This window comes from Halomonas sp. 3F2F (assembly GCF_014897805.1).
In the GTDB taxonomy this organism is placed as follows: domain Bacteria; phylum Pseudomonadota; class Gammaproteobacteria; order Pseudomonadales; family Halomonadaceae; genus Vreelandella.
On sequence record NZ_JABUZE010000076.1, the window covers coordinates 1 to 115,343 of the forward strand.

Annotated in this window: 97 protein-coding genes, 2 tRNA genes and 1 pseudogene (1 of these 100 running past the window's edge); 61 read left to right on the forward strand and 39 right to left on the reverse strand. The window is 53.7% G+C overall.

The genetic code is table 11. The features are described from left to right. Positions 1 to 380 precede the first annotated feature (380 nt). Positions 381 to 1,346 (forward strand): L,D-transpeptidase family protein, encoded by a 966-nt coding sequence (locus INT21_RS08775; protein WP_193061561.1) that lies wholly within the window; start codon positions 381 to 383, stop codon positions 1,344 to 1,346. Here the strand turns inward: INT21_RS08775 and INT21_RS08780 are convergent. Genes INT21_RS08780 through INT21_RS08795 form a run of 4 tightly spaced genes read right to left on the reverse strand, consistent with a single transcriptional unit; the run spans position 1,339 to position 4,924 of the window. Next, complete coding sequence (locus INT21_RS08780) at positions 1,339 to 2,043, reverse strand: response regulator transcription factor (RefSeq protein ID WP_226924686.1); 705 nt, start codon at positions 2,041 to 2,043, stop codon at positions 1,339 to 1,341. The two genes, INT21_RS08775 and INT21_RS08780, sit on opposite strands and share 8 nt — an antisense overlap. After that, a complete protein-coding gene (locus tag INT21_RS08785; protein WP_193061562.1) occupies positions 2,040 to 3,572 on the reverse strand; it encodes an ATP-binding protein in 1,533 nt (510 codons plus the stop codon). Before INT21_RS08785 ends, INT21_RS08780 begins: the two co-directional genes overlap by 4 nt. 6 nt (positions 3,573 to 3,578) lie before the next feature. Then, positions 3,579 to 4,268: a 2OG-Fe(II) oxygenase gene (locus tag INT21_RS08790; protein ID WP_193061563.1), complete on the reverse strand. Its 690-nt coding sequence runs from the start codon at positions 4,266 to 4,268 to the stop codon at positions 3,579 to 3,581. Further along, positions 4,265 to 4,924, reverse strand: a complete 660-nt coding sequence (locus INT21_RS08795) for a CoA pyrophosphatase (protein ID WP_193061564.1) — start codon at positions 4,922 to 4,924, stop codon at positions 4,265 to 4,267. Before INT21_RS08795 ends, INT21_RS08790 begins: the two co-directional genes overlap by 4 nt. A 93-nt stretch (positions 4,925 to 5,017) precedes the next feature. Here INT21_RS08795 and INT21_RS08800 point away from each other — a divergent pair, with 93 nt between their 5' ends. Then, entirely contained in the window at positions 5,018 to 5,575 is a 558-nt protein-coding gene (locus INT21_RS08800) for an NUDIX hydrolase (RefSeq protein WP_193061565.1), read from the forward strand. Positions 5,576 to 5,635: 60 nt separating this feature from the next. Here the strand turns inward: INT21_RS08800 and INT21_RS08805 are convergent, their stop codons facing one another. Then, on the reverse strand, positions 5,636 to 5,947 hold the full coding sequence (locus INT21_RS08805) for an NGG1p interacting factor NIF3 (protein WP_089038794.1): 312 nt from the start codon (positions 5,945 to 5,947) through the stop codon (positions 5,636 to 5,638). Positions 5,948 to 6,042: 95 nt separating this feature from the next. On the opposite strand from INT21_RS08805, the gene INT21_RS08810 reads away from it, so the two are divergent. The 15 genes and pseudogenes from INT21_RS08810 to INT21_RS08880 all read left to right on the forward strand — a co-directional run bounded on the left by INT21_RS08810 (position 6,043) and on the right by INT21_RS08880 (position 24,919). Next, a complete protein-coding gene (locus INT21_RS08810; protein WP_089038793.1) occupies positions 6,043 to 6,999 on the forward strand; it encodes a sugar-binding transcriptional regulator in 957 nt (318 codons plus the stop codon). Positions 7,000 to 7,259: 260 nt separating this feature from the next. Beyond that, positions 7,260 to 8,582 carry an ABC transporter substrate-binding protein gene (locus INT21_RS08815; RefSeq protein ID WP_193061566.1) on the forward strand — a complete coding sequence of 441 codons (1,323 nt, stop codon included), beginning with the start codon at positions 7,260 to 7,262 and terminating at the stop codon, positions 8,580 to 8,582. Between the two features lie 78 nt (positions 8,583 to 8,660). Next, positions 8,661 to 9,551, forward strand: coding sequence for a carbohydrate ABC transporter permease (locus INT21_RS08820; RefSeq protein WP_193061567.1), 891 nt, complete (start codon positions 8,661 to 8,663; stop codon positions 9,549 to 9,551). A 32-nt stretch (positions 9,552 to 9,583) separates the two neighbouring features. Then, complete coding sequence (locus INT21_RS08825; RefSeq protein WP_089038790.1) at positions 9,584 to 10,438, forward strand: carbohydrate ABC transporter permease; 855 nt, start codon at positions 9,584 to 9,586, stop codon at positions 10,436 to 10,438. An 11-nt stretch (positions 10,439 to 10,449) separates the two neighbouring features. Further along, complete coding sequence (locus INT21_RS08830; RefSeq protein WP_193061568.1) at positions 10,450 to 11,607, forward strand: ABC transporter ATP-binding protein; 1,158 nt, start codon at positions 10,450 to 10,452, stop codon at positions 11,605 to 11,607. After that, a complete protein-coding gene (locus INT21_RS08835) occupies positions 11,604 to 12,302 on the forward strand; it encodes an HAD family hydrolase (RefSeq protein ID WP_193061569.1) in 699 nt (232 codons plus the stop codon). The genes INT21_RS08830 and INT21_RS08835 overlap by 4 nt, the downstream gene beginning before the upstream one ends. Then, positions 12,286 to 13,071, forward strand: a complete 786-nt coding sequence (locus tag INT21_RS08840; RefSeq protein ID WP_193061570.1) for an L-iditol 2-dehydrogenase — start codon at positions 12,286 to 12,288, stop codon at positions 13,069 to 13,071. Before INT21_RS08835 ends, INT21_RS08840 begins: the two co-directional genes overlap by 17 nt. A gap of 7 nt (positions 13,072 to 13,078) precedes the next feature. Further along, positions 13,079 to 13,699: a nucleoside/nucleotide kinase family protein gene (locus INT21_RS08845; protein WP_193061571.1), complete on the forward strand. Its 621-nt coding sequence runs from the start codon at positions 13,079 to 13,081 to the stop codon at positions 13,697 to 13,699. Positions 13,700 to 13,736: 37 nt separating this feature from the next. Continuing rightward, positions 13,737 to 15,224, forward strand: a complete 1,488-nt coding sequence (locus INT21_RS08850; protein WP_193061572.1) for a mannitol dehydrogenase family protein — start codon at positions 13,737 to 13,739, stop codon at positions 15,222 to 15,224. Beyond that, entirely contained in the window at positions 15,224 to 16,708 is a 1,485-nt protein-coding gene (xylB, locus tag INT21_RS08855) for a xylulokinase (protein ID WP_193061573.1), read from the forward strand. The genes INT21_RS08850 and xylB overlap by 1 nt, the downstream gene beginning before the upstream one ends. A gap of 89 nt (positions 16,709 to 16,797) precedes the next feature. Beyond that, a pseudogene (locus INT21_RS08860) lies at positions 16,798 to 17,644 on the forward strand (fructosamine kinase family protein). 379 nt (positions 17,645 to 18,023) lie between these two features. Further along, entirely contained in the window at positions 18,024 to 19,493 is a 1,470-nt protein-coding gene (locus INT21_RS08865) for a TolC family outer membrane protein (protein WP_193061574.1), read from the forward strand. A gap of 91 nt (positions 19,494 to 19,584) precedes the next feature. Next, the gene (locus INT21_RS08870) at positions 19,585 to 20,853 is read left to right on the forward strand and encodes an efflux RND transporter periplasmic adaptor subunit (protein WP_193061575.1); all 1,269 of its coding nucleotides are present in this window, start codon (positions 19,585 to 19,587) and stop codon (positions 20,851 to 20,853) included. Beyond that, positions 20,853 to 24,038: an efflux RND transporter permease subunit gene (locus INT21_RS08875; protein ID WP_193061576.1), complete on the forward strand. Its 3,186-nt coding sequence runs from the start codon at positions 20,853 to 20,855 to the stop codon at positions 24,036 to 24,038. Before INT21_RS08870 ends, INT21_RS08875 begins: the two co-directional genes overlap by 1 nt. Before the next feature lie 206 nt (positions 24,039 to 24,244). Next, the gene (locus INT21_RS08880; RefSeq protein ID WP_193061668.1) at positions 24,245 to 24,919 is read left to right on the forward strand and encodes a hypothetical protein; all 675 of its coding nucleotides are present in this window, start codon (positions 24,245 to 24,247) and stop codon (positions 24,917 to 24,919) included. Positions 24,920 to 24,945: 26 nt separating this feature from the next. Here the strand turns inward: INT21_RS08880 and INT21_RS08885 are convergent, their stop codons facing one another. Next, the gene (locus INT21_RS08885; RefSeq protein WP_193061577.1) at positions 24,946 to 25,878 is read right to left on the reverse strand and encodes an alpha/beta fold hydrolase; all 933 of its coding nucleotides are present in this window, start codon (positions 25,876 to 25,878) and stop codon (positions 24,946 to 24,948) included. Between the two features lie 62 nt (positions 25,879 to 25,940). After that, positions 25,941 to 26,552: a TetR family transcriptional regulator gene (locus INT21_RS08890; RefSeq protein WP_193061578.1), complete on the reverse strand. Its 612-nt coding sequence runs from the start codon at positions 26,550 to 26,552 to the stop codon at positions 25,941 to 25,943. A gap of 209 nt (positions 26,553 to 26,761) precedes the next feature. On the opposite strand from INT21_RS08890, the gene INT21_RS08895 reads away from it, so the two are divergent. Next, positions 26,762 to 27,793 (forward strand): succinylglutamate desuccinylase/aspartoacylase family protein, encoded by a 1,032-nt coding sequence (locus tag INT21_RS08895; protein WP_095602439.1) that lies wholly within the window; start codon positions 26,762 to 26,764, stop codon positions 27,791 to 27,793. 311 nt (positions 27,794 to 28,104) lie between these two features. Beyond that, a complete protein-coding gene (locus tag INT21_RS08900) occupies positions 28,105 to 29,559 on the forward strand; it encodes a catalase (protein WP_193061579.1) in 1,455 nt (484 codons plus the stop codon). 66 nt (positions 29,560 to 29,625) lie between these two features. Here the strand turns inward: INT21_RS08900 and dusA are convergent, their stop codons facing one another. Continuing rightward, complete coding sequence (gene dusA / locus INT21_RS08905) at positions 29,626 to 30,654, reverse strand: tRNA dihydrouridine(20/20a) synthase DusA (RefSeq protein WP_193061580.1); 1,029 nt, start codon at positions 30,652 to 30,654, stop codon at positions 29,626 to 29,628. Between the two features lie 334 nt (positions 30,655 to 30,988). On the opposite strand from dusA, the gene INT21_RS08910 reads away from it, so the two are divergent. Next, positions 30,989 to 31,570, forward strand: a complete 582-nt coding sequence (locus tag INT21_RS08910; protein WP_193061581.1) for a hypothetical protein — start codon at positions 30,989 to 30,991, stop codon at positions 31,568 to 31,570. Between the two features lie 22 nt (positions 31,571 to 31,592). Here the strand turns inward: INT21_RS08910 and INT21_RS08915 are convergent, their stop codons facing one another. Continuing rightward, positions 31,593 to 32,117: a helix-turn-helix domain-containing protein gene (locus tag INT21_RS08915; protein WP_193061582.1), complete on the reverse strand. Its 525-nt coding sequence runs from the start codon at positions 32,115 to 32,117 to the stop codon at positions 31,593 to 31,595. A 285-nt stretch (positions 32,118 to 32,402) separates the two neighbouring features. Here INT21_RS08915 and gltX point away from each other — a divergent pair, with 285 nt between their 5' ends. The 3 genes from gltX to INT21_RS08930 all read left to right on the forward strand — a co-directional run bounded on the left by gltX (position 32,403) and on the right by INT21_RS08930 (position 34,245). Further along, a complete protein-coding gene (gene gltX, locus INT21_RS08920) occupies positions 32,403 to 33,881 on the forward strand; it encodes a glutamate--tRNA ligase (RefSeq protein ID WP_193061583.1) in 1,479 nt (492 codons plus the stop codon). A 137-nt stretch (positions 33,882 to 34,018) separates the two neighbouring features. Next, positions 34,019 to 34,094, forward strand: a tRNA-Ala gene (locus INT21_RS08925). 75 nt (positions 34,095 to 34,169) lie between these two features. After that, positions 34,170 to 34,245: transfer RNA gene (locus INT21_RS08930), tRNA-Glu, on the forward strand. A gap of 420 nt (positions 34,246 to 34,665) precedes the next feature. On the opposite strand, the gene INT21_RS08935 is transcribed toward INT21_RS08930, so the two are convergent. Continuing rightward, positions 34,666 to 35,547, reverse strand: coding sequence for an NAD(P)-dependent oxidoreductase (locus INT21_RS08935; RefSeq protein ID WP_193061584.1), 882 nt, complete (start codon positions 35,545 to 35,547; stop codon positions 34,666 to 34,668). 142 nt (positions 35,548 to 35,689) lie between these two features. After that, positions 35,690 to 36,976 (reverse strand): citrate synthase, encoded by a 1,287-nt coding sequence (gene gltA, locus INT21_RS08940; protein ID WP_083002030.1) that lies wholly within the window; start codon positions 36,974 to 36,976, stop codon positions 35,690 to 35,692. Positions 36,977 to 37,462: 486 nt separating this feature from the next. On the opposite strand from gltA, the gene sdhC reads away from it, so the two are divergent. The 9 genes from sdhC to sucD all read left to right on the forward strand — a co-directional run bounded on the left by sdhC (position 37,463) and on the right by sucD (position 49,310). After that, on the forward strand, positions 37,463 to 37,840 hold the full coding sequence (gene sdhC / locus INT21_RS08945) for a succinate dehydrogenase, cytochrome b556 subunit (RefSeq protein WP_171880175.1): 378 nt from the start codon (positions 37,463 to 37,465) through the stop codon (positions 37,838 to 37,840). Then, entirely contained in the window at positions 37,834 to 38,181 is a 348-nt protein-coding gene (gene sdhD / locus INT21_RS08950) for a succinate dehydrogenase, hydrophobic membrane anchor protein (RefSeq protein WP_038482412.1), read from the forward strand. The genes sdhC and sdhD overlap by 7 nt, the downstream gene beginning before the upstream one ends. Before the next feature lie 3 nt (positions 38,182 to 38,184). After that, positions 38,185 to 39,957, forward strand: a complete 1,773-nt coding sequence (sdhA, locus tag INT21_RS08955) for a succinate dehydrogenase flavoprotein subunit (protein ID WP_009722512.1) — start codon at positions 38,185 to 38,187, stop codon at positions 39,955 to 39,957. 27 nt (positions 39,958 to 39,984) lie between these two features. After that, positions 39,985 to 40,695: a succinate dehydrogenase iron-sulfur subunit gene (locus INT21_RS08960; RefSeq protein ID WP_009722513.1), complete on the forward strand. Its 711-nt coding sequence runs from the start codon at positions 39,985 to 39,987 to the stop codon at positions 40,693 to 40,695. Between the two features lie 434 nt (positions 40,696 to 41,129). Beyond that, on the forward strand, positions 41,130 to 43,964 hold the full coding sequence (locus INT21_RS08965; protein ID WP_089040890.1) for a 2-oxoglutarate dehydrogenase E1 component: 2,835 nt from the start codon (positions 41,130 to 41,132) through the stop codon (positions 43,962 to 43,964). Between the two features lie 38 nt (positions 43,965 to 44,002). After that, positions 44,003 to 45,568 carry a 2-oxoglutarate dehydrogenase complex dihydrolipoyllysine-residue succinyltransferase gene (odhB, locus tag INT21_RS08970; protein ID WP_193061585.1) on the forward strand — a complete coding sequence of 522 codons (1,566 nt, stop codon included), beginning with the start codon at positions 44,003 to 44,005 and terminating at the stop codon, positions 45,566 to 45,568. Positions 45,569 to 45,682: 114 nt separating this feature from the next. Then, positions 45,683 to 47,122 carry a dihydrolipoyl dehydrogenase gene (lpdA, locus tag INT21_RS08975; RefSeq protein ID WP_089038765.1) on the forward strand — a complete coding sequence of 480 codons (1,440 nt, stop codon included), beginning with the start codon at positions 45,683 to 45,685 and terminating at the stop codon, positions 47,120 to 47,122. 149 nt (positions 47,123 to 47,271) lie between these two features. Further along, positions 47,272 to 48,438 (forward strand): ADP-forming succinate--CoA ligase subunit beta, encoded by a 1,167-nt coding sequence (gene sucC, locus INT21_RS08980; protein ID WP_009722517.1) that lies wholly within the window; start codon positions 47,272 to 47,274, stop codon positions 48,436 to 48,438. Beyond that, positions 48,438 to 49,310 (forward strand): succinate--CoA ligase subunit alpha, encoded by an 873-nt coding sequence (sucD, locus tag INT21_RS08985; RefSeq protein WP_009722518.1) that lies wholly within the window; start codon positions 48,438 to 48,440, stop codon positions 49,308 to 49,310. Before sucC ends, sucD begins: the two co-directional genes overlap by 1 nt. A 66-nt stretch (positions 49,311 to 49,376) precedes the next feature. Here sucD and INT21_RS08990 read toward each other — a convergent pair whose 3' ends face one another. From INT21_RS08990 to INT21_RS09000, 3 genes are all read right to left on the reverse strand, one after another. After that, complete coding sequence (locus tag INT21_RS08990) at positions 49,377 to 50,417, reverse strand: lysylphosphatidylglycerol synthase transmembrane domain-containing protein (protein WP_193061586.1); 1,041 nt, start codon at positions 50,415 to 50,417, stop codon at positions 49,377 to 49,379. Then, on the reverse strand, positions 50,395 to 51,513 hold the full coding sequence (locus tag INT21_RS08995) for a glycosyltransferase family 4 protein (RefSeq protein WP_193061587.1): 1,119 nt from the start codon (positions 51,511 to 51,513) through the stop codon (positions 50,395 to 50,397). The genes INT21_RS08990 and INT21_RS08995 overlap by 23 nt, the downstream gene beginning before the upstream one ends. A gap of 132 nt (positions 51,514 to 51,645) precedes the next feature. Beyond that, positions 51,646 to 53,586, reverse strand: a complete 1,941-nt coding sequence (locus INT21_RS09000; protein WP_089040889.1) for an exoribonuclease II — start codon at positions 53,584 to 53,586, stop codon at positions 51,646 to 51,648. Between the two features lie 254 nt (positions 53,587 to 53,840). On the opposite strand from INT21_RS09000, the gene INT21_RS09005 reads away from it, so the two are divergent. From INT21_RS09005 to INT21_RS09075, 15 genes are all read left to right on the forward strand, one after another. After that, entirely contained in the window at positions 53,841 to 54,575 is a 735-nt protein-coding gene (locus INT21_RS09005; RefSeq protein WP_089038762.1) for a GntR family transcriptional regulator, read from the forward strand. 8 nt (positions 54,576 to 54,583) lie between these two features. Then, on the forward strand, positions 54,584 to 55,699 hold the full coding sequence (gene nagA / locus INT21_RS09010) for an N-acetylglucosamine-6-phosphate deacetylase (RefSeq protein WP_193061588.1): 1,116 nt from the start codon (positions 54,584 to 54,586) through the stop codon (positions 55,697 to 55,699). Further along, on the forward strand, positions 55,700 to 56,719 hold the full coding sequence (locus INT21_RS09015) for an SIS domain-containing protein (RefSeq protein ID WP_089038760.1): 1,020 nt from the start codon (positions 55,700 to 55,702) through the stop codon (positions 56,717 to 56,719). Between the two features lie 29 nt (positions 56,720 to 56,748). After that, positions 56,749 to 56,943, forward strand: coding sequence for a PTS glucose transporter subunit IIA (locus tag INT21_RS09020; RefSeq protein WP_193085084.1), 195 nt, complete (start codon positions 56,749 to 56,751; stop codon positions 56,941 to 56,943). Beyond that, complete coding sequence (gene ptsP, locus INT21_RS09025) at positions 56,903 to 58,240, forward strand: phosphoenolpyruvate--protein phosphotransferase (RefSeq protein ID WP_226916644.1); 1,338 nt, start codon at positions 56,903 to 56,905, stop codon at positions 58,238 to 58,240. Before INT21_RS09020 ends, ptsP begins: the two co-directional genes overlap by 41 nt. Before the next feature lies 1 nt (position 58,241). After that, complete coding sequence (nagE, locus tag INT21_RS09030; RefSeq protein WP_193068657.1) at positions 58,242 to 59,996, forward strand: N-acetylglucosamine-specific PTS transporter subunit IIBC; 1,755 nt, start codon at positions 58,242 to 58,244, stop codon at positions 59,994 to 59,996. A 192-nt stretch (positions 59,997 to 60,188) separates the two neighbouring features. Then, on the forward strand, positions 60,189 to 61,595 hold the full coding sequence (locus INT21_RS09035; protein ID WP_193061591.1) for an OprD family outer membrane porin: 1,407 nt from the start codon (positions 60,189 to 60,191) through the stop codon (positions 61,593 to 61,595). A gap of 17 nt (positions 61,596 to 61,612) precedes the next feature. After that, the gene (locus INT21_RS09040) at positions 61,613 to 64,306 is read left to right on the forward strand and encodes a beta-N-acetylhexosaminidase (RefSeq protein ID WP_193068656.1); all 2,694 of its coding nucleotides are present in this window, start codon (positions 61,613 to 61,615) and stop codon (positions 64,304 to 64,306) included. Between the two features lie 128 nt (positions 64,307 to 64,434). Beyond that, on the forward strand, positions 64,435 to 65,232 hold the full coding sequence (locus tag INT21_RS09045) for a Cof-type HAD-IIB family hydrolase (RefSeq protein WP_193061593.1): 798 nt from the start codon (positions 64,435 to 64,437) through the stop codon (positions 65,230 to 65,232). Between the two features lie 120 nt (positions 65,233 to 65,352). Beyond that, entirely contained in the window at positions 65,353 to 66,078 is a 726-nt protein-coding gene (locus tag INT21_RS09050) for a response regulator (RefSeq protein ID WP_193061594.1), read from the forward strand. Then, entirely contained in the window at positions 66,075 to 67,547 is a 1,473-nt protein-coding gene (locus INT21_RS09055) for an ATP-binding protein (RefSeq protein WP_193061595.1), read from the forward strand. The genes INT21_RS09050 and INT21_RS09055 overlap by 4 nt, the downstream gene beginning before the upstream one ends. 164 nt (positions 67,548 to 67,711) lie before the next feature. Next, entirely contained in the window at positions 67,712 to 69,007 is a 1,296-nt protein-coding gene (locus tag INT21_RS09060; protein WP_193061596.1) for an ABC transporter substrate-binding protein, read from the forward strand. An 82-nt stretch (positions 69,008 to 69,089) separates the two neighbouring features. Beyond that, a complete protein-coding gene (locus INT21_RS09065; protein WP_193085085.1) occupies positions 69,090 to 70,004 on the forward strand; it encodes a carbohydrate ABC transporter permease in 915 nt (304 codons plus the stop codon). Further along, a complete protein-coding gene (locus tag INT21_RS09070; protein ID WP_193061598.1) occupies positions 69,997 to 70,875 on the forward strand; it encodes a carbohydrate ABC transporter permease in 879 nt (292 codons plus the stop codon). The genes INT21_RS09065 and INT21_RS09070 overlap by 8 nt, the downstream gene beginning before the upstream one ends. A gap of 184 nt (positions 70,876 to 71,059) precedes the next feature. Beyond that, positions 71,060 to 72,181 carry an ABC transporter ATP-binding protein gene (locus INT21_RS09075; protein WP_193061599.1) on the forward strand — a complete coding sequence of 374 codons (1,122 nt, stop codon included), beginning with the start codon at positions 71,060 to 71,062 and terminating at the stop codon, positions 72,179 to 72,181. 84 nt (positions 72,182 to 72,265) lie between these two features. On the opposite strand, the gene INT21_RS09080 is transcribed toward INT21_RS09075, so the two are convergent. Next, positions 72,266 to 73,906 (reverse strand): BCCT family transporter, encoded by a 1,641-nt coding sequence (locus tag INT21_RS09080; RefSeq protein ID WP_193061600.1) that lies wholly within the window; start codon positions 73,904 to 73,906, stop codon positions 72,266 to 72,268. An 84-nt stretch (positions 73,907 to 73,990) separates the two neighbouring features. Continuing rightward, entirely contained in the window at positions 73,991 to 75,529 is a 1,539-nt protein-coding gene (gene betC, locus INT21_RS09085) for a choline-sulfatase (RefSeq protein WP_193061601.1), read from the reverse strand. 107 nt (positions 75,530 to 75,636) lie between these two features. Between betC and INT21_RS09090 the strand changes: the two genes are divergently transcribed. After that, positions 75,637 to 76,539 (forward strand): LysR substrate-binding domain-containing protein, encoded by a 903-nt coding sequence (locus INT21_RS09090; protein ID WP_193085086.1) that lies wholly within the window; start codon positions 75,637 to 75,639, stop codon positions 76,537 to 76,539. Here INT21_RS09090 and INT21_RS09095 read toward each other — a convergent pair. Genes INT21_RS09095 through INT21_RS09110 form a run of 4 tightly spaced genes read right to left on the reverse strand, consistent with a single transcriptional unit; the run spans position 76,536 to position 80,072 of the window. Beyond that, positions 76,536 to 77,564, reverse strand: a complete 1,029-nt coding sequence (locus INT21_RS09095) for a YcjF family protein (protein ID WP_193061603.1) — start codon at positions 77,562 to 77,564, stop codon at positions 76,536 to 76,538. The two genes, INT21_RS09090 and INT21_RS09095, sit on opposite strands and share 4 nt — an antisense overlap. Next, positions 77,561 to 78,949 carry a YcjX family protein gene (locus INT21_RS09100; protein WP_193061604.1) on the reverse strand — a complete coding sequence of 463 codons (1,389 nt, stop codon included), beginning with the start codon at positions 78,947 to 78,949 and terminating at the stop codon, positions 77,561 to 77,563. Before INT21_RS09100 ends, INT21_RS09095 begins: the two co-directional genes overlap by 4 nt. Positions 78,950 to 78,953: 4 nt before the next feature. After that, positions 78,954 to 79,142, reverse strand: coding sequence for a hypothetical protein (locus INT21_RS09105; protein WP_038482470.1), 189 nt, complete (start codon positions 79,140 to 79,142; stop codon positions 78,954 to 78,956). A gap of 60 nt (positions 79,143 to 79,202) precedes the next feature. Beyond that, a complete protein-coding gene (locus INT21_RS09110) occupies positions 79,203 to 80,072 on the reverse strand; it encodes a D-hexose-6-phosphate mutarotase (protein WP_193061605.1) in 870 nt (289 codons plus the stop codon). A 159-nt stretch (positions 80,073 to 80,231) separates the two neighbouring features. Between INT21_RS09110 and INT21_RS09115 the strand changes: the two genes are divergently transcribed. From INT21_RS09115 to INT21_RS09130, 4 genes are all read left to right on the forward strand, one after another. Further along, on the forward strand, positions 80,232 to 80,474 hold the full coding sequence (locus INT21_RS09115; protein WP_009722543.1) for a GlsB/YeaQ/YmgE family stress response membrane protein: 243 nt from the start codon (positions 80,232 to 80,234) through the stop codon (positions 80,472 to 80,474). A gap of 259 nt (positions 80,475 to 80,733) precedes the next feature. Beyond that, entirely contained in the window at positions 80,734 to 83,199 is a 2,466-nt protein-coding gene (locus tag INT21_RS09120) for a DUF1266 domain-containing protein (protein WP_193061606.1), read from the forward strand. A 107-nt stretch (positions 83,200 to 83,306) separates the two neighbouring features. Continuing rightward, entirely contained in the window at positions 83,307 to 83,945 is a 639-nt protein-coding gene (locus INT21_RS09125) for a C40 family peptidase (protein WP_089038740.1), read from the forward strand. Positions 83,946 to 83,981: 36 nt separating this feature from the next. Beyond that, a complete protein-coding gene (locus INT21_RS09130; protein WP_193061607.1) occupies positions 83,982 to 85,169 on the forward strand; it encodes an MFS transporter in 1,188 nt (395 codons plus the stop codon). Here the strand turns inward: INT21_RS09130 and INT21_RS09135 are convergent. From INT21_RS09135 to INT21_RS09155, 5 genes are read right to left on the reverse strand one after another with little or no spacing between them, the layout of a single operon-like run. Then, positions 85,126 to 85,770 carry an ABC transporter ATP-binding protein gene (locus INT21_RS09135; RefSeq protein WP_193068105.1) on the reverse strand — a complete coding sequence of 215 codons (645 nt, stop codon included), beginning with the start codon at positions 85,768 to 85,770 and terminating at the stop codon, positions 85,126 to 85,128. The two genes, INT21_RS09130 and INT21_RS09135, sit on opposite strands and share 44 nt — an antisense overlap. Next, on the reverse strand, positions 85,763 to 86,617 hold the full coding sequence (locus INT21_RS09140; RefSeq protein ID WP_193068104.1) for an ATP-binding cassette domain-containing protein: 855 nt from the start codon (positions 86,615 to 86,617) through the stop codon (positions 85,763 to 85,765). Before INT21_RS09140 ends, INT21_RS09135 begins: the two co-directional genes overlap by 8 nt. A gap of 15 nt (positions 86,618 to 86,632) precedes the next feature. After that, positions 86,633 to 87,433 (reverse strand): ABC transporter permease, encoded by an 801-nt coding sequence (locus tag INT21_RS09145; protein WP_095602368.1) that lies wholly within the window; start codon positions 87,431 to 87,433, stop codon positions 86,633 to 86,635. Then, positions 87,430 to 88,410: an ABC transporter permease gene (locus INT21_RS09150; RefSeq protein ID WP_253920191.1), complete on the reverse strand. Its 981-nt coding sequence runs from the start codon at positions 88,408 to 88,410 to the stop codon at positions 87,430 to 87,432. The genes INT21_RS09145 and INT21_RS09150 overlap by 4 nt, the downstream gene beginning before the upstream one ends. Then, positions 88,401 to 89,981: an ABC transporter substrate-binding protein gene (locus INT21_RS09155; protein WP_193068102.1), complete on the reverse strand. Its 1,581-nt coding sequence runs from the start codon at positions 89,979 to 89,981 to the stop codon at positions 88,401 to 88,403. The genes INT21_RS09150 and INT21_RS09155 overlap by 10 nt, the downstream gene beginning before the upstream one ends. A gap of 106 nt (positions 89,982 to 90,087) precedes the next feature. On the opposite strand from INT21_RS09155, the gene nikR reads away from it, so the two are divergent. Further along, positions 90,088 to 90,489 carry a nickel-responsive transcriptional regulator NikR gene (gene nikR, locus INT21_RS09160; protein WP_038482498.1) on the forward strand — a complete coding sequence of 134 codons (402 nt, stop codon included), beginning with the start codon at positions 90,088 to 90,090 and terminating at the stop codon, positions 90,487 to 90,489. 63 nt (positions 90,490 to 90,552) lie between these two features. Here the strand turns inward: nikR and INT21_RS09165 are convergent, their stop codons facing one another. Further along, a complete protein-coding gene (locus INT21_RS09165; RefSeq protein ID WP_009722554.1) occupies positions 90,553 to 91,035 on the reverse strand; it encodes an FKBP-type peptidyl-prolyl cis-trans isomerase in 483 nt (160 codons plus the stop codon). A gap of 179 nt (positions 91,036 to 91,214) precedes the next feature. On the opposite strand from INT21_RS09165, the gene INT21_RS09170 reads away from it, so the two are divergent. Further along, the gene (locus INT21_RS09170) at positions 91,215 to 91,496 is read left to right on the forward strand and encodes a hypothetical protein (protein WP_193061612.1); all 282 of its coding nucleotides are present in this window, start codon (positions 91,215 to 91,217) and stop codon (positions 91,494 to 91,496) included. Between the two features lie 121 nt (positions 91,497 to 91,617). Here the strand turns inward: INT21_RS09170 and INT21_RS09175 are convergent, their stop codons facing one another. The 9 genes from INT21_RS09175 to INT21_RS09215 form a co-directional block, all read right to left on the reverse strand. After that, positions 91,618 to 92,085, reverse strand: coding sequence for a glycine zipper 2TM domain-containing protein (locus tag INT21_RS09175; protein ID WP_030070161.1), 468 nt, complete (start codon positions 92,083 to 92,085; stop codon positions 91,618 to 91,620). Positions 92,086 to 92,360: 275 nt separating this feature from the next. Beyond that, the gene (locus tag INT21_RS09180; protein WP_038482507.1) at positions 92,361 to 93,959 is read right to left on the reverse strand and encodes an isocitrate lyase; all 1,599 of its coding nucleotides are present in this window, start codon (positions 93,957 to 93,959) and stop codon (positions 92,361 to 92,363) included. Positions 93,960 to 94,406: 447 nt separating this feature from the next. Beyond that, positions 94,407 to 94,829, reverse strand: coding sequence for a GNAT family N-acetyltransferase (locus tag INT21_RS09185; RefSeq protein ID WP_193061613.1), 423 nt, complete (start codon positions 94,827 to 94,829; stop codon positions 94,407 to 94,409). A gap of 6 nt (positions 94,830 to 94,835) precedes the next feature. After that, complete coding sequence (locus tag INT21_RS09190; protein WP_193061614.1) at positions 94,836 to 96,017, reverse strand: cupin domain-containing protein; 1,182 nt, start codon at positions 96,015 to 96,017, stop codon at positions 94,836 to 94,838. A 55-nt stretch (positions 96,018 to 96,072) separates the two neighbouring features. Next, positions 96,073 to 97,458, reverse strand: coding sequence for an adenylosuccinate lyase (gene purB, locus INT21_RS09195; protein ID WP_038482516.1), 1,386 nt, complete (start codon positions 97,456 to 97,458; stop codon positions 96,073 to 96,075). A 93-nt stretch (positions 97,459 to 97,551) separates the two neighbouring features. Then, positions 97,552 to 98,190: a high frequency lysogenization protein HflD gene (gene hflD, locus INT21_RS09200; RefSeq protein ID WP_089038729.1), complete on the reverse strand. Its 639-nt coding sequence runs from the start codon at positions 98,188 to 98,190 to the stop codon at positions 97,552 to 97,554. Further along, positions 98,187 to 99,329: a tRNA 2-thiouridine(34) synthase MnmA gene (gene mnmA, locus INT21_RS09205; RefSeq protein WP_193068101.1), complete on the reverse strand. Its 1,143-nt coding sequence runs from the start codon at positions 99,327 to 99,329 to the stop codon at positions 98,187 to 98,189. The genes hflD and mnmA overlap by 4 nt, the downstream gene beginning before the upstream one ends. A 73-nt stretch (positions 99,330 to 99,402) precedes the next feature. Then, positions 99,403 to 99,852, reverse strand: a complete 450-nt coding sequence (locus tag INT21_RS09210; RefSeq protein WP_038482525.1) for an NUDIX domain-containing protein — start codon at positions 99,850 to 99,852, stop codon at positions 99,403 to 99,405. An 8-nt stretch (positions 99,853 to 99,860) separates the two neighbouring features. Continuing rightward, positions 99,861 to 100,463: a pseudouridine synthase gene (locus INT21_RS09215; RefSeq protein WP_193068100.1), complete on the reverse strand. Its 603-nt coding sequence runs from the start codon at positions 100,461 to 100,463 to the stop codon at positions 99,861 to 99,863. 305 nt (positions 100,464 to 100,768) lie between these two features. Here INT21_RS09215 and INT21_RS09220 point away from each other — a divergent pair, with 305 nt between their 5' ends. The 3 genes from INT21_RS09220 (at position 100,769) to clpA (ending at position 106,076) form a co-directional block, all read left to right on the forward strand. Then, complete coding sequence (locus INT21_RS09220) at positions 100,769 to 103,006, forward strand: NADP-dependent isocitrate dehydrogenase (RefSeq protein WP_193068099.1); 2,238 nt, start codon at positions 100,769 to 100,771, stop codon at positions 103,004 to 103,006. Between the two features lie 310 nt (positions 103,007 to 103,316). Continuing rightward, positions 103,317 to 103,661: an ATP-dependent Clp protease adapter ClpS gene (gene clpS, locus INT21_RS09225; protein ID WP_193068107.1), complete on the forward strand. Its 345-nt coding sequence runs from the start codon at positions 103,317 to 103,319 to the stop codon at positions 103,659 to 103,661. A 138-nt stretch (positions 103,662 to 103,799) separates the two neighbouring features. After that, a complete protein-coding gene (clpA, locus tag INT21_RS09230; RefSeq protein ID WP_089038725.1) occupies positions 103,800 to 106,076 on the forward strand; it encodes an ATP-dependent Clp protease ATP-binding subunit ClpA in 2,277 nt (758 codons plus the stop codon). Positions 106,077 to 106,247: 171 nt separating this feature from the next. Here the strand turns inward: clpA and infA are convergent, their stop codons facing one another. From infA to aat, 3 genes are all read right to left on the reverse strand, one after another. Further along, positions 106,248 to 106,466, reverse strand: a complete 219-nt coding sequence (infA, locus tag INT21_RS09235; RefSeq protein WP_007111068.1) for a translation initiation factor IF-1 — start codon at positions 106,464 to 106,466, stop codon at positions 106,248 to 106,250. A 139-nt stretch (positions 106,467 to 106,605) separates the two neighbouring features. Continuing rightward, positions 106,606 to 107,340, reverse strand: coding sequence for an arginyltransferase (locus INT21_RS09240; RefSeq protein ID WP_038482539.1), 735 nt, complete (start codon positions 107,338 to 107,340; stop codon positions 106,606 to 106,608). A 62-nt stretch (positions 107,341 to 107,402) separates the two neighbouring features. After that, entirely contained in the window at positions 107,403 to 108,155 is a 753-nt protein-coding gene (gene aat, locus INT21_RS09245; RefSeq protein WP_089038724.1) for a leucyl/phenylalanyl-tRNA--protein transferase, read from the reverse strand. Positions 108,156 to 108,273: 118 nt separating this feature from the next. Here aat and INT21_RS09250 point away from each other — a divergent pair, with 118 nt between their 5' ends. Next, on the forward strand, positions 108,274 to 111,741 hold the full coding sequence (locus INT21_RS09250) for a DNA translocase FtsK (protein ID WP_193068098.1): 3,468 nt from the start codon (positions 108,274 to 108,276) through the stop codon (positions 111,739 to 111,741). Between the two features lie 168 nt (positions 111,742 to 111,909). Next, positions 111,910 to 112,563 (forward strand): outer membrane lipoprotein chaperone LolA, encoded by a 654-nt coding sequence (gene lolA, locus INT21_RS09255; RefSeq protein WP_193068097.1) that lies wholly within the window; start codon positions 111,910 to 111,912, stop codon positions 112,561 to 112,563. A 64-nt stretch (positions 112,564 to 112,627) separates the two neighbouring features. Here the strand turns inward: lolA and INT21_RS09260 are convergent, their stop codons facing one another. Then, positions 112,628 to 113,962 carry a replication-associated recombination protein A gene (locus INT21_RS09260; protein WP_193068096.1) on the reverse strand — a complete coding sequence of 445 codons (1,335 nt, stop codon included), beginning with the start codon at positions 113,960 to 113,962 and terminating at the stop codon, positions 112,628 to 112,630. A 254-nt stretch (positions 113,963 to 114,216) separates the two neighbouring features. Between INT21_RS09260 and INT21_RS09265 the strand changes: the two genes are divergently transcribed. Both INT21_RS09265 and murI read left to right on the forward strand, forming a co-directional pair. Beyond that, entirely contained in the window at positions 114,217 to 114,762 is a 546-nt protein-coding gene (locus INT21_RS09265) for a hemerythrin domain-containing protein (protein ID WP_089038720.1), read from the forward strand. Positions 114,763 to 114,875: 113 nt separating this feature from the next. Then, on the forward strand, positions 114,876 to 115,343 hold the 5' portion of the coding sequence (gene murI / locus INT21_RS09270; protein ID WP_089038719.1) for a glutamate racemase. It continues 330 nt past the right edge of the window; the window shows 468 of its 798 coding nt (coding positions 1-468); its start codon is at positions 114,876 to 114,878; its stop codon lies beyond the right edge, outside the window.

Below are 115,343 nucleotides of genomic sequence, written 5' to 3' on the forward strand. Positions count from 1 at the left end.
CTGTGAGAGGGATGAGGCGGTAACGCCTCACCCTACTCGATATGATTTTTTCTGGGTACGCAATAGCCGCTTTAGGCATTTATGAAAAGGCGTTTATGAAAGATAGATGCTATGCACTGTCTAGCAATGCTAATGAAGCACGCATAGTTAAGATCAAATTAAATGGACATCAGCGTCAAACCAGGGCGTGTTAGATTTATTAATAAACGTTAAAATCACTCTCAATGAAACGTCTCACCCACGTTGGTCGTTGAGATTGCTGCGACAGTCTGTCGAATTGACCCATTCAGACCGCTTGTTCATATTCGTACGCAAATTGCCCCACAGTGGCTTGCTTAACAGCAGGTAGCGCCTTGGGGCTATATAATAAAGGAGACCCCATGACAGTTGCCGCACGGTATCAAACGCTTCGACAGGTTAAAAAATTGTGGGCTAGCAGTGTCGCTTTGGGAGCTTGGTTGTTTGCATCCAGTGCCGTTGCCAGTGAAAGTGAATTACCCCAAGGCCACTTTTTGCTCCCTGATGAAGGGAATATGGTGGGCGAGGTGTATACCGTTACGGCGAAAAAAGAGGATACCCTGCTCGACATCGCTCGCGAGCATAATGTGGGTTACGAAGAGATTCGCATGGCCAACCCGGATACCAGTATTTGGATACCAGGCGAAGGTACTGAGGTGACAATACCCGGCCAATATATTCTGCCAGACGAGCCGCGTACGGGTATTGTGATTAATGTTGCTGAGCTTAGGCTTTACTATTACCCAGAGGTAGAAGAGGGCAAGGCACCGCGGGTAGAGACGTATCCTATTGGAATTGGTCGCGATGCGTTCAATACGCCGCTGGGCATTACTAAGACCACCATGCGTCTTGAGAATCCGGCATGGTATCCACCCGAATCTATTCGCCAAGAAGCTGCTGAACGCGGTGATCCTGCGCCCGCGGTTGTTCCTCCTGGTGAAGATAATCCATTAGGGCAATACGCTATTTTGCTGGATATCCCTGGCTACTTAATTCATGGCACTAATCAGCCTGACGGTGTTGGCATGCGCGCTAGCCGTGGCTGTATTCGGATGCACCCAGAAGATATTGAATCGGTATTTTGGCGTATTCCAGTCGGCACGCAGGTAAACATTATCGACAGCCCCGTTAAGGTGGGCTGGGGGAGTAACGAAAATGCCTATGTTCAAGCTTTTACGCCCACGGATGAACAGAGTTTTGGAATGGAAACGCTGTTAGAGGTGGTTAGCCTAATTGAGGCTCACGAGGGTGATGAGCACGGCATTGATTACGAGCAGGTGCGTAATGTGCTGGAAAAAGCCAATGGCCAGGTTGTGCCACTTAGCTAGGCCGTTCGCTATCAATAGGGGGGGCGCTGAGCGAGGAAACGAGCTCCAGCGCCACCGCTTGCCGCACCAGCTCTGCCAAATTTGCAGCGTGCATGGCCTTCATGGCTCTTAACCGATAGACCTCGACGGTTTTACCGCTAATCTCCATGTGCTCGGCAATTTCACGACTGGTCATTCCTTCTGCTACATGAATCACAATGCGCTGCTCTTTCGGGCGTAGCGATTGGTAACGTGTTCGCAGCATTGCCAACTGCTGCTGAGCGCGCTGCTGTTGGTGAGCGCTGCCCAACGCCTGTTGCACGCTGTCAATCAGCTGCTGGTGGTTAAACGGCTTTTCAATAAAATCAAATGCGCCGTTCTTTAGTGCAGCCACTGCCATGGGGACATCGCCATGCCCTGTCATCATAATGACCGGCAGGGTAGCGCCTTGGTCAACCAGCTGCTGCTGCACTTGCAGTCCACTCATGCCTGGCATGCGAACATCAAGCAGCAGTGCGCCCAGTTTATCGTGCTGACTCGCTAAGAATTGTTCGCCGTCATGAAACGCTTGAGCGGTTAATCCGACGGACTCAAGCAGCCAAACCAGCGATTCACGCAATGCTTGATCATCATCAACAACCGCAATGGTGGCGGTAGACTGTCGTTCAACACTGCTGGTCATTACTGGCCCCTGTTGATGCACTGATTGCGCAATCATACTGTTTCTGTGCGAAGTGTGATGTCAAAGCATGCGCCTTTCGCGTTTTGCTGGGGGCGCAGAGTCAGCGCCCCGCCCATGCTCTCGATTAGCGAACGGCTAATTGCCAAACCCATTCCCAATCCTTCATCGCGGGTGGTGAAAAAGGCATCAAAAATGGTGTCTTGATGGTCTGGCGCTACACCTGGACCCTGGTCTTCAACGCTAAGGGTCAGCTGTCGATTGCCGCTTTTTTGCGCGGCAACGATGACCTGATCGGCATCAGGGAAGTCACGGCTCGCGGTTAGCGCGTTGAGCAATAGGTTAACGATTACTTGCTCAAGGGCAATAGGGTCCGCATAAATACGTGGCAGCCCGTGGGGTAATTGCTGAATAAGCTGAACGGAGGCCTGCTTATACTGCCAGTCGCACAGTTGAAAGGCGGCGGCAATGACGTGTTCAAGTACTAGGGGCCTGACACAGTGGCTGCGTTTACGCACAAAGCTGCGCATATGGCGGAGTCGTTGGGCAAGACGCTGTACCTGCTCATCAATACGGGCCAGTGGCAACTGTAGTTCGCTGGCGGGTAAGTTAGGCGTATGCGTCGTTTTCAAAAGGGCGCCACTGGTGTAGTTGGCGATGGCACCAAGGGGCTGATTGAGTTCATGGGCAATATTAGACGCAAGCTCTCCGGCGGCGGCTAACCGGTTGGCATGGGCAATTTGTTCTTGGTGCCGGCGTGCCTGGGCTTCGGCAGCTTTACGCACGCTAATATCGCGATTAATTAAGGCAAAGTGCCCAGGTTCTACCCCGCGGCTGCGGTGGGTAAGCACGACGCTGAGCACAGGAACCGAGCCGTTTGTGCTGAGCATTTCCAGCTCGCCGCTCCAGGAGCCATAGCGTTCCACCGCCGGAAAGACGACCTGCTCCAGTAGTGCCAACGAGTCACTAGGGTAAAGCGCTGACAGGGCAACTTGCATGGCATCTCGTGGGAGTGAAAAACAGCGCCGTGCCGCTTCGTTGGCACTAAAAATATACTGATTAGGCCCTAAAAAAAGTACGTAGTCGGTAGTGGATTCGACCACCTGTGCTAAACGCTCTCTTGTGGCTTCGGCATGGACTCGGCGGCTCACGTCCCGAGAGACGCATAAAATATCAATTAGCTCGCCTGTGGCGGCATCTCGGCGGGTTCGGCTGGTGGTTTCAAACCAGATGTAGTGACCTGCCTTAGCCCGAAAGCGATACGTTTGCTGATAAAAACCGTCGTGATAGTAGACCCGAGGTGATTTGTTCAACAGATCACTTAGATCAGCAGGATGAAACAGCTGATAGGCCGATACGCCAATCAGCTCTTCCGGTTCGTACCCTAGTAAGTCTCGCGCCGCCTGGGAAGCATATAAAAAAGTACCGTCGCGGGCATGGCGAGATATCAAGTCAGTGGTACTTTCTGCCAGCCACTGATAATGACGCTTCTCTTCTTCCAGCACTGCATTTTGCGCTTCTAGGGCTTTGATTCTGGCGCTTAATGTGGCTTCGTTACTGGTGTCCATAGTGTTTCAACGCGCCGGGTCGAGCACGCCATCCAGCGAGGCGTTACGCCTAAACCAGCCAGCAATGCTGGCACGCGGATGCTGGGTTGGCAGCACCTCGTGGGGAATGGTTTCGGATAAAAAGCAGGCAAACGTACCTGCTTCAGGCACTACGCGGGCGACTTCCAGAGAAGGGGTGTCGGGGTGATAAATGACCATCTCTCCGCCGCCATCTAAGGGCCACTGAGGATTTAAGTAACCGACGGTTGAAATAACCCGGTTAGCTCGCCCTCGAAAACTGTCTAAGTGGCGTTGATAAAATGCGCCTGGTGGGTAGTGGGCAAAGTGGGCCTCATACTCAAACAACCCCAGGAAAAGCGCTTGATTGAGAGATAGCTGGAGTTCTGCCATGGCGTCAAGATAGCGACGCTGGGCTGCGCTTTCTCTATCCAACCAGTGAATGGCATCGCCGCGAATATCTTTGCGAAGATGATGTTCTTTGCCGCGGCCAATGCCAGCCTCATCAAGCACATCGTGTTCGGCCATATGGTGCAGCTCTCGGTGCAGCGCTTGGCAAAGATCAAGGTCTATCACGTTGTTACCCACGTACCAGCCTTGCTCAACAAGCGCATCAACCAGGGCAATATGGGCGATAGGGTTGATCGCTGGAGGGCTATTGCCATTGGGTAACGAGTTTGGCGCTGCAGAGGCAATCATTTCATGGTTCTCTTAGTCGGCATGCGAGCTGCTTTTGGTAGGCGGCTGCTTCTCTCAGGATAGTGACGTAACGCCCCTGGTGGGCGCTGGTAAAGGTCAATTGGCATGCCAAACCCTTCCGCCAGTAGTTCTACCAGCATCATGGCAGAAAGCCCCCAGATCACGTGGCCGTCGACATGGTAGCTAGGTACGTAGTGAGCAACGCCATCTACCGTTATTACATCGGTGTGGGTGCGCTTGTCGTCTAGAAAGTGGCTGAGTGGCACTTCAAAAATGGTGTCTAATTCTGAGGGATCTGCTACTAACGGTAAATCTGGCGGAATAATGCCGACCCATGGCGTGACTCGGATGCCATGTAGCGAAATAACGTCTGATAACCTTCCCAAGGGTTGTACAAGGGAAGGCGCTAGCGCAATCTCTTCTTGTGCCTCGCGAAGAGCCGTAGCATAGAGGTCGACATCGCAGGCCTCGCGTTTGCCGCCGGGAAACGCGACTTGGCCACTGTGAGTGCTGAGATGGCTCGCTCGCCGTGTAAACAGCAGTGTGGGCGATGGACGCTCAACAATAGGCATTAGCACGGCAGCCTCGGGCATTACAACGTGGTCTAGCCGTTGGGGGGAGTGCTGTTGCAGTTGTTTGCGCAGTTTCTCTAACATAGGGCTTCCATTTACTTTGTTCTCTTTTACCCAGCAGCGGTTATTGACGTCAAGTACGTTAAAGCCTTGCCCCATCAGCCGTAGAGAAACGCGATGAATTTTTGTAGTCAGTGTGGTGAAAAAGTCCGTTTTGCTGTTCCTGAAGGCGATGACCGTTCGCGCTATTTATGCGATGCCTGTGGCACTATTCATTACCAGAACCCGCGTATTGTGGCGGGGACGCTGCCGGTGATTGACGATAAAATATTGCTGTGTAAACGGGCGATTTCTCCGCGTAAAGGGTATTGGACACTCCCCGCGGGCTATATGGAAAACGCCGAAACCACTCAGCAGGCCGCCGCACGCGAGACCTGGGAGGAGGCCGTTGCAGAGGTCAAGCTGGAGGGGTTATACACGCTTATTGACCTGCCTCATATCAATCAAGTGTATATGATTTTTCGTGCAGAGCTTCTCGGTGGCTTTAGCGCAGGCCCTGAAAGCTTGGAAGTTGCGCTGTTCGAAGAGCATGAAATTCCTTGGGACGAGCTTGCTTTTCCAACGATTGAGCGCACGTTACAGCACTTTTATGAAGACAGTAAAAATGCCCACTACCCGCTGCATATCAGCTCAATTACCCCTGAAGATAGGGAGCGATATTTTGGCAGTGCCTAAGTTATATTGCTGTTTAGGCGTGGCTAGCAAGGTGATCTATTAAAGCCTTGTATTGCTGAATTACAGGTCGGCCAATTGCCAAACATCATAGGCCACCTCTTCATAGGGGTGGGCTAACTTCAATGCCGCAATCGCTGCCCGTATATACTCATCGCGGCAAACAAGTTCAACCTTCACTTCTTCGACAGTTTCCAGTGACCCTACGTGTCCAATATGAGGGTGCGCGCCCTCTAGTGGGCGGAACTGGCCGGTACCGCGGGTTTGAAAACAGCAGGCCTCATAATCACCAAGTCGGCCAGCGCCTGTTTCAAAGACCGCTTCTTTAACACTCTCGGCATCTTCAACGGGAACAAAAAAAGCAAGCTTGTACATAGTCATCTTTATCCTTATTAATAAACCATGGCGCAAGAGCCCTAGTGAAGGCGTTGTGCGACAATATTTCAAATTATAGGGCAGTGAGTGTGTCAATGGATAAGTTTGAGGTGAAGCTTGATCAGGCGGCCAGAGCTGCTTGGATGTCTTATGTCGGCGGTATGACTCAGGATGAAATTGCCAACCAATTAGGGGTTTCTCGACCCGGTGTCCAGCGCCTGTTAGCGCTCGCAAGGCAAGAAGGGTTGGTGAAGGTCCATATTGACCATCCTATTTCTACCTGTATGACATTAGGCAGCGTGCTTCGCGATCATTTCGGCTTGGCATATTGCGATGTTGTGCCCGCCGATAGCCAGGCTCCTGAAAGTGCTGCGTATTATTTAGCTGTTGCAGGTGCTGAACGGATGGCTCGTTTGGTGGAGCGCAGCGATCCATTAACGCTGTCTTTGGGGACTGGGCGCTCGGTTCGGGCTGCGGTAGAGGCTCTTAGCCGTATTGAGCGGCCCCAACATCGCTTTGTTTCTCTGGTAGGGAATGTTGCCAGGGATGGTTCGGCTAACCGCTACGACGCGGTCATGCTGCTGGCGGATAAAACGGGTGGCGAGCGCTTTTTACTACCTGCACCCGTGGTAGCGGAGTCGTTAGTCGAGAAAGAGGCCATGCTGACACAGCGCCTGTTTAAGGCGATTGCCGATGTGGCGAGAGAATCTGAAGCTGCCTTTATTGGAGTCGGCAGAATTGACCGGCAAGCCACGCTGTTTCAAGACCACTTCATCAGCGAAAGTGAGCTAGATGAGCTATTAAGCCTTAAAGCAGTAGGTGAGTTGCTGGGCTGGCCGCTTAACGACCAGGGAGAAGTGATTGATTGCTCAATAACACGGCGAGTGACCAGTTTGCCTCTAGAGCGGTTCGGTAAGCATCTTATGGTGGCAATAGCGGGTGGGCACGATAAAGCGCCCGCCATACGGGCAGCATTGCGAGGAGGCTGGTTAAAGGGATTGATAACGGATGAAATTGCGGCGAGACAAATCGTTAACACTATTGCTCAATGATTTATAGCGCAGTGCAACATGCAAATAGCTGAATGGATTAGCATAAAGTCTAAAAGGGTAGGCTTTGCTTTTTTTTGGCTTTCGTACGATCATTTGATCGACAGTTGATCAATTTGATCAATTTGATCAGTTTGGCTGCGGTGACAATAGCGACATTGCCAGTAACCACAGTCCTTAATAACCAGAGCCCTAATAACGACAATTCCAGTAATCGCTGTGCCGATAAAAACAATGCCAATATTTGCCAAGAGGAAAGCTGTATGCGTCTCGCACGTCATTTACCTGTCACGACCCTAGCGGCCGCTATTGCGGTAGCTGGCCAAGCCCACGCTCAAACAGAAATCACCGTTGCCACGGTAAACAATAACGACATGGTCATCATGCAGAGCCTGACCGATGCCTTTGAGCAAGCGCACCCAGACATCACTCTGGACTGGGTCGTGCTTGAGGAGAATGTGCTGCGTCAGCGTATGACCACGGATATTGCCACCGGTGGTGGGCAGTTCGATGTGATGACTATCGGTACTTATGAAGTGCCCATCTGGGCAGAGCGTGGCTGGCTTGAACCGCTGGAAAACTTGCCCGATGACTACAATGAAGATGATTTGCTGGCATCGGTACGCGATGGCCTAAGCCTAAATGGCACGCTGCACGCCCTGCCGTTCTATGCGGAAAGCTCCATGATGTATTACCGCACCGACCTGTTTGAGCAGGCTGGTATCGAGATGCCAGCGCAGCCCACCTGGGAACAGGTGCGCGACTGGGCCGAGCAGCTACACGGTAGCGAAGAGAACCTGGCAGGTATTTGCTTGCGCGGTAAGCCGGGGTGGGGCGAAAACATGGCCTTTGTCTCGACGCTGGTGAACACCTTTGGTGGCCGCTGGTTTGATGAGCAGTGGAACCCGGAGCTTAACTCCGAGGCCTGGAACAATGCGATTGCGTTCTATGTTGACCTGCTAAGCAACTACGGTCCGCCCGGAGCCAGCTCCAACGGCTTCAACGAAAACCTAGCGCTCTTTTCTCGTGGGAACTGCGCCATGTGGGTTGATGCCACCTCGGCAGCAGGCAAGCTCTACGATGAAAACGAGTCGGACGTGGCAGGTACGCTAGGTTTTGCGCCAGCACCCATCGCCGAAACCCCTAAAGGCTCTCATTGGCTGTGGTCCTGGGCGTTGGCGATTCCCGCTTCCTCTGAGCACAAAGAAGCAGCACAGGAATTCATTACCTGGGCGACTTCACAGGAGTACATCGAGCTTGTTGGTGAAACGAACGGCTGGACCAGCGTACCGCCGGGGACTCGTGAGTCGACCTATGCCAACGAGCAGTACGTTGATGCCGCGCCATTTGCCGATTTTGTGCTTAACGCCATACAGGAAGCTGATCCTACCGACTCCAGCCTAGAGCCAACCCCCTATATCGGCGTTCAGTTTGTTGGTATTCCAGAGTTCCAGTCGATTGGAACACAAGTGGGCCAAACGATTGCCGCCGCCCTGACCGGTGACACCTCAGTAACTCAGGCGCTTGATAGCGCTCAGCGAGCCACCGAGCGCACCATGCAGCGGGCTGGCTACATCGAACGTTAATGCACTCTTGCGTCTGCCCAGTCATGGGCAGTCGTATTTCAGTGGTTCTAGCAGGTCTGTTTTCTTGCAGGTATTTCCATGAATAGAACACGTGCTTCCGGCCGAACGGTCGGCGGGCTAAGAACGCTTTCGCTTCAAGCGCCCGCGGTATCGCTGCTGCTGCTCTGGATGATCGTGCCCCTGGGCATGACGATCTGGTTCTCTTTTCAGCGCTATAACTTACTCATGCCCGGGATGACCGGCTTCGCCGGGCTGGAAAACTATGAATACTTGCTGACTGACCCTGCCTTGTGGTCGGCGATGGGCACCACCCTGTTGCTGGTAGGGTCGGTACTGGTAGTTACGGTGGTGGGCGGCACGCTGCTCGCGGTGCTGTTCCAGCAAGAGTTTACCGGGCGTGGCATCGCCCGCGTGCTGGCGATTTCTCCCTTCTTTGTCATGCCAACGGTGAGCGCGCTGGTATGGAAAAACATGATGATGCATCCCTCTAATGGGGTATTAGCGTGGCTGGCGCAGTCGCTAGGGCTGCCAGCATTGGACTGGTTCTCATCGCTACCGCTGACCTCCATCATCATTATTGTGTCGTGGCAGTGGCTGCCGTTTGCACTATTGATCCTGCTCACCGCCATGCAGTCACTGGATGAAGACCAAGTGGAAGCAGCGCGTATGGATGGGGCTGGTCCACTGGCGATTTTCTTCTTCATTACGCTGCCGCACCTAAAGCGTGCCATTAGCGTAGTGATCATGATTGAAATGATCTTCTTGCTGACGATTTTTGCCGAGATTTTTGTCACCACCTCCGGCGGGCCGGGACTCGCGACCACTAACTTAGCCTATTTGATCTATATCCAAGCGCTGCTGGATTTCGATGTGGGCTTGGCCTCAGCGGGTGGGGTGATCGCCATCATTCTCGCCAATATCGTCGCGATTTTCCTTGTCCGTATGGTCGCTAAGAACTTAGAAGACTAACCCCGGTGACAGGGCGTCTTGGGAGCATTTCAATGACACTTCATCGTAATAGCGTCGCGCCAGCTAACGCTCGCTCGTTGCCCATCAGGCAACTGGTCTTAACCCTAGTGGGCTGGTCGATTGCTCTGATTATCTTTTTTCCCATCCTGTGGATGGTGCTGACCGGGTTTAAAACCGAAACGGCAGCGATTGCAGATCCAAGCTTTATCTTTTCCCCCACCCTTGAGAGCTATCAAGCCGTTCAAGCACGCTCGGGCTATGCGCGTTTTGCGCTAAATAGCGTCGTCGTGGCATTTGGCTCGACCTTTTTAGCACTGCTGATTGCCATTCCATCGGCGTATGCCATGGCCTTTTTGCCCACTAAGCGAACCAAGGGCACGCTGCTTTGGATGCTGTCTACCAAAATGCTGCCACCTGTCGGTGTCTTGGTGCCTATCTATTTGATTTTCCGCGATGTGGGGCTGTTGGATACCCGTACCGGGCTAATCATTATTTATACCCTGATGAACCTGCCCATTGTGGTGTGGATGCTCTACACCTTCTTCAAGGATATGCCCAAAGACATTCTGGAAGCCGGCAGGATGGACGGCGCGTCCACTCTGCAGGAGGTGTTTTTCCTGCTGCTGCCGCTAACGTTGCCGGGCATCGCCTCTACTGGGCTGCTCTCAGTGATTTTGAGCTGGAACGAAGCGTTCTGGAGTCTCAACTTAACCTCGTCGAAAGCGGCACCGCTGACCGCGTATATTGCCTCGTTCTCAAGCCCTGAAGGGCTATTCTGGGCCAAGCTTTCAGCGGCTTCCACCATGGCAATCGCCCCCATCCTGATCCTCGGCTGGATGACCCAAAAACAAATGGTGCGCGGCCTGACCTTTGGCGCCGTCAAGTAAAGGAGTTCCCCATGGCAACCTTACAACTGAAGAACATTATCAAACAGTTTGGCGACACCAAGGTCATCAAAGGCATTGATCTCGAGGTGAACGACCGCGAGTTCGTGGTGTTTGTTGGCCCTTCGGGCTGTGGCAAATCTACGCTGATGCGCATGATCGCGGGCTTGGAGAGTGCAAGCGACGGCGACATTCTGATCGATGGTAAGCGAATAAACGATGTGGGCCCCGCCGACCGCGGCTTGGCCATGGTATTCCAGAGTTATGCGCTATACCCGCACATGACGGTTGAGGGCAACATGGGCTTCAGCATGCGCCTCGCTGGGGTACCCAAAGAGGAGCGCCGCGCCAAAGTGCTGGAGGCGGCCAAAATTCTGCAGCTGGAGCCGCTGTTAGATCGTAAGCCTAAAGCGCTCTCCGGTGGACAGCGCCAGCGGGTGGCGATTGGCCGGGCGATTGTGCGTAATCCCAGCATCTTCTTGTTTGACGAACCGCTCTCCAATTTGGATGCGGCGCTGCGGGTGCAGATGCGTATTGAGCTGGCACGGCTGCATGAAGAACTAGATGCCACGATGATTTACGTCACCCACGATCAGATAGAAGCCATGACCATGGCCGATAAAATCGTTGTGCTACACGATGGCGTGGTGGAGCAGGTGGGCTCGCCAATGGCGCTCTACCACCATCCGCGCAATCGCTTTGTGGCGGGCTTTATTGGCTCACCGAAAATGAACTTTCTACTGGTGACGTTGACCGGCGTAACGCCTGAAGGCGTAGCGATTCGTCTGCCCGGCGGCGGTGAGCGCAGCGTGCCGGTCGATGGTGCACACTTGGATGCTAACGCCACTCTTGAGCTGGGTGTTCGCCCAGAACACTTGGTCCTTGATGAACAGGGGCCGCTGAGTGGGCAGATCAAAGTGCTTGAGCGCCTCGGCGGTCAAACCTCGCTCTACGTTCAAATGGACGATGAGTTGATCACTATTATGGCTGATGGCGATGTGGCCTACCGGGTCAACGATAGCGTGCGTTTTGGTTTTGCCCCCGAGCGCGCCCATCTGTTTGACGCAGACGGGCTAGCCCTACCTAGCTTGCAGCAGCACCCGTTAGCGGGGCTGACCCGCCAAGATAATCGCGCGGCTACGGAATCTGCCTCTCCGGGGGAGCAGGTATGAAAGCGCTGATTTTTGATTGTGACGGCGTTCTGGTGGATAGCGAAGCACTCGCTGAAGAGACTCTTGAAACCCACCTTGGGCAGTGGCTACCGGATCTGGATATCCCGACGTTGCTCAGCCAAGCCCTGGGCATGACGACGGCCAATATCCTCGAGCACCTGGAACAGCTAAGTCGCCACTTGTTGCCGCCCCATGCCGCTGAACTGATCGATAGCGCCATAGAGGCGCGCTTGGCGAGGGAATTAACCGCCATTGCGGGGGCGCATGCAGCCATCAGCGGGATCGACTTACCCAAGGCTGTGGTCTCGAACAGCCGCCGTTGCCGAGTGCTGGCATCGCTCGTTACTACCCAACTGAACGGCGCGCTAGGCGATGTGCCGATTTTCACCGCCGAGCAGGTCGAAAACCCCAAGCCGGACCCCGCTATTTATCACTTAGCGGCCAGTTCTCTTGGCTGCCCACCCAGCCGCTGCCTGGTGGTAGAAGATAGCGTGGCAGGAGTGACCGCTGCTTATGCTGCAGGCATGCGAGTGATTGGTTTTGTAGGGGCAAGTCATATAGATGAACAGCAGTCTTCACGGCTACTGGCGGCGGGCGCTTGGCGAATTTTGCCCCATATGCGCGGACTTCACGCTTTAGTAGACGAGTGGCAATCCCATTTGCAAGGACAAGATAACAATGAAACTGCTCAATAAACGCGCCGTCATTACTGGCGGTGCCCGTGGTATCGGTTTAGCCATTGCTCAGCGCTACCTCGCCGAAGGGGCGAAGGTCATTGTGGCCGACATCGATGCCAACGCCATTGACGATGCGCTCGCCACGCTGCAACAAGACGCTGGTGCCGAGCGCGTGATGGGTGTCGTGCTGAACGTGTGCGATCAAGCCTCTATCAACGCCATGGTGGAGCGCGTTACCGAGCGATTTGGTGGGATCGATATTTTAGTCAATAACGCCGCGGTGTTTGATATGGCACCGGTGCTCGAGGTGACAGAGGCCAGCTTTGACAAGCAGTTTGCGGTGAATGCCAAGGGGCTGTTTTTTACCCTGCAGATCGTGGCTCGCGCCATGGTGGCACAAGGCCAAGGGGGCAAAATTATTAATATGTCGTCTCAGGCAGGCCGACGGGGCGAGCCACTCGTCAGCGTTTACTGTGCGAGTAAAGCCGCTGTGATTAGCCTGACCCAGTCCTGTGGGCTGGATTTGATCAAGCACCGTATTAACGTGAACGGCATTGCACCGGGGGTAGTGGATACGCCGATGTGGGAAGAAGTCGATGCACTGTTTGCACGCTATGAGAACCGCCCGCTGGGCGAGAAAAAGCGTTTGGTTGGCGAGTCTGTGCCCTTTGGGCGTATGGGATTGCCGGAAGACCACACGGGGGCCGCCGTGTTTCTTGCTAGTCAGGATAGTGACTACATCGTTGCCCAGACGCTCAACGTCGATGGTGGCAACTGGATGAGTTGAGACGCCTATGACCCCTGATCTTGTTTCGTTAAGCCACCAACTGTTGGATGCCGCCGAAGGCAAAACGCGCTTTATGGTTGCCCTGGCGGGGCCCCCCGGGGCAGGTAAGTCTTATCGCAGCGCGCTGTTATGCGATGCGATTAATCAGCAGCGGCCAGGGCAGGCAGCCGTGGTGCCGATGGATGGCTACCACTTCGATAACGCCGTGCTAGGTGATGAGCAACTGCCGGTGAAAGGCGCGCCGCACACCTTCGATGTCGATGGCTTACATCATGATTTAGCGCGCATTCGTCGCGCAGATCAACCGGTAGCGGTGCCGGTGTTTGACCGTCCGCTGGATCTTGCTCGAGCCGGGGGGCGGTTGATTACTCCAGCGCAGCGCATTGTGATTGTGGAAGGTAATTACCTACTGCTGGATCAAGAACCCTGGCGGGCGCTGCACAAGCTGTTCGACTGGACGCTGTTTATCGATGTGGACGATGCCGTACTGGTTGAGCGGTTGGTGAATCGCTGGCTGTGCATGGGCCAAGACCATATCGGCGCTCTCGAGCGCGCTCATCAAAAAGACATGCTTAACGCTGAACTTGTAAAAAACGGCAGCGTGCCACCTGACCAGCGCTGGCGCTAGGGCGCGGCGTGGCTAACAAATGACCCGGAGAGTGACGATGACTCAGCTTAATAATCACAACATGGGTGCTCTCAGTGCGGCGGTTGAGACGCCTACTTATGATCGGCAGGCCGTGACGCCAGGCATCGTGCATATTGGCGTCGGTGGTTTTCATCGTGCTCATCAAGCGATGTACCTAGACGCACTAATGAACCAGGGTGAGGCGCTTGAGTGGGGCATTGTGGGGGTGGGAGTAATGCCCGGCGATAAGCGTATGCAGCAGGCCCTTGCTGCGCAAGACTATCTCTATACGCTCGTGGTGAAACACCCCGACGGCGAGTATCAGCCCCGTGTGATCGGCAGTATGGTGGATTACCTGTTTGCGCCAGAAGACCCCGAAGCGGTGATCGAAAAAATGGCCGATCCCGCCATCAAGATTGTGTCGCTCACCGTGACGGAAGGTGGCTACAACTTCCATCCAGTGACTGGAGAATTCAATCTGGATTCTCCACAGGTACGTGATGATCTCGCCCACCCAGAGCAGCCTTCCACCAGCTTTGGCTTAGTGGTGGAAGCTCTGGTTCGCCGCCGGGCGCGAGGCATTGCACCTTTTACGGTGATGTCCTGCGACAATATTCAAGGTAACGGTGACGTGGCTAAACGCATGTTCAGTGCCTACGCCCGTGCACGCAGCGCAGGGCTTGGCGACTGGCTAGCTGCCGAAGTGGCGTTTCCCAATGCCATGGTGGATCGCATCACACCAGTGACAGCGCCTACGGATATTGACGAGCTGGCCCAGCGGTTTGATGTAGAAGATGCCTGGCCAGTGGTATGCGAGCCCTTCACCCAATGGGTGTTGGAAGATCACTTTCCCTTGGGTCGCCCGGCGCTTGAGAAAGTAGGCGTGCAACTTGTCGATGATGTAGAGCCTTATGAGCTGATGAAGCTTCGACTGCTCAATGCCAGTCATCAGGCGCTTGCTTACTTCGGCTACTTGGCAGGCTACCGCTATGCCCATGAAGTTTGCCAAGACCCGCTGTTTGTCGAGTTTTTGCTGGGCTATATGCGTGAAGAGGGCACGCCTACGCTGGCGCCAGTGCCAGGGGTAGATTTAGAAACCTATCGGCTGACCCTGATTGAACGCTTCGCCAACCCGCAAATTAAAGACACTCTGGCACGACTCTGTGCTGAAAGCTCTGATCGCATTCCCAAATGGCTCGTGCCTGTCATTCGCCAGCAACTTGCCCTGGGAGGTGAGATTAAGCGCAGCGCCGCCGTGGTCGCCAGCTGGGCACGTTACGCTGAAGGCGTCGATGAGCAGGGAGAAGCTATCGATATTGTGGACCGTCTGCGTGAGCCATTGATGGCTATTGCCACTAACAACCGCACGAACCCCGCTGCGTTTGTCGAGAACCGCGAGCTGTTTGGCGACTTGGCTGACCAGCCTCGCTTTCTAAACGCTTACCTAAAGTCATTGACGTCGCTGCATGAACGGGGAGCACGGGCTACTCTTGAGGCTCTGGTCGCGTCCAAAGGAACGTTGTGATGTATATCGGGGTAGATTGCGGTACACAGAGTACCAAAGTTGTGGTGGTAGATGTGGAGCGTGGCGTCATCCTGGGTGAAGGCAGTCGTCCCCATAGCCTAGACGAGGGAGAGCATGGCCGCCGGGAACAGGCGCCAGCAGAGTGGCTGGCAGCGCTCAAAGGAGCTTTTTTTCAAGCACTTGAGCATGCTGGTATTGATGCCAAGCAGGTGCGGGGGATTGGCGTTTCCGGACAGCAGCACGGCATGGTGGCACTGGATGCGGATGGTGTGCCGGTGTATCCCGCCAAACTGTGGTGCGATACCGAAACCAGTGCTCAAAACAGCGATTTAGTCGACCGACTTGGCGGTGAAGCGGGCTGCCTGGAGAAGCTTGGTCTGGTGTTACAGACTGGCTATACCGCATCTAAAGTGGCGTGGCTGCGGGAGCATCACCCTGACGCCTACCAGCGTATAGCCACTCTGCTACTGCCCCACGACTACCTCAACTTCTGGCTGACCGGTGAGCGGGTCACTGAGGCGGGTGATGCGTCGGGCACCGGTTATTTTGATACCCGTGCCCAATGCTGGCAGAAAGAGGTATTTGCAGCCATTGCGCCGGAACTTGACCCTGACCGTGTGCTACCTCGCCTTATCCAGGCGCACGAGCCAGCAGGGCGAGTGCGCCCGCTAGTGGCGCAAGAGTTGGGGCTTCATGATGATGTGGTGGTGTCTTCTGGCGGCGGCGACAACATGTTAGGCGCAATTGGCACCGGTAATATTACTCAGGGGCTGGTGACGCTTAGTTTAGGAACCTCCGGCACGGTGTGCGCTTATTCACCTAATTCGGTGGTGTGCGATAGCGCCATGGTGGCCAGCTTCTGTGCCAGCCACGGTGGCTGGCTGCCGTTAATCTGCACGATGAACGTTACCTCTGCGACTACTCGCGTGCGTGAGCTGTTTGGGCTGGATTTAGCCGCCTTTGGCGACCAGGTTGCCAGCTCGCCGATTGGGGCCGAGGGAGTGATTGTACTGCCGTTTTTTAACGGCGAACGGGTGCCGATGCTGCCCAATGCGACGGGTGATTTTCTTGGTTTGACCAGCCTTAATATGACTCAAGCTAACCTCTGCCGAGGGGTGATGGAAGGCGCTACTTTTGGCCTGCGCTATGGCTTGGAACTATTAGGTGATCTAGCTGACGGCACCAGCCAGATTAGGCTGATTGGCGGCGGTGCCAAGAGCCCAGTCTGGCGGCAAATGGTGGCTGACATTACTAATACCCAGGTAATCTGCCCAGAGATTACCGATGCCGCCGCGTTAGGGGCGGCTATTCAAGCGGCTTGGTGCGACTTACATCAGGAGGGTGTGACCTTGGCATCGCTTTGTGAGCGCTTGGTGCACCTGGATGCCGCTTCCCTTGCCGACCCTGACGCTAAGCGTGTTTCTGCTTATGAGGTGATTTATCAGCGTTATCGCGAGGCGCTTGCTCAGCGTCATAACGTTTAATAATGCGGATTGCCTAGAAAGATATTGCTTTGCCTTGTACCGTTTAAGGAGAGATGCGGAGAGTACACGCGCCTTGAGTGGAGAGAGTCATGGATGCCGTTTTGCGCGATCTGCTAGATACGCTGGGATTAACCCCCACTGATAAGCTGCAGCCACTCAGTGGGGGGTGATATAGCCGCTGTTTACGCCTTGACTACTCGTCAAGGGCAAGTCGTTATCAAACACGACGATTCCGCGCGATTGCTTGGCGAAGCAGAAGGGCTTCGCGCGCTCAAGGGGGCGGGTACGTCATTAGTGATACCTGAGGTGCTAGGAGAGACGATGGGGTGGCTGGTGATAGAGTCACTCGATACCCAACCCGCAAACACCCAAAGTAGCGTCGCTTTAGGCGAAGGGCTGCGTGAGTTGCATGGTGTGATAGGTGATGCCCATGGCTGGCATCAGGACAATGCGTGTGGGCGTACGCCCCAACCCAACTCCCCGCTGGCAGATGGCCGTGCGTTTCAGCGCGAACGGCGTCTACTGCCTCTTACTCAAGCTTGTTATCAGCAGGGCCTGCTGAATGGCGCGTTGCGACGCCGTGTTGAACACCAAGCAGAGCAACTAGAAACATGGCTGCCAGATTCGTCTGCCAGCCTTATTCATGGTGATCTATGGTCGGGTAATGTGCTGACAACCACTAGAGGGCCGGCACTGATCGATCCTGCTGTTTATCGCCATTATCCCGACGTTGATTTGGCCATGCTGACCCTGTTTGGATCGCCTAGCGCACCTTTTTTTGATGCTTACTGGAACGGCGATAAGCCAACCGACTGGCCAAGACGCGAAGCGTTGTTTCAGCTTTATCCATTGCTTAACCATCTGCTGTTATTTGGTTCAGGGTATCACAGTGCCGTTGAACGCTGCGTGGCAGTATTGGAAGCTTTTGAGAGTTAATGGGGCAGCGTTTGGCGGAGCAATAGTGGTGATGGTGCTGATTTTCTCGCTTTATTAGCTATCTGTTTGGATTGCCAATCACTGCCGCATGTTGTTGAGAGACTCAAGCGCTCACTTTAGTTAGCGTGTAATTACATTAGCTGTAACATGGTTCACTTAAGATTCGAGTGGGTAAAGGAGCGCTAAAAAGCTGCAAGCTCATGGAGCTTTGGACTAAGGTAATAGAGAGTCTTGTGTAGTACGGTTATCTATACGTGACGCTGTTCATATATTTAGGTTAAGTTCAAGCCTAGCATACATACATGAATGTAACTATAATGCCACCCTTCAGAATGGCTATCATTATCGTCACCCTACGTTGACACCTAGAGGCAATCCCATGCGACTGGCACACTGGGCAGTCAATGCCCCTTTTCGTCCCCTGCTATTAGCAGTGCTGACATCTTCTTTCGTCCTGCCCGCTCAAGCGGCAGATTTAGTCAATATCACTCGCGATGCGCTTAATAACAACGCTGCCTTGGCCTCTGCACGTGCTGAATTTTCAAGTGTTGAAGCGGCAAGCGATGTGGCAAGTGGCGCGCTGTTGCCTCAGGTAAATGCCTCCGGCAATGTCGTCCATAACCAGCAGTACGAAAGCCAGTCCTCCTCTAGAGTTGGGCAGAGCGCTGGTGCCGGTTCTAATGCGGCGGGTGTCAGCGATGATCGCTACAACACCGCGTCATTAACACTTGAGGCGACCCAGGCACTCTTCAATGCTGTCACACGTGAGGAAGTGAATCAGGCTGAACGTCAGATTGATCAACAAGTGTACTTATTGGCCGCCACTGAGCAGCAGTTGCTGATTGATGTCGCGAGCGCTTATTTCGATATTTTGCGTGCCCACGAAGTGCTCGAGGCGCGTTTAGCTCAAGAGCGTGCGATTGGCCGCCAGCTTGAGCAGGCTCGAGAGCAGTTTGAAGTAGGTCTCATTGCTATCACTGAAGTAGAGGAAGCACGGGCGAGCTTTGATCAATCCCGCGCTGATCGCATAGCAGCAGAGAGTAATCTTCAGGTGGCATTTGAGGTGCTTGAACAGCTGACGGGGCAACGTTACGCCAGTATCGACGCGTTAGGCGATAGTATGCCGATTGCCCTGCCAACCCCTACGGATCGTAACTATTGGGTAGAGCAAGCCATTGAGCGTAACCCGCAGGTATTAGCGCAGCAGGCAGGCATTGAGCTTTCCCGCGTAGGCGTCGAGCTGGCGCGTGCTGGACGTATGCCGACGGTTCAGGCATTTGCTAACTACCAGTACTCGGATAGCGATAGTGATTTGGTGAGTGGCTACAACACGTCAAGCCAAGTGGGTGTCTCGGCGAACTTACCTATCTATACCGGTGGCACCACCAGCGCCCGTATTCGCCAAGGTACCTTCCAGCTTGAAAGTAGCCAATACGATTTCGAGTCCCAACGCCGTACTACCATCCAACAAGTGCGTTCGCTCTATACCCAGGTTAGCAACAACGTCGATACCGTTGAGGCTCGCCAGCAGGCCATCGTTTCTAACCGTAGTGCTTTAGAAGCTACCCGTGCCGGTTATGAAGTAGGCACACGTAATATCGTGGACGTGTTGAACGCTGAACAAAGCCTCTATAACGCTATCGCTAACTATGCCGAAGCGCGTTATGACTATGTGGTTAATTTGCTCTCACTGCGCCAGCAGGCGGGTCTGTTAGACGTTGAGGCGATTGAAGACGTCAATGCGTGGCTAACGGGAGATGAGGTGAACTTCACTCTGCCTGAGGGTGGCGACCCCGACGCCTACCAGAGGGCTATGGATATTGGCGCTCCACCCACGCCGGGTGCGTAAGCTAGCGAGTTGTTAGTTTTCTAACACATTAACCAACCTCTCGCTGTGCTGCTATCCGTCAATGTTGAAAAGATTAATGGGAAACCAACGTATGAAGAAAACGATTCACTCAGGTAGAGCGAGTCTAGTGACGCTGATAGCTGCATTGGCGCTAGCCGCATGCGGCCAGGAGCAACCTCAGCAACAGCAGGCTGGGCAGCAGGAAGCTCCGCCTCATGCGGTAGAAGTAGCTGAAATAACCCGCCAGGATATTCCTCTGAATAAATCCTACCCATCACTGCTGCGCAGCGACAGTGAAGTCACGCTTGTGGCACGGGTGAACGGGTTTCTTGAAGAGCGCCATTTTGAGCCAGGGCAACTGGTAGAGCAGGGGGACCGACTCTATACCATCGAGCCAGATCTCTACCAAGCAACCGTTAACCAGCGTGAGGCCGACTTGCAAAGTGCGCGCGCTGAACTGGCCCGTGCCCAGCGTGATGCGCAGCGTTTTGAGCAGTTGCTGAGCCAAAACTCGGTCAGTCGTCAGCAGTATGACCAAGCACTAGCTGACCAGCGCGTTGCCCAAGCAAGTGTCGCTCAAGCCGATGCTGCGTTAACCAGTGCTAATCTTGATTTAGGCTATTCAAACGTCACCGCACCGGTGTCTGGCATGATCAGTTTAAGTCAGATAAACGTTGGTAATTTGGTGACGCCAGGAACTGAGTTAGCCACTATTACGCCGCTTGATCCTCTTGAAGTGCGTTTTCAACTACCTCAGCGCGATGCTTTTGAGCTGCGTCGACAGCTGGGTGAGAGTGGTAGCGCATCAGACATAACCGCGCGTTTGAGTGTGCCAGGACAGTATGGTGACGACAGCGCTGAGCTTGAAGGTCGTTTGAGCTTCCTGGGTTCTCGTGTTGATAGCGGCACCAGTACGGTGCAGGCGTCAGCAGCGTTCGCAAATCCTGATGGCGCGGTATTGCCTGGTCAGTTTGTCCGGGTTCGTGTTGAAGGCTTGAAGCGTTTTGATGTACTGGCCGTACCAGAAATTGCCGTTACTCAAGGGTTAATGGGACCGCGGGTCTTTATTGTCGATGATGAAAATAAAGCGCGCGAGCGCACGGTTCAACTCGGTGAAGTGGCTGGCCCATGGCAAATCATTCATGATGGCCTGACTGCTGGCGAGCGTGTCATCGTAGGCGACCCCGCTGGTCTGGAGCCAGGAATGCTAATTGACCCCCAGCCATTTGAAGGTAACGCTGCCGACATCGTCGCAGAAGCTGAGCAGGAAGACGCCCAGCAAGAAGCCGGGCAGGCAGAGGCAATGCAGGATGGGGCGGCTGACGCACAGCCCGCTGAAGGGGAAGAGGGCGCGCAATAATGAACTTTTCCAACTTCTTTATCAGCCGACCGATTTTCGCCACCGTTTTGGCGATTATCTTGACGCTGGTAGGTACGATGGCGATGCGAATACTGCCGATAGAGCAGTATCCCAGCGTTGTACCTCCCACTGTGTCCGTTCAGGCTCAGTTCCCCGGGGCAGATGCTGAGACGGTTGCGCAAACCGTCGCGGCACCGCTTGCTGAGGCCATCAATGGTGTTGAGGACATGCTATATATGACCTCAAACAGCGCTGATAATGGTCTTATGAGCCTGAGTGTTGCGTTTAACATTGGCACTGATGGTGATATCAACACCATCAATGTCAATAACCGAGTGCAGGGCGCGCTTTCGCAGTTACCTGAGGCGGTTCAGTCTCAAGGGGTGACGGTTGAGTTACGCTCTGACTCTATTCTGATGCTTGTTGCCTTGACGTCTCCTAGCGGTGACTACAACAAAATCTACATGCAGAACTACGCCACGCTTAATATCTTGGATGAGCTACGCCAAGTGCCCGGCGTAGGGAATGCCGAAGTGTTAGGCGGTGGTGAGTTTGCGATGCGGGTGTGGATGGACCCTGACAAGCTGGCTCAGTATGACCTCACGCCCAGTGAGGTGGCCAGTGCTATTCGCGCGCAGAATACCGAAATTCCCGCAGGTAACTTAGCGGCAACACCGCAAAGCGAACCGCGTGCTTATACCTATACAATTACCGCCGGTGGGCGTTTATCGGGAACCGATGATTTCCGCAATATCTATCTGCGTACGAATCCTGACGGCTCTTCGCTGCGTCTCGAGGACGTAGCACGTATTGAACTAGGCGCTTCGTTCTATGGTGTTGATGCACGCTTAAACGGCGCCACAATGACGCCGATCATCATCAACCAGCAGCCGGGTGCAAACGCACTGGAAACCGCTGAAGCAGTGCGTGCCACGATGGAAGAACTATCGGGGCGTTTTCCGCCAGGGCTTGAGTATGTAACGCCTTACGACACCACGCTGTTTATTGATGCCTCGGTAGAAACCGTTCTGCATACGTTTATTGAAGCGTTCCTGATCGTTATCGTGATTCTGTTCATCTTCTTGCAGAACTGGCGCTTTACGGTCATTGCTATGTCGGTCGTGCCGGTCTCGGTTATCGGTACCTTTGCTGGTTTTTACTTGTTTGGCTTCTCAATCAACCTTCTAACGCTTTTCGCTCTGGTGCTGTCGATAGGCATCGTGGTGGATGATGCGATTCTGGTGGTGGAGAACGTTGAACGGGTATTGAGCGAAGAGGACGATATTACGGTTCGTGATGCCACTATCCGCGCGATGAAAGAGGTGGGTGGCCCGGTTATTGCCACATCGCTGATTATGGCGGCGGTGTTTGTACCCGTGGCGTTCCTGGGCGGTTTTACCGGCCAAATTTATCAGCAGTTTGCGATTACCGTGGCGATATCGGTGGCGCTATCGGCGCTGATGGCACTGACGTTCACCCCTGCGCTGTCGGCCATCTTCATTAAGCATAACCTGCATAAAACGAAACAGTCCGCGTTCCGGCGTGCGATTACCACGCCGCTGCGCCTGTTTGACCGCTTCTTCGCTGGTTTTACCGCCGTTTATATGTGGTTTGTGAAAAAGCTGGTGCGTTTCTGGGTGTTAGCGCTTGCGCTGACTGTGGCGGTGGGGGCCGGTTCTTACTGGCTCTATGCAAATACGCCTTCCACACTTGTGCCGGAAACTGACCAAGGTATCGTGCTGGTTAGCGTTTCATTGCCCGATGCTGCGTCGCTTAGCCGAACCCAAGCCTATATGAATGAGCTTAGCTCACAGATAGAAGCCATTCCGGGCGTTGAGTACTCCTCTGCTGTCGCGGGATACGACATTCTGTCGAGTGCGGTCAATACTGCACGGGGCATTATGTTTATCAACATGAAAACCTGGGCAGAACGTGACTTAACGGCTAATGAGTTGGTTGGCCGTATTATGCAGTTGGGGGCGAGCATTGATGGTGGTTCTGCGATGGCGTTTAACGTACCGCCGATCATGGGGCTTTCAACAACGGGTGGTTTCACCGGTTATTTGCAATCTTTTGAAGGCTCGTCACCTCGCGAGTTGTATCAAGCGTCATTGCAAATTATGCAGGCGGCTAACCAGCACCCGGCATTAAGCCGCGTTTTTACAACGTTTAACGTCAATGTGCCTTCTTACCGTGCGGAAATAGATCAGCAAAAAGCGCTGAGCTATGGTGTCGCCCTTGAGAATATCAACTCGGCGCTAGCCAACACCTTCGGTAATGGTTTTGTTAACTTCTTTAGCTACCAAAACCGTAACTTCCAGGTCTATTTACAGAATGAAGATAAATTCCGTAAAACGCCCGATGATGTGAGCAGCGTTTATGTACGTGGTGGCAATGGTGAGCGCATTCCTCTTTCTGAGTTTGTAACGCTCGAACGCCAAACGGGTCCATCTGTTGTTTCTCGCTTCGGTGTTTATGCGGGGGCTCAGTTCCAGGGTAATCCAGCGCCAGGCTACAGCTCTACACAGGCTATTGCAGCGATGGAGGAAGTGGTTCAGGAAACATTGGGCCAAAACTGGGGAATGGGCTGGACGGGGACTGCCTACCAAGAGTCTAACCTTGGCAATACCGCTTTGCTCGCCATTGTGTTTGGTATTTTGATGGTGTTCTTGATACTGGCGGCACAGTATGAGAGTTGGTCGCTACCACTAGCGGTACTTACTGCCACGCCGTTTGCTTTCTTGGGCGGCGTGGGTGGTATTGCGTTGCGAGGCCTGGATACCAGTGTCTATGTCCAGATTGGGATGCTGGTGGTTGTTGGCTTGGCCGCTAAGAACGCGATCCTTATCGTTGAGTTTGCGGAGTTGCAGCGCAAAGAGCATGGTAAGTCGATTCGTGAAGCAGCGATTACCGCCGCGGAGCTCCGTTTCCGTCCTATCGTTATGACCTCACTGGCCTTTATCTTCGGTACCTTGCCATTGGCACTGGCCTCTGGCGCGAGCGATGTGAGTAGCCACCACATAGGTACCACCGTTGCGGTCGGTATGGCGTCTGTTGCCGTGCTGGGAAGCCTGTTTATTCCAAGCTTCTACGCAATGATTGCCACGGTGTCTGATTGGCTCTATCGGAAACGCCACCCTGACCGGGATGGTAACAACGAGCAGGCAGCGCTAGGTCACGACTAAGCATAACGCTGTTTAGCGACTTGCTAGCGGGCACCATGTTTTCATGGTGCCCGTTTTTTTTACAAACTTGATCAAGAGCAATTAGAGAACCACATAAACGCGTAAGGTGGTCTACGCTAAAAGAGACCCTGTTTTTAGCTTGTGCTAATAAATATAACGTCAAGCGAAAACATCACCAGGCTTCGTCTGGAGGAGAACACGCCATGATGCAATCACTTGTTTCCGCCGTACTGCAATTTCCAACGATTGTCTTTACCTTCTTGTTGGCTTTGATATCGCTCTACTGGCTGCTGGTGTTAATCAGGCTTGCACCGTTGGAGCTATTTGAGCGCGATAGCCTACGCGACGATCATATGGCCAGCACACTGGTGTCTTTAGGCTTTGCAGGTGTACCTGCCACGCTTGCGTTAAGCTTCTTGGTACTTTTCGCGGGTGCTATTTCGCTGGCTATTGAGCTACTAGCCCTCCGCTGGTTATCGCTGGGTATGTTGAGGGTGCCTGTCGGTGTGCTCGTGCTGTGGATCTCATTTGCAGTTGCGTCGCCAGTTGCGGCAGCCGTGTGCCATTCATTGCAACGCGCGCTTCATCGCTATCAGCCATTCAATCGCCGCTGTTTATTGGGCGCTACGGTCGTTGTCTCGGAACGCCAGAATGATGAATATGCATCTGCTCAGCTGGAAAATGAACCCAGCAGCGCCGTCAAATTGCATTGCAAAGCGGGGGACTGCCCGCAAGCTGGCGAACGCCGAGTGCTTGTGAAATATCTTGCCAACGAAGGCGCGTACCGCAGTGTGCTTGAGCAACAGTATCTCGATACGCGCGTTCGCGTGAATAAGCTGCGCTTGCACCGCAAGCATCATTCAAACGGCTATTCCACCTAGCGAATGTTGTCTAGCCAACGTATTGTCTAGCCAAATAGGCGCCGCCACTGCTTAATGAGCCACTGGCCAACAGGGTGCGAAGTGGCGGTGACGCTTGTTGGTTTGCTACGGGGGAAGGCGCTGAGTGGCGTGTCGAGAAACTGACGGAGCGGTGTTACTTGCTCGGGTTGATTCAGCATAGGGGCATGGCCACAGCCTGGGGCGGTGAAAGTAACTAAGCTGGGTTGCACCTCTTTCATACGCGGCAGCGTTTCGGCATCCAGTAAGGTTGATTCGGCACCTCGAATCACCATCACAGGGCAGTGAATATTTGCCCAATCTGCCCATGTGTCTCGCGGTGTGTCATGGATAAATTGCTCGCCAATACGGGGGTCGAAGTGATAGGTCCAACTACCATCAGGGAGTCGTCGTGCGCTTCCCAATGCCAGCGCTTGCCATTCATCATCAGAGGTGATTCCAAAGCTTGCGTAGTGCTGTGTCAGCTCTTTTTGTAGGTCTGCAAAGTTCGTAAAACGGTGAGTTAGGCTGAAATAACTGGAGAGCGCGATTAGGCCGTCTTTATTCAACTCAGGCCCAACATCGTTCAGGATAAGCCTAGAAATCCGATGTTGATGTGTTTTGTCAGCAGCCAGCAGCATGCCCAATAGCCCGCCCATGGAAGTGCCCAGCCAGTCGACCTGCTTTAATTGAAAATGATCTAGCACGCCTATCGCCACGGTCATGTAGTGGCTGTAGAGATAATCGTGGGCAGGAAACAGTGACCAGCTGGAAAGGCCGCGACCAGGTGTATCTGGCGCAAGAATACGCCATTCGCTGCCCATCTGATGGGCTAGGGCTTCGAAATCACCGCCGTGGCGCGCAAGGCCATGCCATGCCATCAGCGTGCGGGGTGCGTCGGGATTCCAAATGCGCACAGCGATATCAAGTTCGCGGATACGAACAAATTCCAATGCATCCATAAAATTATCCTATGCTGACAATCCGTTCAGTATAGGTGTGTTGCTGCATTGCAGCGAGATGGTTAGCGCTTCATCATGGTGATTAATGTATCGATGAGCTCACCGCCGCGTTCGCGCAATGAAAAAGATTCTGGATTTCGCAGCCAGTCATGAAACAAGCCACCCAGTGCTGCCTGCATAAGCCGCGTTGCCACCTCAGGGGTTAGATCAGCGCGTAGCAACTGCTGCTGTTGGGCCAGTTGAAATACCGACAGCATTTCATCAAAACACTCGTCTGCGATCTCATCTTGCATCTGAATCGGGTTGATATCGCTAAAGAATTCACAGCGATGCAGCAGAATTGATAAAATGCGCTGATGGGATGGCTGCTCCATGCGGTTTAAGCCGGCATGGCAGGCAAGTTGTATGGCAGTTAGTGGTGAGATAGTCGGGTCGGCGTTATTTACCTCTTCCATTAGTGACTGGAAGGGCATGTGCACACGCTCCACTAGCGCCATAAAAAGGTCGCCTTTATTTTTAAAATGCCAATAAACAGCACCGCGCGTCAGGTCGGCGTGACGAGCAATTTGCTCCAGCGATGTGCGAGCTACGCCTTTTGCGAAAAACACCTCTTCAGCCGCATCCAACAGCGCTTCGCGAGTTGCAGCAGCCTCCGCTTTGGTTTTTCTTGCCATATAAAAACGTAACCTCAGTAATTGACACGTGATACGCCCATTTTATCTTATGTGCACCACTTTTTACATTCAAAACTGTATGGTTAATTACTTTAGCTCATAACGTGGATTAACAAATTCGTCATTTGTCAGTAAAAAGCGTATAAGATTAATTTGGAAACGCCGTTTCGAAACGAAACCGTTATTAGGCACGCTATAGGATTCTCAGCATGGCGCGAGCACCCTTTACCCTGGCTGGGCGCACTGTAATGCCTGGCCAACGCTTACAAATTGATGTGCCTGTAGCACGCCTGTATACCCACACGCAGCTGCATATTCCGGTCGAAGTCGTGCATGGGCGTAAAGATGGCCCGGTCATGCTGGTATGTGGAGGGATTCATGGCGATGAAATTAATGGAGTTGAAATTGTTCGTCGCCTACTGCGTTCCAAAGCAATCAATAGCTTGCGTGGCACGTTAATTGCTGTACCCGTCGTCAATGTTTTCGGTTTTTTACAGCAAACGCGCTATTTACCAGATCGACGAGATTTGAACCGCTGTTTTCCGGGCAGTGAAAAGGGCTCGTTAGGTGGGCGTATTGCGGCGCTATTTCGCGATGAAATTGTCGATCACGCCACGCATATTATCGACTTGCATACGGGTGCTATTCATCGCACCAATCTTCCGCAAATTCGTGCTCAGTTACAGCCAGGCAGTGAAACTGAGCGCATGGCCGATGCGTTTGGTGCCCCTGTGGTACTCAATGCAGAGCTCCGCGAAGGTAGCTTACGCCACTATGCTCAGAACCGTGGCATTCCGGTGCTTACTTATGAAGCTGGTGAGGCGCTACGTTTTGATGAGTGGGCAATTGCCCCCGGCGTGCGTGGCGTTTTACGCGTGATGCGCCGTTTAGGTATGCTGACCGGCGAGCAGCGTCGCCGCTCGCCAATGCCTGCTGAACTTGCCAATGGCTCCAGCTGGGCGAGGGCGCCTATTGATGGCATTTTGCGTCCTAAGGTGCGCCTGGGCGCTCGGGTAGCAAAAGGCGAGGTGCTCGGTAAAGTGGCAGACCCCTTCGGCAATGATGAAGGTGAGGTGCTCTCTATGGCCGACGGCATTGTTATTGGTATGAGCCGTCTGCCGCTAGCGAACGAAGGTGAAGCGCTTTATCACATCGCCCGCTTTGATGAGATTGAAGAAGCTGAGACGGCGATTGAAAATTTTCAATCAAGCCTGACGCCTCAGCCTGATGCGATGTATTGATACTCGGCTTTGGTACTTGGTACTGATGATGAGCACTGTTACTAAGTAACGGTGTTCTACCAAGAGACCTTTGAACATCTGCTCACAAGCCGTTGTTGAAAATTATTGTTAAAGGCTTTTCATTAAAAAATTATAGCTAAAAACTATTGGCTTAATAGAGAGAGTGACCGAGTCACAGGTGGCGTGATGCACGTGAGTTGGCTATATCTGTGGGGTGGCCGCTTTAGCTTAGATTAATATAGCCTGTTAAAGGCGGCCTTTTTCCAGTGGTACGAATCGTGCCATGTCGAATATGACAAGGAGGAAGTGTCATGAGCAGTGATAGCCAGCATCCCACTACGAATGAGTCAGGTATTCCGGTTTCAAGCGACGAGCATGCTCTGTCAGTAGGCCCTGATGGCCCCATTGTTATGCATGATCACTATTTGATGGAGCAAATGGCGGCGTTTAACCGTGAAATGATTCCTGACCGCCAACCTCATGCAAAGGGGAGTGGTGCGTTTGGGCATTTTGAAGTAACCCACGATGTTAGCCACTATACCAAAGCCAAGTTTCTACAGCCGGGCACTAAGACCGACGTGCTGATTCGTTTTTCGACTGTCGCCGGGGAGAGCGGCAGCCCTGACACATGGCGCGACCCCCGCGGTTTCTCGATTAAGTTTTATACCGAAGAAGGCAACTTCGACATGGTGGGTAACAATACCCCCGTGTTTTTTGTCCGCGACCCGATGAAATTCCAACACTTTATTCACTCGCAAAAACGCCGAGCGGATAATGGCCTGCGTGACCACGATATGCAGTGGGATTTTTGGACACTGGCACCTGAGTCAGCTCACCAAGTGGCATGGTTGATGGGCGATCGAGGCGTGCCAGCCACGTGGCGGCACATGAACGGTTACTCCAGCCACACCTATATGTGGGTAAATGCTGAAGGAGAACGGTTTTGGGTGAAGTATCACTTCAAAACTGATCAGGGGATTAAATGCATGACCCAAGAGCAGGCCGATCAGATGGCCGGCAGTGATGCCGATTATCATCGTCGTGACTTGTTTGAGGCCATTAAGCGGGGCGACTATCCTACGTGGACGCTCAACATGCAGATTATGCCGTTTGATGATGCCAAGACCTACCGAGTGAATCCTTTTGACTTGACCAAAGTGTGGTCTCATAAAGACTACCCGTTAATCGAAGTTGGTAAGCTGACGCTCGACCGTAATCCCACGGATTTTCATAGCGAAATTGAGCAAGCCGCGTTTGAGCCTAATAACATGGTGCTGGGGACCGGATTATCACCGGACAAAATGCTATTGGCACGCTCTATCTCTTATGCTGACGCTCACCGTGCCCGCTTGGGTGTGAACTACAAGCATATCCCAGTGAATACCCCAAAATGCCCCGTGCACAGCTATAGCCAAGGTGGTGCGATGCGTATTCGGCACGCTACCGATCCGGTGTATACGCCCAATAGCAAAGGCGGGCCGAAAGCCGATGCTCAGCGCTACCCAGAAGACGCGGTGTGGTCAACAGACGGAAAGTTTGTACGTGCGGCCTATACGCTCAGAAAAGACGATGACGACTGGAGCCAAGCCCATGCGCTAGTGCGTGAAGTAATGGATGATGCCCAGCGTGATCGCTTAGTGTCGAATGTGGTAGGACACTTATCCGGTGGCGTTACCGAGCCTGTATTAGCACGTGCTTTTGAGTACTGGCGCAATATTGATCAAGAGGTCGGCGAGCGGATTGAGCAGGGCGTTCGCAATCCATAGCGGCGTTTTACACCTAGCGCGTCCAAGCCGCTAGGCGTTCGTCTTAATATGCAGCCCGCAGCCGAGCTAGGTCGCGGGCTGTAGTGCTTCCTGAGTCTCTGTTTCGGGTTCGCGAACTAAGCTAAGCGCTTCATCGAAAAGGCGCAGGCCCGCGTCCTCTTTGTGCGCGTGTTCAGACAGGTGGCGACGGAAGCGTCTGCCACCGGGACAGCCCTGAAATAACCCCAGCAAATGGCGGGTAATGTGATTCAGCTTGGCCCCTTCATCTAACCGCTGCTGAATATACGGGCGAAATGCGTTAGCCGCTTCCAAGCGCGTACGCGCAGGCCCCGCTTCACCAAATAGCTGCTCATCGACCCCGGCGAGTAGCCACGGGTTTTGATACGCCTCGCGGCCCACCATCACACTATCTATGTGCTCAAGCTGGGCTTTGCACTCGGCTAGGGTTTTAATCCCCCCATTAATGCCAATATGCAGCTCTGGGTGGCTCTGCTTCAGACGATGCACGCGGGGGTAGTTAAGGGGCGGTACATCCCGGTTTTGCTTAGGCGACAAACCCTGCAGCCAAGCTTTGCGCGCGTGAACCGTAAAGATGTTGCAACCTGCAGCCGCCACAATCTCAATAAACCGCGCCAAGTCAGCATCTTCATCCTGATCGTCTATCCCGATACGGCACTTCACCGTGACCGGAATCGACACTGCCGCCTGCATAGCTTTCACCGCCGCCGCCACTTTTTCAGGGTGGCCCATCAAACAAGCGCCAATCATATTGTTCTGCACCCGGTCGCTGGGGCAGCCGACATTCAGATTGACTTCGTCGTAACCCCACGCCTCGGCAATGGCTGCACACTCGGCCAGCTCTCCCGCATCGCTGCCACCCAATTGCAACGCAATCGGATGCTCTACATCGCTATAGCCTAAAAAGCGCTCACGGGGCGTTCCATGCAAAATGGCACCAGTGGTCACCATCTCGGTATACAGCAATGTCCGCTTGGTTAACGTGCGTGCAAACGCGCGGTAATCGCGGGTTGTCCAATCCATCATAGGTGCCACGGAAAACAGACGAGCAGCATCTGCTGGGCTTGTTTTAGTCATATCAATCACTTGCATCATTCGATGCGGTATAAGCCAGTCGTGGTTGCTTAACAGCAGGGGGAGTCGTTGGCGAGCGATTGTACGCAAAAAGCGGGTTTGAGTACAAAGCACACGCGGCTCAATTGTGAGGGTAGAGGCCGGCAAAGGTGGAAGGTGAATATCGCTTGTTCAAAGTCCGGCGCGTAGGTATTGAATCCACAAAAACGAAATTAGTTTCGTTTGTCAATGAAATAAGCCTTTTGAGCCCTGCAGCACTTTGCTTGTTTTGCGGTCTTATTCAATGTGATGAGGGCTAGGCAGTGGTAAGCTGATATTTCGTTGTTGAGGAGTCTCTATGCATAAGACACTAGGTGGTATCAGTTTAGTGTTGGTGAGCGTGCTGCTGCTGGCTGGTTGTGGCGGTCAGGAGGAGGAGTCACCCTCAGAGTCGCCTGAGCCGGTCGTTGAAGTGCCTAGCCCACAGCAAAGTGCCGAACCACAAGAGGTGGTCGATCCTCTCGTTGTAGCCATTTCGGCTAGGGCCTCTCTGCGCTCTGATCGTCGTTTAATGGTAGAAGGCGAAACCAACCTGCCGGACGGCGCTCTTATTCAGGTAACCATTGAGCGTGAGATAAGCCGCGTGCGTTGGCAGGAGCGTACCAGTGTTTTACAAGGGCGGTTTAATGCTGGCCCCTTTGGTTCTGGCAGTGGCTTACCGGATGGACGATATAGTGTGCAGGTCCAGCTTTCAGAAGCCGCCGTGCAGCCAGAAGTGGTTCAGGCGCGCATTGGCAGTGAAGGGGAGCATTTGGCTGGCGAGCTGGTTAGCCAAACTCGCCATGGATTAGGGCAGGTTGCCACCTACTCGCGCAGTTTCTTAGTGGGCAGTGAACCAAGACGTACGCGCGACCAGGTGGACGTAGTTGAAGAAATGTAGGACGTGGGGGGATAAAGATGCTTTAGGCAGGAGACCAGTGTGCTAGCAGTACCGCATGTATGGTGGTGTCACTGGGCGCTTTAGCAAAATGCTCAATAACATAACCTTGTTCTTGCTGGATCAGATAATGACCAGCTTTGTGAAATACATGGGTAGGGCCTAATAGCACTAAGTCGCCTGCTAACACCGGTGAGAAATCCGTTTCTTGGCCGGGGGTTGCCATTATGCAGGGAGCTTTCCAGTCAATCTTTAGCGGCAGATGATGCGGCACCGTCATCATAGTTGCCTGAACCTGTTCCCAGGGGAGGGGACCAGTATGTGTCAGGATCAACAGAGGGGCGGCACTGTCACCTTCTAGTAGGGTTGCCAAAGAGCAATCAAGGGCATCGGCGAGCGCAACAAGGCGTTCGTGGCCGATTTGTTTGATAGCACCGGATTCCCAGTAAGAAATGGTGACATCTGATACGCCTACTTTACGTGCGAGGGCAGCTTTGTTGAGCTTGGCCCGAAGCCGCAGTTGCTTTATACGTGAGCCTAGCGATTCCATTTCATTTTCCTATCGTTGAGCTAAACAAGCTCGTTGAGTGTACTTCCACCCTATTCGGCGGCGCTCTGTGCATACTAGAAATCGCGAGGCGCTCTCAAGTATGAACACGAATCATAGGGGCTTCGCCATACTAAGCGATTGTGCTTTAACGCGCATCTTCCTATTAATGAGCCTCCAACTTCTGATCAGACGCTTTTAAGTCAAACTCGTTCCCTGCAAGGTACTGCTGGTTGCCTTAAGGGTGCGTATAATGCCGAGACGCTTTATTGCCAAAAGGACATTTTGATGACCGTTCGTACTCGTATCGCGCCTTCTCCAACGGGTGATCCGCATGTAGGTACTGCCTATATCGCGCTGTTTAATCTCTGTTTTGCGCGCCAGCATGGTGGCCAGTTCATTCTGCGCATTGAAGACACCGATCGGGTTCGGTCTACCGCTGAATCAGAACAGATGATTTTAGATTCGTTACGTTGGCTAGGGCTGGAGTGGGATGAGGGCCCTGATGTGGGCGGCCCTCACGGCCCATATCGACAAAGCGAGCGTGGTGATATCTACGCCCAGTACGCCCAGCAGCTTATGGATGCGGGGCATGCCTTTAAGTGTTACCGCACCAGTGAAGAGTTGGGTGAACTGCGGGAAGCTCGCAAAGCGGCGGGTATGCACTTGGCTTTGAAACCCGTTGACTTAGCGTTGGCTGCGGATGAGCAGGCTCGTCGTGAGCAGGAAGGCTGGCCTTATGTCGTTCGCATGAAGGTACCGAGCACCGGCGTTTGTGTGGTGAACGATATGTTGCGCGGCACAATCGAAGTTGAATGGGCGCAAGTTGATGCTCAAATTCTGCTGAAGTCGGATGGCATGCCTACCTATCATCTGGCAAACGTGGTTGATGATCACCTAATGAACATTACCCATGTGCTGCGCGGCGAAGAGTGGATTAATTCAGCGCCTAAGCATCAGTTACTTTATGAATACTTCGGCTGGGAAATGCCGCAGTTGTGCCATTTGCCGCTACTGCGTAATCCCGATAAGTCCAAGCTATCCAAGCGCAAAAACCCGACGTCGATTAACTACTATCGTCGTATGGGGTTCTTGCCTCAGGCCGTCACTAATTACTTAGGCCGTATGGGTTGGTCGATGCCTGACGAGCGCGAGAAGTTTAGCCTGTCAGATATGATGGCTGAGTTTGATATTCAGCGAGTATCGTTAGGTGGGCCAGTGTTTGATTTGGAAAAATTGACCTGGTTGAACGGCGTTTATATTCGTGAAGACTTAGATGACGATGCGCTGCTTCAGGCGCTTCGGGAATGGGCATTCAATGAAGAGTACGTGAAACAAATACTTCCTCAGGTGCGTCCTCGTGTGGAAACCCTTTCCCAAGTAATTCCGCTGGCGGGGCACTTTTTCTCTGGGCTGCCTGCGCTAACGGAAAACGACTTTGCTAGCGTGAAGCTTGAGAAAGAAGAACTGGTTAAGCTGCTGCAGTTCTTGGTGTGGCGTTTTGAAGCCGTGCCTGCATGGACGAAAGAAGTGCTCTTGGCAGACGTTAAAGTGCTTGCTGAGCATTTCGATATTAAGATGAAGGCTTTCCTTGCCCCTGTCTTTATTGCCATTACGGGCAGCACGTCGAGCACCTCTGTAATGGATGCCATGGCGATCTTAGGTTCCGACGTGACGCGAGCACGGCTACGTAGTGCCATTGACGTATTAGGCGGTGTTTCCAAGAAGCAAGCCAAACGCTTTGAAAAAGAGTTTCGTGATCTCTAATGTCTAGTTGATGTTTAGGATATGGCACTAGCGGGCTTTCTAAAGGTGTCTGTAATACGAGTGCTTGAAAAGGGTGCTTGAAAGGCTTGACGAAGGCGGGCGTAATCAGTAACATACGCTCCGTCTTCGAGACATGTGGGGCCTTAGCTCAGCTGGGAGAGCGCAACACTGGCAGTGTTGAGGTCAGCGGTTCGATCCCGCTAGGCTCCACCAATATCGAAAACTCTGGTTTTCAATACAAAGTTTTCAATATAGCGTCTCAAGGCCGTATTTATTTAGGTTAATAACGTCCCATTCGTCTAGTGGTCTAGGACACCGCCCTTTCACGGCGGTAACAGGGGTTCGAACCCCCTATGGGACGCCATCTCCTACTTCCTCGAAATTTATTTGCAGATTTATTGTCGGCAAACATTTCTCAAAATACGCATTTTAATTAAAGGCAATGAGGCAACTCATCTGTCGTTTTTTGCGTTCCCGTTATTATGGCTGTTGGCTGAAATCATTCTCATTTCAATCGTTTTTGGGCGATTTTGTGCTTGACTTGTCCACTTTTGCAAGTTTGCAGAAGGGGTTGTGCACAACCCTGAGCTGTTGTCTCAAAAAATCAGTGATTTAGCATTATTTCTTTTAAATCAATAAGTTACATTAGGTTAAAAAATGATCAATTTAAGGCTGGGTCACTGTTCATGGCGATTGTGGGACGTTTTGTAGTGGTTGTGAACAGGGTTATCCACAGATAGTGTGGAAAACCCTTTTCAAGATCGAGGCGCTTAAAAGTCAAGCATTATTCTGGCTTTTGGAGGCGCTTCAAGAGCGACGAAGTGTCCCAGCGTCCTCCATCCATACGTTGCACATCAGCATAAAATTGGTCAACAAGGGCGGTGACGGGTAGCGTGGCGCTCAGTCGACGAGCTTGCTCTAAGCAAATGCCTAAATCTTTGCGCATCCAGTCCACTGCAAAGCCATGATTGTACTCATTGGCAATCATCGTTTTGTGGCGGTTTTCCATCTGCCATGAACCAGCGGCACCCTTGGATACCACATCAATTACCTGTTGTTGATCCAGACCTGCTTGTTCGGCGAAATGGAGGCCTTCGGCAAGACCTTGTACTAAGCCAGCAATACAAATCTGGTTAACCATTTTAGTCAGCTGGCCACTGCTAGCGCTGCCCATCAGTGTGACGGCACGGGCGTAGTGATTAAGGATGGGGTGGACAGCGTCAAAGTGTGTCTGCTCACCACCACACATAATCGTCAGTGCGCCATTTTCAGCCCCTTGCTGCCCGCCGGAGACGGGGGCGTCTAAAAAGGCTACGCCTTGCTCGCGGCAGGTGGTGTCTAGTTCCAGAGCGAGGTCTGCAGAGGCAGTGGTGTGGTCGATCAGGTAGGTGCCGGTTGTCATGCTGCTTAGCACGCCGTCGGTGCCGGTAGTTACTTGCCTGACGTCGTCGTCATTACCTACGCATATCAAAACAAGGTCAGCGCCGTCAGCGGCTTCTTTGGGGGTGGCGTGTACGGTGCCGCCATACTCGTTTGCCCAAGTATCTGCTTTACTGCTTGTGCGGTTGTAAACACGCGTTGTAAGGCCTTGTTTGGCAAGATGGCCTGCCATGGGGTAGCCCATAACGCCCAGGCCAATAAAAGCAACAGTAGTGATGGTTCGCATAGAGCACCTTGTGGGTGTGTGATGAGTGCTAGGGGTGTGGAATATTTTGTGTAGAGTAATAAAAAAAGAATTTACGATAAGCAAAAGGCCACCCGTGGGTGGCCTTTTATTATCCTAGTGACGCTACGTTGTTACCGTGGCGTTATTTTTTAGGATAATCGCGCATGTCGTGGCCAATATACAGCTGACGCGGGCGGCCAATTTTGTAGCTTTCGCTGAGCATTTCATGCCAGTGAGAGATCCAGCCAATGGTGCGAGATACCGCGAAAATAACGGTAAACATATTGGTCGGTATGCCCATGGCTTTGAGAATGATGCCAGAGTAGAAGTCGACGTTTGGATACAGCTTGCGCTCAATGAAGTACTCGTCTTCAAGGGCGATTTGCTCAAGGCGCTTGGCGATTTTGAGCTGCGGGTCGTCAGCTAAGCCAAGCTCAGCAAGGACTTCATCACAGGTCTCTTTCATTACTTTGGCGCGCGGGTCAAAGTTGCGATATACGCGGTGCCCAAAGCCCATCAGCTTGAAGGGGTCATCTTTATCTTTGGCTTTGTCGACAAACCGCTGAATGTTTTCTTCAGAGTCGTCGCCAATTTCATCAAGCATATTCAGTACGGCTTCGTTGGCGCCGCCGTGTGCAGGACCCCAAAGTGCCGCAATACCGGCGCTGATACAGGCAAAGGGGTTGGCGCCGGTTGAGCCTGCTAAGCGTACTGTAGAGGTCGAAGCGTTTTGCTCATGATCCGCGTGCAACATAAAGATGCGGTCCATGGCTTTCGCGTATACCGGATTGATTTTGTACTCTTCGCATGGGTTGCTGAACATCATGTAGAGGAAGTTTTCTGCATAGCTCAGGTCGTTGCGGGGGTAGTTGAACGGCTGGCCAACATTATACTTGTGCGACATTGCGGCCAGGGTCGGCATTTTTGCAATGAGGCGAATAGCGCTGATCACGCGATCTTCTTCTTGGGTGATGTCCATGTGGTCATGGTAGAAAGCAGCTAGGCCGCCAACGACGCCACAAAGGATAGACATTGGGTGCGCATCGCGGCGGAACCCTTTGAAGAAATTGTTGATTTGGTCGTGCACCATGGTGTGGTTACGAATGCGCGACTCGAAATCTGCATACTGTTCATCGTTAGGTAGCTCACCGAATAGCAGGGTGTAGCATACCTCGACAAAATTAGACTCTTTGGCCAGTTGGTCGATAGGGTAGCCGCGGTGTAGCAGCACGCCCTTGCCGCCATCAATATAAGTGATAGCGGACTGGCAGGAAGAGGTGGCCATGAAGCCGGGATCGTAGGTAAACAGGCCTTCAGCACCTAAGCCGCGTACGTCGATGACGTCGGGGCCAAGTGTGCCGGAATACATGGGTAGTTCGATCGATTTTTCTAGACCGTCTACCGTCAATGTCGCTTTCCTGTCAGCCATGCTGGCCTCCTTTCGAATTCGGTTTGGGACGTAATGTCGTTGTTTCGCATACCGCGCCGGCGAAAAGGCTCGCCTACTATAGAAGTGTGCGACATTTTGTCAATTAGCCTAAGCGCTAGGTATCCTTGTACAGCTGTTGTTGTATTGGGCAATCTTTGTATATGGTAAGTGTGGAGTTCGTGGTAGAGGCGTCAGGGGGTTGACGACACGTTAACGGACTTATCAAACCATCAATCTCCTGTCACTATAACCATGCTGCAACGCAAAATCGACTCAGGTTGACCTCAATTTTCTTGCACCATAGTCGAGTTAAGCTTGAGTTCGGTTTGTCAGCAGGGGCGAAGGTTCTTATAATCCACGGCGCGCGACCGGCAGGTAGGAGGTCGTGCTCGACTTGGCAACGGCCGAGCCCCTTCCAGCAACCACTGCCCGCTCGGGCCATGCCCGACCTGTCGCAGAGCGGGCCAAGAGAGTGTGTATAACGCCGTGAATAGCAAACGACCCGTAAACTTAGACCTTACTACGATACATTTCCCACTACCGGCGCTAACGTCGATTACACACCGTATTACGGGTGTCATCCTCTTCGTTGGCCTGATCTTCGCTTTTTGGGCGCTGGGTAAATCACTATCGTCTCCGGCTGGCTTTGATGCCGTCAGCAACGCATTGGCCAATAACTTTTTCGCCAAGTTCATTGCCTGGGGATTGTTATCCGCATTGGCATTCCATTTTGTAGCAGGTATCAAACACCTGTTGATGGATGCGGATATCGGCGTGACCCTAGAAGGTGGCGTGAAAAAAGCACAAATCACTGTTGTCGTCAGTGTCGTTCTGATCATCCTGGCAGGAGTTTGGGTATGGTAACCAACATCACAAGTTTTGGCCGTAGCGGGTTATCCGATTGGCTAATGCAGCGCGTTTCAGCGGTAATCCTGGCTGTATATACCGTCTTTATCGTCGCCTACCTGCTGCTCAATCCTAATCTGGATTACTACGCTTGGAGTGGACTGTTCGATCAAACTTGGATGCGTATTTTCTCGCTGCTCGCATTTGTTTCCATTGCAGCGCACGCCTGGATCGGTTTGTGGACGGTCACCACCGATTATCTCAAGTCCACTCGCCTGCGCGTGGGTGCCCAGACTCTGATTATTCTGGCCATCTTCGTATATCTGGTGTGGGGCATTCAAATTCTGTGGGGAGCTTGATACATGTCTAACCTTCGTAGCCTGACATTTGACGCCATTATCATCGGTGGCGGTGGCTCTGGCTTGCGTGCTGCTTTAGAACTTGCCAAATCTGGCAAAAAGACAGCCGTACTGTCCAAAGTGTTCCCGACACGCTCTCACACGGTTTCTGCCCAGGGTGGTATTACTTGCGCCATCGCATCGTCAGATCCGAACGATGATTGGCGCTGGCACATGTACGACACTGTTAAAGGCGGCGACTACATTGCCGACCAAGACGCAGCTGAGTACATGTGTTCAGAAGGCCCGAAAGCGGTGTTTGAACTTGAGCACATGGGGCTGCCGTTCTCGCGCTTTGATAATGGCCGTATTTATCAGCGTCCGTTTGGTGGCCAGTCGAAAAACTTCGGCGAAGGCGGTCAGGCGGCACGTACCTGTGCAGCCGCTGACCGTACTGGCCACGCACTGCTTCACACGCTCTACCAAAACAACCTCAAGAACAACACCACGTTCTTGAATGAGTGGTACGCGGTAGATCTGGTGAAAAACAGCAACGGTGATGTGGTCGGTTGTATCGCCATGTGCATCGAAACTGGCGAAGTTGTCCACGTTAAATCGAAAGCCACTGTTCTGGCCACGGGTGGTGCAGGTCGTATCTATGCCTCTACTACTAATGCCTTGATCAATACTGGCGATGGTATCGGCATGGCGCTACGTGCTGGCTTCCCGATGCAGGACATGGAAATGTGGCAGTTCCACCCGACCGGTATTTATGGTGCGGGTACGCTGGTCACTGAAGGTTGCCGTGGTGAGGGTGGTTACCTGATCAATAAAGATGGCGAACGCTTCATGGAACGTTATGCGCCGAACGCCAAAGACTTGGCAGGCCGTGACGTTGTTGCTCGCTCAATGGTCATGGAAATTCTGGAAGGTCGTGGTTGTGGCGAGAAGGGCGATCACGTCTTCTTGAAGCTTGATCACCTGGGCGAAGAAGTTCTTGGTAAGCGCCTGCCGGGTATCGTTGAGCTGTCGAAAACGTTTGCTCACGTTGATCCTGCTAAAGATCCGATTCCTGTCGTGCCTACTTGTCACTACATGATGGGCGGTATTCCGACCAATATTCATGGTCAGGCAATTACCCAGGACGAAAGCGGCAACGATCATATCGTTAACGGTTTGTTTGCTTGTGGTGAAGCGGCGTGTGTATCGGTTCACGGTGCTAACCGCTTGGGCGGTAACTCACTGCTGGATCTGGTGGTCTTCGGTCGTGCGGCGGGTATGTTTATTGAAGGCGCGCTGAACGAAGGTATTGATTACCTGGATGCTTCTGAATCTGATATTGAATCAGCGATGAAGCGTATTACGCGCTGGAATGAATCGGAAGGTGGCGAGAGCATTCCTGAGCTTAAAGCAGAGCTCCAAGACATCATGCAGACTTCTTTCGGTGTATTCCGTGAAGAGAAGAATATGCAGGAAGGTGTCAAGAAACTGGCGGATCTGCGCAGCCGAATTGCCAATGCGCACCTGCCTGACAAGTCCAATGCGTTCAACACGGCGCGTGTTGAAGCTTTAGAACTTGATAACCTAATGGAAGTGGCAGAAGCAACGGCGATTGCTGCCCTTGAGCGTAATGAGAGCCGTGGTGCGCACTCGCGCTACGACTATCCTGACCGTGATGATGTCAACTGGCTGAAGCACTCGCTTTACTTCCCGGCCACGAAAGAGCTGAAGAAGCGCGACGTTAACTTCAAGCCGAAAACTGTTGATACATTCGAGCCTAAGGTTCGCACCTACTAATCTCTGCACTGACGAGAGGGAGTCACCATGTCTAACCTTCAGGTATCCGTATACCGCTACAATCCGGAAACCGACTCCGCGCCCTATATGCAGGAGTTCCAGGTCGATACCAAAGGCCGCGATCTGATGGTGCTGGATGTTCTGCATCTGATGAAAGAGCAGGATAGCGGACTTGCGTTCCGTCGCAGCTGCCGTGAGGGCGTATGCGGTTCCGATGGCATGAACATGAACGGTAAAAACGGCTTGGCATGTATTACGCCGCTGTCAGATGTTGTGAAAGGCAATAAGCTGACCTTGCGCCCATTGCCGGGTCTGCCGGTTATCCGCGATATGGTTGTGGATATGGGGCTGTTCTATAAGCAGTACGAGCGCATTCAACCGTACTTGCAGAACGATGAGCCTGCACCGGCGATTGAGCGTCTGCAATCACCAGAAGAGCGCGACAAGCTAGATGGCCTGTATGAGTGTATTCTTTGTGCATGCTGCTCTACGTCATGCCCATCGTTCTGGTGGAATCCAGACAAGTTTGTCGGTCCGGCTGGTTTGCTTCAGTCTTATCGCTTTCTTGCGGATACACGTGACACGGCTACCCGCGAACGTCTTACCAGCCTGGAAGATCCGTTCTCCGTGTTCCGTTGCCGCGGCATCATGAATTGCGTTGCGGTTTGTCCAAAAGGACTAAATCCGACCCGTGCAATTGGTAAAATTCGTGAAATGTTGTTGGCTGATGCGACGTAAACGCCTAATCCTATGAAAAAAATGCGATCGCTACGTAAGTTGCTGCACAAAGCCACTTAAATCGTGGAGCTTCGCTTGTTATCATAGGGGCGTTAGGTGGTGCGGCGACGCGTCGCACCATCTAACCAGTCAAGTTTAAAAGCCGGTGCCGCAAGTACCGGCTTTTGAGCATGAACTGATTGAGTATGACTAGATAAAAGAAGCCTTCGTATTAACGTAGTGAGTAGACGAAGGTATAATAGTACGTAGTGAAATAGAGCGTACTGAAGTGGTACGTAGTGAAAATGTAGTACTTACAGCTAGTATGAATAGGGCTTCCGGCCTTCGGTCGGCGCCGCCGGCATATGTCCCGCCCCGCCGGCAGGGCAATAGCGATGTCGTTGCGCGATTGCAGCGATACCGATACCACCCCATCAGTGCAGGGTGACCGAGAGATGCAACAAGGCATAATGGAGTTGATGTGGCGTTCCTCTCACGTTAGTGGTGGCAATGTCCACTACGTGGAAGCGCTTTATGAGCAGTACCTCGCCGATCCTGATTCTGTCTCAGATGAATGGCGCAGCTATTTTGATCAGTTGCCTCGTTCTGAGGGCAGTGCCTCCCACGATGTTCCACTAAGCCCCACTCGTGATCAGTTCTACCAACTGGGTCGTGAAAGTCGCCCAGGCCGGGTAGCCGCCGCCTCCGATAGCGGTGAGAATAAAAAGCAGGTAAAAGTCCTGCAGCTGATTAACGCATACCGCTTTCGTGGCCATCAGAAGGCCAATATCGACCCGCTAGGACTGCGTAATCCCACCCCCGTCCCAGACCTCGATCTGTCATTTCATCAGCTTTCCAAGGCTGATCTTGACACCGAGTTCCAGACCGGCTCGTTTTTTCTAGGTATTGATAAAGCACCGTTGCGTGAGATCGTTGACGCGCTGGAGCAGACTTATTGTCGCTCTATCGGTTGCGAGATCATGCACATTGTTGATACCGAAGAGAAACGTTGGTTGCAACGGCGTTTTGAATCGGTGCGCAGTGCGCCGAAATTCAGCGACGATGTGCGTAAGCATGTGCTTGAGCGCCTTACCGCTGCCGAAGGTTTGGAAAATTACCTAGCGTCTAAATATCCAGGCACCAAACGCTTCGGTCTTGAAGGTGGTGAATCATTTGTTCCGATGATGGACGAGTTGATTCAGCGCTCCGGTGGCTATGGCACTAAAGAAGTTGTTATTGGCATGGCTCACCGTGGCCGTTTGAACCTGTTGGTTAATATTCTGGGGAAAAATCCCGCTGAATTGATCGACGAATTCGACGGTAAAAAGGTGATCGAGCGTGGTTCTGGTGATGTGAAATATCACCAAGGCTTCAGCTCTAACGTCATGTCGCCTGGTGGCGAAGTTCACTTGGCAATGTCGTTTAACCCGTCGCATTTGGAAATTGTTGCGCCGGTAGTAGAAGGCTCGGTACGCGCACGTCAAGATCGCCGTAATGATGAAGAGGGCAGCAAAGTTCTGCCAATCAACGTTCATGGCGATGCAGCGTTTGCTGGTCAGGGCGTGGTCATGGAGACATTCCAGATGTCTCAAACCCGTGCCTATAAAACCGGTGGCACAGTACACATCGTGATTAACAACCAGGTGGGCTTTACGACGTCGAACCCCTTGGACGCGCGATCCACCGAATACTGTACTGACATCGCTAAGATGGTTCAGGCGCCGATTTTCCATGTTAACGGCGATGATCCTGATGCGGTTATCCATGCGACCCAAGTGGCGTTGGATTACCGGCAACAGTTTAAGAAAGACGTTGTTATTGATCTGGTGTGCTACCGCCGCCGCGGCCACAACGAGGCCGACGAGCCATCGGGTACCCAGCCGATGATGTACGCCAAGATTAAAGATCATCCTTCTTCGCGTTCACTCTATGCGAAGCGTCTGGTCGAACAGGGCGTATTGTCAGAAGAAGACGCTAAGGCAATGGTTGAAACCTACCGCGATGATCTTGTGGCAGGCAATCACGTAGCTAATGCCTTGGTGCAGGAGCCTAATACATCACTCTTTGTGGACTGGGCTCCCTACCTGGGGCATGAGTGGACCGGTAATGCAGACACTACCTTCGATATGAAGCGTCTGCAGCAGCTGGCTGCGAGAATGTGTGAGGTTCCTGATGGCGTCGAAGTACAGCGCCAAGTCGCTAAAATCTATGAAGACCGTCGCAAAATGCAGGCGGGCGGCATGGGGCTTAACTGGGGCTTCGCTGAAACGCTAGCGTATGCCACGCTGCTTGATCAAGGGCATCCGATTCGTATTACCGGTCAGGATGTTGGTCGTGGGACGTTCTCTCACCGTCATGCGGTTATCCATAACCAGAAAGATGGTTCTACGTACGTACCGCTGCAGAATATGTCAGACGGTCAGCCGCGCTTTACCATTCACGACTCTTTCCTATCGGAAGAGGCTGTGCTGGCGTTTGAGTACGGCTACTCCACGACAGCGCCGGGTGACTTAGTCATTTGGGAAGCCCAGTTTGGTGACTTCTTCAACGGTGCCCAAGTCGTGGTTGACCAGTTTATCTCTTCTGGTGAGACCAAGTGGGGACGACTGTGTGGACTGACCATGCTGTTGCCGCATGGTTATGAAGGTCAGGGGCCAGAGCACTCCTCCGCGCGCTTAGAGCGCTTCTTGCAGCTGTGCGCTGAGCACAACATGCAGGTGTGTGTGCCGACGACGCCCGCACAGATTTATCATCTGATGCGACGTCAAGTCATTCGTCCGTTGCGTAAGCCACTGGTAATCATGTCGCCGAAGTCGCTACTGCGCCACAAAGAAGCGGTATCTAGCCTAGAAGATCTTGCTCACGGCAAGTTCTACATGGTGCTACCGGATCAGGCGAATCTTGAGGCAGAAAAGGTGACTCGCGTTATTATGTGTGCCGGTAAGGTGTACTACGACCTAGCCAACTGGCGTGCAGAAAACGAGCGTGATGACACGGCGATTATTCGTCTCGAGCAACTCTACCCCTTCCCGAAAGAAGAACTTCTGGAAGTGCTCCAGGCGTATGCCAATGTGGAAGACATCGTGTGGTGCCAGGAAGAGCCGCTAAACCAGGGCGCTTGGTACTCAAGTCAGCACCACATGCGCGCCGTCGCCGATATGCTGAAAGATGGTCTCGGACGTGATTTGAAATTTGCAGGACGTCCTGCCTCTGCCGCACCGGCAGCGGGCTATATGTCCGTCCACACTGAACAGCAGCGCCAGCTGGTGGAAGACGCTTTTAACCTATAAGCGCCCACCGGGTTTAGAGAACATATAAGGGAAACGACATGGCTACTGATATCAAAGCGCCAACCTTTCCGGAATCCGTTGCCGAAGGCACTGTGGCTGCGTGGCATAAAAAGCCGGGTGACAGCGTCGAACGTGACGAGCTGATTGTTGAAATCGAAACCGACAAAGTGGTGCTAGAAGTCGTCGCACCGGAAGCGGGTACCCTGACTGACGTGATGGCAGAAGAAGGCGATACCGTTGAGTCAGAGCAAGTGTTAGGCAAAATCGGTGAAAGCAGCGCAGCAAGTGGCAAAGAAGATACATCTTCTGATGATGCTAGTGCTAAAAAGCCTGCTGAGAAAAGTGAAGAGAAAAAAGCCAGCGGCGGTAACGGCGGTGGTAAGCAACATGACGTAAAAGCCCCAAGCTTCCCTGAATCTATCCAGGAAGGCACCGTGGCAACGTGGCACAAGAAGGTTGGTGAAGCGGTTAAACGCGATGAAGTGTTAGCCGACATCGAAACCGACAAGGTAGTGCTCGAAGTTGTCGCACCTGCCGACGGCGCACTGGCAGAAATTAAAGCCGAAGAAGGCAGCCAGGTTGAATCCGAAGCGGTTCTGGCCATCTTTACCGAAGGTGCTGGTGGCGCCGGTGAAGAGAGCAGCAGTGCCTCTGCTTCAAGTGCTGCGGGTAGCGATGATGAAGGCGCTGATGAGAAGGTCGGCGATAAGATCCTAGCGCCGGCGGCACGCAAGATGGTTGCTGAGCATGATTTGGATGTTGCCAAGATTGAGGGCACCGGCAAAGGTGGCCGCATCTTGAAAGAAGACGTGCAAAAAGCCGTGAAAGATGGTTCTGCCAAAAAAGCAGCGAAATCTTCAGCGCCGGCGAAAGCAGCTGCCGCCGCACCGGCAGTGGAAGGTGATCGCGTCGAGAAGCGCGTTCCGATGACGCGTCTGCGTCAAACCATTGCTAAGCGTCTGGTTCAGGCGCAGCAAACGGCTGCCATGCTGACCACTTATAACGAAGTGGACATGACTGAAATCATGGCGCTTCGTGCGCAGTACAAAGATACGTTCCAGAAAACCCACGATATTAAACTGGGCTTTATGGGCTTCTTTGTAAAAGCGGCTTCTGAAGCACTCAAGCGCTTCCCGGATGTTAACGCCTCTATTGATGGTACCGATATCGTTTACCACGGTTATCAAGATATCGGCGTTGCGGTATCAACGGATCGTGGCCTGGTGGTACCGGTGCTACGTGATACCGATAGCATGAAAATTGCCGACGTTGAGCGCACGATTGTTGATTTCGGTAAGCGTGGTCGTGACGGTAAGCTGGGCATGGATGACATGATCGGCGGTACCTTCACTATCACTAACGGCGGTACATTTGGTTCTTTGATGTCGACCCCGATTATCAATCCACCTCAAACCGCTATCCTGGGTATGCATAAAATCCAGGATCGTCCAATGGCTGTGAATGGTAAGGTCGAGATTCGCCCGATGATGTATCTGGCGCTGTCCTACGACCACCGCATGATTGATGGTAAAGATGCGGTACGATTCTTGGTTACTATTAAAGAGCTGCTGGAAGACCCGGCTCGCTTGCTGCTGGACGTATAACGGAGCGCGCTGATCCGCCTCCTCTGCTGTATTAGCGTTCTAATGCAATCGCACCTTGCCTCCTGCCCGTTTTAAGTTCAAACGGGGGGAGGCAACCAAGCTAAAGGAGCCAACATGGCTGACAAGTTTGATGTGATCGTTATCGGTGCAGGTCCTGGTGGCTACGTAGCGGCTATCCGCGCTGCGCAGCTGGGCCTGAAGGCCGCCTGTGTTGAAAAATGGATTGGTAAAGAAGGCAACGTCGTTCACGGCGGTACGTGTTTGAACGTCGGCTGTATCCCGTCTAAAGCGTTGCTTGAAGCCTCGCACAAGTTCGTCGAAGCCAAGCACGATTTCGACGACATGGGTATTAATGCCGGTGACGTCACGATGGACGTCAAAAAAATGATGGCTCGCAAGGACAAGATCGTTAAGAACTTGACCGGCGGCATCTCTGGCTTATTTAAAGCCAATGGTGTTACGGCTATTGAGGGCACCGGTAAAGTGGTTTCCGGTAAGCAAGTCGAAGTGACCGATCTAGACGGCAATACCACCACTTACGACGCTGATAACATCGTTGTTGCTGCAGGTTCCGTGCCGGTTGAAATTCCACCGACGCCGCTAACCGAAGGCTTGATTGTTGACTCTACCGGCGCGCTGGAATTCCAGGAAACGCCGAAGCGTTTAGGCGTTATTGGTGCTGGCGTTATCGGCCTAGAGCTGGGTAGCGTTTGGAACCGCTTAGGTTCTGAAGTTACTGTTCTGGAAGCGATGGATAGCTTCTTGCCGATGGTCGATACGGCGATCGCAAAAGAAACACAGAAACTGCTCAAAAAGCAGGGGCTGGATATTAAACTGGGCGCCCGCGTAACAGGCTCGGAATCCAATGGCGATGAAGTCATCGTTAAGTACACCGATGCCAATGGCGAACAGGAAATGACCTTCGACAAACTGATTGTTTGCGTTGGTCGCCGTCCGTACACCAAGGGTGTGATTGCCGATGGTGTGAGCGTTGAACTGGACGAACGCGGTTTTATCTTTGTTGATGACCAGTGCCGCACGAACGTACCCGGTGTTTATGCTATTGGTGACTGTGTGCGTGGCCCCATGCTGGCGCACAAGGCATCTGAAGAAGGCATCATGGTCGCTGATATCATCGCTGGCCACAAAGCCGAGATGAACTACGACACGATTCCGAACGTGATCTACACGTTCCCGGAAGTCGCTTGGGTCGGTATGACTGAGCAAGATGCCAAAGCGAAAGGTATTGAAGTTAAGACTGGTAGCTTCCCGTTCGCGGCAAGTGGTCGTGCGATGGCGAATAACGCCACCGAGGGTAGCGCCAAGATTATCGCCGATGCGGAAACTGACCGTATTCTCGGCATGCATATTGTTGGTCAGCACGCGGGTGAGATGATTGCCCAGGGCGTGATTGCAATGGAATTCGGCTCTAGCGCTGAAGACCTAGCTCTGACCTGCTATGCACACCCGACTATGTCGGAAGCTGTGCATGAAGCCGCTCTTGCGGTAGACGGCCATGCCATTCATATGGCTAACCGTAAGAAGCGCAAGTAATTCGCTAAGCAACAACCAAGCGCCACCGTCAGGTGGCGCAACACTTTCGGCTCTGTGAGAAATCAGCGGGGACGAAGGTACGGGGATGCCCCGCTCTTTTAAAGCAGCGGGTCATCGTTCGAGTCACATGCAACCAATGGCATGAATCGATGAACCTTCACGAGTATCAAGGCAAACAGCTGTTTGCTGATTATGGTCTACCAGTGTCTAAAGGCTTTGCCGTGGACACTCCCGAAGAAGCTGAAGAAGCGTGCAAAAAGATCGGCGGTGACATGTGGGTGGTTAAAGCCCAGGTTCACGCTGGCGGCCGCGGTAAAGCGGGTGGCGTTAAGCTGATTAAAGATCCGGCTGAAGCAAAAGCTTTCGCCGAGCAGTGGTTAGGTAAGAACCTGGTCACCTTCCAGACTGACGAAAAAGGTCAGCCGGTTGCTAAAATTTTGGTTGAGACTTGCACCGACATCGCTGACGAGCTGTATCTCGGCGCCGTCGTCGATCGCACCACCCGTCGCGTGGTCTTCATGGCCTCTACCGAAGGTGGTGTTGAAATCGAGACCGTTGCAGAAGAAACGCCAGAAAAGATTTTGAAAGCTGAAATCGATCCGCTGGTCGGCGCACAGCCCTACCAAGCGCGTGAGCTGGCATTTGCTCTGGGCCTGAAAGGCGATCAGATCAAGCAGTTCACCAAGATCTTCCTGGGCCTTTCTAAGCTGTTCCATGACAAAGATCTGGCACTGTTAGAAATTAACCCGCTGGTTATTACCGACGAAGGCAATCTGCACTGCCTCGACGCCAAACTGGGGCTCGACAGCAACGCGCTGTACCGTCATCCAGACCTTCAAGCGATGCGCGATCCTTCCCAGGAAGATCAGCGTGAAGCTGATGCAGCGAAGTGGGAACTGAACTATGTAGCGCTTGATGGCAACATCGGCTGCATGGTTAACGGTGCTGGCCTGGCCATGGGCACCATGGACATCGTCAACCTGAGTGGCGGCAAGCCTGCTAACTTCCTGGACGTTGGTGGTGGCGCGACCAAAGAGCGCGTTGCAGAAGCGTTCAAGATCATCCTGTCTGACGACAACGTCAAAGCGGTTCTGGTGAACATCTTCGGCGGTATCGTTCGTTGCGACATGATTGCTGAAGGCATCATCGGTGCTGTTGAACAAGTTGGTGTTAACGTTCCAGTGGTTGTGCGTCTGGAAGGTAATAACGCTGAATTGGGCGCTGAAAAACTGGCGTCTAGCGGTCTGAACATCATCGCTGCTACCAGTCTGACCGACGCGGCTCAGCAGGTTGTAAAAGCAGCGGAGGGCAAGTAATGAGCATCCTGATCGATAAGAACACCAAGGTCATCTGCCAAGGTTTCACGGGTGGCCAGGGCACGTTCCACTCCGAACAGGCGATTGCCTATGGCACGCAAATGGTCGGTGGTGTTACGCCGGGCAAAGGCGGCCAGACGCACCTGGGCCTGCCCGTTTTCAACACCGTGAAAGAAGCGGTTGAGAAAACCGGCGCGGAAGCCAGCGTGATCTACGTTCCGGCACCGTTCTGTAAAGACTCGATTCTTGAAGCTGCTAACGCTGGCATCAAGCTGATCGTGTGCATCACCGAAGGTATCGCGACGCTAGACATGCTCGAAGCAAAAGTAAAATGTGACGAGCTGGGCGTGCGTCTGATCGGCCCGAACTGCCCAGGTGTTATCACGCCTGGCGAATGTAAAATTGGCATCATGCCGGGCCACATTCACCAGCCGGGTAAAGTCGGTATCGTGTCGCGTTCAGGCACCCTGACTTACGAAGCCGTTAAGCAGACAACTGACCATGGTTTCGGTCAGTCTACCTGTGTAGGCATCGGTGGTGACCCGATTCCGGGTTCTAACTTTATCGACATTCTTGAAATGTTCGAGAAAGACCCGAAAACCGAAGCGATCGTGATGATCGGTGAAATCGGTGGTACGGCTGAAGAAGAAGCAGCGGCTTACATCAAAGCCAACGTTTCTAAGCCTGTGGTTTCCTACATTGCTGGTGTCACTGCACCTCCTGGCAAGCGTATGGGCCATGCGGGCGCAATCATCTCTGGCGGTAAAGGTACTGCGGATGAGAAATTTGCTGCCCTGGAAGATGCCGGTGTTAAAACCGTGCGTTCTCTGGCTGAAATCGGCGATGCACTGAAAGAAGTCACTGGCTGGTAAGCTATCGACCTCTAGTCGCACGCGATAAGGGCGCCCCTCGGGGCGCCCTTATTCGTTGGTGCACGGTTATCCTTCCGGCGTTTTATTATCGGATTTTCTGTTTAGCATTCGGTAGCTGTACAGAATAAATAGTGGTGCCCCCACCGCTAAATAGAGGTGGTAGCTCACCAGACGCCACACTAGGACGGCTGCTGCGGCCTGCTCGCGTTCCATCAAGGGCAGTAACAAACTGCCTACGCCGACTTCAGCCGCACCTGCGCCGCCAGGAAGAAAGCTCAGCTGGCTGGCCGCCATGGCCAGCATTTGGGTTAAAAACGTCCACATCCAATCGGCATGGCCGCCCACGCCCAGCACCGCGACATAGAGCAAGCTATAGCGCATTAGCCAATGCGCTGCGGTAAGCATCATCATCGCGAGCAGCGTCGTAAAAGGCAGCGCGAGTGTGACCTTGAGCGCATATCGGCATCGTAATAAGCGCCTTACTATCCAGCGCCGTCGGTAACGGCTTGGCCATGTCGTTATAACGCCACCTGCACGCAGCAGGCTGGGTAAATAACACATCACACCACTGACCAGCGTCGCCATAAATGCTAAACCGACCAGTGACCACTGTACTAGTGACTGATGCGGCCACTGGGTATCGCTGGCCAGAGAGAAGAGCATCAAACCGCTCAGCATGGTAAGGAAGAACAGCAAGTCACAGCCTTGGTCAATCAAAAACACCGCTGCCCCTTTGGCGGGAGGAAAGCCGCGTCGTGCAAGCAGGATAAGTAGAGTGGCTGGCCCTCCACTCCCTCCAGGCGTAGCGCACAACGCAAACTTTGATGCCAGCTCAATGCCCAGCGCACCACGTTGGCCAAGTTGCCCTGCACGGCCACCTAACATTAGCCGCAGCCTTGCTGCATTCAGGTTCCAACACAGAAACGCTAATAGCAGCATCAACAGCAATAACGCCAATGGAAAATGTTTAATACGCTGCAGCGCCTCAGCACCGCCCAGCCAAGTGGTAAGCACTAGCGGGGCCAAGAGTGCCCCCGCCAGTAGAAAACCATGCAGCGGGCGAAAACGCAGTAATCGTTGGGGCTTAGTGGTGGTGGGCGAGGGCATTGGGCCGTTCAATGTTGCAAAGGTCGATGTAGTGCTCAAGAAGAGACTGGATAACGCTATCCCAACTGAACTGGCGTTCGACAAAATGACGGGCATAACGCCCGCTGGCGGCGATGTCATTACTGAACAAGGCCGTGCATGCCTCGGCCATGGCCTCCGGGTCGAGTGGCTGACACAGAATGCCTGCGCCTAATGGCACATTTTCGACCAGCGCACCGGCCCTAGCACCCACGACAGGGATACCGCAGGCCATCGCTTCTTGAGCGATCAAGCCAAAGGTTTCCCGGGTGCCCGCATGCAGAAGGGCATCGCTACTGGCGAGTGCTTTGGCCACTTCATGTGCGCCGCAGCAGCGATCCACGACAGTGACATTGTTGGGTACCTGATGGGGCATGCCGGGACCCATCAGCAATAAATGGTAATCACTGCCGAGCTGGCGCATTGTCGCCAGCAGCACATCAATATTTTTCTCGCGGGAATTGCGACCGACAAAGATCAGCAGCTTTTTATCGCTGGGAATACCCATGCCTTGGCGGAAGGCGGGATCTCGCTGCTGGGGGTGAAAATGGTTTAAATCGACCCCTAATGGCTGTACGCGAACGTTATCGACTCCCCACTCCCTGAGTCGATTAGCCATAGCGTTACAGGGGGCCAGCACGCTATCAAATTGGCAGTAGAGGTCTTTGACATAGCGCGTTAAGCGTTTCTCTACGTAGCGGCCAAAGCGATCCCCCATTAAGCGTGGAAGGTCTGAGTGATAAAATCCGACCACCGGTACGCCAAGCGTTTGGCCTGCGGCAAGGGCTGCCCATGCCGTTACATAAGGGTCGCCAGCCTCGATAAGATCAGGTTTTAGCTCGATTAGTGCATCGCGCCAGCGTGACCCTCTCAGCGGAAAGCGGTAGCCCTGGCCCAAGGGGAGGTGTAGCGCTGGCAAGGTGTGGTGGTCACCCAGGCTATCGCGCTCAGCTCCCGGCACTAACAAGCTAGTGCGTAGGTTTGCCGTGTGCGCTAGCACCCGGTGTTTAGCTTGCAGATAAGTACGAACGCCGCCGCTTGCCGGGGCGTGAAACATGGTCACATCAGCGATGTGCAAGGTAACCTCCGAACTACAAGGGTGTCATCGGATTACCATAAGGAAGAAATAAGTCAGTTCTGCGACAGTTAATGGGTGGCGGGAAAATAAAACGCCACGGCAATGCCGTGGCGTGGGCGGTGCAAGGTAACGTTATTCTGTGGGTTTGGCGACCAGCGAGCGGGTTTCCTCACGGGCTTCTGTTAGCGCAATGCGCAGGCTGTCGCCCAGCTTGTAGCGCTCTTCGCCTTCAATTTGAATGCGACCCTCTTTATCATCAATGACCACTTTATCGCGATCGCTGTGCATTAGCGGGGCGGGTACGAAGGCGGTAGCACCATTTTCCAGCAGGCGTACTCGCATACCACCACGGTTGATCGCCATGATCTCTGCGTCGAAGGCGTCTTGGTTTTGAGCCGCTGGCGTTAAGTAGCGAACGTAGAGCCAATCTTTTACGTCGCGTTCTGCCATACGGTTCAGGCGCCGCCGCTCGGTGAGTTGCTCGGTGAGCTGCTGGCTGGCTTCTGCCGGAGCCTGTTCACCTTTAAGCACTCGCTTGATCAAACGATGGTTGACCATATCGCCGTACTTACGAATTGGCGACGTCCAGGTGGCATAAGCCGGTAGCCCAAGACCAAAGTGCGGGCCAGGTTGAGCGGACATGCTGGTAAAGCCTTGGAAGCGGCGCAGACGCGCGTCCAGCCAGGCATCATCACGGCTTTCCAGAGCGCGCTTTAGCTCTTTGTAGTGAGCCAGCTCAGTCAGCGCTTCCTGGGCGACCTCAATCTCCTGAGTTGCTAAGAACTCTTGAGCAGATTCGGCTTTTTCAGGCTCAAAAGCGCGGTGCACATTAAAGATACCGTGACCGATATGTTTGGCGAGGAAGTCCGCGCAGCAAGCGTTAGCGGCAATCATCGACTCTTCAATCATACGGTTGGCAATGCGGCGATCTTCGGTGCGAATGCCTAAGACGTTGCCCGCGTCGTCCAGGTCGAAAACGTAATCAGGACGATCTTTAAACACCAGCGCATGTTCGTTGCGCCAAGCGGTGCGCGCCTCAGTCAAATCGCGCAGTGCTTTCAGCTGTTCAGCGATATTGTCAGCGGGAGCCCACTCGCCTTGACCGTCAATCCAGTCGGAAACGCGGTCATAGACTAGTTTGGCGTGGGATTTTACGTTAGCCGCAAAAAAGCGGTAATCACCTAGGCTGCCGTCGGCATTAATGTCCAGCGAGCAGGCAAGGGCAGGGCGGTCCTGACCTTCCCATAGCGAGCAGAGGTCATCTGCCAGCTGTTCAGGCAACATCGTTACATTTTGGCCGGGTAAGTAGACCGTAAAAGCACGGGTGCGCGCTTCAAGGTCGGCCGCATGGCCTTCTTCAACGTAGGCCGTTGGGTCAGCGATCGCAACGCTTAGCCGCCAACCGCCGCTCTCCAGCGCTTCCACGTGTAGCGCGTCGTCCATATCGCGGGTTTTTTCGCCATCGATAGTAAAGAAGGGCTGCGCTGTGAGGTCTTCACGGGTTAACCCTTCATCATGCAGTGGCCACTCGGTACCTGCGTCCGGGCACTCTTGTTCCAGCGCATGGCGGGCAAGGGTGACGCGCCACGGAACGGCGGGGTCGTCGGCCTTAGCCACTAGCTCATCAATTTGCGTGAAGAAGCCGCGATCGTTCTCTTTCAGCGGGTGGCGTACCAGCCGCGCGACAACCCAGTCGCCATCAGCAATGGTGGCTTCATCCAGGCTGTTCTTTATGCGCGCCTTCAGCACATTGCGAATCGACGGATGGTCGGGCACAACGGCTAAACGGTCTTCGCGCTTCTGAACACGGGCAACAAAGCGGTCAAGCCCAGCTTCGATCAGCTTCTCAGGCTCTACGGACTTTTTGTCGCCGTTTTCATGGATCACCGCCTCGACGCGATCGCCATGGAGTACTTGCTTCATGGCGGGGGGCGGCACGAAATAAGATTCACCGCTGTCGGTTTCAAGAAAACCGAAGCCTTTTTCGGTGGCTTTGATCACCCCTTCAGCGCGTGGAGTGGTGTCACGGATCTGTTGCTTGAGCTGGGCAAGCAATGAGTTGTTTTGCAGCATGTGTTCAATCAGTTGGCGAGAGTAGCCTGCCACTATACGGATTCCCAAAGGCCGCGCCAATCGTGGTTACCCTGAAGTTCGCTTTGGCCCCAAACTATCAACGATCTGCGTTCAATTATGTGCGCGCTTTATTGCCTTATTGGCCAGGCCGGATGTCACTATTCAACCATAGTTGTAGCTAATTGGTATTTGATTGGTATCTCATTGGGTCTATAGTGGTATCTAATTGGTATGGCCGCTACTGGGAGACACTCATGGACCCACGCTTTACTCAGCTACATCTTGATCCTCAGGGCGCAACACCGCTTTATCAGCAGTTAGCGCGCCAGCTAGAACAAGCAATTGAGACGGGCGCCTGGCAAGCCGGCGAGGCGTTGCCTTCTGAGCGCAACTTGGCCGAAAGCTTAGCGGTTTCGCGCATTACTGCGCGGAAGGCGTTAGATCGCCTAGCAGAACTTGGGCTGATTCGCCGAAGCCGTGGTTCGGGCACGTTTATTGCCCCTCGCCTCAATCAGTCCTTGTCACGGCTCGCCAGTTTTACCGAGCTGCTCACCCAGCGTGGGTTTACGCCGAGTTCTCATTGGTTGGAACGCAAGCTGGCCAACCCCAGTGCAGAAGAGAGCATGCGCCTTGGCCTGGGGGCTGACGCTCAAGTCGCGCGTCTCAAGCGTTTGCGTTTAGCCGATGAGGTGGTAATGGCGGTGGAAGAGAGTTGCCTGCCCATCTCGGTGCTGCCCGATCCTCTCCGGGTCGATACATCGCTTTATGCAACGTTGGAAGCCAGCGGCAGAGGCATAGCACGTGCTTTGCAGCATGTGACGGCTATCAATGCCAGCGCAGAACTAGCCATGCTGGCTGAGGTGCCTGAGGGCCAGGCGCTGCTCAAAGTGACGCGTCTAGGCTATCTCGCAGATGGCTCTCCGGCGGAGCTTACCGTTACCTACTGCCGCACTGATTATTACGACTTTATGGTCGAGATGACCCGCTAGGAGGTTTTATGCAGTTTGGCAATATTCTCACCTCTGAGGGCTGGCGCCTGGGAGAGATCCACTGGGAAGACGGGCGTATTAGGCGCATTGACGGCGATCCGGTAGATCCTGATACCAATGACCATCCACGCATTATTCCCGGCTTTATAGATTTGCATGTGCATGGTGGTGGTGGTGCCGACACCATGGAGGGCGGCACAGCTGTTGCCACCCTAGCGCGCACCCATGTGCGCTTTGGAACTACCCGTTTGCTTGCTACCACCATGACGGCGCCAGATGAGCGGATCCGTCAGGTGCTAGGCGATATCGCCCGCTATATGGAGGCGCAGGAGCCGGACGCCGCCAAGGTGTTGGGCGTCCATTTGGAAGGTCCTTATATCAATCCTGGCAAGCTGGGTGCTCAACCCGCCTATGCGCGTAATGGGGTGATTGAGGGGGTGGATGAGCTGTGTGCTTTGGCCCCCATCCGCTTACTGACACTTGCCCCTGAGTTAGCTGGCCACTATGCATTAATTCGCCATCTCAGCGAACGCGGCGTGCGGGTTCAGATAGGGCATACGCTTGGCAGCTATGAAGAGGGCGTTGAGGCATTGGCTCATGGTGCCTGCGGGTTTACTCATCTGTTCAATGCCATGACCGGACTGCATCACCGCAAGCCGGGAATGGTCGGCGCAGCGCTCGCCCATGCGCAGTACGCCGAAGTGATTCCTGATCTGCTGCACGTACACCCTGGTGCCATCCGTGCCGCCTTACGTTGCATCCCTAATCTCTACGCGGTTACCGACTCCACGGCAGCGGCAGGCATGCCAGACGGTGATTACCGTCTAGGTGAGCAGACCGTCACCAAATGTCTGGGAGGTGTGCGTTTGGCTGACGGCACTTTGGCAGGCAGTACGCTGACCATGGATCAGGCGTTACGTAACTTCGTTAGCCTCGGTCTTACCCTGGCGGACGCCTCGGATCGCCTGTCACGTTTCCCCGCCGACTTCCTGGGGATCGACGACATTGGCCGCCTGCAAGAGGGCGCATTGGCGGATCTGGTCATCCTTGACCCCCAACTTCAACTCCAAGCGGTCTATGTCGAAGGCCGTCATATCTGTGGAAACGCCCAAGGAGCCTCATAAATGTCTTTGATGCTTGAAGAAACTCGCAACGCCCCTGAACGTGTTCGCGGTCAGTTGCAGCGTAATCACGCGTTGCTTGCTGCACTAGGTGAACGCTTGCGCCTTGCCGAGCCGACTGCCGCAGTCACCGTGGCGCGGGGCAGTTCCGATCATGCCGCCAGCTACTTCGCCTACCAATGTATGCAGCGTAAAGGCATTCCGGTGGCCTCGCTGCCTCCCTCGCTGACTACCCTGGCTAAGGCGCCTTGGCGACTAACAGGGCAATTATCCTTGGCGGTTTCCCAATCTGGACAAAGCCCTGACCTAGTGGCGATGCAGCAGTCGCTCGCTGCCGCTGGGGCTCGAACGATAGCGTTAGTCAATACGCCGCAGTCGCCTCTGGGCGCGGCCAGCGATAGTGAAATTCCGCTCTACGCGGGAGAAGAAAAAAGTGTCGCTGCCACCAAAAGCTACTTGGCCACGCTTTCTGCCATGGCGCAGCTTATCGGCCACTGGCAGGAAGACCGCCTGCTACTCACTGCTTTGGAACAACTTCCAGAACGACTGACCCAGGCCCTGGCGATGGATTGGTCCCCAGCCATCGAGGCATTACTAAATGCCGACAAGATGATGGTGATTGGTCGTGGAGCGGGTCTTGCAGTCGCTCAGGAGGCGGCGCTCAAGTTTAAAGAAACCTGTGCGATTCAAGCGGAATCCTTTAGCGGTGCCGAAGTTCGCCATGGTCCGATGGCGCTGATTGGCCCTGATTATCCGGTGTTGGTATTCGCGCCACCAGGGCCCGAACAGGCTGGTTTGCTGGAGTTAACCGATTGGCTCAAGAGTGTTGGCGCCCGAGTCGTCCTTGCTGCCGACAAGAGCGTGGTACAGCGCAATTTGACCTTGGTAGATGCTGGTCATGAGGCTCTGCAGCCACTGTCGGTGATTCAGAGCTTTTATCAAATGGTGGCTGGTCTTGCAGAGGCCCGGGGAAGCGATCCAGATCGCCCACGGCACCTCAATAAAGTTACCTGCACCCTGTAACGTATAACAACAATCTTGGGAGTCCTCCCATGTCAGATTCAAATCAGTCATTAACGCTGCGGGCCCCCGTGGCGGGGGTTGTGGTACCCCTAACAGCGGTGCCCGATCCGGTTTTCGCCAGCCTAACCCTGGGAGAGGGCATTGCTCTCGATCCACTGGGCGAATGCCTGCATGCTCCCTGTGATGGTGGAACTAAGCGACGACCAGCAAGCGGCACTTCCTGAGCTGCCTAAAGGGGCCGTCGTCGTTGCTGATGAGCTGACACCCTCAGAGCTGGTGGCCGTTGCTACCCAGCATCCTGCTGGGCTGTGTCTCGCGGGCGGCGGCACCACTTCTCATGTGGCCATTTTGGCACGCGCCCGAGGTATTCCCTGCCTCGTGGCCATGGGGGCGAGCCTAATCGACGCTGCTAATAGCGCCACAAACGAGAGCGTCATTCTAGATGCGGAAAATGGGCGCTTGGCGTTGAGCCCTAGCGCTACTCAACGGGCGGAAGTGGCAGAGCGCATTGATGCTCGCCGTTATGAAGCAGAGCAAGCGCAAGCGTTAGCCCATGAACCAGCGATCACTCTGGACGGGCGAGAAATTGAGGTATGCGCCAATATCGGTGGCGCCGAAGAGGCGCGTTTAGCGGCAGATTCGGGTGCTGATGGTGTAGGTCTACTGCGCAGTGAGTTTCTTTTTCTTGAGCGAGATAGTGCCCCCAGTGAAGCGACTCAGCGTGATGAGTATCAGGCTGCTGTGAAGGCCTTAGATGGCAAGCCTGTGATTATTCGCACCCTGGATATTGGTGCAGACAAGCAGCTTCCTTATCTGCGATTGCCGTCAGTACCTAACCCAGCGCTGGGCGTGCGGGGCGCTCGTTTGTGGGCCAGCCAGCCTGAACTGCTGGAGACCCAGCTGCGAGCGCTACTCGGCGTTACGCCGTTGGAAACGTTACATATCATGCTGCCGATGGTGACCGAGGTTGGCGAGCTGCGCGAAGTGCGCAAGCGCTTAGAGACGTTGGCCAGCGAAATGGGGCTCGATGCGCGGCCGCGCCTTGGTGCCATGATCGAGGTGCCTAGTGCTGCTCTGTGCGCCAGAAGCCTCGCTGTTGAAGCCGACTTTCTGTCAATCGGCACCAACGATTTAACCCAGTACACCCTGGCGATGGACCGTGAGGACCCGGCGCTCACCGCACGAGCGGATGTATTGCATCCCGCGGTGCTGCGGCTGATTCAAGCGACGGTAGACGGCGCGAAAGGACACTGCCCCGTGGGTGTCTGCGGTGCCGCCGCGGGTGATGAGCGGGTCGCGCTTCTGCTCGTCGCGCTGGGTGTCGATGAACTCTCTGTAGAACCTGCACGTGTGCCTGCAGTGAAAGCTGCCCTGCGTTGCCTGAATGCTGCCGCACTGGCAGATGAACTTCCCGCACTACTGGCCTTGGACGATGCGACCGCTGTACGCCAGCACTTAAGCGCGTGGCTTGCTAAGGCCAACCAAACCGACATAACAACAACGACCCTTGAGAGGTGCTGAAATGTCTTCTACGACCTTCGGTTCCCGCCTGATGGGCGGGCTACAGCGGCTTGGCCGCTCTCTGATGCTACCCATCGCGGTATTGCCCATTGCAGGTCTATTGCTGCGCCTTGGGCAGCCTGATCTGCTGGATGTTGCCTTTATTGCTGGCGCTGGCCAGGCCATTTTCGCCAACCTGGCGCTGATTTTTGCCATCGGCCTCGCCGTAGGCTTCGCGGATGATAGTAACGGCGCTGCCGGCCTGGCCGGGGTGATTGGCTACCTGGTGCTAGATGCGGTGCTGACCGCGCTTAACCCTGAGATTGATATGGGGGTGCTGGCAGGGATTATTGCCGGCAGCGTGGCAGGCCTGCTTTATAATCGCTATAAGTCGATTCAGCTCCCTGACTATCTGGCCTTTTTTGGTGGGCGACGCTTTGTACCTATTGCTACTGGCCTAGCGGCAGTAGCAATGGGGGTGGTTTTTGGGGTGATTTGGCCGCCTATTCAACATGGCATTGATGCTCTTGGTCACTGGCTGATTGGCGCCGGTGAACTGGGGCTTTTCGTTTACGGAACGATTAACCGTTTGTTGATTATGACGGGTCTGCATCACGTGCTGAATAGCCTGGTGTGGTTCGTCTTCGGCAATTTTGAGACAGCCGCTGGGGTAGTAGCCAATGGCGACCTTAACCGTTTCTTTGCTGGTGACCCTGAAGCAGGGCGCTTTATGGCGGGCTTTTTCCCGGTGATGATGTTCGGCCTGCCAGCCGCGGCGCTGGCCATGTACCATGCCGCACCAAAAGGACGCCGTGCCCAGGTGGGTGGCTTGTTACTTTCGCTGGCATTGACGGCTTTCCTGACCGGTGTCACCGAACCCATCGAATTCACCTTTATGTTTCTGGCACCGCTGCTTTATGGCATGCACGCAGTGTTAACAGGCATTTCCATGGCGCTGCTGCACTGGCTGGACGTGAAGCTTGGCTTCACCTTCTCCGCTGGAGCCTTTGACTTTGCACTCTCTTACGGGCTTTCCACCAATGGTTGGCTGATGCTGCCTGTCGGCCTCGTCTATTTTGTTCTGTACTACACGGTATTTCGCTGGGCCATCGTCCGCTTTAATCTACCTACCCCAGGGCGCGAGCCGGAAAGTGCTTCCTCCGCAGCAGCCCCGACACCACTCGGTGAGCGTGGCCCAGCGTTTGTCACGGCGTTAGGTGGCGCGAGCAACCTGCAAAGCGTAGGTGCCTGTACGACTCGGTTGCGCTTGGTGCTGGAGAATCCTGAGGCAATTGATGAGCCGGCTCTGAAATCGTTGGGCTCTCGGGGGATTATGCGTCTCCAGGGCGGTGGTCTCCAGGTAGTGATGGGGCCCATTGCGGATGGTATCGCAGATGAGATTCGACAAGCGCTCAAGCAGAGTGGAGCGGCGATTGATGCTAATACCTCTTCTCATGGCCCTGCTGCACATAGTCCTTCTGCACATAGTCCTTCTGAACAGAGCCCTGGCACCCCCGCAACCCCTTCTCAACCAACGGCATTGCCCGCCGAGGTGGCCCAACGCTGGATGGCTGCCTTAGGTGGTAATGCCAACGTGCAACGGCTGGACGTCCAAGCCCAGACACGCCTGCGCGTAGAGCTAGTCGATGGCGCTGGTCTAGACAGCGCAGCGCTTGACCAACTGGGATGTAGAGGCATTCAGGCGTTGAACGGCAATACATGGCATCTGATCGTCGGCGATCAAGCCGCTGCTATCGCGCATTCACTAAGAGCCTAACGCTCGTAATCGACACCCGTTACTCGGCAACGGCCGAGTAACGGGGAGCCGTGGCGATTTAGCCAAGACTTCTACGTCATAGACCCATGTTTATGGGGCAGCGCTGCGCTGCCCCACAGACCCCGCGCGTCTTTAAAACGTGCACATCACTGCAACGCTAATACAAAATCAACAACAATCGGATACGACGCCATGCTGATATCAAGCATACCTACGCCCCAAAAAGGGCAACCGTTAGGTCGCTTTGGTCAACTAGCCCTGATCGGTACCTTATCGTTGGTTCCTTTGACATCTTCTGCCGACGAGCCCCAGGGCTTTATGGAAGAGGCCAGCCTTGAGACCACCCTGTTTTATATCTATCGCGACCGTGATCGTCGTTCGGGAGGTATGGGGCCTGATGGCGAGGGCACTCCAGGGGCTTACGCTTCCAATCTGCAGCACTCCACCGCCAATCTGGCTGTCGACTTTTCGAGTGGTCATGCGGGGGGCGTTGTAGGACTGGATCTAGCCGCCTTTGCTGCTTACGACTTTCAGAACCGCCACCAGGGCACGGAATTCAATTTCCGCCCAGCGAGTACGCTCTGGGAGGAGCGCTGGGACGGCAAGGAGACGAATGGTGCCAGCCTCTACCGGGCCGCACTCAAGTTCAAGTTTGGCGATATGTGGGGGCGGCTAGGCTATCTGCAGCCCCAAGGCACCAGTGTTATCGCCCCTAACTGGTCCTTCCTGCCAGGCACTTATCGCGGTGGAGAACTCGGCGCCAGGATAGGTGACCTATCGCTGAGCTATTTTCATGCTGATCGTTACAAGGCGCCTTGGTATCAGAGCTTCTACGAGTTCCGCCAAGCTGATGGAGAAACGATCGACTACCTGCACTCGCTGGGAGCACGCTACGACGTCACCGATGACTTGGCCATCGAAGCAGCTTTTGGGCAAGCCCAGGGCTATATGGATCAAGGGTTCGGCAAGGTGTCTTATGCTACCCAGCTGAACGACTCCCCGCTGCGTTTGAGTTACCAAACCTACGCCGCCCGTGACCGCCATGACGATGGCTCAGCCAACGACGTCTATGACGGTACTGCCTGGCAACAGGTGCTTACCGCTCACTATGATCAGGGGGCCTTCGATTGGCGGCTTGAGTTTAGCTGGGTGCATGCACCTGGGGCTCAGGGCTACTTCCTGCCGCGAATGACCACTCCTTATGCATCGTCCAACGGCCGCTTGGATATCTGGTGGGATGCCCGATCCGACTGGAATCACGATGGTGAAAAGTCCCTCTACGCCGGTGTCACCTATGACCTGGAAGGCTGGGATTTGCCTGGTTGGTCACTGGGCTTGGCTCATGCTTATGGCTGGGATGCTCGTCCCTACTCAGGTTTTGAGGACCCCGGGCGCCGCTTCAGTGAGTCCGCCTGGAACTTTGACGTGCATTACAAAGTTCAGAATGGCTGGGCCGAGGGCACGCGTTTTCAACTGCACTATACCCGCTACGACAACCGCACCGACTACGCCTCCTGGGGAGATGGCGGCTTTAAAAATGCCTTTCAAGATGAGCACGACATCAAGTTCACGGTCGTGGCTCCTTTCTCGATTCTGTAATGCTTGAGGTGAAAACAATGACAACATTGACGAAGGCCCTAACGACACTGGCTATCGGGGTTGCAATCAACTCGGCGGCAGCCCAGGCCAGCGAAACCACTCAGCTTGATGCGTCGTCTGCCCATGACTTGGCGCAGCGGCTAGACGTGCAGTACAAGGTAACTGCCAACCAGCCACAGGCGCATGATATCGACTGCCAGAGATTGGGGGCGGATTACGCCGCCTGTTTCACCGCGACGATCCTTTTGACCAATACCTCCGATAAGGCCATTGAGGCGAGCGACTGGGGGCTGTATTTCTCGAGTATTCGTCGTCTGCTGCAGATGGATCATCCTGAACTGTCACTGACGCGTATCACAGGGGATCTCCATCGCCTTGAACCCAATGACACCTTTACTGGACTGGACGCTGGAGAGAGCCTGGAAATTCCCATCGTGGGTGAGTACTGGCAGCTATTCATGACCGATGTGATGCCCAACTGGTACCTGGCAGTGGGCGATGAAACCGCGGTGATCGATAATACCCGTGATGAAGTGCTGACCGATTTTGTCCGTGCTCCTTTCGGTGAGCAGCTTATGCGTACACCGGACGATAACAACGTGGTGATGACGGCCGAGACACGCTTCGAGCGCAACGCTGCGGCCACTGCAATGCCCGCCGACGCATTGCGGGGAGCTATTTTGCCGACACCGCGCTCATCTCGCCTGGGAGAGGCTACTCTCGATTTGTCTGAAGGGGTCAGCCTCGAGATGCCAATGCTGAGCGAGGCCAGCCTAGCGGTACTGGGAGAGCGCTTCGAACGGCTCGACATCCCCGTCAACGAAGGTGGCGACAGCTTGGTGATCCGAGCCCGCTTGGTCTCTGAGTCAGACGTTCTCGATGAAGCGTTGGCACGGGAGGGAGGCTATCGCCTGCAGCTCAATGAGTCCGGTGCCGATATTCTGGCCTTTGACGCTAGCGGGGCTTTCTACGCTGTCCAGTCGCTAATAGCGGCCATGGATGAGGAAGGGCTGGTGCCAGCGATGGACATTGATGATGCTCCACGTTACGACTATCGCGGCGTCATGTTGGATGTTGCACGGAATTTCAAAGATAAGGCCTCAGTGTTGCGCTTGCTGGATCAGATGGCTGCGTACAAGCTCAACCGTTTCCACTTCCATCTCACCGATGATGAGGGCTGGCGGCTGGAAATTCCGGGGTTGGCGGAATTAACCGAAGTAGGCAGCAAGCGCTGTCATGATCTGGAAGAAACGAACTGTCTTTTACCTCAGTTGGGCTCTGGGCCAGAGGACGATACTGCCGGTAGCGGTTTCTACACCCGTGAGGATTATATCGATATCGTTCGCTATGCCGAGGCTCGCCATATTCAGGTGGTGCCTGAAATTGATATGCCGGCTCATGCTCGTGCCGCTGTGGTGGCTATGGAAGCGCGATATCGTCGGCTGATGGAGGAGGGCGATAGTGCGGCAGCCAATGAGTATCGATTAATCGACCCTGAAGATACGTCTAATACGCTGTCGGTTCAGCTCTATGATCGTCGCAGCTACCTTAACCCCTGTCTTGAGTCGACGAACCGCTTTGTCGATAAGGTGATGGGCGAAGTGGTATCGATGCACCAAGAGGCGGGCCAGGCGCTGGACAATTGGCACTTTGGTGGTGATGAAGCCAAGAATATCCTGCTAGGTCATGGTTTTCAGGATATCGATGCTGAAGAACCGGTCGACTGGCGAGGAACCATCGACCAGAGTGATCAGCACCATCCCTGGGAGGCGTCGCCAATTTGCCAACAGAGCGTTGCCGATGGAGAGGTCGCTTCTGTAGAGGAACTGCCGAGCCGTTTTGCCCTACAGGTCAATCAACTCGCTGATAGCTACGGAATAGCGCGGATGTCAGCCTGGCAAGACGGCCTAAAGCATGTTGAGTCCGCCTCCGAGTTTGCGACGCCGCAGGTCGCGGTCAATTTCTGGGATCCGCTGTTTTGGGGCGGTAGTCAGTCGGTGGCCGAGTGGCAGTCGCGGGGCTATGAGGTGATTCTTTCTAGCCCAGATTATCTCTACTTTGACATGCCCTACGAGGTCAACCCACACGAACGAGGCTACTACTGGGCGACACGTTTCACCGATACGCGCAAAGTGTTCTCCTTTGCCCCCGATAATCTGGCGCAAAATGCGGAAACCTCAGTTGATCGAGACGGCAATACCTTTCGTTCCGAGAGCGCCGAGGGGTGGCAAGGCGCTCGGGGGATTTCCGCTCAAGCCTGGGGTGAAACGGTACGTAGCGAGACGCAGATGGAGTACATGATCTTCCCGCGTCTGCTAGCGTTGGCCGAGCGAGCCTGGCACCAAGCCGAGTGGGAACTCGATTATCAACCTGGTCAGGCGTTCATCGGTGGCGAGACGTCCTTTGTCGACCATGAGTCGTTGATCGAGGACTGGCAGCGTTTTGCCAACCTGCTTGGCCAGCGTGTCCTACCACGGCTGGAGCGTGATGGAATCGCTTATCGTCTGCCGTTGCCAGGAGCCCGGGTTGAAGCGGGTAGGCTAGTGGCCAATGTCGCTCTGCCGGGAGTAAGTATTGAGTACTCCTTAGACGATGGGGCAAGCTGGCAGGTCTATCAGGACAGCGCGCCACCCGAGGTGAAAAACACGGTGCTACTGCGCAGCGCCAGTGCCAATGGTCAGCGGCATAGCCGTGTCGTGACGCTAAATTAACTACTGTTCAGGTAGCGAGAGCCCTCATAAATCGGTGTTGCCTTGGAGGGCTCTGAGTCTCTGTAGTCCGGCTGGGAGCGGCGAGCGTAATCGGATAAGCTGAGAAGTTCTATCACCAGGAGTGCACCATGACATCACGCCTTATCGTTTCCGACCTTGACGGTACGCTGTTAGGCAGCGACCACCGACTGCACGACAGCACTATTGAGGTGCTGAGAGCGCTTGTATCGCAGGGCCATCATGTCGCGCTGGCGTCTGGTCGCCACTATAACGATATGCGGGTGTTTCGCGATCAGTTGGATATCCCGGCCTATTTAATCAGTACCAACGGGGCATATATCCATGCTCCAGATGGCACGCTTTTGAGCGCGACCCATCTTGAACCAGCCCATGCCGAAACGCTTATTCAGTTGCCGCGCCCGCCTCAGGTGAGGCTCAACCTTTACCGTGAAAGCGGCTGGTATATCGATGCCGACGCACCGCATCTGTTGTCATTGCATGCCTCGACGGGCTTTGGTTACGAGGTTGTGCCGCCGGAAGCGATGGATGCCGATGGAGTTGGTAAAGTGCTCTATCTGGGCGATCCGGCTGCGTTAGCGCAATTGGAATGTCAGGCCCAGGAGGCGCATGGTCACAGCTTACATATCACATACTCAACGATCGACTCTTTAGAAATTATGGCGGGTGGCGTTAATAAAGGCGTGGCCTTAACGGCGCTGCTGAAAAAGCTAAAGCTAACGCCGGCAGAGTGCTTAGCATTTGGCGATAACCTAAACGATACTGAAATGCTTAATCTGGCAGGGGAAGCCCAGGTAATGGCGAATGCCCACCTAGCCCTATTTGATCGTGTTTCCAGCGCTGAGCGTATTGGCCATCATGGCGAAGCGGCTGTCGCTCAGTGGCTAGCAAAGCGCTTCGCGCTGTAATAAACGCTTCACGCTGCAACCTTGGTCGATGGCCGCTTGCGATAGGGTGGCCACTCCACCATCATCTAGCCCCTAAAATGATAATAACGAGTAATAATAACCCAGGGGCACATTGCTACCATGACAACCACACCTGCTACCTTGATGGTCGTTGATGACGACGCGGAAATCCGCGAACTGTTGGCAGACTATTTAGGGCGTCACGGCTATCACGTGTTGACTGCCGACGGGGCGGATTCGCTGTATCAGCAACTGGTTGATCAAGCGCCAGACTTGTTGGTCGTTGACGTCATGATGCCGGGGGATGATGGTTTTACCATCTGCCGGGAACTGCGCAGAACCAGCGATACGCCGATTATTATGCTCACCGCCAGTGCCGATGATACCGACCGCATTTTGGGGCTTGAGTTAGGCGCTGATGACTATATCGCTAAGCCCTTCAACCCTCGTGAGTTGCTGGCGCGGATTAAAGCGGTGTTACGCCGAGCCCGCCCGGCAGCAACTGGCACGCCAACCCAAGAGGCTCGCTGGGTACGCTTTGGCGACTGGCAACTAGACCGCATGACCCGCGAACTGATTGACCAGGAAGGTATTCGCACCGCACTTTCTGGCGCAGACTTTCAACTACTGCAAGTATTTCTGGAACGGCCTGCCACCGTCATTACTCGCGATGATCTCTACACCTTGACCCGCGGCCGTGAAGCGCCACCGTTGGATCGCTCTATTGATGTACACGTGTGCCGCTTGCGCCAGCGACTGGGGGAAGATGCACAGCACTCTCAACTGATTCGAACCGTGCGTGGGGCTGGTTATGTGCTAACCGCCAGGGTTGAAGCCGCTTCGTGAAAGGTGTAAAGCGCAAACTCGCGCGCTGGTTGCCGAGCAGTCTACGTGGGCGCTTTGTGGTCATTATGATTGCGGGAGTGCTGGCTGCTCAAGCGGCTAGCTATGCGCTATGGACTTCCCAAGTGCGGGCCAGCCAGCTTGAACAGCTAGATGAGCTTTCCAGCAATATGGCCTTCAGTATTGCCTCGACCATGCGGTTTTTCCGTTCGCTGCCGGTAGATTACCGGCACATTGTGTTGGATCAGTTGCGAAGCATGGGCGGCACGCGGTTTTTTGTCAGCGTGAACGAGCGACGCATTGCCGTGGAAGATATTGGCAGTGGCCCAGAAAAAGAGGTCGTGGTAGACAATGTACGTGCTATCTTGACCGAGCAGCTCTCCATCGACGATGTGGTGGTGGAGTTTTCCCGCCCGGAAAGCTTGCGTGTCTTCAATAACGAAGTGCTGCTTTATGATTTGCCACCCCGATGGGGGCAGCACAGTCTGTTAATGGAGCCGCTTTCGCCCCCTATCTTAGTGGTGCAACTGGAGCTGGCCCCCGATACCTGGCTTTACGTGGCCACACTGCTGGGCGTGCCGGATATTTTTAGCGGCTACCGCTGGCTTTCTGAAGAGCGTCTATTAGTCGGCGTGTTGGTGCTGTTAAGCGTGCTGGCGCTTTCGTTACTCGGTATTACCAGTGTAACTCGGCCGTTGGCGCGGCTTTCCCGAGCAGCGCGCCAGTTGGGTGATGATTTAGATAGCCCGCCACTTAAAGAGAGCGGCCCTAAAGAAGTAGCCGCTACCGCAGTGGCTTTTAATCGTATGCAGCGGCGTATTCAAGAACAGATTGATGAGCGCGAGCGGCTGTTTTCGGCGATTTCTCATGATCTTAAAACCCCCATTACACGCATGCGGCTGCGTGCCGAAATGCTCGATGATACTGCTCAGCGTGAACGCTTTTGCGCCTCACTTGACGAGTTGAGCGAGCTGGTCAAAGGTGCACTGGCCTCGGTCAAAGGGCTGGATCTACATGAAGATCCACAGCCCACGGATCTTAACGCGCTGCTGTTGGAGATTGCCGAAGGGTTACGCCTGTACGGCGGTGAGGTGTCACTCTATGGTACGGTGTTGCCACTAACCGTTAAGCCACTGGCGCTAAAACGTTGCTTGGCAAACCTACTTGAAAACGCGGTGTTTTACGGCCAGAAAGCAACCGTAACGCTTGAAGAGCAGGAGGGTGTCGTGACATTGTCCATTCATGATAATGGGCCAGGTATTCCTGATGCTCAGCTTTCCCGAGTATTTTCACCTTTTGTGCGCCTGGAAGCCTCTAGAAGCCGTTACACCGGTGGAAGTGGCCTGGGACTTGGCATTGCCAGGCATATTGCCCGTGCCCATGGGGGCGATATCGTCTTATCGAATCACTCGGCAGGTGGGTTAGTGGCCACGTTAACGCTACCGCGCCAAACGAGTGTTACTGGCTTGTAATAAAACCCTAACACTATTAATAAATTGCCAAGACTATGCAGGACTCGGTAACTCCCGTTGTGTGCCTGGGTGGCGTACTCTGCTGTGAGTCGTTCAGTCGATCATCAGCTGCGACATTTCATAAGCACCAAGCAACAGCACAATAACAACAGTAGGAGCTATTCATGCCGAGTATCAATATGCCCGTATTTAACGTGCCTACGTTTAAAAAATCCGTATTCGCATTAGCCGTGGCGGCTGGCACCAGCATGGCGGCCAGTACCACCCAAGCCAACGAAGTGGAAGTATTGCACTGGTGGACATCCGGCGGTGAGGCCCGTGCAGCAAACGTCCTCAAAGAGTTAATGGAAGCCGAAGGCTATGGCTGGCAGGATTTTGCTGTGGCCGGGGGCGGTGGTGAAACCGCTATGACGGTACTTAAGTCTCGTGCAATGTCGGGCAACCCGCCTTCCGCCGCACAAATCAAAGGGCCTGAAATTCAAGAGTGGGGCGAGCTTGGCCTGTTGGGCGATTTAGACGACGTCGCCACCGTTGAAGGCTGGAACGACCTACTGCCCGAGACGGTTGCCGATATTATGCGCTACGACGGCCAATATGTTGCCGTCCCAGCGAACGTGCACCGAGTTAATTGGCTATGGGCTAATCCTGATGTACTAGAAGCGGCAGGCGTTGAAATGCCTACCACGCTTGAAGAGCTATTTGCTGCCGGTGAAGCTATTCGCGAAGCTGGTTTTGTACCGCTAGCCCATGGTGGTCAAGCGTGGCAAGACGCCACGGTATTTGAAAGTGTCGTATTGGGTAGCCAGGGAGCCGAGTTTTACCAGCAAGCGCTAGTGGAACTAGACCCCGAAGCCTTGGGTGGGGAGCAGATGATTGCCGCGCTAGAAGACTTTAAACGCCTGCGCGAGCTGATGGATGAGGGCATGTCCGGCCGCGATTGGAACATTGCCACCGCGATGGTGATTGAAGGTGTCGCAGGCTTTCAACTGATGGGGGACTGGGCCAAAGGAGAGTTCACTGCCGCAGGTCTCGCCGCCGGTGAGGACTATCTGTGCGCTGCAGCCCCTGGCACGGAAGATGCGTTCACGTTTAATATCGACAGCTTGGCCATGTTTCGTGTTACTGACGACGCCGAGCGTGATGCCCAGCAAACCTTGGCCCGTTTAGTATTAGAACCAACCTTCCAAGAAGCTTTTAACCTTGCCAAAGGCTCTATTCCTGCGCGGCCCGATCTAGATATGAGTGAGTTCGATAGCTGTGCTCAGCAGTCGCTTGCTGACTTTCAACGCACCGCTGATGAAGGCGGTTTAGTGCCCAGCATGGCTCACGGGATGGCGGTACGCGCTGATGTCCAGGGCGCGATCTTTGATGTCGTGACCAACTACTTCAACGATCCCAATATGCCTGCCGAAGAAGCCGCCGAACGGTTGGTGAGTGCGGCTAAAACCGCCTCTTTTTAAGCCACCGCGTACTTTTAATAAGTAACGTAACTAGCGCTGCCGCAACGGTGGCGCTAGCGGCTGACTGGCGAGGAATTATCTCATGAGCGAACCCACGACGCGCACTCCAGTGCGGCCGACGGCGTCCGGCTGGCTTCAAGCTTGGCTGCCCCGTTTGGTACTTGCCCCTTCTGTTGCGGTGTCTCTGTTTTTTGTTTACGGCTTTATGCTGTGGACTTTTGTGTTGTCGCTAACCAGCTCGCGCATGCTGCCAAGCTACGACTTTGTTGGTTTTGGCCAATATACGCGACTGATGACCAATGAACGTTGGTGGGTGGCCTCTACCAACCTGATGCTGTTTGGCGTGCTGTTTATTGTGATTTGTTTGGTGATTGGCGCGCTGCTGGCAATCTTGCTGGATCAAAAAATTCGCCAAGAGGGCGCGCTGCGTACGATTTATCTCTACCCCATGGCACTGTCGTTTATTGTTACGGGGGTGGTGTGGAAGTGGCTGCTGAATCCCCAGTTGGGCATCCAGGCGATGGTGCAAAGCTGGGGGTTTGAGTCGTTTCGCTTCGACTGGATCGTTGATCCGAATATGGCGATTTATACCCTGGTGATTGCCGCGGTTTGGCAGGCGTCGGGCTTTGTGATGGCACTCTTTTTGGCAGGGCTGCGGGGCATTGATGACAGCATCGTCAAAGCGGCTCAGTTAGACGGTGCTAGCCTGCCGCGCATTTACTGGCGGGTGGTGATGCCGTGCCTGCGCCCGGTGGTGTTCAGCGCGGTGATGATTCTGGCCCATATTGCGATTAAGAGCTTTGATTTAGTGTTAGCACTAACCGGCGGCGGGCCCGGCTATGCCACCGACCTACCGGCTACCTTTATGTACACCCATGCCTTTAATCGTGCCCAAATCGGGCTCGGCTCCGCCAGCGCCATGCTAATGCTAGGCGGTGTTTTGGCCATCTTGATTCCTTATCTCTATTCCGAACTAAGGAGCCGTAAACATGGCTAACGTGATTCGTCGGCAAACGCCCGCCGCACGGCTGTTGCGTGCCGTGCTTTATGGCGTACTTATTGTGGCGGGGCTGTTTTATATCCTGCCGCTGGTGGTCATGCTGATGACCTCTATCAAACCGTTGAGCGAGATAAGTGCGGGGACGTTACTGTCGCTGCCGCAAAATCCAACCCTTGAGCCCTGGACGAAAGCCTGGGGAGAAGCGTGCACCGGTATGCGCTGTGAAGGTGTCGGCGGTTATTTTTGGAACTCCTTTGCGATTGTGATTCCTGCAGTGCTGATTTCCACTATGGTCGGGGCGTTAAACGGCTATGCGTTGACCAAATGGCGCTTTAAAGGCTCTGAGTTGGTCTTTGCGCTGATGCTGTTTGGCTGCTTTATCCCGTTTCAGGTAGTGCTGCTGCCAATGGCACAAACCCTGGGCTGGTTAGGGCTTTCCAGCTCACGTGCAGGGCTTATTCTGGTGCATGTGGTTTTTGGCATTGCCTTCACCACGCTGTTCTTCCGCAACTTCTACGTCGGAATTCCTAACGAGCTGGTCTCTGCGGCGAAGCTGGATGGCGCTGGGTTCTTCCGTATTTTCTGGCGCATTTTATTACCGGTTTCCGCGCCGATTATTGTGGTGTCAGTCATCTGGCAATTCACCCAGATATGGAATGACTTCCTGTTTGGCGTAGCGTTTTCGGCTCACAACACCCAGCCGGTGACGGTGGCGCTCAACAATTTGGTCAATACGTCCACCGGTGTGCGTGAGTACAACGTCGATATGGCCGCCGCGATGATTGCAGCGCTGCCAACTCTGGTGGTGTATGTGCTGGCCGGAAAGTATTTCGTGCGCGGGCTGACGGCAGGCTCCGTGAAAGGCTAATAACAACTAAGTGAATGGCAGCAACCATTTCTAGACGGTCAGAAGCAGCCCTCGGCGGGGGCGCTGTGAACCCATCCATGGGCGCTACTTTCGCCATCCATGGCGAAAGACCCCCGCTACGGGCTGCTTTTGACCGATCCAACTAAGTGGAGTTTGTCAGTCGCTATACAATGGGGTTTTCATTATGGCAGCGTTAGAAATTCACAACGTGCGCAAAGAGTTCGGCAGCGAGCGGGTGCTGAAAGATGTCAGTATTTCGATTGACTCCGGTGAGTTCCTGATTTTGGTGGGGCCATCTGGCTGTGGTAAATCCACGCTGATGAATGCCATCGCCGGGCTGGAGCCAGTGACTAGCGGCAATATCTATATCGACGGCGAAGACGTCACTTGGCGCACGCCCGCTGAACGGGATATTGCCATGGTGTTTCAGTCCTACGCGCTCTATCCCAGCATGACCGTACGGCAAAACATCAGCTTTGGGCTGGAAATGCGCAAGGTGCCCAAAGCCGAGCGGGTCGGTGCCGTAGAGCGCGTGGCCGACCTGCTGCAAATCTCCCACCTGCTTGAACGTAAGCCTGCCCAGCTTTCGGGTGGCCAGCGTCAGCGGGTGGCCATGGGGCGGGCGCTGGCCCGTGAACCCAAGGTGTATCTATTTGACGAGCCGCTATCAAATCTGGACGCAAAGCTGCGGGTGGATATGCGTACCGAGATTAAAAAGCTCCACCAGCGCTTAGGCACCACAATTGTTTACGTCACCCATGACCAAGTTGAAGCAATGACCCTGGCCGACTGCATTGCGGTGATGCGTGATGGCAATATCCTGCAGCTTGGTAGCCCCGATGAGGTGTATAACAACCCGGTCGATATGTTCGTCGCAGGCTTTATGGGGTCACCATCGATGAACTTTATTCGCGCGACGCTAGAGGCGGCGGACGATGGCTATGCACTACGTATTGCCACCCCTGATGAAGACGATCTCTTGCTGCCATGGCCCTCTGGACGCAACGCAGCGGGGCTTGTGGAACAGCTGAATAAGCCAATTATTCTTGGGCTGCGACCAGAACACTTCAGCGAGGAGGATGTTCGGCTGAGCGAGCAGGCGGAAGGGACATTAATGGAGGCCAAGGTAAGCGTCGTTGAGCCGACAGGTGCTGATATTCTGCTACGCCTGCCGCTGGGAGAGCAGGAAATCACCGCTAGGGTAGGGCCTAAATGCGCAATTGCCCCCGGCGAACGCTTGTCGCTACGCGTCGATATGGCCCGCGCCGTGCTGTTTGATGCCGAGACTGAACAGCGCTTGGCTTGAAGCGTTAGTGTTATGTCGTACTGATAAGTAAAGAGCCTCTGCTGATGTTAGCAGAGGCTCTTTACTATCGTCCTAATGTCCTCGTTAGCGGCGCATATGCTTTAACTCGCCATTAAGCGCTTTAATGATCGAGTAGCACATCAGCAGCATAACAATTGAGAATGGAATGGCCGTTGCTGTCACGCCTGCCTGAAGCGCTGATAAGCCGCCACCAATCAGCAGTACGATAGCGATAAGCCCCTCAACAATTGCCCAAAACATGCGCTGTGGGCGGGGAGCGTCAATTTTTCCGCCGGCCGTGATAGTGTCGATCACCAAAGACCCCGAGTCTGACGAGGTAACAAAGAATATCAGTGCCAACACGATACCTAAGGTGGACATAATACCTGTCAGAGGCAGCTCATTAAGCATGCCAAATAGCGATAATTCAGGTCTGTAGTTGTCGATAACATACTCTTTAACCAAGCTGCTGGCGGGGTTTGCGTAGAGCTGATCTAACGCCGTAGCGCCAAAGACGCCCATCCAAATAAAGATGAACAAGCTGGGAACAAGCAGCACACAGAGCACGAACTCTCGCACTGTACGGCCTCGTGACACGCGGGCGATAAACATGCCGACGAAAGGTGCCCAACTGATCCACCACGCCCAGTAGAAAATAGTCCAGGATTGACGGTAGGCATCATCGTCACGGCCGAAAGGGGCAGATAGAGGCAGGAAGTCAGCAACATAGGTGACAAGCCCGGACATAAAACCGCTTAGCGCAATCAACGTAGGGCCGGCAAACAATACAAAGAAGAAAAACAATACGGCCAGGATCATATTGAATTCAGACAGCTTCTTTAAGCCGCCCTCTAGTCCGCGCCATACTGACACTAGCGCGACTGCCGTTACCAGCACGATGACCATCACCTGGGTGGTGGTGTTTACCTCCATGCCAAAGACGAAGTTCATCCCCGCATTCGCTTGTTGTGCGCCAAGCCCAAGGGATGTGGCCAGTCCGAAGAGGGTGGCAAACACTGCCAGAATGTCGATGGCATGACCCCACCAGCCCCAAACACGTTCGCCCAGAATTGGAAAAAATGCTGAACGTATCGAAAATGGCAGGCCTTTGTTATAGGTAAAAATGCCCAGTGCAAGAGCCATCACAACATACACTGCCCAGCCATGCAGCCCCCAGTGAAGATAGGTGCCCGCAAGCCCCATGGCACTAGCATCAGCAATAGCGTCTGGGTTCAGTGTTCCGTCACTTCCGAAGGGCGACGTAATACCTAAAGGCAGCGAAACATTGGCGTGATAAACCGGCTCTAGAACGCCAAAAAACAGTAAGCCGATGCCAATGCCAGCAGTGAACAGCATTGCAAACCAAGAAAGATAGCTATGATCCGGGCGAGCGTCAGGCCCCCCTAGCCTGACTGATCCATAAGGCAAGACCACGAGTGCCAAGCAAAACAGAATAAAGAAATCCACCAGGATCATGAAATACCAGTCCAGGGTTCCCGTGGAAAAAGCGACGATCGACTGAAAAATGCTCCCTGCGCGTTCAGGAAATAGCAGCGTAAGGATAATAAACACGACCGAAGAAAGGGCGGATACAGCAAAAACGCGATTATGGATATCAAATCCGATGGGGCCAAAGCTCCCCTCGATATTATCCTGCCCGACCACGTAGTCGGTTTGCATATCACTAGCCATAGGCGGCGACTCAGGGTCGCTTTTAGTGCTCATAATAGAATTTCCCTTATTATTAATAATGGGCGCATCCGCCGTCTTATCATCTTTATTTTAGGGTGGTAGTGGTTAAATGATGAATCAACGGTTGTTTGTTACGGAGGCGGTGGCTGATAAACGTGCTCGACGCTCTAGGTCGTCCAAGTCGATGTTGTTACGCATATACTGGGTACTGGCATCGAAAGTAGGCTGATAATCCCATGGCGTCACTTTGCCTTGCTTAAGGGCCCGCGAAACCAGTTTGCGGCGCCGTTGACTGGCAATCACCTCATTATGCATTTGCTCATAGTCCCAGCGACTGGCGACCTCATTGCGAAACTCCTTACATAATTCCTGATAAGCAGGGCTTTCGGCGAGATTGTTGAGCTCTAGCGGATCAGCTTCGAGATCGAATAACTGATCTGGGTCTGGTGCAGTGTGGACGAATTTGTAACGACCGCGACGAATCATTAGTAGCGGTGCAATAGCCCCTTCGCCAAGATACTCGCCGATTACCTCGTCGTGACCACCGTTACCCGTCAGGTGCGGCAAGAGGCTGCGACCATCAATCGGCACGGCATACTCCGGTGCACTTCCACCGTGGGCTAGTTCGGCAAACGTTGGCAGCAGATCCATGGTCGACACCGACTCACGCACCCTGCCTGGAGTAAAGCGTTGTGGCGCATGGATAATCATTGGCACGCGTGCCGAGCCCTCGAACCAGCTCATCTTGTACCACAGGCCGCGCTCGCCGAGCATATCACCGTGATCACCGGAGAAGACAATGATGGTGTTTTCATCGAGGCCAGTCTCCTTCAACGCTTTAAGCACGTCACCGATTTGATCGTCGACATAGCTTAGCGCCCCATAATAAGCATGGCGCGCGTTGCGGATTTGCTCATCGTTGATGGTGCCCTCATCGCACTGGTAAACATGACGCAGCCGCTTGGAGTGTGGATCCATCAGCTCTCGTGAATAGGGCACCCGTGGCATGTCGATGGCGTCGTGCTGGTAGCGGTCCCAGTACTCCTTAGGGATGGTGTAAGGGTCGTGTGGGTGCGTCATTGAAACGGTCAGGCAGAAGGGACGCTGCTCGCCATTGCGGGCATAATCGTAAAGAAAGCGCTTAGCGCGGAAAGCGACTTCATCGTCGAAGTCGAGCTGGTTGGAGCGCACGCATGGCCCCGCCTGAATCACCGACGACATATTGTGGTAGTAGCTAGGCCGTTCATGAAAGTTTTCCCAGTCGACAAACCAGCCATAGTCGGCCGGGTAGATGTCGGTGGTCAGCCGTTCCTCGAAACCATGCAACTGGTCAGGGCCGCAGAAATGCATCTTGCCGGTGAGGGCGGTGTAGTAACCAGCATCGCGTAGATAATGGGCGAAAGTGGGAGTGTCCGCTGGAAAATCAGCGGCATTGTCATAACCTCCAATGCGTGACGGCAATTGACCGGCCATCAGCGTAAAACGAGATGGCGCGCACAGCGGGGTGTTGCAGTAGGCTGAGTCGAACACTACCCCTTCGTCTGCCAATCGTGAGAGGTGGGGAGTCTTTACGATGGGGTGGCCGTGGAAGGGCATCGCTGAGGCTGCTATCTGGTCGGCCATCAGAAAGAGAATGTTAGGTTGTCGAGCAGTCATGTGCAGAAACTCCAGGTCGTGGCGCGTATCAATTCTTAACCAGTCTCTCTGCTAATCCGTTATGCTGTAAACTGGCTATTTTTTAATGTTTCCCATTAGGTGAGCTAATGTCAGCGGCGGGTAAAAGGGTGTCGCAGAATGGATTGAGAGTCTTTGAGGCAGCAGCCAGACATCTGAGCTTTACTGCAGCAGCTCATGAACTGCGTTCGACCCAGTCGGCGGTCAGCCAGCAGGTTCGGGCGTTGGAAGAAGAGCTTGGCTTGCGGCTTTTTGACCGGGTATACCGTGGCGTGCGACTGACCGAATCTGGTCATGCGCTGTTTGCCAGTGTTCAGGAGGGATTTTCGATCATCGAGGAAACGATCGAACGGCTGCAGCATCGCCAGCATAATCCGCACGTCAATATTTTGACCGATTTTTCGTTGGCTGCTTACTGGCTGATGCCGCGGCTGCCGATATTTCGGCAGCAGCACCCCAATATCGACGTGCGCATTTTAACTAGCCAGGAAGTCTTTGATTGGAGAGGGCAAGAGGTCGATGTGGCCATTATGTTCTGTGATGAACGGGGGATGAAAAACGCTTCTCCATTGTTTCAGGAAGAGGTTTTTCCCGTCTGTAGTGCTGGTTTTTTGAAACAGTACGGCCCTTTGGAACAGCTCTCATCGCTTGCTGAAGTCCCCCTGCTGACCCTTACCGCTGATCAACGGCAGCACTGGCTGGATTGGCCGACATACTTCAAGCAAATGGGTGGGGCGCCTTATGGGCAATCTTCCGAACTGGATTTCAATAACTATACGCTGTTGATTCAAGCGGCGATTGCAGGGCAAGGCGTAGCGCTGGGTTGGAGAGGGCTAGTCGAAGACATGCTCGAGCGTGGCATGCTGGTCGGACTGAAGCATCTCAGTCTGGCGACGCCTAATGGTTACGGCATCATTGATGCCAACCCAAATGACAATGGGGCTGGCAAACGCACGTTTCTCGATTGGATCGCCTCGAACCATCCCGTTTAACGATCTTGTGCAACGGGCTCTTTATCGAGCCGTTTGATTTGCCTCCACAGGTCTTGGCGTAGATCGGCCAACTTGGGTTGCTCTTCATCCGTAAAGGCCACCGGGCGACATAGACGCTGGGCGCGTAGCCCTAAACGGGCGCTCAGTAGGCCTGTGGCCAAGCCTTGGCCCGCACGGGCGGAAAGCCTGCCTGCCAAATCAAGCGAAAGCATATCCATGCTGGCGTCAGTGGCCAGTTCACTGGCTCCCGCAAAAGCCATGTTATGCAGCACATTGCGAAACAGTCGTAGACGGCTAGCGTAACCAAGCTCAAGTCCGTAAAGGCGGCAGAGTCTGTCGACCATGGCAAGACTGCGCCAGGCCACCAGTGCCATATCCACCAATGTAAGTGGGCTGATAGCCACCATAATGGCCGTTTCGCCAGACATACGGGTAATCAGGCGTTGGGCTTCGCGGTCGCGGGGTGCCAGTAGGTGGTAGCGCAGCAGTGTTTGTATCTCTTCACCGCTATGGTGGGGCTGGCAGGCGCGTTGAAATGCCTGCCAATGAGGATCATCGTCGCTCAGTTTTAGCTGGCGCTTGAGCTGCTCTGCCATGGATTGGGCTTGCTTGGTAGAGCGCTGTGGCAGCTCGGCGAGGTCATGGCGTAATCGGTCATGGCGCTTTAAGCGGCGCAGACGGCCAAGCTCTTTCAACAACGACAAGCCGCCTAAACCAATCAAGCTAATGCCAAACAGCTGCCAAGCCATGGTCATCCACTGTGACTGGGAAAAGGCGTCTGGAATGCCGGTGGCCAGTTCTACGCTGCCCAACGTAGCACCGCCGACCAGGGCAAACATCAACCCCCAACGGCGCTTTCGGGGTGTGCTCAGGCTCGCTTCCGGAAGTGCTTTGATGTCTGCCTGGAGAGTCAGCGGCTGATGCGATTCAGTCGCGGCAAAGCTTTCACGCTGCCGCAACTGTTCGGGGTTGGGGGCGGGTGCTTCTTCTGTTTGAAAATCCCGGCGCGGCTGAGGATTACTCATATCAATTTATCTCCAATCAGCCAGTCGATAGCGGCGTCCATGCGGATGTGTGAAAGCGCTTCGCTGTCAATAGACATGGGGCGAAAGCTGGGAAAGTCGAAGCCTTGCTGCTGCCAAAAGTCGGGTTTCGGAAGGCGGTTTGGCACGTCACCCGGGTAGACCAGTACGTCTTCACCTTCCAGGGTAGTGCCTTTTAGTGCGGGGGTGCGTTTGCCTTCGTGGAGCACTTCACGGGCTTCAGTGGCGCGTATGGCTGCCAGTGACAGTGCCTTCACCGGAATGTCGGCAAAGCGCAGGTCTTTAAGCGGCTCAGCGAGTAACGCCTCCAGCAGTTGCACAACATTGCCGTGCTGGTCGGGCGTCACGTGATCAGCTTTAGTTGCAGCAATGGCCAGACGGTCTATTTTCGGCGCAAATAGACGCGTTAACAGGCTGCGCTTGCCGTAATCGAAGCTTTGCATCAGTTGGCGCAGCGCATGGGAAAGGTCTTCAAAGCGTTCCGGCCCGGCATTAAGCGCACCAAGCACATCGACCAGCACAATCTGACGGTCGAAACGACGGAAATGGTCACGATAAAAGGGCCGTACCACTTGCTGCTGATAGTAGCGAAAGCGCGCGGCCAAGGTGGCGTAAATACTAGTATCAGGTAGTGCTTCCAGGGTTTCTTTTGGTGCATTTAATTCAGGTAGCGGAAAAAATTGCAGTACTGGCGCGCCATCTAGCTCGCCAGGGAGCAAAAAACGTCCTGGCTGAAGATCGGAAAAGCCTGCCTGTTTAGCCCGGCGAAGACCTTGGGCATAGGCATCTGCGAGCGCTGCCAGTTTAGCTTCATCAGCCTCGGCGGCAGGGTCTAATTGTTCAGCCTCCGCTAGCCATTCGCTGAATAACACCTTCCGGTGTGGCCCTTCATGCAGTGACTGCGCCTGGCACCAGCTGTAAAAATCGTGCTGTAGCAGGGGTAAATCCAGCAGCCACTCGCCTGGGTAGTCGAACAAGTCGAGGGTTAAGTGGGCAATATCTGGGGTGAACCAGCCCTGTTGGGCAGGGCGGTAGCGTAGCTGTAAGCGCAGTTCACTGATGCCACGGGTGGGTTCGGGCCAGCGCGGCGGCGTAGCACGTAGCGCCGCCATGCCAGGATCATAGGGGAAACGCGGCACGCCAAGGTCAGGCTGGTTCAACCGCTGCGCACCCAGCAAACGCCCTTCACGGGCGGCGGGTAACAAGTCTAGTTGAGCCTCTACCCCAGCGTGGCGCAGTTGGTTAACCAGAGACGTTAGAAACGCGGTTTTCCCTGCCTGAGACAGCCCCGTTACCGCCAGCCTTAATTGCCGGTCACGGCCTCGCTCTAATAAATTGCTCAGTTCGCGACTTAACGGCTGGCGCATCCTATCAATTCCTTATTAGTACAACCTGGGAAAGCATGGGTAGGGTGGCGATGATAAACCCAACCACAGCGACGCTATACCCTGGCCAGCGGCGCTGCATTTTTTGCGCAAGTGTTAAGCCAACTAAGCATACCACCATGCCGATCAGGTTAAAGGCAAAGGTGGCAGCCTCCAGCCATTGCTGTGGATCCATTATGTCTCCCTTAAAAACATTAATTGCTTTGATGATAACAAAGCCTTGATGAACCGAGGATTAACCGCGGCTTAATGTCGTACCTAGTAGGTGTTGTGCGCCGGGGACTAGCCATACTGGATCGAGGCGGGTGTTAGCAGCTTCAACGCAAAAAAAGTGACGTGCCGCGTCGGCTGGCGTATCGCTGGGCAAATCGCTGTCTGGGTGCCACACCACGGTGGAGTCGCTGGATTGTTTGGCAATACGCAGCGTGCGCTGCCCATCGTTCAACAGTACGGCTTCATTGGTGTGATAAATACGGTCGACGGCGCCGCGAATAGCCAGCGTACCCTGTTGTTGGTCTTCGCCAAAGCCGCGCAGTTTGTCTAAATAACGTGCGCCGGCCAACCCTTCCAGGCGGCACTGGTGCACATCACTAACCGCCAAATAGGTATGTAGCGCCCCGCTGATTTTGACCGGTACTTCGCCAATATTTTCGCTAATCAATTCGACGTTCAAGCGTTGGGCATTCGCTTGAATGACGACGCGAGCGGTTAGCTGACTATGTAGACGCTCGATAGGAGAGAGATGCACTTCAATACCTTCAGCATGGTCATCAATCGCGTCTAAACGCCACTGAGCGTGACGAGCAAGCCCGTGAAAAGGGCCGTTACGGTCAGGGCTTTCATCGGCATAGCGTTCGTCGCCAAACCAGGGCCAGCATAGGGGAATACCACCACGGATCGCACCTGGAAGCGCCTGCGGTGTGGGGGTAACCCAAAGCCAGCCGGTGTCGTCAGCGGGTTCAAAATGCAGCACTTGTGCGCCCTGTAGGCTAATGGCCATTTCTCCCCAAGCCATCTTGAACAGCGCTATGTCGCGTCCTTGCCAGGTTACCTGCTGGTGGCCGTCTACATCGGACAGTAATTGCTTGAGAGAATCGGGAATCATAGGGTTTCCTTGTAAGGAAGGGGATCAAATGGGCAGGACAGTAGCGCCGTGTGCTATGGTAGGACAAGCAACAGTTATACGTAAAACACTGCGGATAAAACGTTGCAGTTAAGATGTTATAGGTAAAACCCTGACGAAAGTGAACATCAAGGAGGCACTATGGGCTTTATTGCGTGGTTGATTATTGGTGGTTTGGCTGGCTGGATCGCTGGCAACATCATGCGTGGCGGTGGTTTTGGTATTTTGGGCAATATTGGTGTCGGTGTTGTTGGCGCAGTGCTTGGCGGGTTTTTATTTAGCCTGTTAGGTCTGCAAGCGGGCGGTTTTATCGGTTCGTTGGTGACCGCAACCGTCGGTGCAGTCGTGTTGTTATGGATAATCAGTAAAGTTAAAAGCGCTTAGCATAGCCAACCTAGTGCATTATTTGCTGCCCGGCCCTGCGCCGGGCAGTGCTGTTTTAGGTGCTCGTTTTTTGCCTCGTTTTAACGTTTCATCGCTATCGGCCTGCGCGCCACTTTCCGTTACACTATGCCCTCTTAGCAATGCCATTTTGACGATGTCGTTACAACGGCGTCTCTTTTTATTTTAAGCGGCCTTATTGTGTAGGCTGCTCACTCTTTTTTATTTTCATTAATAGCTTCCTGTTTCTTAGAGGTGTCTTTTGGCCGATGCACTGAATGCCTGGTGGGCTCAACAGCTTGTGCTGTGTGATTGGGCCTTTACGCCGCATCCGCTGACGGTGGATGCGGGAGCGGCCGAACAACGTCTGCTACAGCTGGGTATTGCACACCGTGGCGAGTTGGCTGATCAGCTCTTTTTTGCGCTGGATGCCCCAGCCGGTGAAGCTGATCGACTATTGGGGGCGCTAGAGTGGGCAGCGCTAGCAGGCGCGGCAGGCTGGCTGACACAATCTCAGGCGCAAACGTGGGCGCATCATATTACCCTTCGTATTACGTCTGATTACAGCGATCTGCGCGCTTGGCTTTCCGACCTGCGCCGAGCGCTTGGCGTGAAAGGGTGGGAAACCGGCGCGGATGATCGCTTTATTGACGCTTGTCAGGCGCTAGCGGATTTAGAAAGTGAAGGCGAAGGCATCACTTGGCAAGTTCTTGACGCCGCACTGGCACGATTACCTGAACCCCAGGCGCTATGGCCAGAGAGCCAATCAGCACAGCCGTGGCGTCTATGTGCGCTGTTTCGCTCTGTGCTCAGTTACCCAGCAAGTTCTGCTGACTGGCCAGACGCCCCTGAATGGCTAGCACGTATCTGGCAGGTTCATGATCGTGATCAGTTGCTTGAAGTGATGCTGTGGTTAAGCGCCCAGGGGGAGCGGCAGAGCTGGGATATCGAAGCCCGTGAACTGCTCACTATGGATCATGCTCAGCGCCAAGAGTGGCAGCGGGGTGCTGTTGCAGATGCCCCTTATGCACCGGTGTTGACTACATTCGTCAGCCAAGGTGAGCCACTGGAGTGGGCCGCTTGGGATTGGCTACGACTGGTTGAATTGGCGTGGGCGGGCGCTTGCTGTGGCTGGTTAAGCCAAGCGGAGGCTGATGATCTCGCAGCGCATGCGGCTGACTTAATAAGCCGTCGTTACCATGATTGGTACGCGGTGCTGAAAGCCTATATGCGAGGCCAAAGTTTGTTTGAAGGGGTCGATCGGCGTGGTATGACGCCGAGTACACGGCATAAGCTCCTGACGCAGGCGCCTCATAGTCCGTGGAAATGTCCACTAAGCTCGCTGCTGGATGAGCCAACGCTGAGCGCGTCTCGTGAACGCATTAAACAGTGGAGAAATACTTCCCATCATTGGTTACTGGCCCTGGCCAGCGTGCGAGAACCGGATGTAATGCTGCGCCAGTTGAATCCATCAGCGCCTATTTCAGAGCAGCGCCGAGCCGAGGCGGCGGTCTACCTTCAGGATTCGTTAGACCTGCATGCTGATGAGGGGCACCAAGCGTTGGTGCGCTATTGGCTACCGGCCCAGGCGCACCATCTTAATCAGCTTGCCGCAGACGCCGTTCATGGCGTTATACCGCCATCGCAGACGCCGTTTGGTCAGCCTACGCCTGACGAGCTAAAGCAGCGTAATGCAGTAAAAGGGGTTAGCCGTCATGCTGCCACTATTCATATGGCAGAGAAGTTCGCGTTCTACTTACATATGGTGCTGGACAGCAGCCTCTTTGAGCGTGAACCACTGATGACGCATGCCAGCGCTTTGCGTAGTTGCCTGTGTCGCTTTTATGCCACACCAAAGCGTTTGCTTGAAGCATGGTTTGCTTGGGAAAGCTGCTTACCAGAGCCGGAGCACGATTCATTAATTAATGAAATTGCCTGGCACTTAGAGGATCCCGGCAGTCTTTTCCATTGGTTGAATTGGCATCCTGATGCGTGGTGTGAACCTGGTGAACGGCCAACGCTAAGTCATTTTACGGCCATGTCGCTGGTTGGGCCGCTTAATAGCGCTGTGTGGAGTGAGCCTCAAGTGGAAAGCCCTAGAGAGTGCGCTGATATCCGTGAATGGGTGGAAAGCCATTATCATCTGACCAGTGCTGATGACATGCAGGAATTCTTGACCTTCATGCTCGAATCTGGGGATCGTCAGGAGTACCAGATTAACTATGCGCCCTACACACTTAATCCTGATCGCTTAGATGCCGAAATCGCTATTTTAGAGTCGGGTGATTGTGCCGAGGAGGAGCGCCATCATCTGCTCCGCCTGCGTCGGGTGCAAAGTAATGAAGATGGTTGTAACGATGTAGATATGGCTGCCTGGGACATTGCTCAATTAGTCGACCTCGCCATTGCGGCGCGCCAGCTTGGTTGGTTAGACCGGCAAGCGTTTGCCGACGTGTTGGATCGTGCTTATAAGCTGGCGGCTAATCACTATTCTGGCTGGCAAGAGTACTCCGCGGGAATGTACGCCGGTTTTTCGTTTTTTATGGGCGAAACACCTGAGCGAGAAAGCTTTCTGGCTGGGTTTCGGCAGGCGTTAGTCGCATGGTTGTGTGGCGCCCCTATACTGGCTGGTCCCTGGGCGAGCCTTGATTTTCCTGGTAATAAACCGCGCCACTTTGCGCCGCTACATATCGATACGTTACCGGGCGATCAGCGAATTTTGCATTGAAGCTCGCCAAGCACAGGGTAATTAGCTTATAGTCCAGGGTTTGAAAAAAATGAGTTTTTTCATACCTCATTCCCATTAAATATTTTTATTGTTACGAGGTTAATCGCATGGTTGCGTCACCACACCCCGCTGTGACCGCTGTCCGTGTTGTAAGTGTTTGTGCTGTTGTCGCTGTTTTAACTGGTTGTGCGGGCTCCGCCTCACGCCAGGGCATGGAGCCACCCGAGAATTATTTCTCAATGGCGCTGCCGGGATTGGCAGAAGGTGAAAACCTCGCAATGTCCCCGGTCAGTAACGCCACTGGCCAACTGCGTAGCCTTCAGACGCCGCCACCTACGATCATTCGGCAAGCACTTTTAGAGCAGCATCAGCGATGGGCGGGGACGCCGTACCGAATTGGCGGCACCTCGAAACAAGGCATTGATTGCTCTGCTCTGGTAAGAAATGTGTTTCGTGACACATTTAATTTAGAGCTGCCACGCTCTACCTATGATCAAGTACATGAGGGACGCCCGATCGACCGCCAAGAGCTGCAGGCGGGCGATCTGGTCTTCTTCCGCCCCCCAGGTCGATACAACCATGTGGGCATTTATGTAGGGGATGGCCGTTTTTTACACGCGTCCTCTTCCAAGGGAGTCATGATCTCTCGTTTGGATAACAGCTACTGGCAGCGCTACTATTGGCAGTCTCGGCGCGCGCTAGAGCCGACCAATTTAGCCCAGCTTAGTAACCGCTATATGCCGTAAATGTCTGCTATCAGTTTTGCTTAGTGTGGACATCATATGATCGAGGCTAGAACGCGCGCCTGGTGGCGCGCGACTGCGGCTCTTTGCCTAGGGTCGTTCCTTGTTTTTATCAACTTATATGTCCCGCAACCGCTGCTCCCCGGGCTGAAGGACACCTATGGGGTATCTACCTTAGGTGTTAGTTTTTTGATGTCCGCCTCCACGCTTTCCCTTGCTTTCGCGCTACTCATATTTGGCCCCCTGTCTGATGCGATTGGCCGTGAGGCTATTATGCGCATCACGTTGCTCTTAGCAGGCGGTCTCTCCCTCGCATTGGCGTTTGCACCTACGTTCGAAAGCTTATTATTGCTGCGTTTACTGCAGGGTTTTGTGTTGGGCGGGTTGCCAGCCGTTGCGATTGCATGGATGGGAGATGAGTTTGAAAAGCCCGCTTTGCTCAGTGCGGTTGGTCTGTATATCGGCGCCAATTCGCTGGGCGGTATTAGTGGCCGAATTGTAGGCGGTGGGGCGGCGACCTTAGGTGGCCCCTCGGCGGCATTTTTAGCGGTAGGAATCATGACGGTAATCGGGTGCGCGGTTTTTTGGCGACTGCTACCCAATAGTCGAGCCTTTACACCCAAGCGTTTTAAATTTCGCCAAGCGGCCGGTGATCTGCTTGGGCATTTGAGCACGCCGGTGCTGTTGGCGGCTTATTGCCTGGGCGGAATTAACTTTCTCATTTTTATCAATCAGTACAGCTATATCACATTCCGTTTGGCTGGTGAGCCTTATCAATTAGCGGCTAGCAGCTTGGGGCTGATTTTCCTGACCTATCTGGGGGGGACGCTTGGCTCTACGGTATCAGGCCGATTAGCCGGACGTTTTTCACCCGCGAGCTGCATGAGCGTGGGCATCTTAATTTTGATGCTAGGTACGGCGGTAACGCTGGCCAATTCTCTGCCGCTGATTATTGTTGGTCTCACCATTAACGCGTTTGGTTTTTTCTTAGCACACTCCCTGGCCTCTAGCTGGGTGGGTCGCTATGCACAAGGTGCTAGGGGCAGTGCCTCAGCGCTGTACTTAGTGTTTTACTACCTCGGGGCAAGTATTGGTGGATTCTGGCTAGAACCATTTTGGCGTTGGGCGCAGTGGCAGGGCGTAGCGGTGGGGTCTTGGCTACTGCTTTGCGTCACGCTAATCATTAGCATTGGTTTATGGCGCTTCGAGCGTCGTGAACTGCGCTAAGCGTACCTTGGGCTAAATGGAGGCGTCGAGTACACAATCGCGCTAGCAGTGCTGCGTCATGGCTGATCACTAACACGCCAAGTTGGTGGCGGTCGGCAACTTTTCTTATTGCCTGCCATAGCTCCACTTGGGTGATGGGATCGAGCATGGTTGAGATTTCATCAGCGATCAGATAGCGCACACCTGGGGCTAACGCCCGCAATACGCATACCCGCTGTAATTCTCCGCCAGATAAGGTACTTGGATAACGCGATAGCCAATCAGGTTGGATGCCAAAGTCCTGTATTAATGATTCGTAAGGGCACCATGCCTCGCAGAGTACTTTCTTTACTCGCCAACGTGGGTTGACGGCAAGCTCCGGTGATTGCGGCAGCCACTGTACCGGCCGCAGTCCACGAGAGAGTAATGGCTTATCGTCGGCATAAATCTCACCCTGTTGTGGCCGCAGTAAGCCAGCCAAGAGTTTTCCCAGCGTAGATTTGCCTGCCCCTGAGTCACCGCTTAGCCCTAGCCATTCTCCCCGCTCAAGTGATAGCGAAAGTTGCGTTAATAGAGGTGCTTGAGAACGGAAGCCAAAGGTGATTTTTTGCGCATCAAGCAATGGTTGGCTCCTTAGACAGGTCGATGGCATCAGCATGAGTGGCACTTTCGTTAGCACGCACCTGAGTACTAAAGGTGTTGTCGGGCAGAGCATTCCATAGCGCGCAGGCATAGGTGCTTTTAAGCTGTTCCCCATTGCCTTGAAAGGCAATGGCAGGGGTGGCTTCAATGCACTTTCCCTGGCGCAATATCGTTACATGGTCGGCTATGGGTAACGCATGGCGCAAATCGTGGGTAATTAGCATGATGGCCTTCCCCTCAAGCGCGAGCGCCTTTAGAGCGGCCAATACACGATCGCGCTGTTGAGGGTCTAAACCTACGCTTGGTTCGTCGGCAATAATCAGGCTAGCGTTACCTATTTGGGCCATGGCGGCTAAAACACGCCGCGCCATGCCGCCTGAAAGCTGGTGGGGGTATGCCCGCTGGGCGTGATGATTGAGCTGATAATGATTTAGTGTGCGCTCTGCGCTGCGCCAAGCAACGGTTTTGCTTTGCCCTGCCCGGCGAGCCGCCCAACTGACTTGGCGTTGACTACTAGCGAGTGGGTCTAGGGCATTGAGCGATTGCGGAATGAGGGCCAGCTGGCGGCCTCTTAGCTGGCGCTGGCGCTCAGCGGTCAATGGCGTATCTTTAAAAAATAGCTGACCACTGGTTTTTGCCGCTTCCGGCAGTAATCCCATAATCGTGTAGGCTAGCAGGCTTTTGCCTGCGCCGGATGCACCAATGACGGCATGTACTTCACCGGGGTGTATGCTTAACGACAGGTTATCAACGCAGGTGGTCCACTCTCGTCGCCACCAGTGCTTGTAGTAGGGCAATTGCAGCGTCAGGTTCTCTATATACAGCATGCTAGCTCCCTCCCGTTATAGAGCGCGACGCAATTGCACCGCTAAACGATCAATCGATAGCACCATCAGCAGTAACCCTAGGCCTGGGAATACCCCTAACCACCAAAAGCCCCCGGTTAAGTAGCGCATAGCATCGGCGAGTAATACCCCGATAGCGGGTTGGGTTGGGTCTAAACCTACGCCTAGGAAAGTCAGAGCGGCTTCATGCAGAATGGCGTGAGGAAACAACAACAGCGCGCCAACAATGCACTGGGGAATTAAATGGGGGAGTAAGTGGTGTACTAAAATAAAACGGCGGCTTTTTCCTAGTGCCTGGGAAATAGCGACATAGGGGGCATGGCGTAGGGAAAAGAGCTCCGCCCGCAGTATCCTGGCTAAACTTGGCCAGTGGGTAAGCGCCACGGCAATAATCACTGCCTGTGTACCACCACCTAAAGCAAAGGCTAACAGTAGTAGCAATATCAGATGCGGTACGCTTAGCAGTGTGTCAATCAGCAGGCTAACTAGCGCATCTAGCGTGGTTGAAAGTGTGGCTAGCGTCGCTAGTGTTAACGCAATGAGTGTGCCGAGTAGCGCAGCGCTTAGTCCTACCCAAAAGCTGAGCCTTAACCCAGCCAGTGTTCGCGACCATAGCTCGCGTCCCAAAGCGTCGGTGCCTAGCCAATGGCTGGTGCTCGGTGGCATAAGGCGCGCATCAAACTGCATTTGTGCCGCGCTATGACCTGCCCACCATGGGCTACTTATCAGCAAAACCAATACTATGAGTAGAAGGCCAATATAGCCAGCGGCGGCTAAGCGTGGTTGGATCATCCTCATGGCTGTTCCTGTGCCATGCGTGGGTCGATAAGTGGATACAGGCTATCTGCGATCAGATTGCCGACACTGACAAACAGCGCGGTAAACAGCGCTATCCCAAGCAGTAGCGGAACATCACTACGTAGTCCTGCTTCAACAGTGGCTTGTCCAAGGCCGGGGTAGGCAAATACCTGCTCGATTAATATTGAGCCGCCAAACAACTCTCCCAGCGAAGCAAAAGCGAGCGTTAGTGCCGGGAGACTGGCATGACGTAGGCCATGACGCCAGGCGATATCTGATCGGCTGGCTCCTTGGGCAAAAGCGTGAAGGGCGATGTCGGAGTTCATCAGCGCTATCATGCGTGCGCGGGTGTGAAGGGTGATGGTGGCGATGCCTAGCAGGGCCAGTGTCATCATTGGGAGTACTAAGTGGTGCAATCGAGTCAGCATGCTAACGTCTTGGTTGAGTACGCCCACCGGCCCGGCGCAGCAGGTCGGGGTCCAGCCGAGATAAACGGAGAACAGTAGTACAGCCAACATGCCAAGCCAAAAAGCAGGCGTTGAGGCGGTGACATAGGCGTAGCCACTAATCAGCCGGTCGAGTGGTGAGCCTTCTTTCGCACCGGCGATGACGCCCAGCGCAAAGCCAACAAGCAACGACATTAGCCAAGCGCTACCCAGCAAGATAAAAGAGCGTTGGAAACGCTGATTGATAACTTCGCTAACCGGTTGATTGTAGATATGACTCCAGCCTAACTCGCCACTTAGCAATTGGCTTAGCCAATGACCAAATTGAACGGCAGGCGAGGCATCAAAGCCCCACCTTTCAGCGATTAGGGCGCGCTGTTCGGGGCTTACCTGTGCCATTTGAGGGCCAAGATAGGCATCCACAGGGTCAATAGGCGAGAGCATGACTAACCCAAACGTCACTATAGCGACGCACAGCAATACCAATGCTAGCCGTACTAAGCGGCTTGCCAGTGTCTTAATCAATCGCACGTCCAGCGCCATTCAAGCAGGTTGGCGGTAATCGGCCAGCCGTGGCCGTGAGGCGCAATGCCTAATTCCCCAAGGTCAAGGCAGGTGTTGGCTGCATATACATGGGCTAGGTTAACCATCCATGCCCAGCTAGTATCGCCCCTAAAGCCATAGCCCGTATTGCCATCCCACTGGGCGGCTTGCCAGTGGCGGTTAGCTTCTTCTGCCCCTGCGGCCGCTTGAGCGGCTTCTAGGTGGCTATCCACCGTCGCGTTTGAGTAATAGCCACTGTTATAGAAGCCAAACCCCGCGTGCTGGCTATGAAACAGGTAGTACACCTCTTGTGGGCTGTGGCTGCCAAAGCCGAAGACGATGGCGTCTTGGTGCAGTGCTTCACGCTGTATTTCGTCCCAGTGGCGGCCTGTCGGCTGCATCTCAATGCCCAGTGGGCGTACCATCTCGGCGCTTACCTGGGCGAGCAGTTGGCGAGTGGTGTCGCTGGCAGGGTAGGTCAAGCGAAAACGGGCGGGCTGGCCGTTTTTATAGCGTAGCCCGTCGGCATGGCGCTCCCAGCCTGCTGCATCGAGTAGCGCATTGGCACGGTCACGGTTGGGCGCTGTAAAGGCTTCGTCATCCAGGCTCCAGGGTAGCCCATCGGCAGGGCCAAATGCGGGGCGTCCAAAACCATTAAGAGCGACGTCAACGAGAGTGTTTCGATCAAGGGCAAGATTAACCGCCCGGCGTATCGCACTATCGGCAGTAACATCGTTACCGATAGGCGCACCAGACGCGGCCTGCTCGCCCGTGGCAGGCTGCATAGGAAACAAAATACCTCGATTATCGACGCTTTCCATGACGATGCGCTGCATATCGCTTGGTAGGTTGGTGGCGAGTGCTGGTGGCACAGCGGCAAGGTCGAGCTGCCCAGCATGGGCCGCGCTTAACGTGGACTCTTCGCCAGTAAATACAAACACCAGTCGTTCAAAGGCCGGTGTGGGGCCATGGAAATAGGGGTTCCGCTCTACAATTAGTTGCTCGCCCTCTTGCCATTCGACTAGCCGATAAGGGCCTGAGCCCAGCGGTTGTCTACCGTAGCCTTCGCGATAACCATTTTCTCTGTTAGCGTCAGGAACGATACCAAGCGTCATTAACTGATCGATAAAGGTAATCCGCGGCGCGTTTAAAGACAGTTCCACGGTAGTGTTATCGATGGCGCTGGCGTTGTTCAGTGCGCTTAAATCGGCCCGGCCACCGGCTTGTTTTGCGGCATTAAAGGTGTAGGCAACATCCTTGGCAGTCAACGGTGTGCCGTCACTAAAGCGAGCGTCATCGCGCAGAGTGAGTATCCAGGTGAGTCGATCTTCTGACAGTGTCCATGCCGTTGCTAAGCCGGCTTCTGGTGTAAGGTCACGTCCGCGGGTTAGCAACGTCGATTGAAAAAGCGGACTACCGTACTGGCCCCAGCCAAGCAGTGGGTTGAATCCCTGCTCGGGCTCTCCGCCGATTGCCAACACCAATTGCTCTTTGCTGATGGCGGGGGAGCTAAACGCGACGCACGTAGCCGCCAGACCCAGTAAGATAGTACGACGCATGAGGCACCCCAGAAACCAACCGTATGATGTTTTTACAATAACATCATACTATAAGGGCTGGAAGTCACGGTGGCTCCGCGCTTGCGGCGTTAGTTTAGGAGAGAATATGCAACGGGTAACGGTAACGCTGGATGAGGAACTGCTGAGCGAGGTCGATGCATTGATGCATGCGCGCGGCTACCAAAACCGCTCAGAAGCGATACGCGATTTAACACGCAGTGGGTTAAAGCAGGCCAAAGAGGAGGTTGCGCCCGAAGCGCCGTGTATGGGCGCGCTTGTCTATGTGTACGATCATGCGGCGCGAGACTTATCGAAACGCTTAACCCGACACTCTCATGATCATCATGATCTAACGCTATCGACGCTTCATGTGCATATTAATCATGATAGCTGTCTGGAAGTGGCGTTATTAAAGGGGCAGGGTAGCGCGTTGAAGCAGTTTTCTGATGAAGTGACATCATCACGTAGCGTGCGCTATGGACAGTTGGTGATTATCCCTGAGGAGTAAAGCGGGGGAGCGCCCATTAAAAAGGGCGGCCCTAGGCCGCCCTATAAGCACGCGTTAAGCAACTTAGTGCTCTACGCCGCCTTCGCCGTGCACATGACCGTGCTCGACTTCTTCCTGGCTTGCTTCACGAACGGTTGCAATCTCAACATCGAAGTTAAGATGTTGGCCAGCCAGCGGGTGGTTGCCATCAACTACAACTGTGTCGCCTTCAACTTTCTTGACGGTAACCATCAGCGGGCCGCCTTGAGTCTGGGCTTGGAACTGCATGCCCGGCTCAATGCTTTCAACGCCTTGGAACGCATCGCGAGGTACTTCTTGCATCAGCTGTTCTTGAACTTCACCGTAGCCCTCTTCTGGGGTTACTTTTACGTTCAGCTTATCGCCTTCGGCACGGCCTTCGAGCTCTTTTTCCAGACCCGGAATAATGTTGCCAGCGCCGTGTAGATACGTCAGCGGCTCACGGCCTTCGGAACTGTCTAGCACTTCACCTGCATCATTGGTCAGGGTGTAGTGGAACGCGACAACCGAGTTTTGCGCAATTTGCATTTAATAACCTTTCGGTGAGTGCATGTCCCAACATGGTAACGCGTGAGAGCTTGCTTGTCAGGGGGTAAACAGGCTTTTTCCTCCTCCCACTCCTTTGGCGCTATTGCGCCACGGGGTAACCGGGGATACCCTACGACAACTTCTTTTCCCCCTTTAGACAACATTCACTGGAGCTGGTTATGACGATCTTCTTGATTTGGGTTATCGCCTTTGTGCTAATTGCCTACTTTGCGAACAAACGCTGGGATAGCAGTGTCAGTCAGGGGCTGGATAAAATGCTGCCTGAGGTATTAAAAACACATGGCGACAACCGCTATTTATGGGTGGCAGCATTAGCCGTGTTGGGTGCTACAACGTTGATTCGTCCAGTCGATATTCTTCTGGTCGTTATCCTGTTGACCATTATTGGTTTGGTAATCGCAAAGCTGGCAAGCTGGGCGAGCAATAAAGTAGCTCACTAACTTATGCCTTGTTAGCCATTAACGAAGGCGACAAAAATGCCCGACCAAGTAGGCTTGGTCGGGCATTTTTCTATTACGGCGCTACCTTGTTACTGGCTAGGAAGCGTTTGGTAAGACGAACTTAGTAAGGAGCTACGCTTAAGTTAGCGCCGCTACCGATCAGGCGAACACGCTGGCCTGCTTGATATTGACGGTCTGCGCTTTGAACCACGATCACATCTGTGCCGTCGTCGCGACGAATTTCCATTTCCAACGCATTAATGCGGTTAGCGCGGTCTTCTGCTGCGGTACCGGCAATTGCGCCACCTAATGCGCCTGCAACGGTTGCTAGTTGACGACCAGAGCCACCACCAACTTGACTACCCAGCAGGCCGCCGATGACAGCACCGCCACCGCCGCCCAACAGGTTGCCTGTACGGCTGTCTGCCTGGATTTGTACAGGACGGACCGCCACGATGGTGCCATAGGTCACGCTTTGGCCTGTTTGCGCTTGATTGCCACGGTATACATCACCTGAATAAGGCGCAGTGTTGGCACAACCTGCCAGCGTGAGAATGCTCAATGCTGCAATAGGTAGTAAACGTTTCATTCAAACCTCCAGTGTGTCTTGACCCGCATGGCTGCTAAGCCGCAACGGGGGTAATACGTAAGCTAGTTATAGAACAGCGTTCGCCAAAGATAACCTAAGCGACTAGTTTTGACTAGCCATCAACAGGAAAGATCATGGATTAAAGTGTAGACAAGTATTAAGAAAGCAATGTGTAAAAGTGACTACGATGCTTGATCAGGAGAGGGATGTTGTAAGGCTAGCTTATAAAAAAACAGGGAGCCTAAGCCCCCTGTTGTGTCGTGCTAATTAAATGATTAGCCGAACTGGTTCATGGTGTTGTCTTTACCACCGGCTTTAAGTGCCGCGTCGCCGTGGAAAAACTCTTTATGGTCGTCGCCAATATTAGAGCCAGCCATGTCCTGGTGTCTTACGGTAGCGATGCCTTGACGAATCTCCTGACGCTGTACCCCTGCGACGTAGGCCAGCATGCCTTCATCACCGAAGTAGCCTTTAGCCAGGTTGTCAGTCGATAGTGCCGCTGTGTGGTAAGTTGGCAGCGTGATCAGGTGGTGGAAAATACCGGCTTCACGAGCGCCATCGCGTTGGAAGTTACGTGTCCACTCATCCGCTAGCTGACCAAGTTCAGTGTTGTCGTATTCAACACCCATTAGCTTGTCACGCTGGTAAGCGGAAACATCTTTGCCTTCTTTTTCCCAGGCATCAAATACTTGCTGGCGGAAGTTCAGCGTCCAGTTAAATGACGGTGAGTTGTTGTAAACCAGCTTGGCATCGGGCACGACGGCGCGGATGCGGTTAACCATGCTGGCAATTTGGCCGACGTGTGGCTTCTCGGTCTCAATCCACAGCAGGTCAGCACCGTTTTGCAGGCTGGTGATACAGTCAAGCACAACGCGGTCTTCGCCAGTGCCCGGTTTGAACTGGTAGAGACCTGACGCTAAACGCTTCGGCTTAACCAGCTTACCGTTTTGTTTGATAACCACGTCACCATTATTGATGTCGCCAGCATTTTCGATGACATCGCCATCTAAGAAGCTGTTGTACTGGTCGCCTAGATCGCCAGGTTCGTTAGTCACTGCGATTTTCTGGGTTAAGCCTGCGCCTAGCGAGTCAGTACGCGCCACGATAACGCCATCTTCGATGCCGAGCTCAAGGAAGGCATAACGCACTGCATTGATTTTTGCCAGGAAGTCTTCGTGGGGAACGGTGACTTTACCATCCTGGTGACCACACTGCTTCTCATCGGAAACTTGGTTTTCAAGCTGGATACAGCAAGCGCCCGCTTGGATGAATTTCTTGGCCAGCAGGTAAGTCGCTTCAGCGTTACCAAAACCGGCATCGATATCAGCAATGATCGGTACGATATGTGTCTCGTAGTTATCGATTTTGCTGATCAGTTCTTGCTCTTGAGCGCTGTCGCCTGCTTCTTTGGCCTCATCCAGGGCGCGGAACAGGTGGTTAAGCTCCCAAGCATCTGCCTGCTTCAGGAAGGTGTACAGCTCTTCGATCAGATCAGCGACGGATGTTTTTTCATGCATGGACTGATCGGGCAGCGGGCCGAACTCGGAGCGTAAGGCGGCTACCATCCAGCCTGACAGGTAGAGGTAACTGCGCTTAGTCGTGCCAAAGTGCTTTTTAATGGAAATCAGTTTTTGTTGACCAATAAAACCGTGCCAGCACCCCAGAGACTGCGTGTACTTAGACGTGTCGGCGTCGTAGGCCGCCATATCGTCACGCATAATTTTTGCAGTGTAGCGTGCAATATCCAAACCGGTATGAAAACGGTTCTGAGCACGCATGCGTGCAGCGTATTCAGGTTTGATCGCTTCCCATTTGCCGCCTTGAGCTTCGCGCAGTTGGGCCATTGCTTTGATATCGTCGAGCAGTCCTGACATAAGCTGTTTCCTCCGGGGTCATGATAGCTATTTCGCAAGTTAGCTTATTCTTATGCTGCACCTGCGAAGATGTGTTCAGCATTATCGAAATTTAACGCGCTGTCTCTACGCCAATTGTCTCTGAGCAAAACGTCTCTTAGTCAAACGTCGCATCGGAGAGTGATCATTGTGGAGACGCTTATTTAAACGTCGGTTACAGCGTTTCCTGTTTGGCTAACTTCGATGTTGCGCCATAACGCTGCGGTGCAATAACTATCAACGAGAACGGCAGGTTCAACAATTGTCACTTGGGGGCAGAAGGGGTTGTAGTTCAACTACAGGAGCGTGCTGAAACGCTCTGTTTGTGTAGTCGTTTTTCGTCAGGTGGGCTGAAAATGGAGCAAAAAAAGCGCCACATAGCAGTGGCGCTCTCATTGATTGATCACAATCGTAGTCAAAAAAAAGCGACTACAGCGTTAGTAGCATTTCCCGGTGAGGTATTCCGGCATCCATAAAAGTGCCACCATGCGCCACAAATCCCAAGCGTTGGTAAAAGGCGAGGGCGTGCAATTGAGCGCTCAGCGCTACATGGGTATGGCCTGCTTCTCGAGCAGCCTGAATGGCTGCTTCCATGAGTTGATAGCCAATGCCAGCGCCACGCGCGCTATCGAGTACCGCGACGCGCCCAATATGGCCGTCGGGCAGCAGTCGCGCAGTCCCCACTGGCTGATCCTCAAGATAGGCAATGAAGTGGCTGCACTCCTCGTCACGGCCATCCCACTCCTCCTCTTGAGGCACGCTCTGCTCTTCGATAAACACCACGCGGCGGATCTCGGAAGCTATATCCTTTAGCGTACTCCAATCACCGTTAATAATGGTTGTCGTCGACACCGCTAGCTACTCCTCATCATCCTCTTCGCCCATAAAGCCTAGGCTTCCGGTGTTTACTAACTGTGTTATCAGCGCTGCTGCCCCATCAATGGCAAGTACGTCTTCATACATAGGCGATGGGTCTGCAAGCCGCTTGGCTAACTCGGTTGAGCATGAGTGTCCGTCGCCGTCGACAAAGAGCGTGGTGCCGTTGGCATCGCTTCGCCAAGCAACGCGGGAACCCGGCATATGAAACAGTGGTTCACCGTGTTGTAGTTGCGCAACAAGGTCAGCTTCCGTCATTGGCACTTCAAGGGGCGCTACTTGGTCAATGTATTTTGGTTGTGTCATGACGCGACCAAACCACTGGGCTATTTGCTCAGGATTGTCCAAGGTGGAGAGTACGAACTGGCGCATACGTTCAACGGCCGCATCATCTAGTTCACCCACTTGGCTTGCAGGAGACATGCCTGCATCGCTATAGCGGTGGGAGTCAGAGAGCTGCTCTCCTAGATAGTCAGCGTAGGATGTGATGGCTTCATCCGCTGAGGGTGCCCTAAACCCTACCGAAACAGTCATGCAGTCGTCGGTTTGACTAACGCCGTGGTGCGCCCAACCAGGGGGGAGATACAGCATATCGCCCGGTGATAACGTCCAGTCAGAGTCGGCTTCAATCTCAAAGGTTTCAAGAATACGTAGATCGATACCTTGGATAATGGGCGCGTTGTCTGGCTGCTTACCGCCTAGTTGCCAACGCCGGTGGCCGCTAGCCTGTAACAGGAAAACATCGTATTGGTCGATATGTGGGCCGACGCTACCACCGGGCGGCGCATAGCTGACCATGATGTCGTCTAACCGCCAACGGGGAAGGAAATCAAATTCATCCATTAGTGCAGCGATAGACGGTACATAGTGATCGACGGCTTGAACCAGGAGGCTCCAGTTGCCTTCCGGCAAGCGCTCAAAGGTTGCGTCGTCAAACGGGCCGTGGGAAACCTGCCAGGGACCATCAGGCCCATTTTCTTCTACAAGACGCGCTTCTACACCGGGCTCGCAGGCAAGCCCGGCTAGCTCATCGGGGTCGATGGGGCTAATAAAGTCGGGGATAGCGCCACGAATCAGCAGCGGCTTCTGCTGCCAGTAATTGGCCAAGAAGTCTTCGGGCGTTAAATCGCCCAGCAATGTGAGTGGCTTATCGTGTTGGCTCATGGCGTTCTCCTAGTTCAAATGAGCGCTGCGCCTTACTAAGGGCGCAGTGCGTCGTTTAGAGTGCAGCAAGCCGCTGGTTAAGTGCTTCGGCTTGAGCCTTCGCATTACCAATATAGCTGGCAGGAGAGAGGGCTTTTAGCTCATTTTTAACCGACTCGGGTAGCTCTAGCGTATCAATAAAAGCGGCAAAGCCTGCTTGGTCAATACGTTTGCCGCGGGTTAATTCTTTAAGCTTTTCGTAGGGCTTTTCGATGCCATAGCGACGCATGACCGTTTGAATTGGCTCAGCCAGTACTTCCCAGCTGTTATCCAGGTCTTCAGCTAGGCGCTCAGGATTTGCTTCAAGCTTGCTGATACCCTTGAGGCTAGCGTGATAGCCAATCAGGCCGTAAGCCAAGCCAACGCCTAAGTTGCGCAACACAGTGGAATCCGTCAGGTCGCGCTGCCAGCGTGAAATCGGTAGTTTCTGGGCCAAGTGATTAAGCACGGCATTGGCCAGCCCAAGGTTGCCTTCGGAGTTTTCAAAGTCAATTGGGTTAACTTTATGCGGCATGGTCGATGAGCCAATTTCGCCTTCGACGGTGCGCTGCTTAAAGTAGCCCAGCGAAATATAGCCCCATACGTCGCGATCAAAGTCGATCAAAATAGTGTTGAAACGGCAAACTGCATCGAAAAGCTCGGCAATGTAGTCGTGGGGCTCAATCTGTGTGGTATAGGGGTTGAAGCTTAGTCCTAAGCCTTCCACAAAGGTGCGTGCGTTGGCTTCCCAGTCAATGTCTGGGTAGGTTGTCAGGTGGGCATTGTAGTTACCTACAGCACCGTTAATTTTACCCAGAATCTCAACGCGTTCGATTTGTTTGAGCTGGCGCTTAAGCCGATAGGCGACGTTGGCCATTTCCTTGCCTAGCGTTGTGGGGCTGGCGGTTTGTCCATGGGTGCGCGAAAGCATCGGTTGAGCCGCATGCGCAATGGCCAGTTTGGCAATCTCATCAGCGACTTCATGCAGGGTAGGTAGAGTGGCTTTTAGCCCATCTGCCAGCATAACGCCGTAGGAAAGGTTGTTGATGTCTTCGCTGGTGCAAGCGAAGTGAATAAATTCAGTGACCGCGTTGAGCTCGGGTTGCCCCGCAATCTTCTCTTTTAAGAAATACTCAACCGCTTTGACATCGTGGTTGGTGGTGCGCTCTATTTCTTTAATGCGTTCGGCATCTTCGACAGAAAAGTCACGAATCAGCTGCTCAAGAAAAGCCGTCGCTTCCACTGACAGCGGCGGTACTTCGACAATTTGGCTGTGGTCAGCAAGGCGCTGCAGCCAGCGCACTTCCACAATCACGCGCGCACGGATAAGACCGAATTCGCTGAAGTGCTCCCGTAGTGCGGCGGCTTTTGCGCCGTAGCGTCCGTCAACGGGGGAGAGGGCGGTCAAAGCAGAGAGTTGCATGGCTTGGTTTCCAAGGTGGTCTGAAGTCAATGGTTCGAACAGCAATATGTCGAAAAGAAATCGCTCGAAGTGCCTAGATGATCTTTGGGCGCGTTAGCCAAGGCTATCAAGCGCGCGCCTCAACGCTTTACGCTGGAAGACAAGCTTCCAGCGACGGCCGCCTTGTTGGTGCCATAGCAGCGCAAAACGTATGCCCGCCATCAAACAGGCGCGCACCCGCTCGGGCATCATGCGAGTCTGCAGTAAAGAGGGGTCGCCCTGAACCACGATGCGGGTTTTGAACGTCGAAATGGTTTCTTGGTAGGCGTCGCCCAGGCTTGCAATCACATTTTCATGAGTGCTGCCGAAGTGCTCTGCCTGCCCCTGTACGTGGGACAGCTTTTGACCAAGTAAATCCATCATATGGCGGTCAGTGCGCAGTTTATTCATTAACAGTAGCAGCGAAAAACCGTAGCGGAGAACCACAGGATTGGCTTGTTTGCGGCCAACAAGGGCTTCGAGTGTTTCTAATCCGCGGCGTAAATTATTGGGGTGCCCGCCATAAATAGCTTCAAAGCTTGCCGGGTTGGTGTCCACGGTTGCATTGATAAGTGTTTCCCAAGCGCGTGGATCTACTTGTCCAGTACGCGCGAGTTCGTCTACCAAGCTAGCGGATTGAAAAACGCCAGCCAGCGCCAGTGCTTGGCGAGCGGCTTGAGACTCCGGCGCGCGATGAATAGGGGTAGCGCTCATGCAGCGGTCTCCGTGGTATTCCAAGTGGCGCGAATAACGCCGCCGCCTAAGCAAATTTCACCATCATAAAGTACCAATGACTGGCCCGGTGTGACTGCCCACTGAGGATCATCAAACACCACCTCAACAGTGCCGTCGGGCAGCGCATGGATTGCACATGGGCAATCACTTTGACGATAGCGGGTTTTGGCGGTGTAACGGCCTTGTGCGGCAGGCGGTTCACCTGCTACCCAATCCATGGCTTCAGTGGCCAACGCATTGGTGAACAGTAGGTGGTGATGCTTGCCTTGGACGACAATCAATACATTACGCTCAAGGTCTTTGGCCGCTACGTACCATGGGTCTTCCGAATAGTTGGCGAGACCACCAATGCCTAACCCTTGGCGCTGCCCCAGGGTGTAGTACATCAGTCCCATATGCTTGCCAATGACATCGCATTCGGGCGTTTCAATATTGCCGGGTTGTGCGGGCAGGTATTGCTGCAAAAAGTCGCGGAAACGGCGCTCGCCGATAAAGCAAATACCAGTAGAGTCTTTTTTCTTGGCGGTAATAAGATCGTGCTGTTCAGCCAAGGCTCTAACGACAGGTTTTTCAAGCTCACCAACCGGAAACAGGGTGCGCGCAATCGCTGCTTCAGGCACCGCATGCAGGAAATAGCTTTGATCTTTATTGCTATCCACACCTTTTAACAGGCGCGGGCGTCCTCCGCGAACCCCTTGTCGAACATAATGCCCGGTTGCGATTTTATCGGCGCCTAGCATTTCAGCGTAGTCTAGAAAGACCTTAAACTTGATCTCTCGGTTGCACAGGATATCGGGATTGGGCGTTCTGCCCGCTTTATATTCGGCTAAAAAATGCTCGAAGACGTTATCCCAATACTCGGATGCGAAATTGGCCGTATGCAATTTGATGCCCAGCTTCTCACACACAGCCTCTGCATCGGCAAGATCTTCTTTTGCAGTGCAGTATTCGGTGCCGTCGTCTTCATCCCAATTCTTCATAAACAGGCCCTCAACCTCATACCCTTGTTGGAGCAGAAGGAGAGCAGAAACCGATGAATCAACGCCGCCCGACATGCCAACAATTACTTTTTGGGCCTCGGGCGCTTCAGGAATAGACGTGCCATGGGTGGATGTCATTGGCATCCTCAGTTGAAGTGGTGTGCAATTGGATGCTGATTATACACGATGGAGGCTTGGTGCTTCGAGTGCTTCACTCATGAATCACGGTCAGGGGATAACATTGGCCGTTAATGGCGTTTTCGATCCGTTTAAGCACCAGGGGGCTGCGCAGCCGACCGGCATTGCCGAGGGCTTTGATGTCATTCAATGTGAGCCAGTGAGTGGCGGTGATGTCGCTATCAATGGGGGACGAGAGCATGACGTCTGGTGTGGCTATAAAACCATGGCTATGAAAGGTAAGGCCTTCGGGCGTGTGGAAGATATAAAGACCTAAGTAGTCGGTTAGCGTCACCTGCCAAGCAGTTTCTTCTTGCACTTCACGCAAGATAGCTGCCATCGGGCCTTCGCCTGGCTCTACATGTCCAGCCGGTTGGTTAAACACGGTTTGCCTACCGCCGCGGGCTTCTTCCACCATCAAAAAGTGGTCATTGCGCTGAATCACGCAGGCAACGGTACTTCTGATGATGGCATTTTTTATCATCTCACTGCTCATTTGGAGTGCCTGTGCCGAGGTGCACCGCTGCGCTTTGGCGCTTTAGTGGGGCGTGGAGCGTGTAGTGTTTGTTTGCGCCACTCGCCTGGGGCCAAGTCGCCAAGTTGCCATGTGCCAATCGCTGCGCGTATCAATCTCAACGTAGGAAACCCTACATGGGCGGTCATGCGCCGTACTTGGCGGTTGCGGCCTTCGCTGATTGTTAACTCTAACCAACTGGTGGTGGGGTGGCGCTTAGGGTCAATCCTTGGGTCGCGTAGTGCAATGGCAGGTGGCTCAATGCGCCGGGCTTTTGCTGGCTGGGTTGGGCCATCTTTTAAGGTGACACCGTTTTTCAGAGCACTAATTGCCTCATCATTAATCTGCCCTTCGAGCTGCACCCAGTAAGTTTTGGGCTGCTTGTGACGTGGGTGGGCGATACGGTGAATGAGGCTGCCGTCATCACTTAATAACAGCAGACCCTCAGAGTCATAATCAAGCCGCCCTGCGGCGTAGACGCCAGGCACATCTATAACATCGGCTAATGTGGCGCGGCCTTGTTTGTCGGTAAACTGAGAGAGCATACGATAGGGTTTATGCAGTAAATATAAAGTGCTCATAATCTCTTTAGAAGGGTGCCCTTGATTTGTCGACAATCTCTCATGCGATTAAAATGCAGCGCTGGTATACTTTGAGGCTAATCTGTCAAAGGCAGTTCTTGAAAAGCCGCCTTTGAATCGCGTTTATGTCGTGCTGGAGTTGTCGTAATTTCCACTGAAATAACCACCGTAAAAACCACCGATTGATAACCGGGAAAGCCAAATTAAATGGCCCCGCCTGCTTCGCGGCATGGTCTCTCGTTGAAGAAGTCGCGTCGCTCAGGATCTCTATAATCACAGCGATAGAAAAAAGAGGTTAACGCAAAATGTCTAAAACGCCGAAGATCATTTACACGCTCACCGACGAAGCGCCTGCGCTCGCGACATACTCTTTGCTACCGATTATTGACGCTTTCACCGACGCTGCGGGTATCGAGGTGGAAACCCGGGATATTTCCCTGGCGGCTCGCGTTCTCTCTTTATTTCCCGACTACTTGACTGAAGAGCAGCGTATCGAAGACCACCTGGCCGAATTAGGTGCGCTGGCCAAGGTTCCTGAAGCCAATATCATCAAATTACCGAATATCAGTGCTTCTATGCCGCAGCTACGGGCGGTGATCAAAGAGCTGCAAGAACAAGGTTACAAGCTGCCCGAGTATCCGGATGACCCAAGCAGCGATGAAGAGAAAGATATCAAAGCGCGCTATGACAAAGTGAAAGGCAGCGCAGTTAACCCCGTATTGCGTGAAGGTAACTCTGATCGCCGCGCACCGAAGGCCGTGAAAGAGTATGCCCGCAAGTACCCGCATTCTATGGGGGAGTGGAGCCAGGCGTCGCGTACCCATGTTTCGCACATGCATAGTGGCGACTTCTACCATGGCGAGAAGTCGATGACCCTGGATCGCGCTCGCAACGTCAAGATGGAGCTGATCACCGCCAGCGGTGAAACCAAGGTGCTCAAGCCTCGGGTCGAGCTGCTGGAAGGCGAAATCATCGACAGCATGTTTATGAGCAAGAAAGCGCTGCTGGAGTTTTACGAGCGTGAAATCGAGGATGCGCGTAAGACCGGTGTGATGTTCTCATTACACGTAAAAGCGACAATGATGAAAGTCTCGCACCCCATCGTGTTCGGGCACTGCGTCAAAATTTTCTACAAGGACGCCTTTGAGAAGCACGGTGAGCTCTTCAAAGAGCTGGGGGTCGATGTTAACAACGGCATCGCTAATCTCTACGATAAAATTGCGACCTTGCCAGAATCTCAGCGTGATGAAGTCATTAGTGACCTGCATGCGTGCCATGACAAGCGCCCAGAACTGGCAATGGTTGATTCGGCTCGCGGCATCACCAACTTCCACTCACCCAGCGATGTGATTGTCGATGCTTCGATGCCTGCAATGATTCGCGCTGGCGGTAAGATGTACGGCGCTGATGGTCGTCTCAAGGACGTCAAAGCCGTCATGCCTGAGTCAACGTTCGCGCGTATCTATCAGGAAATGATCAACTTCTGTAAATGGCACGGCGCGTTTGATCCGGCCACAATGGGTACCGTGCCCAATGTTGGTTTGATGGCGCAAAAAGCCGAAGAGTACGGCTCACATGATAAGACCTTCGAAGTGCCGGCAGATGGTGTTGCCAACATCACTGACCTGGACACGGGTGAAGTACTGCTGTCACAGACTGTGGAGCAGGGCGATATCTGGCGTATGTGTCAGGTCAAAGACGCGCCGATTCGCGACTGGGTGAAGTTGGCGGTTGAGCGCTGCCGTGATTCTGGTATGCCGACGGTGTTCTGGCTTGATCCTTACCGTCCGCACGAGAATGAGCTAATCAAAAAGGTCAAAACGTACCTCAAAGATCACGATACTGATGGCCTCGAAATTCATATCATGTCTCAGGTTCGGGCGATGCGTTACACCCTTGAGCGCGTGATTCGTGGTCTCGATACGATCTCGGTGACGGGCAACATTCTCCGCGATTACCTGACAGACCTATTCCCGATTCTTGAATTGGGCACTAGTGCCAAAATGCTTTCTATCGTGCCGTTGATGGATGGCGGCGGCCTGTTTGAAACGGGGGCCGGTGGTTCCGCACCTAAGCACGTTCAACAGCTGCTTGAAGAGAACCACTTACGTTGGGACAGCCTTGGCGAGTTCCTGGCACTGGTTGCTTCTTTGGAACACCTTGCCAAACGTTTTGGCAATGACCGTGCTAAGTTGCTGGCGAAAGCGTTGGATGAAGCTAACGGCAAGTTCCTTGAGAGCAATAAATCACCTTCGCGCAAAGTGGGTGAGCTTGATAACCGAGGAAGCCACTTCTATCTAGCGCTCTATTGGGCAGAAGCATTGGCAGCTCAGGATGAAGACGCTGAACTAAAAACACGCTTTGCCCGTTTGGTAGAAACGCTGAAAGCCAATGAAGCTACGATCATTGACGAACTGAATGGCGTGCAAGGCCAGCCTGTTGACCTTAAAGGCTATTACCACCCGAATGGGGAAGTAGCTAGTCAAGTCATGCGCCCGAGTAAGACGCTCAACGAAGCCCTTGCGATGGTCGCAAACGGTTAAGGCTTAGATCACCAGCAGTCTGCGCTGCCGCTGGGCAATACGCATGAAAACGCTGTGATATCCCTCGCCCGCTTTGGTGGGCGAGGGTTTTTTGTCTTATTTAGTATGCTAATTTTTGTATTTTCCATGAACCCTTGCTGGTAACGGGCGTCTTACTTTGGAGAGCAAAATCAGAGTGATCAAATCTAGCGCAGTTAATGTTAGTGCATTTCAAGCTAGGATGGATGATTCAAGCGCCGTAAGACACCACTTGCCAGCTAAGAGACGATAACCCTTGCTGCTTATGCCTACTACAGACAGCCTATGCGTCATGGCTATCCTGCACGCAGGAATGACTCGGCCAGATGCGCCTGAATATGATGATGACCTAGCCGTTCAGTCGGCTGAGCCAGAGCTTGCTCGGCCGCCGTTGTACAAAGTGATACTTCACAATGATGATTTCACACCGATGGAGTTCGTTGTTGAGGTATTACAGGAATTTTTTAATATGGATAGTGAGCAAGCGGTCCAGGTCATGCTTGCGGTGCATACCCAAGGTAAAGCGACGTGCGGTATCTTTACGCGGGATATTGCAGAAACGAAAAGTTACCAAGTCAATGAATATGCCCGCGAATGCGAGCATCCTTTAATGTGTGATATCGAAGCTGCTGACTGAAAGCGTTGAAAAAAATTAGCGATGGGCCTTGCAAGTGCGCCATTTGTACCCGATGTTGAAAGTGCCGGTCGATTAAACTGATCCGACGCAAGCCCTAGGTGGCGACACGCCCTAGGTAGTAGCGAAAAGGGGACTGCCATGCTGAGCAAAGAACTTGAACTTACCCTGAACACGGCCTTCACCGTGGCTCGCTCAAAGCGCCACGAGTTTATGACCGTTGAGCACCTGCTCCTGGCGTTGTTGGATAATGCGTCAGCAGTTGACGTGCTAAAGGCGTGTGGGGCGAATCTCGATAAGCTGCGGTCCGATCTGCAGGATTTTATTAATTCGACCACGCCATTGATTCCTGAGAGTCAGGCGGATCGCGAAACCCAGCCTACCCTTGGGTTTCAGCGCGTACTGCAACGTGCTGTATTTCATGTGCAGTCATCTGGAAAGAGTGAAGTGACTGGCGCTAATGTGCTGGTCGCTATTTTCTCTGAGCAGGAAAGCCAAGCCGTTTACTTCCTCAAGCAACAAAGCGTTGCGCGCGTAGACGCTGTTAACTATATCGCTCACGGTATTTCGAAGGTGGCTGGCCATGGGCCTGCTCCATCGCCGTCTTCTCAAGAGAGTGAAGATGCTGAAGAGGGTAGTTCTGAAGGAGCTGCGCATCCGTTAACCGGTTACGCTACCAACCTGAATGAGCAGGCGCGCCAAGGCAAAATAGATCCATTGATTGGGCGCGACCATGAACTTGAGCGCGTGGTGCAAATCCTTGCCCGCCGGCGCAAGAATAACCCGTTACTGGTTGGCGAGGCGGGTGTTGGTAAAACCGCTATCGCAGAAGGCCTAGCAAAGCGCATTGTTGAAGAAGACGTGCCGGATGTGATTGCCGATGCAGTGGTTTACTCGCTTGATATGGGAGCGTTGTTAGCGGGTACTAAATACCGCGGTGATTTCGAGAAGCGCCTTAAAAGCTTGCTTAGTGAATTACGCAAGCAGCCTAACGCCGTGCTCTTTATTGACGAGATTCATACCGTAATAGGGGCGGGTGCTGCCTCGGGTGGCGTAATGGATGCATCTAACTTGCTGAAGCCCTTGCTTTCCTCCGGTGAGTTGCGGTGTATCGGTTCGACAACGTTCCAAGAGTTCCGCGGTATTTTTGAGAAAGATCGCGCCCTGGCTCGTCGGTTCCAAAAAGTGGATGTGCTAGCACCTTCTGTGGATGACACCATCAAGATCCTCAAGGGGTTACGTTCGCGCTTTGAAGAACACCATGAGATTAAGTACACCGATGGCGCGCTAGAGAGCGCTGCTCGTTTGGCTGATCGCTATATCAATGACCGTTACCTACCCGATAAAGCCATCGATGTGATTGATGAGGCAGGCGCGCATCAGCGTATGCTGCCGCCGGAAGTGCGGACTGACACCATTGATGTTGAGCAGGTAGAAGCGGTAGTGGCGTCTATTGCGCGCATTCCGCCAAAGAGTGTGTCAAGTTCTGATCGTAAGTTGCTAGAGAAGCTCGACCGCGACTTGAAAATGTTGGTGTTCGGTCAAGATGAGGCCATCGATACTCTCTCCGCTGCCATTAAGCTTTCCCGTGCCGGTTTGAAATCACCAGATAAGCCAGTAGGTAGTTTCTTGTTTGCTGGCCCAACCGGTGTTGGTAAAACCGAAGTGGCTAAGCAGCTGGCGCATATCATGGGTATCGAACTAGTACGCTTTGATATGTCGGAGTACATGGAGCGTCATACTGTTTCACGCTTGATTGGTGCCCCACCAGGCTATGTCGGCTATGACCAAGGGGGGCTGTTAACTGAGGCCGTCACCAAGCAGCCGCATTGTGTATTGCTGCTAGATGAAATTGAGAAGGCGCACCCTGAAGTGTTTAACCTGCTGCTGCAGGTTATGGATCACGGCCGTTTGACAGACAACAATGGCCGCGAGGCGGATTTCCGTCACGTTATCCTGATCATGACCTCTAACGCAGGGGCAGAGCAGGCATCACGGCGCTCTATCGGTTTCCAAAGCCAAGACCACTCAACTGACGCGATGGAAGTGATTCGCCGCACCTTCTCGCCTGAGTTCCGCAACCGCTTGGATGGCATTATCCAGTTCCATGCGCTGCAGACGTCTGTTGTGCGAAACGTTGTCGATAAGTTCCTAATCGAGCTACAAGCGCAGTTGGACGAAAAGCGTGTACAGCTTGAAGTCGATGATACCGCGAGAGACTGGTTGGCAGAGAAGGGCTACGATCCCGATATGGGGGCACGCCCAATGGCTCGCTTGATCCAGGAGAAACTGAAGAAACCGTTGGCTGAGATGATTCTATTTGGCGAGCTGGCTGATCAAGGCGGCATCGTGCACGTTAGCCTTGAAGAAGGTGAGCTGCATTTGTCAACGGAGTCGGAGATGGCGGATGCGCCCTGAAAAGGGCGCTAAGTCTACATTAAGCCCTTATCTCATGCCTCACTAAAGCACAGCGCCCTGTCATCCGACGGGGCGTTGTCGTTTGCAGAGAGCGGCGCCGTACTTACGCTATATTTTCAGTCAGGATGCGTGCATGCGCGGGCAGTATTTGCTTGTAGGCGTTACCAAGGCTTAGCGCGAGCGATAAACAATACGGCCTTTTGACAGATCGTAGGGCGTCAGCTCTACTTTTACCTTGTCACCTGTCAGGATACGGATGTAGTTTTTGCGCATCTTGCCTGAAATATGAGCGGTAACGACGTGGCCGTTTTCCAGCTCAACACGGAACATGGTGTTGGGAAGGGTATCAACAATAACGCCTTCCATTTCAATATGATCTTCGCGTGCCATATAGGCAGATCCTCACTTATTTAACGTAATGGTTTGGTCTAATTAGTCACTTCAATGGGCGTCGTCAGGTGACGGTTACCCAGCAAGCAGCGCTATATTGTGCCGTAAGCCTGCCATCAAGGCAAAAAAGCTGGCAAGTTTAGCAAATTAAAGGCCGCCAATGTCGCCCGTCGAGCACCTCTATTGGGGTGAACGCGCGCTTATAACGCATCTTACGGCACTCCTCAATCCAATACCCAAGATACAAGTGGGGGAGAGACTTTTCACCACACAGCTCAATAAGTTTGAGAATAGCAAACGTTCCCAGTGATCGCTTTTCCAAGGCCTTGTCGACACTGAAAAACGTGTAAATAGCCGATAGCCCATGCTCAAGTTGATCAAATGCCGCGACCGCGACGAGCTTCCCATCCAGGTGCATTTCTAAAAGGTGTGCATAGGGTTCTTCAAGCGTTAAAAAGGTACGATACTGCTCCCGGCTTGGCGGATACATGTCACCATCGGCGTGGCGTAAGCGGATATAGTCTGCATAAAGTGCATAATGCTCTGCCTCATAGCGTGCAGGCACTACCCGTGTAGCAATATCGGCATTAAGACGCCGGAGTTTGCGTTGGGTGCGATTAGCGCTAAAGTCGCTGATAGGAATGCGTACTGAGCGACAGGCATTGCAACCCTCGCAGTGAGGGCGGTATAGATGGCGACCGCTGCGACGAAAGCCGAGTAACGAAAGTGAGTCATAAACGCCGGGAACGGGAGATTCCTGGGGATCCAGAAACAGAGTGGTTGCTTCCTTGCCAGGAAGATAGCTGCAGGCATGGGGAACGGTTAGGAAGAAGCGCAAATCCCGCACAGGGCGGCGAGGAGCGTTACTACTCACGGCTTGCCTCCTTGCTTAGTTTGAACATGGACTAGCTTGAATATGGACTAGTTTGAATACGCTTACCATTCTGAACAGTGGCCTGAGGCAATGGCACCAAGCCACGGTGATCCAGGTATAGTAGGCGCTTCATTGGTCATATTCGTTAAGTTAAATGCCTCGTTAGGCAACCACTTTTCAAGATAGTTGATGAACGTCTTACGAGCGACTGTTGTCGCACCAAGGCTCGCCAAGTGAGGTGTGTGCATCTGGCAGTCGATCAGTTTACCCTCATGGTGTTGCATAGCATGGGCTAAGTGGGCGAGGGCGATTTTAGAGGCATCGGGCACTTTCGAGAACATTGATTCACCAAAGAAGATTGGCCCCATTGCTAACCCATAAAGCCCGCCAACCAGTTGGCCATCAAGATGCACTTCAATGCTATGCGCGATGCCTAGCTCATGTAGACGTTGGTAAGCGTGACGCATATCTTGATTGATCCAAGTGCCTGGCTCCCCAGAGCGTGGCGCAGCGCATGCTTTAACAATGTTTTCAAACTGTTGATCCAGAGTGACGATAAAGCCACCATGACGCAATCGCTTAACAAGGCTACGACGTCGTTTAAACTGTGCTGGTTGCAATACCATACGTGGGTTGGGGCTCCACCACAAAATAGGTTCATCATCGCTATACCATGGAAAAATACCTTTTCGGTAAGCGTGGATTAACCAGTGGGGGGAGAGCTCTCCGCCTGCGGCAAGAAGGCCGTTCGGTGACTCGAGGGCAAGGTCGGTAGACGGAAAGATAGGCTGTGGCGATGAAAGCCAAGGTAGCATTGTTTGCTCCTGTTACTGAACACTTCGATAGAAGCGCTGTGACGGCGAAAGGATGCTCGGTATGATGCAAACTCGCAAGTGGATTAAAGACACCATTGAGGTGTAAAGGGAGAATCGCTTGAAAGTAAATAAGGCGGTAGACAAGCGAACGCAACGTAACTCGCGTCAACCATCATCAACGGCCTCAACTGGGCGAGTTAAAGCCGCAAAGGATAAAGCTCGTCGATTTGGTCTGCGCTTGCAGGGCTCGGCGCGCGAAGGCGTGGTCGTGGTGCTGCTTGCGCTGTGCGTATTTTTGTTATTGGCACTGTTTAGTTATGACCCTGCCGACCCAGGTTGGTCTTATCAAGGGCCGGAAACGGATGTTCATAACTGGATGGGGCCTGTTGGTGCTTGGCTGGCGGACGTGCTTTATTCGCTGCTGGGAGCAAGTGCCTTGTGGTGGCCGGGAATGTTTGGTTATGCAGCCTGGTGGCTAATGAGGTCACGCCAAGTGCGCTTTGATATCGATCCGGTAGCGATTGCTGTCCATACCGGAGGATTAGTGCTGCTTATCTTCGGCACGACGATGTTGGGTGCACTGCATTTTTATCATCCTGACAGCATTTTGCCTTACGCCTCTGGCGGTATATTGGGCGAAGGGTTAGGGAGCACGCTAAAGCCACTTGTCAGCAGTGGTGGCGTTGGTCTTATTTCTGCTGCGCTAATCTTGATCGGTTTTCCACTGTTTAGCGGCATGTCGTGGTTACAGCTGGCTGATGAGCTTGGTCGTCGTCTGTGTAAAGTAGGCGGCTGGTTCAGCGCTCGGCGCGCTAAAGGGCGTGAGAGGCGCTCCCAGCGTGCTGCTGTGCGTGCTGCCGCGAAAGCGGCGTCTCAGAAAGTAAAAGAGAAACCACTAGCTGAATTTAAAGCGGCTAAGCCAGAGAGTGACTCGCAACGCCCAAGTCCAAAAGAGAGTAGTCACCAGCAAGCACCCGCCCAAGAAAGCAGCCGCGTACGTCGTGAGCCTAGTTTTTCAACGACGACAGATACCTCAATTCCATGGGCAGCTGCTGCATTTTCAGGTGCGTTGCCTGAGGAAGAGATGCCCAAACGTGCATCCTCAACTGCGCCTGAGCAGCCTGCTCCTGAGATGGACGTCCCTCAGGATGCTCCGCCGGTTGAGCCTAATGACCAGCCGCTTGAAACCGCAGTTGAAGAGCGGCGTGAAGCTAAAGCAGAAGTTAAAACAGAAGTGAAAACAGAGCCTAAAATAGAGCCTGTTGTGAACAACGATGTGGAAAAGGTTGCGGAACGCGCTGTAGAAGATGACGAGGAAAAATTGCCCAGCGCGCCTCGCGAGGATGCTTTTGCGGTGCGCATCAAGGATGAAAGCAGCGAGCCGACACCTTCAGTACCGCTCTCCGCGCGAGAGGCAGAGCCCACGTTCGATCGGCCATCGAGTGATGAGCTAGCCGGTGAAAAAGCGGCTTCTCATCCTGCGCCTAGTTTCCAGCCAGCAGAAACGCAGCCATTTAATTCATCGACAGACGGCGATGAAACAGAGCATCAAGCTACGCCTCAGGCGATGCCTTATGCAGCGCATGAAATAAAACAGCATGATGCAGCTAAGCAAGGCGACGACGTTGAACGTGAGATGGCCTCTGTTTCGACGAGCATGCCTGAACCCGAGCATACGCCCGCAATCACGCCGCGAGATGAATCTTACTCTCGCCCTGTACATGCGACGACCCCTGAACCGCGTTCCGAACGGGTACCTGAAGTCGTGCCAGAGCCAGTATGGGATGATGAGGAAGATGACCTTCCTGTCGCACGACCAGCCGTTACTGGCGTGCGCCAAGAGCCAACGCTACATGATTCTGATGTATCCAGGACTGATGTATCCGGAACTGAGGTATCCAGGGCGGAGGCACCTAGGGTTGAGGTTCCCCGAGGTGAGTCTTCTGAGACGGTGGATTCAAATGACATGTCTGCCGACGTGGCGTCTTCTGAGGAGAAAGAAGCCGACAATGGGCCTACTCTGTGGACGGTTGAGCATCTGCAGAGCCAGCGTCCGGCGTTTGAAACTTTCGATGAGCCAGAAGGGGATGTGCCCAGTCTCCAACTGCTGACGCCTCCAGAGCCGCATGAGCCTAATTACACCGACGAGCAGCTTGCTGATATGGCGGAGCTCCTGGAAGTGCGGCTGCGTGAGTATGGTGTTAAAGCAGAAGTCGTTGATACATGGCCTGGTCCTGTTATCACCCGGTTTGAAATTAAGCCAGCGGCTGGGGTGAAAGTTTCCAAAATCAGTAACCTTGCTAAAGACCTGGCACGCTCGTTAATGGTCAAGAGTGTACGTGTGGTGGAGGTCATTCCTGGTCGTCCAACGGTTGGCATTGAAATACCCAACCCCCATCGAGCGATGATTCGTCTGCGTGAAGTCATTGACTCTGACCGCTATCAACAGGAGAGCTCGCCACTGACCATGGCGTTGGGCCAGGACATTGGCGGCGGGCCGGTTGTCGCTAATCTAGGCAAGATGCCTCACCTTCTGGTTGCGGGTACGACGGGGTCTGGTAAGTCAGTGGGTGTAAATGCCATGCTGATTTCCATGCTGCTAAAAGCGACCCCAGATGAGCTCAAGCTGATCATGGTTGACCCAAAAATGCTGGAGCTGTCAGTTTACGATGGTATTCCGCACCTTTTGGCGCCCGTGGTCACGGATATGAAGGAAGCTGCAAACAGTCTGCGCTGGTGTGTTGCGGAGATGGAGCGCCGCTACAAATTAATGGCGGCAATGGGGGTGCGCAACATTGCTGGCTTTAATGGTCGTTTAGATGAAGCTGAGAGTGCCGGCGCACAAGTTGCCGACCCGCTTTGGGAGCCGCAGCCATGGGAAATGCATCAAACGCCTCCGATCCTTGAAAAACTGCCCTACATCGTGGTGGTGATCGACGAATTCGCCGACATGTTTATGATCGTCGGCAAGAAAGTTGAAGAACTCATTGCTCGTTTGGCACAAAAGGCGCGTGCCGCGGGTATCCACCTGATTTTGGCTACTCAGCGCCCCTCTGTTGATGTGGTGACGGGGCTGATTAAGGCGAATATTCCGTCGCGAATGGCCTTCCAGGTATCGTCGCGGATTGATTCGCGTACCATTCTGGATCAGGGGGGCGCCGAAAGCCTGCTTGGCCATGGTGATATGCTTTACCTACCCGCTGGTTCAGGGCCGCCTAACCGGATTCATGGTGCTTTTGTAGACGATGACGAAGTGCACCGGGTCGTGGATGATTGGAAACGGCGTGGCGCGCCTGAGTACATTGAAGAGATTTTGTCAGGCGGTGTAACTGCCGATGCGCTGACGGGTCTTGAGGCTGAGGGCGTAGATGGCGATGATGCAGAGCAGGATGCGCTTTACGATGAGGCGGTTCAGTTCGTTACCGAAACACGCAAAGCTTCTATATCTGCCGTTCAGCGTCGCTTCAAAATCGGCTATAACCGCGCGGCACGCTTGGTGGAAGCAATGGAAGGTGCCGGTGTGGTTACCTCTATGGGGTCTAACGGTGCCCGTGAAGTGTTGGCACCGCCACCGATAGGCCACTGACTTATCTGTTAATGAGTGCCCGGCGCTTGGTTCAATAATGCAATAAGCGTGAAAGTCGCGCCGTAGGTGAAACCCTGCGGCGCGTTTTGCGTCTGAGAGGCTACACGGATCGTCTTAACGCTCCTTGCCTTGTCCGCTATCCGGCAATGACTGCCTAGGGAGAAAATAATGCGCGATACACATACTCGACGCTCATCAGCGTTAGCGTTAGCAGCCAGTGCGCTAGGGTTAGCCTTTGCATCGCCTATTGCGTGGGCAAACGAGGCTGCAGAGCGCCTTACTGAGCGGCTTGACCCGCTTGAGAACTATCAAGCGACGTTTGAACAGCAAATTTTGGACGGTGGTGGTGAGCGTTTACAAAGCGCGCGTGGAGAAATGTGGCTCTCGCGCCCTGGCATGCTACGTTGGGAAGTCGATGCGCCTTATACGCAAGTCGTCGTCTCGGATGGTGATGATGTTTATCTCTATGACCCTGATCTTGAGCAAGTCACCATTCAGGCAATGGATGATCGGGTCACTCATACCCCCGCGCTGTTGCTTTCAGGCAGTGCAAGCGATTTAACTGCTAGCTATGACGTATTTCATGAGCAGCAGGACGGTGATGACGTATTTACGCTGATTCCTATCTCAGCGGATACGTTATTTGAAGAGCTGAGCATGGTCTTTGACAATCAGACCTTAACGCAGCTGTGGATGATGGACAGTACTGGTCAGCGTACCGCGATTACGTTTAGCGACATTACTCGTAACGGTAGTATTGACCGCAGCTTATTCAATTTTGATATTCCTGAAGGCACTGATGTTATCCGTGAAGAGCTGTGAAAAATGGTGTGAGAAGAGCAGTACACGCTCGCAATAATGTCGCACGATGACCAGATCAGGCACCTTAAGGTGCCTGATCTGCTTCTAGGTCTTGCTGTTCCCGCCACGCCATTATCTCACCAAAGCGTTTCTCCTGACCAAAGGCGCTCGGTTCATAAAATCGTGTGTTAGGTACGTCATCAGGCCAACAGTCATGAGCGCTGCCAGCAGGGTAGCCATAGGTTTCGTTATGCGCGTAGCGATAACCTTGGCCGTGTCCTAACTGCTCCATCAATTTGGTGGGAGCGTTACGAAGATAGCTGGGAACTTCCAGCTGTGGTTGCTGCTGCACAAACTGCTGTGCAGCCTTCCAGGCACGATCAATACGATTACTTTTTGGAGCAACCGCTAAATGAATGGCGGCGTGGGCAATCGCCCGCTGGCCCTCGTAATCGCCTAAACGTAAATAGGCATCCCAGGCAGCAATGACCAGGGGCAGTGCTCGAGGGTCAGCATTTCCTACATCTTCTGAGGCAATCGCCGTTAAGCGGCGCACAATATCAAGCGGGTCGCCGCCCCCCTGTAAAAAGCGTGCCATATACAGCAGGGCTGAATCAGGACGTGATGAGCGAATTGATTTATGAACGGCTGATAATAAATCGTAATAAGCGTCACCCTGCTTATCAAAGGCGCTTGATTGATGACCTACCACATCGGCTAGCACCGCTTTGTGCAGCACCTCTTTATCACCATGCTGTTCAGTAAAGTCGCAGGCCGTTTCTAGTAGTCCCAGCGCGCGACGTGCGTCGCCTGCACTGGCATGAGCAAGTGCCTCTAATACTCCCTCTTCCATCTCGATGCGGCGCTTCCCCAGGCCATGCTCCGCATCGTTTAATGCTTGAGATAACACCTGGAGAAGTTCGTCATGGCTCAGCGGTTTAAGTACATAGACCCGAGCACGGGAAAGTAGCGCCGAGTTGACCTCAAATGAGGGGTTTTCTGTTGTTGCGCCGATCAGTGTTAGCAGGCCGGACTCCACATGGGGCAGCAGCGCGTCCTGTTGACTCTTGTTCAAACGGTGGATTTCATCTAAGAATAGAAGTGTAGGCGATGTGCGTTGCTGTGCTCGCTCTACTGCTGAACGGATTTCTTTCACACCGGCCATGACGGCACTTAAATGCTCAAGATGAGCGCCAGAAGCGCGGGCTAGTAACTCTGCTAGCGTGGTTTTGCCAACGCCAGGTGGCCCCCATAAAATCATTGAACGCACGACCCCAGACTCCGCCATTCGGCGTAGCGGTTTTTCAGGCCCCACTAATGCTTGCTGGCCGACGTAATCGTTAAGGGTTAGAGGGCGCATACGGTAGGCAAGGGGTACGTCTTCACTCGTGGTAACGGACGCGCGGTCAAAAAGATCCATATAAACGTTCCCTATAAATTTCCAGCGTAAATCTTGCCGTTGAACAATCAACGATTAACACGTGTCTGTGGTAAATAATGTAACGTCGGGCTACCTTTGGGCATAACCGACGGATAAGCGCCTGCTTGCCTAGGTAATGCCAAAGGCGCATGGTAACGATTAACACCAGTGTAGTTGAACCCAGCTCATGCCATGCGCCTAAGCGTTAGCAGGCAATGGGCGAAAGGTAAGGCACTTACAAAGGAGACGGCAAGATGTTAAACCAACTGCGTCTAGATCATGCCAACATGGCGCGAATGCTCCATGTGTTGCAACTGAAACAAAAAACACTCGCGAGCGGTGAACGGCCCGACTTCCAGTTGATGCGTGAGGTGGTGGACTACATTTTGTCTTATATGGATGGTTTTGCTTCTCCGCTGGAAAAAATCTGCGTGGAACGTCTGCAGAAGCAGGCCCCTGAGCACCTTCCATTGATGGAGCAGATGGCCAGTGACTATCGTAAATTAAAGCCACGTCTGTCTCGTTTATCCAATGATATCGACATGATTCTAATGGATAACGTGCTCCCCATGGATATTTTTGCAGAGGCGTTGAAAGCGTACCTTGATGCCCACCGTGCCTATCTCCGTCATGAGAGAGAGGGCCTGTTCCCATTGATAGATGAGCATTTCAGCGAAGAGGATATGGAGGAGCTTCGTCAAGCGCTACCTGAAGGGGCTGAACAAGAACTAGAGCGCCTCCAGCAAGCGTACCCCGAACTTTACGCTGAATTGCGTGGTGCCGAAGTGCCACCAATGTAGCGCGTAAGCTGATCACTCAAGGTGTAACGGGGCGTGTTAGACTAACGCCCCGTTTTTTATTGGCGGCTTGAGGAGGGTGGCATGTACAACGCGTATTGGATGGTTAAGCAGTGATGTCAGGGCCTGTACTACTGTTTGATTCAGGTGTGGGTGGCCTTTCTGTTGCCCATGCGCTTCGCCAGCATTACCCGCATCTGGCAATGTGCTATGCCTGTGATAATGCGTGGCTACCCTATGGTCTACGTGATGATGTGACGCTCTCCCAGCGTATTGTCTCGGTATGCAAAGCGGCCGTAGATGCCTGTCAGGCGAGTGTCTTGGTCGTTGCCTGTAATACCGCTAGCACTCTAGCGTTAGAGGGATTGCGTGCAGCGTTAGATATTCCGGTTGTTGGAACGGTGCCTGCTATCAAGCCTGCTGCGTTGAGTAGTCAGACACGTCACATTGGCTTGCTCGCCACAGCGGCGACCGTCAATAGGCCGTATACGCAGACGTTAATTAATAGTTTCGCGAGTGACTGTGTGATCACCAGGGTGGCAGCAGGTGAGCTTGTTACAGAGGCAGAAGCGTGGCTATCCGGC

Coding starts and splice junctions, on each gene's coding strand:
- INT21_RS08775 (WP_193061561.1), top strand. CDS start 381: ATGACAGTTGCCGCACGGTATCAAACGCTTCGACAGGTTAAAAAATTG.
- INT21_RS08780 (WP_226924686.1), bottom strand. CDS start 2,043: ATGATTGCGCAATCAGTGCATCAACAGGGGCCAGTAATGACCAGCAGT.
- INT21_RS08785 (WP_193061562.1), bottom strand. CDS start 3,572: ATGGACACCAGTAACGAAGCCACATTAAGCGCCAGAATCAAAGCCCTA.
- INT21_RS08790 (WP_193061563.1), bottom strand. CDS start 4,268: ATGATTGCCTCTGCAGCGCCAAACTCGTTACCCAATGGCAATAGCCCT.
- INT21_RS08795 (WP_193061564.1), bottom strand. CDS start 4,924: ATGTTAGAGAAACTGCGCAAACAACTGCAACAGCACTCCCCCCAACGG.
- INT21_RS08800 (WP_193061565.1), top strand. CDS start 5,018: ATGAATTTTTGTAGTCAGTGTGGTGAAAAAGTCCGTTTTGCTGTTCCT.
- INT21_RS08805 (WP_089038794.1), bottom strand. CDS start 5,947: ATGTACAAGCTTGCTTTTTTTGTTCCCGTTGAAGATGCCGAGAGTGTT.
- INT21_RS08810 (WP_089038793.1), top strand. CDS start 6,043: ATGGATAAGTTTGAGGTGAAGCTTGATCAGGCGGCCAGAGCTGCTTGG.
- INT21_RS08815 (WP_193061566.1), top strand. CDS start 7,260: ATGCGTCTCGCACGTCATTTACCTGTCACGACCCTAGCGGCCGCTATT.
- INT21_RS08820 (WP_193061567.1), top strand. CDS start 8,661: ATGAATAGAACACGTGCTTCCGGCCGAACGGTCGGCGGGCTAAGAACG.
- INT21_RS08825 (WP_089038790.1), top strand. CDS start 9,584: ATGACACTTCATCGTAATAGCGTCGCGCCAGCTAACGCTCGCTCGTTG.
- INT21_RS08830 (WP_193061568.1), top strand. CDS start 10,450: ATGGCAACCTTACAACTGAAGAACATTATCAAACAGTTTGGCGACACC.
- INT21_RS08835 (WP_193061569.1), top strand. CDS start 11,604: ATGAAAGCGCTGATTTTTGATTGTGACGGCGTTCTGGTGGATAGCGAA.
- INT21_RS08840 (WP_193061570.1), top strand. CDS start 12,286: ATGAAACTGCTCAATAAACGCGCCGTCATTACTGGCGGTGCCCGTGGT.
- INT21_RS08845 (WP_193061571.1), top strand. CDS start 13,079: ATGACCCCTGATCTTGTTTCGTTAAGCCACCAACTGTTGGATGCCGCC.
- INT21_RS08850 (WP_193061572.1), top strand. CDS start 13,737: ATGACTCAGCTTAATAATCACAACATGGGTGCTCTCAGTGCGGCGGTT.
- xylB (WP_193061573.1), top strand. CDS start 15,224: ATGTATATCGGGGTAGATTGCGGTACACAGAGTACCAAAGTTGTGGTG.
- INT21_RS08865 (WP_193061574.1), top strand. CDS start 18,024: ATGCGACTGGCACACTGGGCAGTCAATGCCCCTTTTCGTCCCCTGCTA.
- INT21_RS08870 (WP_193061575.1), top strand. CDS start 19,585: ATGAAGAAAACGATTCACTCAGGTAGAGCGAGTCTAGTGACGCTGATA.
- INT21_RS08875 (WP_193061576.1), top strand. CDS start 20,853: ATGAACTTTTCCAACTTCTTTATCAGCCGACCGATTTTCGCCACCGTT.
- INT21_RS08880 (WP_193061668.1), top strand. CDS start 24,245: ATGCAATCACTTGTTTCCGCCGTACTGCAATTTCCAACGATTGTCTTT.
- INT21_RS08885 (WP_193061577.1), bottom strand. CDS start 25,878: ATGGATGCATTGGAATTTGTTCGTATCCGCGAACTTGATATCGCTGTG.
- INT21_RS08890 (WP_193061578.1), bottom strand. CDS start 26,552: ATGGCAAGAAAAACCAAAGCGGAGGCTGCTGCAACTCGCGAAGCGCTG.
- INT21_RS08895 (WP_095602439.1), top strand. CDS start 26,762: ATGGCGCGAGCACCCTTTACCCTGGCTGGGCGCACTGTAATGCCTGGC.
- INT21_RS08900 (WP_193061579.1), top strand. CDS start 28,105: ATGAGCAGTGATAGCCAGCATCCCACTACGAATGAGTCAGGTATTCCG.
- dusA (WP_193061580.1), bottom strand. CDS start 30,654: ATGACTAAAACAAGCCCAGCAGATGCTGCTCGTCTGTTTTCCGTGGCA.
- INT21_RS08910 (WP_193061581.1), top strand. CDS start 30,989: ATGCATAAGACACTAGGTGGTATCAGTTTAGTGTTGGTGAGCGTGCTG.
- INT21_RS08915 (WP_193061582.1), bottom strand. CDS start 32,117: ATGGAATCGCTAGGCTCACGTATAAAGCAACTGCGGCTTCGGGCCAAG.
- gltX (WP_193061583.1), top strand. CDS start 32,403: ATGACCGTTCGTACTCGTATCGCGCCTTCTCCAACGGGTGATCCGCAT.
- INT21_RS08935 (WP_193061584.1), bottom strand. CDS start 35,547: ATGCGAACCATCACTACTGTTGCTTTTATTGGCCTGGGCGTTATGGGC.
- gltA (WP_083002030.1), bottom strand. CDS start 36,976: ATGGCTGACAGGAAAGCGACATTGACGGTAGACGGTCTAGAAAAATCG.
- sdhD (WP_038482412.1), top strand. CDS start 37,834: ATGGTAACCAACATCACAAGTTTTGGCCGTAGCGGGTTATCCGATTGG.
- sdhA (WP_009722512.1), top strand. CDS start 38,185: ATGTCTAACCTTCGTAGCCTGACATTTGACGCCATTATCATCGGTGGC.
- INT21_RS08960 (WP_009722513.1), top strand. CDS start 39,985: ATGTCTAACCTTCAGGTATCCGTATACCGCTACAATCCGGAAACCGAC.
- INT21_RS08965 (WP_089040890.1), top strand. CDS start 41,130: ATGCAACAAGGCATAATGGAGTTGATGTGGCGTTCCTCTCACGTTAGT.
- odhB (WP_193061585.1), top strand. CDS start 44,003: ATGGCTACTGATATCAAAGCGCCAACCTTTCCGGAATCCGTTGCCGAA.
- lpdA (WP_089038765.1), top strand. CDS start 45,683: ATGGCTGACAAGTTTGATGTGATCGTTATCGGTGCAGGTCCTGGTGGC.
- sucC (WP_009722517.1), top strand. CDS start 47,272: ATGAACCTTCACGAGTATCAAGGCAAACAGCTGTTTGCTGATTATGGT.
- sucD (WP_009722518.1), top strand. CDS start 48,438: ATGAGCATCCTGATCGATAAGAACACCAAGGTCATCTGCCAAGGTTTC.
- INT21_RS08990 (WP_193061586.1), bottom strand. CDS start 50,417: ATGCCCTCGCCCACCACCACTAAGCCCCAACGATTACTGCGTTTTCGC.
- INT21_RS09000 (WP_089040889.1), bottom strand. CDS start 53,586: ATGCTGCAAAACAACTCATTGCTTGCCCAGCTCAAGCAACAGATCCGT.
- INT21_RS09005 (WP_089038762.1), top strand. CDS start 53,841: ATGGACCCACGCTTTACTCAGCTACATCTTGATCCTCAGGGCGCAACA.
- nagA (WP_193061588.1), top strand. CDS start 54,584: ATGCAGTTTGGCAATATTCTCACCTCTGAGGGCTGGCGCCTGGGAGAG.
- INT21_RS09015 (WP_089038760.1), top strand. CDS start 55,700: ATGTCTTTGATGCTTGAAGAAACTCGCAACGCCCCTGAACGTGTTCGC.
- INT21_RS09020 (WP_193085084.1), top strand. CDS start 56,749: ATGTCAGATTCAAATCAGTCATTAACGCTGCGGGCCCCCGTGGCGGGG.
- ptsP (WP_226916644.1), top strand. CDS start 56,903: ATGGTGGAACTAAGCGACGACCAGCAAGCGGCACTTCCTGAGCTGCCT.
- nagE (WP_193068657.1), top strand. CDS start 58,242: ATGTCTTCTACGACCTTCGGTTCCCGCCTGATGGGCGGGCTACAGCGG.
- INT21_RS09035 (WP_193061591.1), top strand. CDS start 60,189: ATGCTGATATCAAGCATACCTACGCCCCAAAAAGGGCAACCGTTAGGT.
- INT21_RS09040 (WP_193068656.1), top strand. CDS start 61,613: ATGACAACATTGACGAAGGCCCTAACGACACTGGCTATCGGGGTTGCA.
- INT21_RS09045 (WP_193061593.1), top strand. CDS start 64,435: ATGACATCACGCCTTATCGTTTCCGACCTTGACGGTACGCTGTTAGGC.
- INT21_RS09050 (WP_193061594.1), top strand. CDS start 65,353: ATGACAACCACACCTGCTACCTTGATGGTCGTTGATGACGACGCGGAA.
- INT21_RS09060 (WP_193061596.1), top strand. CDS start 67,712: ATGCCGAGTATCAATATGCCCGTATTTAACGTGCCTACGTTTAAAAAA.
- INT21_RS09065 (WP_193085085.1), top strand. CDS start 69,090: ATGAGCGAACCCACGACGCGCACTCCAGTGCGGCCGACGGCGTCCGGC.
- INT21_RS09070 (WP_193061598.1), top strand. CDS start 69,997: ATGGCTAACGTGATTCGTCGGCAAACGCCCGCCGCACGGCTGTTGCGT.
- INT21_RS09075 (WP_193061599.1), top strand. CDS start 71,060: ATGGCAGCGTTAGAAATTCACAACGTGCGCAAAGAGTTCGGCAGCGAG.
- INT21_RS09080 (WP_193061600.1), bottom strand. CDS start 73,906: ATGAGCACTAAAAGCGACCCTGAGTCGCCGCCTATGGCTAGTGATATG.
- betC (WP_193061601.1), bottom strand. CDS start 75,529: ATGACTGCTCGACAACCTAACATTCTCTTTCTGATGGCCGACCAGATA.
- INT21_RS09090 (WP_193085086.1), top strand. CDS start 75,637: ATGTCAGCGGCGGGTAAAAGGGTGTCGCAGAATGGATTGAGAGTCTTT.
- INT21_RS09095 (WP_193061603.1), bottom strand. CDS start 77,564: ATGAGTAATCCTCAGCCGCGCCGGGATTTTCAAACAGAAGAAGCACCC.
- INT21_RS09100 (WP_193061604.1), bottom strand. CDS start 78,949: ATGCGCCAGCCGTTAAGTCGCGAACTGAGCAATTTATTAGAGCGAGGC.
- INT21_RS09105 (WP_038482470.1), bottom strand. CDS start 79,142: ATGGATCCACAGCAATGGCTGGAGGCTGCCACCTTTGCCTTTAACCTG.
- INT21_RS09110 (WP_193061605.1), bottom strand. CDS start 80,072: ATGATTCCCGATTCTCTCAAGCAATTACTGTCCGATGTAGACGGCCAC.
- INT21_RS09115 (WP_009722543.1), top strand. CDS start 80,232: ATGGGCTTTATTGCGTGGTTGATTATTGGTGGTTTGGCTGGCTGGATC.
- INT21_RS09125 (WP_089038740.1), top strand. CDS start 83,307: ATGGTTGCGTCACCACACCCCGCTGTGACCGCTGTCCGTGTTGTAAGT.
- INT21_RS09130 (WP_193061607.1), top strand. CDS start 83,982: ATGATCGAGGCTAGAACGCGCGCCTGGTGGCGCGCGACTGCGGCTCTT.
- INT21_RS09140 (WP_193068104.1), bottom strand. CDS start 86,617: ATGCTGTATATAGAGAACCTGACGCTGCAATTGCCCTACTACAAGCAC.
- INT21_RS09145 (WP_095602368.1), bottom strand. CDS start 87,433: ATGAGGATGATCCAACCACGCTTAGCCGCCGCTGGCTATATTGGCCTT.
- INT21_RS09155 (WP_193068102.1), bottom strand. CDS start 89,981: ATGCGTCGTACTATCTTACTGGGTCTGGCGGCTACGTGCGTCGCGTTT.
- nikR (WP_038482498.1), top strand. CDS start 90,088: ATGCAACGGGTAACGGTAACGCTGGATGAGGAACTGCTGAGCGAGGTC.
- INT21_RS09165 (WP_009722554.1), bottom strand. CDS start 91,035: ATGCAAATTGCGCAAAACTCGGTTGTCGCGTTCCACTACACCCTGACC.
- INT21_RS09170 (WP_193061612.1), top strand. CDS start 91,215: ATGACGATCTTCTTGATTTGGGTTATCGCCTTTGTGCTAATTGCCTAC.
- INT21_RS09175 (WP_030070161.1), bottom strand. CDS start 92,085: ATGAAACGTTTACTACCTATTGCAGCATTGAGCATTCTCACGCTGGCA.
- INT21_RS09180 (WP_038482507.1), bottom strand. CDS start 93,959: ATGTCAGGACTGCTCGACGATATCAAAGCAATGGCCCAACTGCGCGAA.
- INT21_RS09190 (WP_193061614.1), bottom strand. CDS start 96,017: ATGAGCCAACACGATAAGCCACTCACATTGCTGGGCGATTTAACGCCC.
- purB (WP_038482516.1), bottom strand. CDS start 97,458: ATGCAACTCTCTGCTTTGACCGCCCTCTCCCCCGTTGACGGACGCTAC.
- hflD (WP_089038729.1), bottom strand. CDS start 98,190: ATGAGCGCTACCCCTATTCATCGCGCGCCGGAGTCTCAAGCCGCTCGC.
- mnmA (WP_193068101.1), bottom strand. CDS start 99,329: ATGACATCCACCCATGGCACGTCTATTCCTGAAGCGCCCGAGGCCCAA.
- INT21_RS09210 (WP_038482525.1), bottom strand. CDS start 99,852: ATGATAAAAAATGCCATCATCAGAAGTACCGTTGCCTGCGTGATTCAG.
- INT21_RS09215 (WP_193068100.1), bottom strand. CDS start 100,463: ATGAGCACTTTATATTTACTGCATAAACCCTATCGTATGCTCTCTCAG.
- INT21_RS09220 (WP_193068099.1), top strand. CDS start 100,769: ATGTCTAAAACGCCGAAGATCATTTACACGCTCACCGACGAAGCGCCT.
- clpS (WP_193068107.1), top strand. CDS start 103,317: ATGGCTATCCTGCACGCAGGAATGACTCGGCCAGATGCGCCTGAATAT.
- clpA (WP_089038725.1), top strand. CDS start 103,800: ATGCTGAGCAAAGAACTTGAACTTACCCTGAACACGGCCTTCACCGTG.
- infA (WP_007111068.1), bottom strand. CDS start 106,466: ATGGCACGCGAAGATCATATTGAAATGGAAGGCGTTATTGTTGATACC.
- aat (WP_089038724.1), bottom strand. CDS start 108,155: ATGCTACCTTGGCTTTCATCGCCACAGCCTATCTTTCCGTCTACCGAC.
- lolA (WP_193068097.1), top strand. CDS start 111,910: ATGCGCGATACACATACTCGACGCTCATCAGCGTTAGCGTTAGCAGCC.
- INT21_RS09260 (WP_193068096.1), bottom strand. CDS start 113,962: ATGGATCTTTTTGACCGCGCGTCCGTTACCACGAGTGAAGACGTACCC.
- INT21_RS09265 (WP_089038720.1), top strand. CDS start 114,217: ATGTTAAACCAACTGCGTCTAGATCATGCCAACATGGCGCGAATGCTC.